General features: G+C 64.3%; 104 protein-coding genes and 1 pseudogene (2 of these 105 only partly in view). 53 read left to right on the forward strand and 52 right to left on the reverse strand.

From position 1 onward, the window contains the following. Positions 1-512 carry the 5' portion of a flagellar biosynthesis protein FlhB gene (gene flhB / locus ACTJK6_RS12115; RefSeq protein ID WP_232039925.1) on the reverse strand. It extends 652 nt beyond the left edge of the window, so only the first 512 of its 1,164 coding nucleotides appear in the window; it begins with the start codon at positions 510-512; the stop codon falls past the left edge of the window. 207 nt (positions 513-719) lie between these two features. Beyond that, positions 720-1,328, reverse strand: a complete 609-nt coding sequence (locus ACTJK6_RS12120; RefSeq protein ID WP_316879203.1) for a nitrous oxide reductase accessory protein NosL — start codon at positions 1,326-1,328, stop codon at positions 720-722. Positions 1,329-1,809: 481 nt separating this feature from the next. Here ACTJK6_RS12120 and ACTJK6_RS12125 point away from each other — a divergent pair, with 481 nt between their 5' ends. The 9 genes from ACTJK6_RS12125 to ACTJK6_RS12165 all read left to right on the forward strand — a co-directional run bounded on the left by ACTJK6_RS12125 (position 1,810) and on the right by ACTJK6_RS12165 (position 11,871). After that, positions 1,810-2,895 carry an FAD:protein FMN transferase gene (locus ACTJK6_RS12125; RefSeq protein WP_260801415.1) on the forward strand — a complete coding sequence of 362 codons (1,086 nt, stop codon included), beginning with the start codon at positions 1,810-1,812 and terminating at the stop codon, positions 2,893-2,895. A 219-nt stretch (positions 2,896-3,114) separates the two neighbouring features. Next, a complete protein-coding gene (gene nosZ, locus ACTJK6_RS12130) occupies positions 3,115-5,070 on the forward strand; it encodes a TAT-dependent nitrous-oxide reductase (RefSeq protein ID WP_232039928.1) in 1,956 nt (651 codons plus the stop codon). A gap of 16 nt (positions 5,071-5,086) precedes the next feature. Continuing rightward, entirely contained in the window at positions 5,087-7,705 is a 2,619-nt protein-coding gene (locus tag ACTJK6_RS12135; protein ID WP_440839142.1) for a 4Fe-4S binding protein, read from the forward strand. Next, positions 7,693-8,955 (forward strand): nitrous oxide reductase family maturation protein NosD, encoded by a 1,263-nt coding sequence (locus ACTJK6_RS12140; protein WP_232039930.1) that lies wholly within the window; start codon positions 7,693-7,695, stop codon positions 8,953-8,955. The genes ACTJK6_RS12135 and ACTJK6_RS12140 overlap by 13 nt, the downstream gene beginning before the upstream one ends. After that, positions 8,948-9,856: an ABC transporter ATP-binding protein gene (locus ACTJK6_RS12145; RefSeq protein WP_322017792.1), complete on the forward strand. Its 909-nt coding sequence runs from the start codon at positions 8,948-8,950 to the stop codon at positions 9,854-9,856. The genes ACTJK6_RS12140 and ACTJK6_RS12145 overlap by 8 nt, the downstream gene beginning before the upstream one ends. A gap of 8 nt (positions 9,857-9,864) precedes the next feature. Continuing rightward, positions 9,865-10,692 (forward strand): ABC transporter permease, encoded by an 828-nt coding sequence (locus ACTJK6_RS12150; RefSeq protein WP_316657522.1) that lies wholly within the window; start codon positions 9,865-9,867, stop codon positions 10,690-10,692. Then, positions 10,689-11,228, forward strand: a complete 540-nt coding sequence (locus ACTJK6_RS12155) for a nitrous oxide reductase accessory protein NosL (RefSeq protein WP_232039933.1) — start codon at positions 10,689-10,691, stop codon at positions 11,226-11,228. The genes ACTJK6_RS12150 and ACTJK6_RS12155 overlap by 4 nt, the downstream gene beginning before the upstream one ends. A gap of 20 nt (positions 11,229-11,248) precedes the next feature. Then, positions 11,249-11,518 (forward strand): hypothetical protein, encoded by a 270-nt coding sequence (locus ACTJK6_RS12160; protein ID WP_024978422.1) that lies wholly within the window; start codon positions 11,249-11,251, stop codon positions 11,516-11,518. A 2-nt stretch (positions 11,519-11,520) separates the two neighbouring features. Then, positions 11,521-11,871 (forward strand): hypothetical protein, encoded by a 351-nt coding sequence (locus ACTJK6_RS12165; protein ID WP_232039934.1) that lies wholly within the window; start codon positions 11,521-11,523, stop codon positions 11,869-11,871. A gap of 51 nt (positions 11,872-11,922) precedes the next feature. On the opposite strand, the gene ACTJK6_RS12170 is transcribed toward ACTJK6_RS12165, so the two are convergent. After that, on the reverse strand, positions 11,923-12,342 hold the full coding sequence (locus ACTJK6_RS12170) for a c-type cytochrome (protein ID WP_392397737.1): 420 nt from the start codon (positions 12,340-12,342) through the stop codon (positions 11,923-11,925). A 368-nt stretch (positions 12,343-12,710) separates the two neighbouring features. On the opposite strand from ACTJK6_RS12170, the pseudogene ACTJK6_RS12175 reads away from it, so the two are divergent. Then, a pseudogene (locus ACTJK6_RS12175) lies at positions 12,711-12,893 on the forward strand (acyltransferase); the annotation flags it as partial. Positions 12,894-12,984: 91 nt separating this feature from the next. On the opposite strand, the gene cheZ reads toward ACTJK6_RS12175, so the two are convergent. The 15 genes from cheZ to ACTJK6_RS12250 form a co-directional block, all read right to left on the reverse strand. Further along, a complete protein-coding gene (gene cheZ / locus ACTJK6_RS12180; RefSeq protein WP_027679309.1) occupies positions 12,985-13,653 on the reverse strand; it encodes a protein phosphatase CheZ in 669 nt (222 codons plus the stop codon). Then, a complete protein-coding gene (gene cheY, locus ACTJK6_RS12185) occupies positions 13,653-14,054 on the reverse strand; it encodes a chemotaxis response regulator CheY (RefSeq protein WP_004627759.1) in 402 nt (133 codons plus the stop codon). The genes cheZ and cheY overlap by 1 nt, the downstream gene beginning before the upstream one ends. A 148-nt stretch (positions 14,055-14,202) precedes the next feature. After that, positions 14,203-15,339: a protein-glutamate methylesterase/protein-glutamine glutaminase gene (locus ACTJK6_RS12190; RefSeq protein WP_440839143.1), complete on the reverse strand. Its 1,137-nt coding sequence runs from the start codon at positions 15,337-15,339 to the stop codon at positions 14,203-14,205. 139 nt (positions 15,340-15,478) lie between these two features. Next, positions 15,479-16,096 (reverse strand): chemoreceptor glutamine deamidase CheD, encoded by a 618-nt coding sequence (cheD, locus tag ACTJK6_RS12195; RefSeq protein WP_037026816.1) that lies wholly within the window; start codon positions 16,094-16,096, stop codon positions 15,479-15,481. Positions 16,097-16,185: 89 nt separating this feature from the next. Then, positions 16,186-17,067, reverse strand: a complete 882-nt coding sequence (locus ACTJK6_RS12200; RefSeq protein ID WP_232039937.1) for a CheR family methyltransferase — start codon at positions 17,065-17,067, stop codon at positions 16,186-16,188. 103 nt (positions 17,068-17,170) lie between these two features. Next, the gene (locus tag ACTJK6_RS12205; RefSeq protein WP_440839144.1) at positions 17,171-19,090 is read right to left on the reverse strand and encodes a methyl-accepting chemotaxis protein; all 1,920 of its coding nucleotides are present in this window, start codon (positions 19,088-19,090) and stop codon (positions 17,171-17,173) included. A gap of 225 nt (positions 19,091-19,315) precedes the next feature. Continuing rightward, on the reverse strand, positions 19,316-21,160 hold the full coding sequence (locus tag ACTJK6_RS12210; protein ID WP_440839145.1) for a methyl-accepting chemotaxis protein: 1,845 nt from the start codon (positions 21,158-21,160) through the stop codon (positions 19,316-19,318). A gap of 123 nt (positions 21,161-21,283) precedes the next feature. Beyond that, positions 21,284-21,775 carry a chemotaxis protein CheW gene (locus ACTJK6_RS12215; RefSeq protein ID WP_232039940.1) on the reverse strand — a complete coding sequence of 164 codons (492 nt, stop codon included), beginning with the start codon at positions 21,773-21,775 and terminating at the stop codon, positions 21,284-21,286. A 79-nt stretch (positions 21,776-21,854) separates the two neighbouring features. Then, positions 21,855-24,032 (reverse strand): chemotaxis protein CheA, encoded by a 2,178-nt coding sequence (gene cheA / locus ACTJK6_RS12220; protein WP_440839146.1) that lies wholly within the window; start codon positions 24,030-24,032, stop codon positions 21,855-21,857. An 18-nt stretch (positions 24,033-24,050) separates the two neighbouring features. Further along, the gene (locus ACTJK6_RS12225) at positions 24,051-24,464 is read right to left on the reverse strand and encodes a response regulator (RefSeq protein WP_024978410.1); all 414 of its coding nucleotides are present in this window, start codon (positions 24,462-24,464) and stop codon (positions 24,051-24,053) included. A 25-nt stretch (positions 24,465-24,489) separates the two neighbouring features. Then, entirely contained in the window at positions 24,490-25,437 is a 948-nt protein-coding gene (gene motB / locus ACTJK6_RS12230; protein WP_232039942.1) for a flagellar motor protein MotB, read from the reverse strand. A gap of 79 nt (positions 25,438-25,516) precedes the next feature. Continuing rightward, entirely contained in the window at positions 25,517-26,377 is an 861-nt protein-coding gene (gene motA / locus ACTJK6_RS12235; protein ID WP_004627779.1) for a flagellar motor stator protein MotA, read from the reverse strand. A gap of 518 nt (positions 26,378-26,895) precedes the next feature. Then, the gene (flhC, locus tag ACTJK6_RS12240; protein WP_027679319.1) at positions 26,896-27,456 is read right to left on the reverse strand and encodes a flagellar transcriptional regulator FlhC; all 561 of its coding nucleotides are present in this window, start codon (positions 27,454-27,456) and stop codon (positions 26,896-26,898) included. A 77-nt stretch (positions 27,457-27,533) separates the two neighbouring features. Further along, positions 27,534-27,851, reverse strand: coding sequence for a flagellar transcriptional regulator FlhD (gene flhD, locus ACTJK6_RS12245; protein ID WP_004627783.1), 318 nt, complete (start codon positions 27,849-27,851; stop codon positions 27,534-27,536). Between the two features lie 649 nt (positions 27,852-28,500). Beyond that, a complete protein-coding gene (locus tag ACTJK6_RS12250) occupies positions 28,501-28,935 on the reverse strand; it encodes a hypothetical protein (protein WP_440839147.1) in 435 nt (144 codons plus the stop codon). Here ACTJK6_RS12250 and ACTJK6_RS12255 point away from each other — a divergent pair. Together ACTJK6_RS12255 and ACTJK6_RS12260 are read left to right on the forward strand one after the other, a co-directional pair. After that, on the forward strand, positions 28,925-29,590 hold the full coding sequence (locus ACTJK6_RS12255; RefSeq protein WP_322017799.1) for a FlxA-like family protein: 666 nt from the start codon (positions 28,925-28,927) through the stop codon (positions 29,588-29,590). The genes ACTJK6_RS12250 and ACTJK6_RS12255 overlap by 11 nt on opposite strands. A 153-nt stretch (positions 29,591-29,743) precedes the next feature. Further along, the gene (locus ACTJK6_RS12260) at positions 29,744-31,357 is read left to right on the forward strand and encodes a hypothetical protein (protein ID WP_440839148.1); all 1,614 of its coding nucleotides are present in this window, start codon (positions 29,744-29,746) and stop codon (positions 31,355-31,357) included. A 9-nt stretch (positions 31,358-31,366) separates the two neighbouring features. Here ACTJK6_RS12260 and ACTJK6_RS12265 read toward each other — a convergent pair whose 3' ends face one another. Continuing rightward, on the reverse strand, positions 31,367-32,074 hold the full coding sequence (locus tag ACTJK6_RS12265; protein ID WP_440839149.1) for a GNAT family N-acetyltransferase: 708 nt from the start codon (positions 32,072-32,074) through the stop codon (positions 31,367-31,369). Positions 32,075-32,363: 289 nt separating this feature from the next. On the opposite strand from ACTJK6_RS12265, the gene ACTJK6_RS12270 reads away from it, so the two are divergent. Continuing rightward, positions 32,364-33,047 carry a hypothetical protein gene (locus ACTJK6_RS12270; protein WP_440839150.1) on the forward strand — a complete coding sequence of 228 codons (684 nt, stop codon included), beginning with the start codon at positions 32,364-32,366 and terminating at the stop codon, positions 33,045-33,047. A 411-nt stretch (positions 33,048-33,458) separates the two neighbouring features. On the opposite strand, the gene ACTJK6_RS12275 is transcribed toward ACTJK6_RS12270, so the two are convergent. Both ACTJK6_RS12275 and ACTJK6_RS12280 read right to left on the reverse strand, forming a co-directional pair. Next, positions 33,459-34,013 (reverse strand): NADPH-dependent FMN reductase, encoded by a 555-nt coding sequence (locus ACTJK6_RS12275; RefSeq protein WP_232039947.1) that lies wholly within the window; start codon positions 34,011-34,013, stop codon positions 33,459-33,461. A gap of 43 nt (positions 34,014-34,056) precedes the next feature. Further along, entirely contained in the window at positions 34,057-35,274 is a 1,218-nt protein-coding gene (locus tag ACTJK6_RS12280; protein WP_260801399.1) for a cation:proton antiporter domain-containing protein, read from the reverse strand. Positions 35,275-35,527: 253 nt separating this feature from the next. On the opposite strand from ACTJK6_RS12280, the gene ACTJK6_RS12285 reads away from it, so the two are divergent. The 11 genes from ACTJK6_RS12285 (at position 35,528) to ACTJK6_RS12335 (ending at position 45,405) form a co-directional block, all read left to right on the forward strand. Beyond that, on the forward strand, positions 35,528-36,289 hold the full coding sequence (locus ACTJK6_RS12285) for a CoA transferase subunit A (RefSeq protein WP_440839151.1): 762 nt from the start codon (positions 35,528-35,530) through the stop codon (positions 36,287-36,289). 29 nt (positions 36,290-36,318) lie between these two features. Then, the gene (locus ACTJK6_RS12290; RefSeq protein WP_260801397.1) at positions 36,319-36,993 is read left to right on the forward strand and encodes a CoA-transferase subunit beta; all 675 of its coding nucleotides are present in this window, start codon (positions 36,319-36,321) and stop codon (positions 36,991-36,993) included. Between the two features lie 9 nt (positions 36,994-37,002). Next, positions 37,003-37,638 carry a 2-hydroxychromene-2-carboxylate isomerase gene (locus ACTJK6_RS12295; RefSeq protein ID WP_414561732.1) on the forward strand — a complete coding sequence of 212 codons (636 nt, stop codon included), beginning with the start codon at positions 37,003-37,005 and terminating at the stop codon, positions 37,636-37,638. Continuing rightward, the gene (locus ACTJK6_RS12300) at positions 37,631-38,335 is read left to right on the forward strand and encodes a Crp/Fnr family transcriptional regulator (RefSeq protein WP_232039952.1); all 705 of its coding nucleotides are present in this window, start codon (positions 37,631-37,633) and stop codon (positions 38,333-38,335) included. Before ACTJK6_RS12295 ends, ACTJK6_RS12300 begins: the two co-directional genes overlap by 8 nt. Positions 38,336-38,495: 160 nt before the next feature. Then, on the forward strand, positions 38,496-39,482 hold the full coding sequence (locus tag ACTJK6_RS12305) for a 3-oxoacyl-[acyl-carrier-protein] synthase III C-terminal domain-containing protein (protein ID WP_440839152.1): 987 nt from the start codon (positions 38,496-38,498) through the stop codon (positions 39,480-39,482). Then, entirely contained in the window at positions 39,479-40,492 is a 1,014-nt protein-coding gene (locus tag ACTJK6_RS12310) for an NAD-dependent epimerase/dehydratase family protein (RefSeq protein WP_433867793.1), read from the forward strand. Before ACTJK6_RS12305 ends, ACTJK6_RS12310 begins: the two co-directional genes overlap by 4 nt. Continuing rightward, positions 40,470-41,276, forward strand: coding sequence for an MBL fold metallo-hydrolase (locus tag ACTJK6_RS12315; RefSeq protein WP_440839153.1), 807 nt, complete (start codon positions 40,470-40,472; stop codon positions 41,274-41,276). The genes ACTJK6_RS12310 and ACTJK6_RS12315 overlap by 23 nt, the downstream gene beginning before the upstream one ends. Continuing rightward, on the forward strand, positions 41,273-42,583 hold the full coding sequence (locus tag ACTJK6_RS12320; RefSeq protein ID WP_440839154.1) for a F390 synthetase-related protein: 1,311 nt from the start codon (positions 41,273-41,275) through the stop codon (positions 42,581-42,583). Before ACTJK6_RS12315 ends, ACTJK6_RS12320 begins: the two co-directional genes overlap by 4 nt. Next, complete coding sequence (locus tag ACTJK6_RS12325; RefSeq protein WP_440839155.1) at positions 42,580-43,203, forward strand: phosphatase PAP2 family protein; 624 nt, start codon at positions 42,580-42,582, stop codon at positions 43,201-43,203. Before ACTJK6_RS12320 ends, ACTJK6_RS12325 begins: the two co-directional genes overlap by 4 nt. Further along, positions 43,200-44,330 (forward strand): sterol desaturase family protein, encoded by a 1,131-nt coding sequence (locus ACTJK6_RS12330; protein WP_440839156.1) that lies wholly within the window; start codon positions 43,200-43,202, stop codon positions 44,328-44,330. Before ACTJK6_RS12325 ends, ACTJK6_RS12330 begins: the two co-directional genes overlap by 4 nt. After that, a complete protein-coding gene (locus tag ACTJK6_RS12335) occupies positions 44,314-45,405 on the forward strand; it encodes an acyl-CoA desaturase (protein WP_440839157.1) in 1,092 nt (363 codons plus the stop codon). Before ACTJK6_RS12330 ends, ACTJK6_RS12335 begins: the two co-directional genes overlap by 17 nt. A gap of 22 nt (positions 45,406-45,427) precedes the next feature. Here the strand turns inward: ACTJK6_RS12335 and ACTJK6_RS12340 are convergent, their stop codons facing one another. Together ACTJK6_RS12340 and ACTJK6_RS12345 are read right to left on the reverse strand one after the other, a co-directional pair. After that, on the reverse strand, positions 45,428-46,210 hold the full coding sequence (locus ACTJK6_RS12340) for an alpha/beta fold hydrolase (protein ID WP_440839158.1): 783 nt from the start codon (positions 46,208-46,210) through the stop codon (positions 45,428-45,430). Positions 46,211-46,268: 58 nt separating this feature from the next. Next, the gene (locus ACTJK6_RS12345) at positions 46,269-46,520 is read right to left on the reverse strand and encodes a hypothetical protein (RefSeq protein ID WP_027679343.1); all 252 of its coding nucleotides are present in this window, start codon (positions 46,518-46,520) and stop codon (positions 46,269-46,271) included. Positions 46,521-46,848: 328 nt separating this feature from the next. Here ACTJK6_RS12345 and ACTJK6_RS12350 point away from each other — a divergent pair, with 328 nt between their 5' ends. After that, the gene (locus tag ACTJK6_RS12350) at positions 46,849-47,247 is read left to right on the forward strand and encodes a cupin domain-containing protein (RefSeq protein ID WP_252694495.1); all 399 of its coding nucleotides are present in this window, start codon (positions 46,849-46,851) and stop codon (positions 47,245-47,247) included. A gap of 35 nt (positions 47,248-47,282) precedes the next feature. Next, positions 47,283-48,329 (forward strand): alpha/beta fold hydrolase, encoded by a 1,047-nt coding sequence (locus ACTJK6_RS12355; protein WP_440839159.1) that lies wholly within the window; start codon positions 47,283-47,285, stop codon positions 48,327-48,329. A gap of 27 nt (positions 48,330-48,356) precedes the next feature. On the opposite strand, the gene ACTJK6_RS12360 is transcribed toward ACTJK6_RS12355, so the two are convergent. The 6 genes from ACTJK6_RS12360 to ACTJK6_RS12385 all read right to left on the reverse strand — a co-directional run bounded on the left by ACTJK6_RS12360 (position 48,357) and on the right by ACTJK6_RS12385 (position 54,828). Beyond that, positions 48,357-49,310 carry an AEC family transporter gene (locus ACTJK6_RS12360; RefSeq protein ID WP_440839160.1) on the reverse strand — a complete coding sequence of 318 codons (954 nt, stop codon included), beginning with the start codon at positions 49,308-49,310 and terminating at the stop codon, positions 48,357-48,359. Positions 49,311-49,456: 146 nt separating this feature from the next. Next, a complete protein-coding gene (locus ACTJK6_RS12365) occupies positions 49,457-50,341 on the reverse strand; it encodes a LysR family transcriptional regulator (protein WP_440839161.1) in 885 nt (294 codons plus the stop codon). 84 nt (positions 50,342-50,425) lie between these two features. Beyond that, positions 50,426-51,163, reverse strand: a complete 738-nt coding sequence (locus ACTJK6_RS12370; RefSeq protein ID WP_440839162.1) for an aspartate/glutamate racemase family protein — start codon at positions 51,161-51,163, stop codon at positions 50,426-50,428. A 30-nt stretch (positions 51,164-51,193) separates the two neighbouring features. Beyond that, on the reverse strand, positions 51,194-52,609 hold the full coding sequence (gene hydA / locus ACTJK6_RS12375) for a dihydropyrimidinase (protein ID WP_260801384.1): 1,416 nt from the start codon (positions 52,607-52,609) through the stop codon (positions 51,194-51,196). Between the two features lie 21 nt (positions 52,610-52,630). Continuing rightward, entirely contained in the window at positions 52,631-53,359 is a 729-nt protein-coding gene (locus tag ACTJK6_RS12380) for a maleate cis-trans isomerase family protein (RefSeq protein WP_322017811.1), read from the reverse strand. 161 nt (positions 53,360-53,520) lie between these two features. Then, positions 53,521-54,828, reverse strand: a complete 1,308-nt coding sequence (locus tag ACTJK6_RS12385; RefSeq protein ID WP_260801383.1) for an MFS transporter — start codon at positions 54,826-54,828, stop codon at positions 53,521-53,523. 217 nt (positions 54,829-55,045) lie between these two features. On the opposite strand from ACTJK6_RS12385, the gene ACTJK6_RS12390 reads away from it, so the two are divergent. Together ACTJK6_RS12390 and ACTJK6_RS12395 are read left to right on the forward strand one after the other, a co-directional pair. After that, positions 55,046-55,828, forward strand: coding sequence for a GntR family transcriptional regulator (locus ACTJK6_RS12390; RefSeq protein ID WP_260801382.1), 783 nt, complete (start codon positions 55,046-55,048; stop codon positions 55,826-55,828). Next, a complete protein-coding gene (locus ACTJK6_RS12395) occupies positions 55,825-56,673 on the forward strand; it encodes a fumarylacetoacetate hydrolase family protein (RefSeq protein WP_433867782.1) in 849 nt (282 codons plus the stop codon). Before ACTJK6_RS12390 ends, ACTJK6_RS12395 begins: the two co-directional genes overlap by 4 nt. 6 nt (positions 56,674-56,679) lie before the next feature. On the opposite strand, the gene ACTJK6_RS12400 is transcribed toward ACTJK6_RS12395, so the two are convergent. From ACTJK6_RS12400 to nirK, 3 genes are read right to left on the reverse strand one after another with little or no spacing between them, the layout of a single operon-like run. Beyond that, on the reverse strand, positions 56,680-57,267 hold the full coding sequence (locus tag ACTJK6_RS12400) for an SCO family protein (protein WP_440839164.1): 588 nt from the start codon (positions 57,265-57,267) through the stop codon (positions 56,680-56,682). Beyond that, positions 57,264-58,055 carry a formylglycine-generating enzyme family protein gene (locus ACTJK6_RS12405; protein WP_425343175.1) on the reverse strand — a complete coding sequence of 264 codons (792 nt, stop codon included), beginning with the start codon at positions 58,053-58,055 and terminating at the stop codon, positions 57,264-57,266. The genes ACTJK6_RS12400 and ACTJK6_RS12405 overlap by 4 nt, the downstream gene beginning before the upstream one ends. A 16-nt stretch (positions 58,056-58,071) precedes the next feature. Then, positions 58,072-59,571: a copper-containing nitrite reductase gene (nirK, locus tag ACTJK6_RS12410; protein ID WP_232039972.1), complete on the reverse strand. Its 1,500-nt coding sequence runs from the start codon at positions 59,569-59,571 to the stop codon at positions 58,072-58,074. 271 nt (positions 59,572-59,842) lie between these two features. On the opposite strand from nirK, the gene ACTJK6_RS12415 reads away from it, so the two are divergent. The 8 genes from ACTJK6_RS12415 to ACTJK6_RS12450 all read left to right on the forward strand — a co-directional run bounded on the left by ACTJK6_RS12415 (position 59,843) and on the right by ACTJK6_RS12450 (position 67,211). Then, positions 59,843-60,133: a DUF2249 domain-containing protein gene (locus ACTJK6_RS12415; protein WP_024978368.1), complete on the forward strand. Its 291-nt coding sequence runs from the start codon at positions 59,843-59,845 to the stop codon at positions 60,131-60,133. A gap of 32 nt (positions 60,134-60,165) precedes the next feature. Further along, complete coding sequence (locus tag ACTJK6_RS12420; protein ID WP_232039973.1) at positions 60,166-62,442, forward strand: nitric-oxide reductase large subunit; 2,277 nt, start codon at positions 60,166-60,168, stop codon at positions 62,440-62,442. A 146-nt stretch (positions 62,443-62,588) separates the two neighbouring features. Next, on the forward strand, positions 62,589-63,311 hold the full coding sequence (locus ACTJK6_RS12425) for a GntR family transcriptional regulator (protein ID WP_260781160.1): 723 nt from the start codon (positions 62,589-62,591) through the stop codon (positions 63,309-63,311). Positions 63,312-63,365: 54 nt separating this feature from the next. After that, positions 63,366-64,160 (forward strand): ABC transporter ATP-binding protein, encoded by a 795-nt coding sequence (locus ACTJK6_RS12430; protein ID WP_232039974.1) that lies wholly within the window; start codon positions 63,366-63,368, stop codon positions 64,158-64,160. Further along, positions 64,150-65,046, forward strand: coding sequence for an ABC transporter permease (locus ACTJK6_RS12435; protein ID WP_440839167.1), 897 nt, complete (start codon positions 64,150-64,152; stop codon positions 65,044-65,046). Before ACTJK6_RS12430 ends, ACTJK6_RS12435 begins: the two co-directional genes overlap by 11 nt. A 316-nt stretch (positions 65,047-65,362) precedes the next feature. After that, positions 65,363-66,391, forward strand: a complete 1,029-nt coding sequence (locus ACTJK6_RS12440; RefSeq protein ID WP_260801376.1) for an ABC transporter substrate-binding protein — start codon at positions 65,363-65,365, stop codon at positions 66,389-66,391. Positions 66,392-66,446: 55 nt separating this feature from the next. Next, on the forward strand, positions 66,447-66,857 hold the full coding sequence (locus ACTJK6_RS12445) for a DUF488 domain-containing protein (RefSeq protein WP_440839169.1): 411 nt from the start codon (positions 66,447-66,449) through the stop codon (positions 66,855-66,857). Between the two features lie 135 nt (positions 66,858-66,992). Further along, positions 66,993-67,211 (forward strand): DUF1059 domain-containing protein, encoded by a 219-nt coding sequence (locus ACTJK6_RS12450; RefSeq protein WP_316879137.1) that lies wholly within the window; start codon positions 66,993-66,995, stop codon positions 67,209-67,211. A 17-nt stretch (positions 67,212-67,228) separates the two neighbouring features. Here ACTJK6_RS12450 and ACTJK6_RS12455 read toward each other — a convergent pair whose 3' ends face one another. Then, positions 67,229-67,870: a response regulator transcription factor gene (locus tag ACTJK6_RS12455; RefSeq protein ID WP_440839172.1), complete on the reverse strand. Its 642-nt coding sequence runs from the start codon at positions 67,868-67,870 to the stop codon at positions 67,229-67,231. 114 nt (positions 67,871-67,984) lie between these two features. After that, positions 67,985-68,422 (reverse strand): multidrug/biocide efflux PACE transporter, encoded by a 438-nt coding sequence (locus tag ACTJK6_RS12460; protein WP_440839174.1) that lies wholly within the window; start codon positions 68,420-68,422, stop codon positions 67,985-67,987. Positions 68,423-68,536: 114 nt separating this feature from the next. Between ACTJK6_RS12460 and ACTJK6_RS12465 the strand changes: the two genes are divergently transcribed. Further along, entirely contained in the window at positions 68,537-69,421 is an 885-nt protein-coding gene (locus tag ACTJK6_RS12465) for a LysR family transcriptional regulator (RefSeq protein ID WP_440839176.1), read from the forward strand. Between the two features lie 4 nt (positions 69,422-69,425). Here the strand turns inward: ACTJK6_RS12465 and ACTJK6_RS12470 are convergent, their stop codons facing one another. From ACTJK6_RS12470 to ACTJK6_RS12500, 7 genes are all read right to left on the reverse strand, one after another. Next, complete coding sequence (locus tag ACTJK6_RS12470; RefSeq protein WP_440839178.1) at positions 69,426-70,307, reverse strand: flagellar brake protein; 882 nt, start codon at positions 70,305-70,307, stop codon at positions 69,426-69,428. Between the two features lie 124 nt (positions 70,308-70,431). Then, positions 70,432-70,863 (reverse strand): RidA family protein, encoded by a 432-nt coding sequence (locus tag ACTJK6_RS12475; RefSeq protein WP_232039981.1) that lies wholly within the window; start codon positions 70,861-70,863, stop codon positions 70,432-70,434. Then, complete coding sequence (locus ACTJK6_RS12480; protein WP_232039982.1) at positions 70,860-71,828, reverse strand: threo-3-hydroxy-L-aspartate ammonia-lyase; 969 nt, start codon at positions 71,826-71,828, stop codon at positions 70,860-70,862. Before ACTJK6_RS12480 ends, ACTJK6_RS12475 begins: the two co-directional genes overlap by 4 nt. Then, the gene (locus ACTJK6_RS12485) at positions 71,825-72,466 is read right to left on the reverse strand and encodes a helix-turn-helix transcriptional regulator (protein ID WP_260801369.1); all 642 of its coding nucleotides are present in this window, start codon (positions 72,464-72,466) and stop codon (positions 71,825-71,827) included. Before ACTJK6_RS12485 ends, ACTJK6_RS12480 begins: the two co-directional genes overlap by 4 nt. Positions 72,467-72,605: 139 nt before the next feature. Continuing rightward, positions 72,606-75,728 (reverse strand): efflux RND transporter permease subunit, encoded by a 3,123-nt coding sequence (locus ACTJK6_RS12490; protein WP_440839180.1) that lies wholly within the window; start codon positions 75,726-75,728, stop codon positions 72,606-72,608. Further along, positions 75,725-76,840 (reverse strand): efflux RND transporter periplasmic adaptor subunit, encoded by a 1,116-nt coding sequence (locus ACTJK6_RS12495; protein ID WP_440839182.1) that lies wholly within the window; start codon positions 76,838-76,840, stop codon positions 75,725-75,727. The genes ACTJK6_RS12490 and ACTJK6_RS12495 overlap by 4 nt, the downstream gene beginning before the upstream one ends. Before the next feature lie 86 nt (positions 76,841-76,926). Beyond that, positions 76,927-77,541, reverse strand: coding sequence for a TetR/AcrR family transcriptional regulator (locus ACTJK6_RS12500; RefSeq protein WP_440839184.1), 615 nt, complete (start codon positions 77,539-77,541; stop codon positions 76,927-76,929). A gap of 86 nt (positions 77,542-77,627) precedes the next feature. Here ACTJK6_RS12500 and ACTJK6_RS12505 point away from each other — a divergent pair, with 86 nt between their 5' ends. The 3 genes from ACTJK6_RS12505 to ACTJK6_RS12515 all read left to right on the forward strand — a co-directional run bounded on the left by ACTJK6_RS12505 (position 77,628) and on the right by ACTJK6_RS12515 (position 82,727). Further along, positions 77,628-79,088 (forward strand): efflux transporter outer membrane subunit, encoded by a 1,461-nt coding sequence (locus ACTJK6_RS12505; protein ID WP_440839186.1) that lies wholly within the window; start codon positions 77,628-77,630, stop codon positions 79,086-79,088. A 59-nt stretch (positions 79,089-79,147) separates the two neighbouring features. Then, complete coding sequence (locus ACTJK6_RS12510; RefSeq protein ID WP_232039988.1) at positions 79,148-79,954, forward strand: oxidoreductase; 807 nt, start codon at positions 79,148-79,150, stop codon at positions 79,952-79,954. Positions 79,955-80,615: 661 nt separating this feature from the next. Next, positions 80,616-82,727 carry a TonB-dependent siderophore receptor gene (locus tag ACTJK6_RS12515; RefSeq protein WP_440839188.1) on the forward strand — a complete coding sequence of 704 codons (2,112 nt, stop codon included), beginning with the start codon at positions 80,616-80,618 and terminating at the stop codon, positions 82,725-82,727. A gap of 46 nt (positions 82,728-82,773) precedes the next feature. Here ACTJK6_RS12515 and ACTJK6_RS12520 read toward each other — a convergent pair whose 3' ends face one another. Further along, the gene (locus ACTJK6_RS12520) at positions 82,774-83,523 is read right to left on the reverse strand and encodes an SDR family oxidoreductase (RefSeq protein ID WP_440839189.1); all 750 of its coding nucleotides are present in this window, start codon (positions 83,521-83,523) and stop codon (positions 82,774-82,776) included. A 112-nt stretch (positions 83,524-83,635) separates the two neighbouring features. Between ACTJK6_RS12520 and ACTJK6_RS12525 the strand changes: the two genes are divergently transcribed. From ACTJK6_RS12525 to ACTJK6_RS12535, 3 genes are all read left to right on the forward strand, one after another. Continuing rightward, a complete protein-coding gene (locus ACTJK6_RS12525; protein WP_440839191.1) occupies positions 83,636-84,574 on the forward strand; it encodes a LysR family transcriptional regulator in 939 nt (312 codons plus the stop codon). Positions 84,575-84,783: 209 nt separating this feature from the next. Then, positions 84,784-85,314, forward strand: a complete 531-nt coding sequence (locus ACTJK6_RS12530; protein WP_232039992.1) for a sunset domain-containing protein — start codon at positions 84,784-84,786, stop codon at positions 85,312-85,314. A 79-nt stretch (positions 85,315-85,393) separates the two neighbouring features. Then, a complete protein-coding gene (locus tag ACTJK6_RS12535; RefSeq protein WP_440839193.1) occupies positions 85,394-87,136 on the forward strand; it encodes a SulP family inorganic anion transporter in 1,743 nt (580 codons plus the stop codon). A gap of 37 nt (positions 87,137-87,173) precedes the next feature. Here ACTJK6_RS12535 and ACTJK6_RS12540 read toward each other — a convergent pair whose 3' ends face one another. From ACTJK6_RS12540 to ACTJK6_RS12550, 3 genes are all read right to left on the reverse strand, one after another. Next, on the reverse strand, positions 87,174-88,934 hold the full coding sequence (locus ACTJK6_RS12540) for a virulence factor family protein (RefSeq protein ID WP_440839195.1): 1,761 nt from the start codon (positions 88,932-88,934) through the stop codon (positions 87,174-87,176). Beyond that, the gene (gene mprF, locus ACTJK6_RS12545) at positions 88,931-91,564 is read right to left on the reverse strand and encodes a bifunctional lysylphosphatidylglycerol flippase/synthetase MprF (RefSeq protein WP_414561659.1); all 2,634 of its coding nucleotides are present in this window, start codon (positions 91,562-91,564) and stop codon (positions 88,931-88,933) included. Before mprF ends, ACTJK6_RS12540 begins: the two co-directional genes overlap by 4 nt. 284 nt (positions 91,565-91,848) lie before the next feature. Further along, complete coding sequence (locus ACTJK6_RS12550; RefSeq protein ID WP_253535214.1) at positions 91,849-92,043, reverse strand: hypothetical protein; 195 nt, start codon at positions 92,041-92,043, stop codon at positions 91,849-91,851. A gap of 291 nt (positions 92,044-92,334) precedes the next feature. On the opposite strand from ACTJK6_RS12550, the gene ACTJK6_RS12555 reads away from it, so the two are divergent. The 5 genes from ACTJK6_RS12555 to ACTJK6_RS12575 all read left to right on the forward strand — a co-directional run bounded on the left by ACTJK6_RS12555 (position 92,335) and on the right by ACTJK6_RS12575 (position 99,204). Further along, positions 92,335-93,852 (forward strand): sensor domain-containing diguanylate cyclase, encoded by a 1,518-nt coding sequence (locus tag ACTJK6_RS12555; RefSeq protein WP_440839197.1) that lies wholly within the window; start codon positions 92,335-92,337, stop codon positions 93,850-93,852. 87 nt (positions 93,853-93,939) lie between these two features. Then, the gene (locus ACTJK6_RS12560; protein ID WP_440839199.1) at positions 93,940-94,956 is read left to right on the forward strand and encodes a helix-turn-helix domain-containing protein; all 1,017 of its coding nucleotides are present in this window, start codon (positions 93,940-93,942) and stop codon (positions 94,954-94,956) included. Between the two features lie 292 nt (positions 94,957-95,248). After that, complete coding sequence (locus ACTJK6_RS12565) at positions 95,249-97,189, forward strand: S8 family serine peptidase (RefSeq protein ID WP_440839201.1); 1,941 nt, start codon at positions 95,249-95,251, stop codon at positions 97,187-97,189. A 22-nt stretch (positions 97,190-97,211) separates the two neighbouring features. Further along, complete coding sequence (locus tag ACTJK6_RS12570; RefSeq protein WP_232040000.1) at positions 97,212-97,697, forward strand: hypothetical protein; 486 nt, start codon at positions 97,212-97,214, stop codon at positions 97,695-97,697. 100 nt (positions 97,698-97,797) lie between these two features. Then, positions 97,798-99,204: an amino acid permease gene (locus tag ACTJK6_RS12575; RefSeq protein ID WP_440839203.1), complete on the forward strand. Its 1,407-nt coding sequence runs from the start codon at positions 97,798-97,800 to the stop codon at positions 99,202-99,204. Here the strand turns inward: ACTJK6_RS12575 and ACTJK6_RS12580 are convergent. Together ACTJK6_RS12580 and ACTJK6_RS12585 are read right to left on the reverse strand one after the other, a co-directional pair. Next, a complete protein-coding gene (locus ACTJK6_RS12580; protein ID WP_440839205.1) occupies positions 99,183-100,382 on the reverse strand; it encodes a M20 aminoacylase family protein in 1,200 nt (399 codons plus the stop codon). The genes ACTJK6_RS12575 and ACTJK6_RS12580 overlap by 22 nt on opposite strands. 53 nt (positions 100,383-100,435) lie before the next feature. Then, complete coding sequence (locus ACTJK6_RS12585) at positions 100,436-101,731, reverse strand: MFS transporter (RefSeq protein ID WP_232040003.1); 1,296 nt, start codon at positions 101,729-101,731, stop codon at positions 100,436-100,438. Positions 101,732-101,987: 256 nt separating this feature from the next. Between ACTJK6_RS12585 and ACTJK6_RS12590 the strand changes: the two genes are divergently transcribed. Further along, complete coding sequence (locus ACTJK6_RS12590; protein ID WP_440839207.1) at positions 101,988-102,905, forward strand: LysR family transcriptional regulator; 918 nt, start codon at positions 101,988-101,990, stop codon at positions 102,903-102,905. Positions 102,906-102,927: 22 nt separating this feature from the next. On the opposite strand, the gene ACTJK6_RS12595 is transcribed toward ACTJK6_RS12590, so the two are convergent. After that, on the reverse strand, positions 102,928-104,232 hold the full coding sequence (locus ACTJK6_RS12595) for an O-acetylhomoserine aminocarboxypropyltransferase/cysteine synthase family protein (protein ID WP_440839209.1): 1,305 nt from the start codon (positions 104,230-104,232) through the stop codon (positions 102,928-102,930). 211 nt (positions 104,233-104,443) lie between these two features. On the opposite strand from ACTJK6_RS12595, the gene ACTJK6_RS12600 reads away from it, so the two are divergent. From ACTJK6_RS12600 to aspA, 4 genes are all read left to right on the forward strand, one after another. Then, positions 104,444-105,343, forward strand: coding sequence for a LysR substrate-binding domain-containing protein (locus ACTJK6_RS12600; RefSeq protein ID WP_440476520.1), 900 nt, complete (start codon positions 104,444-104,446; stop codon positions 105,341-105,343). Between the two features lie 209 nt (positions 105,344-105,552). Further along, positions 105,553-106,851, forward strand: coding sequence for a dicarboxylate/amino acid:cation symporter (locus ACTJK6_RS12605; protein ID WP_440839211.1), 1,299 nt, complete (start codon positions 105,553-105,555; stop codon positions 106,849-106,851). Continuing rightward, entirely contained in the window at positions 106,848-108,329 is a 1,482-nt protein-coding gene (locus tag ACTJK6_RS12610; protein WP_440839212.1) for an aspartate/glutamate racemase family protein, read from the forward strand. The genes ACTJK6_RS12605 and ACTJK6_RS12610 overlap by 4 nt, the downstream gene beginning before the upstream one ends. Beyond that, on the forward strand, positions 108,326-109,747 hold the full coding sequence (gene aspA / locus ACTJK6_RS12615; RefSeq protein ID WP_440839213.1) for an aspartate ammonia-lyase: 1,422 nt from the start codon (positions 108,326-108,328) through the stop codon (positions 109,745-109,747). Before ACTJK6_RS12610 ends, aspA begins: the two co-directional genes overlap by 4 nt. Before the next feature lie 31 nt (positions 109,748-109,778). On the opposite strand, the gene ACTJK6_RS12620 is transcribed toward aspA, so the two are convergent. The 4 genes from ACTJK6_RS12620 to ACTJK6_RS12635 all read right to left on the reverse strand — a co-directional run. After that, positions 109,779-110,711, reverse strand: coding sequence for an amidohydrolase family protein (locus tag ACTJK6_RS12620; RefSeq protein ID WP_440839214.1), 933 nt, complete (start codon positions 110,709-110,711; stop codon positions 109,779-109,781). 2 nt (positions 110,712-110,713) lie between these two features. Beyond that, a complete protein-coding gene (locus ACTJK6_RS12625) occupies positions 110,714-112,039 on the reverse strand; it encodes an MFS transporter (RefSeq protein WP_433867763.1) in 1,326 nt (441 codons plus the stop codon). Positions 112,040-112,112: 73 nt separating this feature from the next. Continuing rightward, positions 112,113-113,366: an MFS transporter gene (locus tag ACTJK6_RS12630; protein WP_414563311.1), complete on the reverse strand. Its 1,254-nt coding sequence runs from the start codon at positions 113,364-113,366 to the stop codon at positions 112,113-112,115. Between the two features lie 32 nt (positions 113,367-113,398). Beyond that, positions 113,399-113,550 carry the 3' portion of an amidohydrolase family protein gene (locus ACTJK6_RS12635; protein WP_440839215.1) on the reverse strand. The gene runs 895 nt beyond the window's last position, so only the last 152 of its 1,047 coding nucleotides appear in the window; the start codon falls outside the window, past its right edge; its stop codon occupies positions 113,399-113,401.

Here is a 113,550-nt window from a genome sequence, read left to right on the forward strand (position 1 = left end):
ATCAGGTCACCCCGGTAATACCGGACCAGCAACCAGCCCACGCCGGCAATCAGGAACAGCTTGATCAGCAGGCGGGGCAACTCCATCAGCCCCTCCAGCGAGAACATGCGCGTCAGGCCCTGCAGCTTGAACAGGCGCGAAATATCGGGGGCCAGCGGCTTGAACGAGATGGCCCCGCGCGTGAGCGCCAGCGGCGACAGCGCGGCAATCACCAGCATCAGCATCAGCCCGCCCAGCGCCATGGCCAGCGGCATGAACTGGCCCGTGACGTAGTTCCACTGGTCCTGCCCGCTCGTGTAGTTGTAGCGGTGGAACTCCAGGCAGCGCGCCAGAAAAGATGACGCAGCCCGCACAATCGAATCGCCCATCACCCACAAACCGCCCGCGGACACCGCCGTGAGGGCGAACGAAGCCAGTTCCCGTGATCTGGGAACGTCGCCTTCCTCGCGCGCCTGCTCGAGGCGCCTCGGAGAGGCTGGTTCGGTTTTTTCGAGATCGCTTTCTTCGGACATGCCGGGCGTGCGAGGGGTGGACGGACGCTCGCATTATCCCGCCCCGGTCTGGCCATCGAAGCGCAAAGAAGACGCCTTGAAAGCACGCTTATCGGCAAAAAGCCGTCCCGCGCGGTGGCGATGGCCCCTCTCGAACCCGATCCGCTCGCATGAGCGAGCCGCCCGGTTTGCGGTCGTGCCCCCTGGCTGCGCAAATACACCGCCCCCCTATATGGGGTCTGCCGCGCGATGCATGCGGTGCGGCTCGACATCCTCCAGCCGGTCTGCCGTGATATCCGCCGGATGCACCACCACGCCACCATTTCGCGCGATGAACTGTTGCGCATCCGCCAGATTCCGGAATGCGGGAAGATTGCCGCGCCGCATCGGCCCCAGAGCGGTCGACCCCGACACATAAACGGCCTGCAGTGCCGGAAGCCATCCACCGTCTCCCATGGCATGCACGTAGCTGGCGGCAACTTCCGAGGCCTGTCGCCCGGGTGCATAGCGCTGCAGGTTTCGCAGGTAGATGAACAGGGTCAGCGGTGAATCAAAGAAGTACGCATCGCCATTGGCAAAAATGAGCTGCGCCGCCCACCCGGGAACGCGAGATGGAAACGCCCCACAGACGGGGCAACGCGCGTTGGCTGGAACCGGACGAGGGGCATGTGGCTGCAATCCGGACCGCGGATCGTACGGCACGGCCGGCGCGACAAAGCAGATCTCGTCAGGCAACTTCGGTTCCGCCCGCAGGGCTGCACGTCCCACAAACCACCAGAGAGACCAGAGCGTCCCAAGCAATACAGCCAGTGCCAACAGCGGACGGCGCATCGTCATGACCCGCTCCATCCGCTCGCGCTGGTGCCACAGGCAATGACGGCCCTGAACAGAAGAGGACTGCGGCGAATCACAACTGAAAGCTCCTCCGAAGGTAAGCGGGCGCTGCTTCCCCGCCCACAAAAGACAGATCGACGGCACCGCGGGAGAGGCATTGCCGCATCCCATCGACAATCGCGTCGCCAGCCAACGCCAGGATGACGAGCATATCGACTCTGCCCACCTTCTAAATTGATCGAGGGCATGAATGACTTCTATCTAATTTAAATAGACCCTTCTTACGGCATTGGCATTTCCAATTCCTGCATAGCAAAAAATTATCCAAAAAAAATACCCGACATTGCATTGCGGATAAAAATGCATCTCCAATACTTGATTTGTATCAATTCTAGCCACGGGTATTTCGGCCAATTGATGCGAATCAATCTGTGTCGCAGGCGTAGCGCTACCATCGGCCGCTTCTGACACATGCGGTGAAATCTTGAACCGTTGCACTCCGCCCCTCCGTGGAACCCTGCCGAGTATCGGGCTCGCCGGACTGACGCACACGCTGCGCTGGACTGCCAGTCCGGCCGCGAGCGCACCGGCGGCCCAGTACCGATATGCCTTCGACGGCGACACGATGGGCACGACATATCACGTCCGGCTCGCGCTTGCATCGCTTGACGACACGGCATTGCTCGATGCGGCGCGCGCAGCCGTGGATGCGGCTGTACAGGGAGTCGACCAACGCATGTCAACGTATCGGGCGGACTCGGAACTGTCGCAACTGAACCGGTATGCGGGCGGGCGCCCCTTCGCGTTGTCCGCCGACACGATCAGCGTATTGCAGATGGCGAGATCAGTGAGCCTCGCAACGGATGGCGCGTTTGATGTCACAGCCGGGAGCTTCGTCAACCTGTGGGGCTTCGGGCCGGAAAAGGCTCAACGTGTGGTAACGCCGTACGAGCTGGCGATGCTCAAGAGCGCAGTCGGCACCGGCGCACTGGAAATCGACCCGCGCACGCGTACCGCCACGAAAGCCGACCCTCGCGTTTATGCCGATCTATCGGCCATCGCAAAGGGTTTTGGTGTCGACCAGGCGGCCCTCGCGCTCGACACGCTTGGCATCTCCGATTACATGGTCGAGGTGGGTGGAGAGGTGCGCGCCAAGGGCCGGCGCCATGACGGGCGCGCGTGGCAAATCGGTATTGAAGAGCCTCAGCGGACGCTACCGCGCCGTGCCCGATTCGTCGTGCCATTGCGCGATATGGCAATGGCAACGTCGGGCGATTACCGCATCTGCTTCGAGCAGGATGGGCAACATTACTCACACGAGATCGATCCACGTACAGGCCGCCCAATCGCCAATGGCCTGAGTTCCGTCACCGTGGCCGCGTCGCAGTGTGCGATTGCCGACGCATACGCTACGGCGCTGATTGTGTTGGGCCCAGAGCGCGGCGTCGAGGTTGCCGAGCAACTCGGGCTGGCCGCTTATTTCGTCCTGCGCGATGTGGATGGCCGCCATCAAGACCGGATGACAACCGCGTTTGCTGCGCTGGGCGGCCGCCCTGCCACAACCACCTGATCCACACCGCGACCCGCACAAAGCGCAACGGCATCGTCACATTCATTCATATCCGAATAGCCTCATTAAAAATAGGTTATTCAAATTTCCAATGGTCAATCGAATAGGGCTCATTTCAATTCATCTCGAATTGATGGGTTTCCCCTGACTTTGATGACTATCAATAGCAAATTCCTGCGGTTTGTTAATGTGGTTTCCAATTCTGAGGGAGCGTAAGAGATGAGCCAATCCAACAATGATTTTGAGAATCCGATTCCGGTGAGCCCGACACGACGCAGCTTTCTGAACCGGACGGCAGCGGGCCTGGTCGGCGTCGGCCTGTCCGCCGGACTGGCAGCCTGCAACAAAGGCTCGGACAAGGATGCACCTGCGGCGGCGGCTCCGGCCGATGGCAAACCGGGCGCAGCCGGCGGCGTCGACTACAGCAAGTACGAAGTGCCGCCCGGCCAGCTGGACACGTACTACGCGTTCTCCAGCGGCGGCCACTCGGGTGAGGTTCGCATCTACGGTCTGCCTTCGGGGCGCTGTTTCAAGCGCATCCCCGTCTTCAACATCGATTGCCTGGTGGGCTGGGGCATCACCAACGAATCGAAGAAGATCATGGGCACCAACCCGGACGGCACGCTCAAGTACTGGACCGGCGATACCCACCACGTGCATCCGTCCTATACCGACGGCACGTACGACGGGAAATACATCTTCGTCAACGACAAGATCCACAGCCGGCTCGCCCGGGTGCGCATGGACACGATGGAATGCGACAAGATCGTCGAATTGCCGAACGTCCAGGGCTTCCACGGCGTCTTCCCAGACAAGCGGGACCCGGTGGATGACAAGATCAACCACACCACCCGCGTGTTCTGTGGCAACGAGTTCCATATTCCGCAGCCCAATGACGGCCGCGACCTGAACGACCCGAAGAAGTATTTCTGCCTGTTCACCTGCGTGGACGCGGAGACGATGGAGCCCCGCTGGCAGGTCAAGGTCGACGGCAACATGGACCTGGTGGCCACGTCGTATGACGGCAAGCTCGCTGCTTCCAACCAGTACAACACCGAAGGCGGTGTGCATTACGAAGAGATGATGTCCGCCGAGCGCGACGCGTGCGTGTTCTTCAACGTGGCACGGATCGAAGCCGCGGTCAAAGCCGGCAAGACCTTCACCATCGGCACTTCGAAAGTCCCTGTCGTCGATGGCACCAAAGCCGCCAACACCGACCCGAAGACCGCGCTGACCTGCTATGTGCCCGTGCCCAAGAACCCGCACGGCGTGAATGCCAGCCCGGACGGCAAGTACTACGCCTGTTCCGGCAAGCTGTCGCCGACGGCAACCCTGATCGAGCACGACCTCGTCTTGAAGTGGTTCAACGGCGAGATCAAGGAGCCGCGCGACTGCGTCGTTGCCGAACCCGAGATCGGGCTCGGGCCGCTGCACACCGGTTTTGACAACCGCGGCAACGCCTATACAACGCTGTTCCTCGACAGCCAGATCGTCAAATGGAACCTTGAAGCGGCGATCAAGGCGTTCAAGGGCGACAAGACCGCTGTGCCAGTGGTGGACCGCATCGACGTCAATTACCAGCCGGGCCACGGTTTCACCTCGATGGGCGAAACCAAGGAGCCGGATGGCAAGTTCTTCATCTCGGACAACAAGTTCTCGAAAGACCGATTCCTGCCGGTCGGCCCGCTGCACCCGGAAACAGCGCAGCTCATCGACATCTCCGGCGACAAGATGAAGCTCGTGGCAGACCATGCGGTCTATTCCGAGCCGCACGACTCGATCGTCATCCGCCGCGACATCATCAAGACGCGTCAGGTCTACAACATCGATGAGTTCCCGCACGCGGTGAAAGACCCGAAGGAGTGCCGGGTCGAGCGCAAGGGCAAGCAGGTGACGGTCTACCTGACCTCGCAGGCACCTGCCTTTGGCTTGCGCGAGTTCACTGTGAAGAAGGGCGATGAGGTGACGATCATCCTCACCAACCTCGACAAGGTGGAGGACTTGACCCACGGCTTCGCCATCCCGAAGTACAACATCAACTTCATCGTGAACCCGCAGGAAACCAAGTCGGTCACCTTCAAGGTCGACAAGCCCGGGGTCTACTGGTGCTACTGCACCAACTTCTGTCACGCGCTGCACCTGGAAATGCGCTCGCGCATGCTTGTAGAGGCGTAAGGGAGAAGGCGGACGTATGAAACACCTGTTCTCACGATTGGCGGTGATTGCCGCCACTTGTGCGATGGACACGTCCGCGCTGGCGGGCATCAGCGGCATGGCCTACGAGGCGCCGCTGCCCGCCGGTTTATCGACCGACCCGAACCTGTGCGCAATGGTTCCCTGCACGGACGTGCTGCCTGGCGCCAGCAGCTTCTCACCGCGCAAGGGGCACCCCCCTTACGTAGAGGGCTATCGCGACGTTGCGGGCAAGCGCCAGCTGGTCGGCTATGCGTTCCTGTCGACCGACATCGTGGACATGCCCGGCTATTCGGGCAAACCCATCATTACCCTGATGGGCATAGATGCGCACGGCGTGATCACGGGCGTCAAGGTCCTGCGACATTCCGAGCCGATCCTTCTGCTGGGCATTCCAGAAACCCAACTGACGCACTTCACCTCGCAATACGTCGGCAAGTTCGTCGGGGGAAGCATCGAGATCGGCAAATCCCACGCCGTGAGCGAGGGCGCCGTCGAACTCGACGCGATCAGTGGCGCGACCGTGACGGTGATGTCCGAGAATCAGGTCATTCTGCGCAGCGGCAAGGCCGTGGCAGAACAGGCCGGCATCATCGCGCCCAAGCGGCGCGCCCAGGCGAAGTTTACGCAGGCAAGTCAGCCCCTGAGCTGGAAGGCGCTGCTGGATCAAGGCGCTGTGCAGCGCTTGACCGTGCACCCCGAGGATGTTGGGCTGCAGGCCAGCGGCCAGCCTTACGTGGATATGGTGTTCGGTGACATCAGTGCGCCTGTCGTAGGGCGCAGCATTCTGGGCGATGCGAATTACGCATCGCTCATGTCGAGCCTGAAGCCCGGCGAACACGCGATCTTCATCGCGTCGAACGGCACGGAGAGTTTCAAAGGCTCCGGCTTCGTGCGCGGGGGCATCTTCGACCGCATCCAGGTCGCCCAGGATACCGACACCTTCACCTTCCGGGACCTCGATTACCAGAACCTCTACGGCATCCGCGCAACCGGTGCGCCTGAGTATCGCGAATCTGGCATCTTCATCATCCGCAGCCCGGGGTTTTCGTCGGCGTATCCGTGGAAGCTGGTGTTCCTGGCCAACAAGTTGGACGCGGAAACCGGCGCAAAGACATTCACAAGCTTCGACCAGGAATACTGGCTCCCGGCGGATGAGCTGGTTGGCGGGCGGCCGCAGTACGACCGCCCCGCTCCGCCCTGGCTGCAGATCTGGAAGGCGCGCGCCGTCGAGATTGGCCTGTTCGCCCTCCTGTTGATTGGCGCGGGCGCGGTATACGCGTCGCGCGACACGCTGGTGCGCCGCTCCAGGCGCAAGGACAAGCGCTGGGTCTCCTGGCCCAAGTACGCGCTGTGGACCACGAGCATCGGCTTCGCTGGATTCCATCTCATGGCGCAGCCGTCCATCACGCAGGTGCTGACATGGTTCCACGCCATTCTCTTCAAGTGGCGGTGGGATCTGTTCCTGTCCGATCCGTTCATCTTCCTGTTCTGGTGGTTCATCATCATCAGCGTGTTCTTCTGGGGCCGCGGCATGTTCTGCGGTTGGCTGTGCCCCTACGGCTCGCTGAGTGAGATCCTTTACAAGGTGGGGGGCAAACTTGGTCTTGCGCGCTTCCAGTTCCAGTTGCCCAAGGCGCTGCACGACAAGCTCAAGTGGATCAAGTACGGCGTGTTTGCCGGCCTGCTCGGGATGTCGTTCTACTCGATGGGCACCGCCGAGAAGCTGGCGGAGATCGAGCCGTTCAAGACCACGTTCCTGGTCGGCGTCTGGAACCGGACGTGGCCCTTCGTCACGTTCTGGAGCGTGCTGGCTGTCGCCGCTCTGTTCATCGAGCGGCCATTCTGCAAATACCTGTGCCCGCTGGGCGCCTCGCTCGCTATCCCGTCGACGTTCCGGTGGTGGGGTCTGAAACGCAAGCAGGAATGCGGCCCGTGCCGCGCCTGCGAGGCGGGCTGCGGATCGCAAGCCATCGGACGCGACGGCAAGATCGACCAGCGCGAATGCCTGCTGTGCCTGGATTGCATGGTCATGTATTACGACGATCATGCGTGCCCTCCGCTGGTCAAGGAGCGCAAGCACCGCACGAGCGCCGGCTTGAAACTGACACCGATCGGCGCCGACGGCTACTACATCCCGATCCGGCCAGTGCCAAGCGCGCCGCCCAAACCCGCTGCACCAACGCCCGCTTCGCTGCCGCCGCCACCGGTGGGCACGCTCGCCCGGTTGCGTCGCGAACTGACTGATCACCTCTTCCCCTGGAACCGGCAATTCCTCAGTCACCCGTTGTTCTTCCGTGCCGCCGGCATTGGCCTGGCTGTGCTCGTCACCTGGGCGTGGCTGCTCGGTGCGGGCGGCAGGCTTGGCGCCGGCATCGTACTGGGCTGGTGGTTGGCGTGGTCCGCCTACGAATGGGTCATGCGCATGGCGTGCAAGCCCTATGTGAAGGAAGGCGCCTGGTGGGGTTACAAGCTGCGTACAGCCTCCTGGGCCGACATGGCTGCCTATGTCGGCATGAAGAACCTGCTGATTGGCGCAGGCCTCTTCCTTGCCATGAAGGGCGTGGGCGTGCTGCCGGCGCTGCAATCCCTGCCCCAACTGAAATGGCTCTACTGAACCGGCTCCTCTGCGCGATCTCGGCACTGCTGGTCTGCACTGCGGCCTGCGGTGCAGAGATTCGCGTGCATGCCGGCAGTTCGATTGCGCAGGCGGTCACGCTCGCGCATGCGGGGGACACCCTCATCATCGAGCGCGGTCGGTATCAAGGTCCGGTCCGGATCGACAAGCCCTTGACCCTGGTGGGCATCGACCGCCCCACCATCAGCGGCGGCCTTGCCGGCGATGTAATCCGCGTCGTGTCGCCAGACGTCACGATCGATGGCCTGATTGTCAGCGACAGCGGCGACGACCTCGGCGCGCAGAACGCCGGCATCTACATCCAGCCCGGCGCCGATCGCGCCACGGTCAGACACTGCGAGCTCACCTACAACCTGTTCGGCCTCTGGATTGAAGGCGTGAAGGATGTGCGCATCGTGGGCAACGTGATTGCCGGCAAGCGCGATTACCCCTCCGCGCAGCGCGGCAACGGCATCCAGCTCTACAACACGACGGGTGCGCAGCTCGACGGCAACGAGATCAGTTTTTCGCGTGACGGCATCTATGTCGATGTCTCGCACCACGCGCTGTTTCGTGCCAACCGCATCCACAACGTGCGCTATGGCACGCACTACATGAACTCCAACGACAACGTGTGGGAGGGCAACGAGTCCTACCACAACCGCGGCGGCCTGGCGCTCATGATGACGCGCCGCCAGATCGTGCGCGGCAACCGCGCCTGGGGCAACACCGACCACGGCATCATGCTGCGCACCATCCAGGATTCGGTCATTGAAGACAACGTGGTGTCCGGAAACCTGCGCGGCTTCTTCGTCTACGACGCCGAATACAACGTGCTGAGCAACAACCTCGTCATCGGCAACACGGTCGGCATGCACGTCTGGGCCGGGTCCATTCACAACAAGGTGGACGGTAACGATTTCATCGATAACCAGGAGCAGGTGCGCTACGTTGCCACGCACGACGAGCCCTGGGGCGGGCGCAGCGGCAATTACTGGAGCAACTATGCCGGATGGGACCGCAACGGCGACGGCCGCGGCGACGTGCCCTATCGCGCAAGCGATCTGATGGACCGGCTGTTGTGGCGCTTTCCGAGCGCCAAGCTGCTGCTCAATAGCCCCGCGGTACAGACGTTGAGGCTGATCTCGGAGCAATTCCCGCTGCTGCGCTCACCCAGTGTGGTCGACGCAAGCCCCCGCATGCGTCCACGGGGTAATGATTGGCGCGCGTGGGTGAACAAGCATGATTGAAGCGCGGCAACTGGTGAAGCGCTACGGCGAGATCGAAGCCGTGGCGGACGTGAGCCTGACGGTGCATCCCGGCGAGCTATTCGGCCTGATCGGCCACAACGGCGCGGGCAAAAGCACGCTGTTCAAGATGCTCCTTGGGCTGGAGGCGCCCACCGCGGGTGAAGTGCGCATTGGAGGCCAGCCCATGAGCAGTGGGGCCTTCCGCTCGGTGCGGCGCAACCTTGGCTATCTGCCGGAAAACGTGGTGTTCTATGACAACCTGACTGGCCAGGAAACGCTGGAATTCTTCGCTGCGCTCAAGCGTGCGCCGCGAACGGATTGCGCGCGCGTGCTGGAACGCGTGGGGTTGTCCCATGCCGCAGACCGCCGCGTGCGCGGCTATTCCAAGGGCATGCGCCAGCGCCTCGGTTTCGCCCAGGCCCTGCTCGGCCAGCCCACACTCCTGTTTCTCGACGAGCCCACCAACGGCCTGGACCCGCAGGGGATTCGCGACTTCTATCGCACGCTGGGCGAACTGCAGGCACAGGGCGTGACCATCGTGCTGACCTCGCACATCCTGTCGGAAATCCAGGAGCGCGTGGGCCGCCTGGCGATCATGAAAAACGGACGCGTGCATGCGCAGGGCACGGTGCAATCATTGCGCGAATCGATGGCCCTGCCGCTGTGGTTCGACCTGCGGCTGACGGGCGGCCCTGAACATGCCGAGCCCGCCCTGCGGCGCGCGCTCGCGGCCGCGCCAGGATGCGAACTGCACATCGATGGATCGCGCGCCACCGTGCTGTGCCCGCGGCCGGCGAAGATGCCATTGCTGCAATCGCTATCCACGCTCGGCGCGACACTTGCCGATCTGCAACTGCGCGAACCCTCGCTCGAGGACGTGCTCCTCGGCCAACCTGCTTGAGGCCGGACATGCAATTGACACTCGAACCCCGGCAGATCGGTATCGTCGTCGCCAAGGAATTCCACGACCGCATCCGCAACCGGTGGGTGCTGGCGGTGACCACCGTATTGACAGCCTTTGCGCTGGTGATCGCCTACTTCGGTGCGGCACAGCAAGGCGAAGTCGGGCTGCGCGGCATGGAAGTCACGATCGCCAGCCTGGTCAGCCTGGTGATCTATCTCGTACCGCTGATTGCGTTAATTCTCGGCTTTGATGCGATCGTGGGTGAGCGCGAGCGCGGCTCGCTGGACCTGCTGCTTTCCATGCCGATCACCCGAGTCGAGCTGCTGCTCGGCAAATACCTCGGCTTAGCGGCCGCGCTGGCGTGCTCCACGATCGTCGGCTTTGGGCTGGTCGGGATACTGTTGGCCGTGAAGCTGCCGCTCGCGGCCATGTATCACTACGCTGGCTTCATGCTCAGTTCAGTGCTGCTGGGCATGGCCTTCCTGAGCCTGGCCCTGTTGGTGTCCGTCGTTGCCGCCGATCGCACGCGCGCAAGCGGTGTCGCCATCGCGTTGTGGTTCTTCTTCGTGCTGGTATTCGATCTGCTGCTGCTCGGCGCGCTGATCGCCACGGGCGGAAAGCTGGGATCTGACGCCCTGCCCTACCTGATGCTGCTCAACCCGGCAGACATCTTCCGCATCCTCAACATCTTCAGCTTTGACGAAGTCCGAACACTCTACGGTCTGGCGACCGTATTCCCCGAGCGCATGGCCGACCCGCTCGTGCTCGGCTCCCTCATGACCGCCTGGATCGTCGCTCCGCTCGCCGTGGCCGCATGGAAATTCCGCAAATGAAACGCACACTGCAACCTCCTCTATCCGCCCTGCGCCGCCGTGCGCGCACGGCCCTGTTCGCCACCGCAATCGTCCTGGCCGGCTGCCAAGGCGCCGCGTCTACGCCCGGTCCGATCGAACTCACGCGGGATACGCCCTGCAGCCTCGACGGCATGACGGTGGCTGACTTCCCCGGCCCGAAGGCGCAGATTCTGTATGACAAGGGCGCCCCTGACGTCTTCTGCGACACCATCGAGCTGTTCTCGATCGTGCTGCGCCCTGAACAACAGCGGCACATGCGCGCCATGTACGTGCAAGACATGGCCAAGACAGACTGGAATACGCCGCAGGGCCACTGGATCGATGCCCGCACCGCGTTCTACGTCGTGGGATCGAAGGCGCGCGGATCGATGGGCGCCACGTTTGCATCCTTTGCCACGCAGGCCAATGCGGACGCCTTCGCTACACGTCAAGGCGGCAAGGTTTACAAGTTCAATGAAATAACGCCCCAAATGGCACAGCTCGACGGTGGCGTACTGAAAGACCACCAGATGTAACCGGCCCCAGAGAACCCGAAATGATCGATTACTTTGCCAATCTACCGCCCGACGATGCCGTTCAGATGGAGCAGCTCAGCCGCTTGTCCTACGAGCTGCGGGAAAGCCGGCGCAAGCTGCTCGAACCCTATGGGGTGAACGACGAGGGGGATCTGCTCGCGCGTATCGCGGCAGCGGACTTGCCGGAGCATCCGGCCTATGAGCATTACCTCGGCTCTCTCGCGCTTGCCACCGCCAAACAAGACGTCACCGCTGAACTGAAGGCGCTGCTGGCGCGCATGGGAGGCTGATCATGCACCATCTCGAACTCAAAGAGGCACTGGAGGCGCACTACGGTGCGGTGTTGGCAGAACCTCCGACGCTGTGCCAGGACGCCTTACTGGTCTCGCTCAACAACGGCGTTCTGCTCGAACTGCGTTACCCCGCTGCGTCGGAATACGCAATCGCGTGGCGCTGGGGGGATGCGCAATTGCGCATCGACACCGCGCCGCTGCATCGCACCCTCGCCACCTTCCCGAACCATTTGCACGATGCGTCGGACGTGCTGCGCGAAGATCGCCTGACCCACCCGAGCGCGGAACCCTGGGCCAACGTGCGCGCCGTGATCGATGCCGTGCTGGTCGACCCGCTGTTGCAAGCATAAGCAAACGGCGCTCACCCGGAGCGCCGCCAACCCTGCCCGAGGGCGATGTCGTTACGTCGCCTTCGACGTCATGTAATCCACCCCGGCTTTCACGTCTTCATCGCCGAGCGATGCGTTGCCGCCTTTTGCGGGCATCGTACCCTTGCTGCCCGAGAAGCCGTGCAGCGCATGGTCGTAGAGGGTGTCCTTGCCCTGCGCGATGCGAGGGGCCCAATCGTCCTTCGATTTGAACATCGGCGCGCCGCCAGCACCGGTGCCGTGACACATCGCACAGGTGGACTTGTAGACCTTCTCCCCTTTCTCGACATCGCCAGCGCTGGCCTGGGTTGCCTGCGGCGCAGCGGCTGCTGCAGCCACAGTTGCGGGAGCCGCAGTGGCGGAGGCAGCGGAAGCAGCCTCCTCATTCTTGCTGCATGCCGTCAGCAAGGTGAACCCCACCAGGGCAGCAATGGTTATAGGTCGAATGAGCACGTCGATACCTCGAATCAAAAGGAGTGAGAACAGTGGCCCAAATAGGCCATGACCATGATAAGAATGAATACCGGCTCAGGCCTTGACGCCAATCAGCGCAAGGCTTTGTGGGGCGTTGTAACGTGTCAACTCCCCTACGGCGGTCATGGAAATACCGGCGGGATACCGCTGCACCCGGCACCTTTCTGACGCGCACGTAGCGCGGTCTGGGAATGCCATCGCCGCAGACGGTCACGGCGCCGCACACGTCGTCGTCATCGACGTGTCGCGAGCCATCGGACAAGACAGCGTGTTTGGCGCAGAGGCTGCGATGCAGCATGTTCTCTGATGCAGGCCAAGGCTTCGTTCCTACGTCTGCAGGACACTCTCGGGCCGGGCGGGTGATGGTGCACGTGCGGGAACTGCCGATCCCGGCAGGACTCTGCGTGGGCGACAACACCGCCGATGCGGCATTGCGCAGCGAATTTCATCGCTGGCTTGCACAGCTTTGGGAGAGGAAGGACGCGCAGATCGACGCCATGCTGGCGCGCGCTGCGCTGAAGAACCAATGAGGCGATTCGCTCCGTCGCAACTGTCAACGCGAGGCTGACAACACGGAGAAGCAGCGCCCCCCGCGTCCTGCGAGGGGCTGGCAATGCAGGTTCAGAACCCGAGGCTTTCCAGCAGGTCGTCCACCTGTTCCTGGTTGGCGACCACGTCCGGATGGTCCGGATTGATCTGCGGGCCGTTGAGCAGCGACGTCGCAACATGCGCGGCTTCCACGCGCAGGTGTTCCGGCGCGTTGTCGAGCAGGATGCCGACGAGCTGGCTTTCGATGAGCTGGACGACATCCAGCACCTTCTTGATCACCTGGCCCGTCAAGTCCTGGAAGTCCTGGGCCATCAGGATTTCCATGAGCTGCTGGTTCGTGTCGCGCGTTTTTTCAGGAACGCTGCGCAGGAAGCCGTTGGTCTGGCCGACCAGCTCGCGGATCTCGTCGTCGCCCAGTTGGCGGTCCATCCACGACTGCCAGCGGTTGACCAGCGCCTGGGAGTCGGACTCCAGCGCGTCTTGCACGGGGCGGGCCGCGTCGATGGCGTTGAGCACGCGGGTGGCCGCCTGCTCGGTCATGTTGGCGATGTAGTTCAGGCGGTCGCGTGCGTCGGGGATGGCCGATGCGGCCTTCTCGACGCCCTTGTCCAGGCCCAACTCGCGCATGCTCTCACGCAGCATGCGCGTGAGGTGGCCGATGCGCTGGAGCATTTCGGGCATGTCGCCGTGGTCTGCACCTTCGGCGGCCGGCGCCTGGGCGCCATCGTGCATCTCGCTCATCACGCCCCCTTTTCGAGCTTCTCGAAAATCTTGCCCAGCTTTTCGTCCAGCGTGGCAGCCGTGAAGGGCTTGACCACGTAGCCGTTAGCACCTGCCTGGGCAGCGGCGATGATGTTTTCCTTCTTGGCCTCGGCCGTCACCATCAGCACCGGCAGCTTGCTGATGGCGGTGTTGGCGTCAGCACGGATGCTCTGCAGCATCTGCAGGCCATCCATGTTGGGCATGTTCCAGTCCGAGATCACGAAATCGAACCGGCCTTCCTTGACCTTGGCCAGGCCGGCGGCGCCGTCTTCGGCCTCGTCGACGTTGGCAAAACCGAGTTCCTTGAGCAGGTTACGCACGATCCGGCGCATCGTCGGGAAATCGTCGACGACGAGGAATCGGTACTGGCTCTTGTCCATGGACACAATCTCCGCAAACTAACTGAATTGGGGGGTTTCGGGCTTCCTTGGCAATCTTATCGGCGCCTGGGGCCGATTCTTGAGCGCCGGAATGGTGCGGGGCGCCTGACTGCTGCGCCCCGCAACCAATGTACCCGCAAATATTGCGTTATACCCGCGTCACACGGCCGTGTGCCGACAGCTTGGCCAGCACGTGCGGGCCGATCTGCGACAGCGGCAGGACTTCATGCACGCCGCCGTGTGCCACGGCCTCTTTGGGCATGCCGTAGACCACGCAGGACGCCTCGTCCTGGGCAACGTTATAGGCACCCGCGTTGCGCATTTCCAGCATGCCGACCGCGCCGTCCTTGCCCATGCCGGTGAGGATGACGCCCAGGGCGTTGGCCCCGGCGTTGCGCGCGGCAGAGCGGAACAGCACATCCACGGCCGGGCGATGGCGGTTGACCGGCGGGCCCTGGTCCAGCTCGGTGACGTAGTTGGCGCCGCTGCGGCCCAGCGACAGATGCATGTCGCCCGGGGCAATGTAGGCGTGGCCGGGGAGCACACGCTCGCCGTGCACGGCTTCCTTCACGCGGATGCGGCACAGGCCGTCCAGCCGCTTGGCGAACGACGTGGTGAAACCCGCCGGCATGTGCTGCACGATGAGGATGCCCGGGCAATCGGGCGGCATTTCCAGCAGGAAATCCTTGATGGCCTCGGTGCCGCCGGTGGAAGCGCCCACGATGATGAGCTTTTCCGTCGACGAGAAATGGGTACGCGCAGGTGCCGCGGTGGCCGGTGCGTGGTCCGCGCGAACGTGTGCGCCAGATGCCGATGCAGTTGCTGATCCGGGCATCGCAGCCACCGCAACCGGTGCGACAGTACGCGGACGCAGCTTTGCCCGGGCCGCCGTGCGGATCTTGTCGGCAATCTGGTCGGCGTATTCGTTCATGCCGTCGCGCATGCCCAGCTTGGGCTTGGCGACAAAATCCACTGCGCCCAGCTCCAGCGCGCGCAGCGTGGCTTCAGAGCCGCGCTCGGTCAGCGAAGAGATCATGACCACCGGCGTCGGGCGCAGGCGCATGAGCTTTTCCAGGAAGTCGAGGCCGTCCATCTTCGGCATTTCGACGTCCAGCGTGAGCACGTCCGGATTGGTCTGCTTGATGAGGTCGCGCGCGATGATCGGATCGGGCGCCACACCCACCACTTCCATGTCCGGCTGGCTGTTGATGATCTCCTTCAGGATGCTGCGGATCAGTGCGGAATCGTCGATGCACAGCACCTGAATCTTGCGTTTGTCGTTCATGTTCGGGAGCAAGTCTTCTGAATGTTGAGACCGTTGCAAAACGAAGCGAAGCGGTTCTGATGGATCAGCGCCGACGCAGACAGTACAAGTCGTACGGCAAGGCGACGCGGGGCCGTCAGAATCGTTTTTCAGCGATCTCCTAGGTAAAGAGTTGGAGGCGCGAGGCTGGCTTTGTCGTGATGGACTTCGACAGCTTGCTGGCGTATTGCGCCTCGCTGTCCAGCTCGGCCGCCGAGTTTTGCGAGCGCAGCTTGCGCACCATGATCTGGCCGGTGGACGGGACGAAATACACCTTGCGCGGGTGCACGTCAAAGAGGTCTTTGGCGGCCACGGTCAGGCCTTCGTTGCGCAGGAATTCGAGCACGAACTTGCCGTTGCGCTCGCCGACGTCGAGCGTGCTCATGCCGGCCAGCACGGCGGCGCCGCCGAACACCTTGATCTCCAGGCGCTCGCGCTTGGCGCCGGCCTTGTAGAGCTGGTTCAGTAGCACTTCCATGGCGTGCGTGCCATAGCGCATGGAGGGCGACAGGATCGATTCCCCCTCGTTGCGCGAGGGCAGCATGAAGTGGTTCATGCCGCCAATGCCGAGGGTCTTGTCGCGCACGCAGGCGGACACGCACGAGCCGAGCACCGTAACCAGCATCAGGTCTTCGGTGGTGACGGAATACTCGCCAGGCAGCACTTTCATGGCGCGCCGCCCGAAGGTGGTGTCGTAATACGCGTGCGTGCTGGCAGACGATTGGGCGAGCGTGGCCATGGCGCCAGCGCTCATGCCGCTGTTCATGCCGCTGTCAGTGCGTACGGCGTCGGCCGCCGATTGCGGGGCCGCGCGTTTGCCGAATTCGATCATCGTGCCCCCATCTTGGCGCGCACCTCGGGCGCGATTTCGTACACGGTCTTGCCGCGCAGCGACCACGCCTTGGTGACCTGCAGGAAGCTCTCCGAATGGCCGGCAAACAGCAGGCCATCGGGTTTCATCACGTCGATGAAATGCTCAAGAATCTTGGCCTGCGTGGGCTTGTCGAAATAGATCATCACGTTGCGGCAGAAGATCACGTCGAACTTCTGCTGCAGCGGCCAATCGCGGTCGAGCAGGTTGATCTGGCGGAAGTCGATCATGGCCTGCAGCTCGGGCCGCACGCGGGCATAGCCCTCCTGCTTGCCGGTGCCGCGCAGGAAATACTTCTTCAGGCGCTCGGGCGACAGGGCCGCGACGCGTTCCATCGGATAGATGCCGGCGCGGGCGCGCGCCAGCGCGTTGGTGTCCACATCCGATGCGATCACACTCACCTGGCTGGGCGACATCGAACCGAAGGCCTCGGCCAGCGTGATGGCGATCGAGTATGGCTCTTCGCCCGTCGACGACGCCGAGCACCACACAGTGAACGGCGTGCGCTTGGCCTTGGCGTGCTCGTGCAGGATCGGGAAGTGATGCTGCTCGCGGAAGAACGCGGTCAGGTTGGTGGTCAGCGCGTTGGTAAAGGCTTCCCACTCGTCGGGCAGGTGGCCTTTTTCCAGCGCATCCAGGTAGTCGCGGAACGAGCCGAGGTTCACCACACGCAGGCGGCGCGCCAGGCGGCTGTAGACCATTTCACTCTTGCGGTCGGACAGTGAAATACCGACGCGGCGGTAGATCAGGTCGCGGATGCGGCCGAAATCTTCGGCGGTGAATGAAAACTCACGCGACGCGAGCGTCGGCGAAACTGGCGCCAAATTTTGTGCTGCCATGGATAACTAACCCCGTGTTTGGCGAGTCTTGATGCCCGCTCTCAGTCGTTGGCGGGCACCGTTTCCGCGGGCCGCGCCAAGTTTGCTGTTGGCGAGGCTGGCGTCAGAAGGTGCTCCAGTCATCTTCATCGGCAGAACCGGCGGCGAGCTTGAGGGTCGGGGCAATGGCGGCCTCGGAAATGGCAGCCGAAACGACGGCGGCGGCCACAGGTGCAACCGGTACGTGTGCCTCTTGAGGCGCTTTTTCTTCTTGCGCGGCGGGAGCCTCCGGGGCAGCCTCGGGCGCCGCTGCCGGCTTGGCCGACTTGCGCGAAGCCAAGGCGCGCGCAACCGAGGGCACCACTTCGGTCTTCTCTGGGCGGATCTCGCTGCGGACGGCCGGCGCCGAAATGGCAGAAACGGCAGAAACGGCAGAGAGGGCACTCGGCGCCGCCACGGCCAACTCCGCCGACGCATCGGTGCGGAATGTCGCCACGGCATTGCGCAGCAGTTGCGCCTGTTCTTCCAGCGACAGGGCGGCAGCGGCGGCTTGCTCGACCAGCGCGGCGTTCTGCTGCGTGACCTCGTCCATCTGGTTCACGGCCTGGTTGACCTGTTCAATACCGGAACTTTGCTCGTCCGACGCGGCGGAAATCTCGCCCATGATGTCGGTCACGCGGCGCACGGCCACCACCACTTCTTCAATGACCGTGCCGGCTTCGGCCACCAGGGCCGACCCGTTGCGCACGCGGCCGACGGAATCGCCGATCAGCTCCTTGATCTCCTTGGCCGCCGTGGCCGAGCGTTGCGCGAGGCTGCGCACCTCGCCCGCCACCACCGCAAAACCACGGCCCTGCTCGCCCGCGCGCGCGGCTTCCACCGCCGCATTCAGCGCCAGGATGTTGGTCTGGAACGCAATGCCCTCGATCACACCGATGATGTCGGCGATCTTCTTGCTGCTGGCGTTGATGCCAGCCATGGTTTCGACCACGCGGCCCACCACTTCTCCGCCCTTGACAGCGATGTCCGACGCGCTGCCCGCCAGTTGGCTGGCCTGGCGCGCGTTGTCGGCGTTCTGCTTCACGATGCTGGTGAGTTCTTCCATGCTGGAAGCGGTTTCCTCCAGCGACGAGGCCTGCTCTTCCGTGCGCTGTGAGAGGTCCGCATTGCCGGCCGCGATCTGCTTGGTGGCACTGGCAATGGAGTCGGCTGAACTCTTGATATTGGTGATCGTGCCGGTCAGTTGCTGCTGCATCTGCGCCATGGCGAAGAGCATGCTGTCGTGGTCGCCGGGGCGGGTCTGCACGTGCACGGCCAAGTCTCCGGCGGCAATGCGGCGGGCAATCTCGGCCGCGTACGAAGGCTCGCCACCTAACTGGCGCGACAGCCGACGTGCAATGACCAGGCCCAGCACGATGCCGAGCAGTGCACCCGCACAAGCCATCACAATCATGACCAGGCGCGAGCGCTGCGCGTCGTCACGAGCCTTGACGGTGGATGCGGCAGAGACCTCCTCCACACGCTTGACCATCTTGTCGAGCGTCTTTTCAAAGGCGGCGGTGTCATCCAGCAAGCCGACGTTCTCGGCCGTGACGCGGCTGTCGAACTGGGTCGGGTCCAGGCCCTGCTTGTCCATCAGCGCCACGAAGTCGGTCATGCGCTTGCTCCAGACCGGGTAGATGGCATCGACCTCGCGGATCATCTTCTTGCCTTCGTCCGACGTGAACAGCGGGCGCACGTTCTCCACACCGTCTTTCAGGTGCTGCATGCTGTCGGCAATCTGCGTGCTGAGCGTCTTGCGCTCCGTGAGCGTGGTGGCAATCAGCAGCGCGGTCTGCGCACGGCTGGCATGCGCCAGGCTGTTGGCCGCGCTGCCCATCTGCGTGATGGCGCGCATCTGCTTTTGCGCCAGTTCTTCGCTTGCCTTGGTCAACTGCGTGATCGTGTAGATGCCCAACCCGCCAATGGCCGCGCCCATGGCCGCCACGATCAGGAAACCACCGGTAAGTACCGTGGACACCGGCAACCGCTTGATCCAACCCATGTTGTCTACCTCTTCCTGTTTTTTATATGCCCCCTAACCGCTATCGGCCTGTGGGGGACGGCTCTTTAGAACCGCCGTGGGGTCATGCCACTTCAGTGGGGGGTCACCCCGGTTTCAGCAGGCACTAGCCCAGGCAAAAAAAAACCTGCCCCGGAGGGCAGGCTGCACACCACAAACACACACGAGAGAGCTTTCGCGAGCAGCGAAGATCCCGTGCATACATGGTCAAAAGGTTTCCCAGTCGCTATCGTCGCCGCCTGCGGCAACGAGCTTGGGTACGGGCAACTTGGGCGCTGACGCAGCCGCTTTGCTCACGGCAGCGGCGGCGGTGCGCTCGCGTTGTTGTTCTTTGGCGCTGGCCGGCGCTGCAGTTGCAGCCACGGCCTGCGCGATGGGTTCAGCGGTATTGCGTGCCACAGCCTTCGGCTTGGCTGCGCGGCGCGGCGCGGCCTTGGCTTTTGGCGCCGGCTTGGCAGCCGCGCGGGCGGCCAAGGGCACGGCGGGGACCGCCTTTGCCTGCGTGCCGGACTGCGTCCGGAACGCCGCCACAGCCTGGCGCAGACCGCTGGCCTGTTCCTGCAGCGACATCGCGGCGGCGGCGGCTTGCTCCACCAGCGCGGCGTTCTGCTGCGTGCCTTCGTCCATTTGCGTGACAGCCTGGTTGATCTGCTCGATGCCGGCGCTTTGTTCGTCCGATGCGGAGCTGATCTCGCCCATGATGTCGGTCACGCGTTTCACGGCAACGACCACTTCGTCGATGACGCTGCCCGCTTCGGCCACCAGCGTGGTGCCGTTTTCAACGCGGCCAACCGAATCGCTGATCAGCTCCTTGATTTCCTTGGCTGCCGTGGCCGAGCGCTGCGCCAGGCTGCGCACCTCACCGGCCACCACCGCAAAGCCCCTGCCCTGCTCGCCTGCGCGTGCGGCTTCCACCGCCGCATTCAGCGCCAGGATGTTCGTCTGGAAGGCAATGCCTTCAATTACGCCGATGATGTCGGCAATCTTCTTGCTGCTGTCGTTGATGCCGGCCATGGTGTCCACCACGCGGCCCACCACTTCGCCGCCCTTGACGGCAATATCCGAGGCGTTGCCCGCCAGCGTGCTGGCCTGGCGCGCGTTGTCGGCGTTCTGCCGCACGATGCTCGTCAGCTCTTCCATGCTCGACGCGGTTTCTTCCAGCGCCGAAGCCTGCTGCTCGGTCCGCTGCGACAGATCGGCATTCCCGGCGGCAATCTGCTGCGTGGCACTGGCAATCGAGTCGGAGCCGGAGCGCACCTGCCCCACCATCTTCTGCAGGCTTTCCTGCATGCGTTGAAGCGCCTGCAGCAGGCGGCCGGTCTCATCGGCACGGTCCACATGAATGGTGTGCGTGAGGTCACCCTGCGTGATGTGCTCGGCCTGTTCAATGGCGCGCATCAGCGGCAGCGTGATCGAACGGCGCAGCGCCCACGTCAGCAGCCCGCCCACCAGAATGCCGCCCAACAGCAGGCCGGTGGTAAGAGTGCTCAGCGCGTGGTGCTCGGCCTGGCTGGCTTCGTAGCTGGCTTTGGCCGCGTCCATCTGCAGGCGGTTGAGCGCCGTGACCTTGTCGCCAAGCGGACGGTACAGCGCGGGCATGACGTCCATGACGGTCTTGTTGATGCGCGCTTCGTCATGCGTCTGCACGGCTTGCATCAACACCTGTGCGCCGTCACGCACGAAGACGTCGCGCAAGCCCTGAGCCTCGTCGGCCAGCTTGCGTTCCTCCGCCGTGGTGGGCAGCGCGCGGTAGCGCTTCCAGGCGGCGTCGGACTTGTCGAGGAACATCTTGGCGCGCTCGACCGTTTTTTCCGTGCCGGGCGCATTGGGCGCCATGGCTGCACGATCGAGCACGATGCGGAAGCTCAGGAGGTTGGAGTCGGATTCGGCCAATGCCACGGTGCCCGCCAGCTGCACGGCATAGCCGTCCTGCACGCGGGTGTTGGCGTGACGCATGCCGGTCAGGCCCGTCACGCCCACGATGACGGCGAGCACACCAATGCCCGCCATCATCAGCCCCAAGCGGAGCCGGATGGTCATTTTGCTGAACATGCTTCCCTCCCCTAACGGCGCCGCACCTGTTGTTACGGTGTCTTGTCGCCCGCCGGGCCCCTTCGGCCCGGCCTCAATCGCTGTGGGCACGGACGCCGCGCCCCAGCCGGATTCATGTCGCGATCAGGCGGCTTCCGCTTCGTCGCACAGTGCCATGTCGGCCGACATCAGCAGGCGCTCGATGTCCACCAGGATCAGCATGCGCTCGTCGATCGAACCCAGGCCACGGATGTATTCCGTGTCCAGCGCGCCCGAGAACTCCGGCGCCGGCTTGATCTGCTGGCTTTGCAGCGTCAGCACGTCCGACACACCATCCACAACGATGCCGACCACGCGGTCCATCAGGTTCAGGATGATGACGACGGTGTACTGGTTGTACTCGACGCGCTCGAGCTGGAACTTGATGCGCAGATCAACGATCGGCACGATGATGCCGCGCAGGTTGATCACACCCTTGATGAAATCGGGCGCATTGGCAATGCGCGTGACGGTCTCGTAGCCGCGGATTTCCTGCACCTTCAGGATGTCGATGCCGTATTCCTCGCGGCCCAGCGTGAAGGCCAGGTACTCCTCCCCGCCGGTGTCTTCGCCGACCACGTGTTTCTTGACTTCCATTGCGGCTCCCCTCGGCCCCGTCGGGCCACTAGATTGAATTCGTTGTGGTGGTGGATCCCACCCTGCCAGGCGTGAACGCTTATGCCGCGGCCATCGCCTCGGTCGAGAAACGACCGCCCTGTGCTTCGCCCACCTCGTGCTTTTCGGCACTAACGGCACGCATCGCGTTTTCTGAATGGCCCGCGCGGGTCTCGCGCATCAGCGCCGACACGTCGACGATCAGCGCAACGCTGCCATCGCCCAGGATGGTCGCGCCCGAGATGCCCGGCACGCGGCGGTAGTTCGTCTCCAGGTTCTTGACCACCACCTGTTGCTGGCCGACCAGCTCGTCGACCTGCAGCGCGATCTTCTTGCCTTCCGAATCCAGGATCACGACGATGCCTTCCGACGGATCGGGCAGCGACGGCGTGATGCGGAAGCGTTCGTACATCGGCACCAGCGTCAGGTATTCGTTGCGCACCTTGAGCAGGCGACCGCCGCCCGGCACAGCCTTGATGTCTTCCGGACGCGGTTGCAGCGATTCGGCCACGCACGACAGCGGGAGGATGAACACTTCTTCACCGGTCTTGACCGACATGCCGTCCAGGATCGCCAGCGTGAGCGGCAGCACGATGCGGATCGTCGTGCCCTTGCCCTTCTGCGACTGGATCTCGACGTAGCCGCCCATCGACTGGATGTTCTGCTTGACCACGTCCATGCCCACGCCGCGGCCGGACACGTCCGTCACCTGGTCGGCGGTGGAGAAGCCCGGCGCGAAGATGAGCTGGTTGATCTCGTCGTCGGTCATGTTGTCCGACACGGGCAGGCCGCGCTCGCGCGCCTTCTTGAGGATCTTGTCGCGGTTCAGGCCCTGGCCGTCGTCGCTCACCTCGATAACGATGTTGCCGCCCTGGTGGGCAGCGGAAAGCAGCAGCTGGCCAGTGGCGTCCTTGCCGGCGGCCACGCGGGCCTCGGGCAGTTCGATGCCGTGGTCCAGGCTGTTGCGCACCAGGTGCGTGAGCGGATCGATGATCCGTTCGATCAGGCCCTTGTCCAGTTCGGTTGATTTGCCGAACGTCGACAGCTCGACCTGCTTACCCAGCTTGTGTGCCAGGTCGCGCACCAGGCGCGGGAAGCGGTTGAACACGTAATCCATCGGCATCATGCGGATGGACATGGCGGCCTCTTGCAGGTCGCGTGCATTGCGCGTGAGCTGCGACAAGCCGGCAAACAGGCGCTCGTTGAGCACCGGGTCGAAGGCCTGCGCGGTTTGTGCCAGCATGGCCTGCGTAATGACGAGTTCGCCCACCAGGTTGATGAGCTGGTCGACCTTTTCCACGCCGACGCGAATCGACGTTTCCGCAGCCACGGCGGGCTTGTGATCGGCAGCGGCCGGGCGGGTCGGCGCGGGGGCGGCGGCAGCGGCAACGGCCTGCGCCGGCGCAGCTTCGTTGGCGGCCGGGGCGTGCACTTCCGTCTGCGCGGCGGCGGGCGTCGGTGCAGCAACAACCGGCACAGCGGCTTCGGCCACCGCCGGCGCCGCACCACCAGCGTGCGGCGTGATGACAATCTGGTCGGCATCGATGATGAAACAGCTCACCGCGATGATGTCGTCAGCCGTGCAGGTCGTCTGCAGCACGATGTCGCTGTTGCGGCCGGTGCGCGCGTGGCGCAACACGGTGCCCAGATGCTTGAGTTCGGTGACGATCAGCTCGCAGTCTTCGTTCGAGACATTGATGAGCTTGATGTCCAGGCCGCCGTCAATGTCGCCCACGGCGTCGGCCGCAGGCGCTTCAGCCACCATCGGCTCGGGTTCCGGTGCAGCCACCGGTTCGGGCGTCGCCACCACGGGCGCCGCAGCCGCCGGCGCGGCGGCAACAGGGGCGCCTTCCTCGGCGGTCAGGCTGTTGAGCTTGGCCACCATGTATTCGAGCGTGGCCGTATCGATTGGGTGCTCTTGCCGGTAGGCATCAAGTTGGCTTTTCAACACGTCTTTCGTTTCCAGGAAAGCATCCACCATGTTTTCGCGCAGCTGCAGGGTACCGGTGCGAGCGCGGTCCAGAATCGACTCCGCCACATGCGTGAGTTCCGTCATGTGCGTGAAACCGAAGGTTGCAGCACCACCCTTGATGGAGTGCGCGCAGCGGAAGATGGCGTTCAGATCATCAGAAGAAGGGTTGGCGACATCGAGGTTGAGCAGCAGCCGCTCCATGTCGACGAGCAGCTCTTCCGCCTCTTCGAAGAAGGCGCCGAAAAACTGGCTAAGGTCGAGGTTCATATCTGTCGTCTCGGTCGTTTAATGCGTCGAAGCAGACCCGTGGGTCTGCGCGTGCCATTCGAGCAACTGCATCACCGAATCGGTCAGCCCATCCGGGTCGAACGGCTTGGGCAGAAAGCCCGTCGCGCCTGCAGCGCGTGCCTGATCGCGGATGGTGCTGTCAGCCTCGGTGGTCAGCATGAGGATCGGGGTGTCGGCGTAGGCCGGCAGTGTGCGCAGCGCGCGAATGAGGGTCAGGCCGTCCATCGACGGCATCACCTGGTCGGTGATCACAAGGTGGTGGCTGCCCTGGGCGAGCGTGCGTGCGGCTTCCAGCGCGGCGGTGCCGTCGCCGGCTTCCGTCACGACAAAGCCGCACTCGCGCAGGCACGTGGCAATCATGCGGCGGATCGACGTGGAATCGTCCACCACCAGGATGTGTTTCTCGCTCATCGACTGTTTCTCCCCTCGGCGCTCTTTATGGCTTGGCCGCGCTCACTGCATCGGCCACACCCGTGGCACGTGCGGCAGCATCGGTCAGCGTGTCTTTGCCGTCATTGCGCAGGTCGGCCACCGGCTCGACCCCACCCGAGCGCACGGCTTCAGCGGCGCGTGCGTTGAGCACGACGATGCTGATGCGGCGGTTGATCGGGTTGTAGATGTTCGTCTTGTCCAGCGGCACCGATGCCTCCAGGCCCACCACGCGGCTGACCTTCTCGGGCTTCATGCCGCCGGCCACCAGTTCGCGTCGCGATGCGTTGGCGCGGTCGGCCGACAGTTCCCAGTTGCTGTAGCCGTGCTGCGTGGCGTATTGCGTCGCGTCGGTGTGGCCCGACAGGCTGATCGGATTGGGCACGTCGTTCAGCGCCGAGCCCAGCTCACGCAGGATCGTGCGCATGTACGGCTGCACCTCGGCGCTGGCGTTGGCGAACATCGGACGGTTCTGCTGATCCACGATCTGGATGCGCAGGCCTTCGGTGGTCATGTCGATCAGCAACTGGTGCTTGAACTGGCTCATCACCGGGTTCGTCTCGACCATCTCGGCAATCTTCTGCTTGAGCTTGTTCAGCGCCGCATCGTCCGACTCATCGCGGATGTTGCGCTGGCGCTGCACCGTCGGGCTCGGGCTCGGGTTCGGCTGCGGCACGTTCTGCTTGAGGGACGGGCTGCCCTGCAGGATGCTGGACTGGTCGCCAGAACCGGCGCCACCAAAGAGCGCCACCTTCAGCGGCGTGCGGAAATAGGTTTCGACCGACGACAGCTCGGCCTTGGTCACCGAGCTGAGCAGCCACATCAAGAGGAAGAACGCCATCATGGCGGTCACGAAGTCGGCGTAGGCGATCTTCCACGCGCCACCGTGGTGGCCGTGTCCGCCTTTCTTGTTGCGCCGAATGACAATGAAGGTCGGCGTGCTGGACTTGCTCATGGTCCGTTCCCGTCGGTGTGTGCTGCGTCGTTAATGGCACGGCTCGGTGGCCATGCTCTGTCTCATATAGGGTTCAGCGCTACGCTGTCTTGGCGCCGCGCACGTGGTCTTCCAGTTCTGCAAAGGATGGGCGCTCGGTCGAGAACAGCACCTTGCGGCCGAATTCCACGGCAATGGCCGGGGCGTAGCCGTTCATGCTGGCCAGCAGCGTCACCTTGATGCACTGGAACAACTTGGTCGATTCTTCGGCGCGCTGCTCCAGCAGCGAACCCAGCGGCCCGATGAAGCCGTACGCCAGCAAGATCCCGAGGAACGTGCCGACCAGCGCGGATGCGATCAGCTTGCCCAGCTCTGCCGGCGGCAGGCCGACCGAGCCCATGGTGTGCACCACGCCCATCACGGCGGCCACGATGCCGAAGGCCGGCATAGCGTCGCCCACCTTGGTGATGATGCGGGCCGGTTGTTCGGCTTCGTGGTGGTGGGTGTCGATTTCCTGATCCATCAGCGCTTCGATCTGGAACGGATTCAGGTTGCCGCCCACCATGAGGCGCAGGTAATCGCAGATGAAATCCAGCGCGTGGTGATCTGCCTGGATGGCGGGGTAATTGGCGAACAGCGTGCTTTCGTGCGGGGCTTCGATGTCGGCTTCGATCGACATCATCCCTTCGCGGCGGATCTTGGACAGCACCACGTACAGCAGCGCCATCACTTCCATATAGAGGGCCTTGGTGTACTTCGAACCCTTGAACAGGCCCGGCAGCGCTTTGACGGTGGCGTTGATGGCCTTCTTGTCGTTACCGACCACGAAGGCGCCAATGCCGGCGCCGAAGATGATCAGCAGTTCGGTCGGCTGGAACAAGGGCCCGAGGTGTCCTCCGGCCAGCATGTAGCCGCCGAACACCGACGCGAGAATCACGATGTAACCGATGGCAACTAACACGGGGCGAACTCCTGAATGGGCGATCCTTCGATCAATACAAGAGGGAATAACGGCATCCCCCCGGTTAACTGAAGGCTTGAGCGCCGGGTTTTGCTGCTGCGCGGTGCTCGAAAAACCTGCCGCCGCGCCCTTCTTCACCAAGAACGGCAACAAAACGGGCGGCTTGAGCACCACCTGGCCCAAAGAGCGCTTCCCGGTAGGCCGATCCAAAGAAAAAGGGACGGAAATCGCTTTCCGTCCCCACTTTTTCGTCCGTTTTCTGCGCCCAGCGGCAAAAAAAATGCCGGTCCGCAGTTTCCCGCGACCGGCCTACCCCCTTCCCCTTTTGTCCTGCCTGAGCCCCTGTGCTTTTCCTGCTCTGTGTTCCTTGCTCTTTTGTTCTTTGTATTGTTATCTGCCGATCTTGCCGGCTATTCCCGTATTTCCCGTACCGCTACCCTATTTCCCGTCCGCCCTTTTTTGACCATCCCCCGGCGGTTCTACAAGTCCCGTATTCCCGTGTTCCTGCAATGCCGTTATCAGGCGTCGATCGTCTTTTCCGCGATCGCATCAACCGGAGCAGCGACGCGCTTTTTCTTTCCTGCACGTGACGGCGGCTGGCATACACCGCACACGAAATCATGGTGCAGGTCATCTGCGTGGGCCACGAAATGGCCGGTGCAGCGCTTGCACTTCACGGTGTGCAGCATCTTCCCCTCGAAGAACTTCAGCATCATCCACGCACGGGTGATCGAAAGCACCTCTTCCTGTTCGTGGACGTGAATATGTTCCTGGTACAGCTTGTAGGCCGAGATCAGGCGGCGCACACCCGTGCTGCGGCTGTTTTCACCCAGAAAACGATAGATGTTCAGGAAGATCGACGAATGGATGTTCGGCGACCACGTCAGGAACCAGTCTGCCGAGAAGGGCAGCATGCCCTTGGGCGGCGATTCCCCACGGATTTCCTTGTACAGCTTGACCAGACGCTCACGGCTGAGCGTGGTTTCCTGTTCCAGCAGTTGCAGGCGCGCACCGAGCGAAATCAATTCCGCTGCGAGGTGGATCTGCTGAACTTCGTTCATGACGCTGGTGTGACGCATGGCACTGCTCCCGCTTTCGCTTGCTACTCATCCAAAGTGCAATCTCTGAACCCGGCGAAAAGACCGCCGCAAATGGCTCAGCTGATCTGCTCAACCGCCTGACGTGCCAGCAGGATCGACATTTGCGATTGCTGCAGACCCTTGTCACGGTGCGGCTGGGTCACCAGACCCAGGATGGCGTGATCGTCGAAGCGGAAGCGGCACAGCATCATGTTCGTGCTGGCCAGCTTGACGATCTGCGCGGGCGACATCGTCAGCAGGATGTCAGCCAATTCTTCAGAGATGCCGAGGCGAAACAGTGCGGCATCGCGATCCTTGGCCAGCATCTGCTGAGCAAGCATCAAGTAGGTGAGATTCAGTTCGCTGATCTCGGAAACAATGTCTTGCGTGTCCATGTATGTCCCGTCGTGTGCAGTAAAAGTACAACTTGCATCCGATCTCGCATGGTGATGTCCGGTGGCGCTATTTTTTTGCGCCTACCCTCGCCGGGCTGTTCACCAATCCCCACAGATCGGATGTTCCTGCAGTCGGCGCCGTTGCCGGCACTTCCTGCTCCTTCTTACTCACGTCGCTAAAGACATGGCGAAGTTGTTTTCTGTTGAACACATTGTGGGTTTACGTCCGGGCTAAGTAAAGAAGGGGGGACCCCTACGTCAGGGGGGTGAGGTAGTCCGTTATCTTGTAGGCAATTTTCCTACAAATCTGTTAATAAACGTTGCAAATGAAGCCTTTGCCGACGCAACGGCCCTGAGTAGACGATGCGCTAAAGCGGGCGTTTGACACGTATTTACCCCAATGAACGGCGAAAGATAGCAATTAAATTGCCTAAAGTTGTCAGAAATCGACAAAGAAGGCGTCGCACTTCTGCGACTGTGAGCATCGGATGCCGGGTTAACCGCTTGTAGGACACTTCTGACCCACTCCTACACGCCGTGTAGGACAGTTCCGACCTGTTTTTGGCTGGTTTTGTAGGAACGTTCCTACAGTCAAATGGCGATTTTGTAGGACACCTCCTACCTGTTTGTTTTACTAAAAAAGACACGTCTACTTAAAAAATACAAAAACCGGCCGTGCCACAGGGTTGCCCGACCTGGAAAGGAAGGGGGCGCCACTTCTTTTGATGCGGAGCAGCAAAAAGTGCTGCATGGCCGTCTGCAGACCGAAAAAATGCGGGAATTTTGACGATTGGACGGCCACCCTCTTTGTAGGACAGCTGTAGGACAACGTGAGCTGCGGCAACAGCTCACGTGTGCCGTCAATCGTGATGCGGCGCGGTCCAGCGGTTCGCCATCCGGCGAGACAACGGGCGTTGTCGCCCGTCATGGCAACGAACAGCGCGGATTCGTCTGGCGTCAGCACCAAACCGTTCGGGCTCGGGCCTTTGGCGAGCTGGCAATCGAGCCGGCCATCCGTGCACAGGCGATACACACGGCCGGTCTGGTCATGCAGGCCGGTCTGGCCTTGGTCGGTGAAATACACATCGCCGTTGCGGGCGACGATCAGATCGTTGGGGCCTGTGTTCTTTCTGGAGAAATCACGTTCTCATACGCAGAACATTGAAGATTTTCGAGAATTGTTCGCACGAACGCTAAAGTTTTCCGCCGGCCTTCCGATGAAGGGCGTACTGATCAGCGAGACGGCCATGCAACTTTCTTCCCCTTCCGTATCTACTGCGACCGCCGGCGCATCGGGCAGCGGGAGCAGTTCGGCCGGCGACATCGAGCGCCTGCAGCGCCAGCTCAAGAACCTGCAGAAGTCGATGCAGGATCTGCCCGGGCAGAATCTGCCGCCGGATCAGGCCCGCGAGCAGGCACAGTTGCTCAGCCAGCAGATTCAGATCGTGCAGGCGCAAATCGCCCGCCTTCAGGCGCAGAACGGCCTGGAGCAGGCGCAAACCCGGTTGGAAAACCGACACAACGCATCGAAAAGCGCTTCTGGCACAGGCAATACCGACGCAGCGGCCAAGGCCCGCACGACGGACAAGGTGACCGCCTCGTCCACGGCGAGCGATGCCCGCCTGCATACCCGCGAAGCAACGCAGGCTCAGTCCGAGCAGTCAGCGCAGTCAGCGCACCCCGCCAGCGCAGAGGCCATCACGCCGGCCAAGCCACCGCTGGTTTCCGTCAGGGCCTGAAGGCGGCAACGCGGCGACCTGTCCTTGATGGCGCCAGTTGCCGATGCCTGACCACCTCCTTTTCCACCCCCTCCCATCGGGGGGACGCCAGCTTGCGGTGCCGACAGCGACAATCGCCGCGCCGCCATCCTGTGTGCGGCATCGAGAACACGCATGACCTCCGCCGCCAGCGACGCCCTGCCCCCAACCGCCCCCGCCGATCCGCATCCGGAACGCACGCCCTCGCGCAATTTCTTTGCACGCCACTGGCGCGGTGATTACAACCTCGCCCGCTCGTATTGGTTGCACACCGCGCTGATGCAATTTGGCGTGGTGGCGCTCAGCGCCGGCGTCACGCATGCGCTGGCGCATAACGCACCGGCGCGCGCGGCATCTTCGGCGTTGCTCGTGATTTACGTGATGGGGCTGGCGCTGTGGATCTGGGCGGTAGTCGGCACCTGGCGTTCGGCCGATCGAGAACAGGCGCGCAACCGGCGTGCCGGCATGTCGAACCTGTGGCCCTTGATCGCCAAGGTGATGATCGTGCTTGGCGCCGTGGGCACCAGCTCGCGCCTCATCAACGATGGGCCGCGGCTGAGCGCGCATCTGCGCACCGCGTTGGGTGAGCAGGCGGCATCGCCCTTTACGGTGACACCGCAACGCGACGGGCGCGCCGTCCTCTTCAACGGCGGCATGAACGACGGCGCCGCCGATGCACTGGAAGCCGCGCTGCGCAAGGCGCCGAACGCCGTGGCCGTCGTGCTGCGCTCCGAAGGCGGCTGGCTGCGCGAAGGGACGCTGGTGGCGGACGTCATCCGCCGGCACCATCTGCGCACGTATGTTGAACGCACCTGTGCCTCGGCGTGCACGATCGCCTTCCTGGCAGGCGTTGACCGCGCTGCGGCACCGGGCGCACGCATCGGCTTCCACCGCCCGCGCGCGGTAGGCGCCGATCACGACCAGACCCCCGGCGCCACCGACAGCGAACTCTGGCGCGCGTATTCAGACGCGGGCCTGCCCGACGCCTTCGTGCGCCGCGTGCAGGACACGCCGTTCGACCAGATGTGGTTTCCCACCGCGCAGGAACTGCTGGCCGACCACGTCGTCACCCGCCCGTCGCCCGGGGGCGAATACGCGACCATGGCCACGCAGTTGAATACCCGCGAAGCCCTGGCCGCTGAACTGCGCAGCGCGCCGTTGTATGCAACGCTGGAGCGCAAATACCCGGCACACTTCAGCCGCCTGATCGATACGCTGTGGCCAGAACTGCGGCGCAACGTTACCGATGCGCAGGTGGTGGCACTGCTGCGCGAGCAGACGGGCAAGCTGTACCGCGCGCTGATTCCGACCGCGCCCAACGCCCTGCTCTTTGCCAACGCAGAACTCACGCTTGAACAGGCCCAGGCCCTGCAGCGTATGAGCCCCGAAGCCTGCGTGGCTTATCTCGAAGGCACCTCCGGGGCAAGCGCTGCTGCCGCTCGATTGCCGCGCGCGCTCGTCACCCGCGAGCAGGCCTTGTTCTCAGACCTGATGCAGGCCGCCGACCCGGACCACGCGCCCGTTGTGACGCGCGCACAAACCCTGCCGGTGCTGCAACTGGCCGTGGCCGCGCTTCCCCTCAATGAACAACGCGTGCTGACCGTCCCGGCGCTGCGCCACTCCGCACCACCGGCCGAACGCTGCCAGGCGCTGATCGGTTTTTCGCGCTCCATCCTGGCCCTGCCCGAAACCGAACGTGCGCTGGCACTGCGCGGCATGTTTGCCGATACGTCAGCGCCCGATTCGTAGCAAGACGCATCAGGCCGGACGCAATGCAGCCAGTGACGCCCGCTGGCGCCCTTCTTCGTCAAAGTTCCCCGGTGACAGCCATTGCTCGAAAGCGGCCCGCACCTGCGGCCAATCCGCATCGATGATGGAGAACCACGCGGTATCGCGGCTGCGGCCCTTGTAGACCACCGCTTGGCGGAAGATGCCCTCGAACTGAAAGCCCAGCCGCTGCGCGGTCTGCCGCGACGGCGCGTTCAGGCTGTCGCATTTCCACTCATAGCGCCGGTAGCCGAGGTCTTCAAAGACGTGCTTCATCAGCAGGAACTGCGCTTCGGTCGATGCCGGCGTGCGTTGCAGCAACGGCGAAAACGTAACCGCCCCCACCTCCACCACGCCATGATCGGGCGTGATGCGCATCAGCGCCAGCGTGCCGACCGGACGATCGGTGCGCGCGTCGATCACCGCGTATTGCAGCGGATCGCGCTTGGCCGCAATGCGCTCGATATAGGCGCGGTGCGCTGCCGTATCGGCAAACGGGCCTTCCACCATGTACGTCCAGACGCGGTCGTCCTGCGCTTGGCTGAACGCCTCGAACAACGCGTCGGCATGGCGGGCAGCGTCAAGCGGCTCAAGCCGACAGTAGCGGCCGGCGAGCGGCGTGTGTGGCGGCAGCGGGCGGGCCGTCCAGTCGGGCAGCGGCGCGCCAATGGGTTGCTGATAAGCGTTGAGGGTGGTCATGCGTCGAATCTGGATCGAGAACAACAAGAAGCCTTCACCCTACCGAACGTCCTGGCTCCATGGAAAGAGCCATGGAATCGCATTGTGATGGAGCCACACCAACAACCCCACGCCCGGATTAATCCGTTCGATGCCCCGCCACACGCCGATAGCGCGGGTGCGTACAAATCGATATGTTGACGGCGGGGGAAGACGGCGCCACACATAGGCGCGGGCATAGCCATTGCTGTGCAGGGGTATGCACGCGCCCTCGGAATCGTCCGTCATCTTTTCTGCCAGGAGCCCGCGAGTGGCGCTGTTCATTGCAGAGTGGTACCGCCGCTGGAGCCGAGGCGCCCGATACGCATGCGCGGCCGCATGGCTTGCCCTGGCCGGCATGGCACCTTGGTGCCCGACCCTGGCGGCGCCCCGCTTTGCCTACCCAGTCACGCAACGCATTGACGCGGGCGCGAGCGTCGCCCTGCCCCGCACGTGGGGCCCATTGCGGCTGAACACAGAAACGCCCATTCCTTCCGTTGCGGCGACCATCAACTCGCCATTCGGCCCATCGCGGCTGGTGTTTGCGCAGCAGACCGTAGCGCCGGAGAGCTTCGCGCTGGTGACGGTGCGTAAGTCCGATTTCGACAAAGGCACGCCGGATTATCTGGAAACCCTGCGCCCGCGCGATCTGGCGATCCTGCTCAACCACATGGAATCGCGCGTGCATGGCGATCGCCCGGCCTGGGCTGCACGCCTCGTGCGCGGCAAGGCGCCGTCGCAGCAGGTGCTGGCAGGGCGCCGGTTGATCTACTGGGAGGGCGAATGGAGCACCTCCACGGCACGGACGGTCGTGGTGCGCGGGTATGCGTTCTTTGGCAACGGTGCGGTCTACTTGCTCCGAATATTCGGCACCGCGGGGCACGACAACGCTGCCGAGTTTGCCGAAGAGGCACGTTTTGCCGATTTGGTGGCTGCGACCTTCCGGACGAAATAGCCGCCGAGCTTTCGCCGTAATTGTTGCAACGCAACAACAAGTGTAGCGCGCGTGACGCCCCTGGCTCCTAAGCGCAGGCCCGTCCACGCAAGGGCTGAAATCTGTTGTTACTCTTGGAACAGTCTGTTCACCCGACGCCGTATTGTTCTTCCGCATTGCAACACCTACACTTCGTGACAGTTGTTCAGACATCGATTGCCTGAACAAGCAATGCAAGTGTTGTAAGGAGAACAATGATGAAATGGTTGGATATTGGCGCCGTCATGGCCGCCTGGATTGCGAGCTGCGTGGCAGCAGGCTGGCTCATCAGCGCCGCCGCTTTCCTGGCTTAACGCCCCTGCCCTAAAGGCAAAACGGCCGAGCGGGAACCCCTTCCCCGCCCGGCCCTGAACACCCCGGTTGATCGATTCGTCAGGCTGGCTTCTGACCGGCCCACTCAACGAATCGGTCGACAAACCCCTGCAAGAACTGGCGCGTCCGCGCATCCGTCACCCCGCCCTGGGCATCAAAGGGCTCTCCCGCAAAGTGGAAGAACACCTCCGGCAACGGCAAGACCTTCACGCCGACCGCCGCGAGCACATTGCGCAATTGCGCCTGTGACAGCGCCGTCCCGATGGCGCCCGGCGAAGCGCCCGCAATGCCCGCCGGCTTGCCGCCCCACACGCTCTGGCCGTACGGCCGAGAACCCCAGTCAATCGCATTCTTCAGCACGCCCGGCATGCCGCGGTTGTATTCCGGCGTGACGAACAGCACGGAATCCACGCCCGCCACCGCTGCCTTGAAGCGCTGCACGGGCTCGGGCAGGCTGGCATCCAGATCCTGGTTGTAGAGCGGCAGCTCGCCAATCTCGATGAACTGCGCCGTCGCGCCCGACGGCAGCAAGCCCACCAGCGCCTGCGCCAGCTGGCGGTTGAACGACGCCTTGCGCAGGCTGCCGACGATCATGCCGATAGTCAGATTGCTCATGAACACTCCTTCCTTGCAAAACAGTTCGGGCCGGCGCTGACGCTCAATCCGCCGTCGCCGGCTCGGGGGCCACCTCGCGCTTGAGGCGGTTGATCAAGGCAAACATCAGCGGGTTCAGCAGAATCGACAGGATCGCCGCCGACAACAGCAGCCCCCGCGCACGGTCGGGCAGGATTTCCAGGCTGATCCCCAGCCCGATCAGGATGAACGAAAACTCGCCAATCTGCGCGAGGCTGGCGGAAATCGTGAGCGCCGTGCGGTTGCCGTGACCAAACGCGCGTACCACCGCAAAGGCTGCCAACGACTTGCCCACCACCACGATCAGCACCGTGCCGAGCACCGCCCAGGGGTCTTCGATCAGCACGCTCGGGTCGAACAGCATGCCCACCGACACGAAGAACAGCACCGCAAAGGCATCGCGCAGCGGCAGCGATTCTTCCGCCGCGCGCTGGCTGAATTCGGACTCGGCCAGCACCATCCCCGCAAAGAACGCGCCGAGCGCGAACGACACCCCAAACAGCACCGTCGCGCCATAGGCGACGCCCAGCGCGGTGGCCAGCACGCCCAGGCGGAACAGCTCCCGGCTGCCCGTCATGACGATGCGCTCGAGCATCCACGGGATCACGCGGCGGCCCACCACCAGCATCAGCGCGGCAAACGCCACCACCTTCGAGAGCGTGACCGCCAGCACCTTGACGATGTCCCACGTGCTGACCGTTGTGCTGCCGGCGCCGCCCAGCGCGCCGGCCAAGGCCGGCAGCAACACGAGCGTCACCACCATCACGAGGTCTTCCACGATCAGCCAGCCGACGGCGATATGGCCTTCGTGCGAGTTGTCGATGCCGCGATCTTCCAGCGCCTTGAGGAGCACCACCGTGCTCGCTACCGAGAGCGCCAGGCCGAACACCAGGCCCGGCCCCCAATCCCACCCGAGCAGCCACGCCAGACCCATGCCCATGAGCGTGGCCAACGCAATCTGCCCGATCGCCCCCGGAATGGCGATGGCCTTGACCGCCAGCAACTCCTTCATCGAGAAGTGCAGCCCCACGCCGAACATCAGGAGGATTACGCCCAGTTCGGCCAGTTGCGGCGCAAGGCTTTGATCGGCCACGAAACCGGGCGTGAACGGCCCGGCCACCACGCCCGCCATCAGGTAGCCCACCAGCGGCGGCAGCCGCAGGCGCTGGGCGATGGTGCCGAAGATGAAGGCCAGCACGATGCCACCGATGATGGTGGAGATGAGCGGGGTGTCTACGTGCATGCGGTCCTGGAATGGGAATGGCGCGGGTTCAAAGACTGGAGGAGCGGAACAGCAGGGAAAGGGCCGGGCGGCCCTTGTGCGACAACCGCGGCGCGGATTTGTTCTTGGCGCGTCACAACTATAAGGATTGCCCTTTGCGAAACCTTACGAAGCAAATGTCATGCAGAAGACATCGCGCCGAAAACACCGCTCCTACACTGCGCCGCAGACCGCTCCCCCAGGGCGGCCAGGCGCCCCCCCCAGGAGACAACACATGCGCTACGCCAACAAAGTCCTTTCCGTGGACGAGGCCATCGCCCACGTCCGCAACGGCAGCCGCCTGATGCTGGGCGAATTCGTGGGTGCCGGCGAGCCGGCCTGCTGCATCGAGGCGCTGCTCGCCAGCGGCATCGGGCAACTCACGCTGATCACCAACACGCCGGGGCTGCGCGGCGGCTTTCTCAAAGCCCGGTTGTTCAGCTCGGGCCAACTGGCCGAGTTCATCGGCACGCACGTCGGCACGACGGACGAATCGACGCAGGCTTACCTGACCGACTCCGTGCGCGTGGCCGAGTTCTTTCCGATGGGCACCTGGGCTGAGAAAGTGCGCGCGGGTGCGCTGGGCCTGGGCGGCGCGCTGGTGCCGGTGGGCGTGGGCATCCTCGACCAGCCCGGGATGTTTCCCAAGCGCGGTGCGCCCAAGCCGACGATCACCGTCGATGGCACGACGTGCTTCGTGGAGCCGCCCCTGCGCGCCGACGTGTCGATCATCAAGGGTTGGCGCGCCGATACCTTCGGCAACGTGGAGTTTCGCGGCACGGCGCTGCAGAACCAGCGCGACATCGCCATGGCCGGCGACTACACCATCGTCGAGGTGAACGAGATCGTCGAAGTGGGCGCGATTCCGCCCGAGCGCGTCGGCTGCCCGGGCGTATTCGTCAATGCGGTGGTGCAAGGGCTGTCGCTGCAAGACCAGCACGCGCTTTACAGGCACCACTGGACGAAGCTCGGCCGCCTGCCCGCCGCCGAAGCCTGATCGTCGATCGACACCACCAGGAGACCGCCATGCAAGCTCTGCCCGAAACGCCCAAGCAACGCATTGCCGCCCGCTGCGCGCAAGAACTGCGCGCAGGCGAAGTCGTCAACCTGGGCCTGGGTATCCCCACGCTCACGGCCAACTACCTGGACGCCGATGCGGGCGTCATCTTCCATACTGAAAACGGCGCCTTCGGTTTTGGCGGACGCCCGCCGCTGGACGCCATCGACAGCGACTTCACCAACGCCGGGTGCGAGCCCATCACCCTGCTGCCCGGCGCTGCGCTCATGGACCTCGCCACGTCGCTGGGCGCGATGCGCAACGGCTACATCGACGTGACGATCCTCGGCGCGTTGCAGGTGGATGCGCTGGGCAACCTCGCCAACTGGGCGTGCGATCGCAACGGCAAATGGTGGCCCGGCATTGGCGGGGCAATGGACCTTTGCTACGGCACGCGCAAGGTGATTGCCGCGCTGGCACACACCGACAAGCACGGCAACTCCAAGATCCTGCCGCGCTGCACGCTGCCGCTCACAGGCCGGGGCTGCGTGAAAGTCATCGTGACCGAGCACGCTGTCCTTGACGTGACCGACGCCGGGCTGGTGCTGCGTGAAATCCTCTCGCATGCGACACTCGACGACATTCGCGCCATGACGGCAGCGCCCTTTACGCTGGCGCCGCTGCTGCAGATGCGCGCAGCCTGAGGAGACTGCATGCCCACCACCGTCGATTGGTTCTTCGATGTCATCTCGCCGTTTGCCTACCTGCAGCTGGAGCAGTTCGATGCGCTGCAGGAGGCCAATGACATCGTCATCCGCCCGCGCCCGCTGGTGCTGGGTGCGATCCTGCATCACTGGGGGCAGAAGGGCCCGGCGGAGATCACCTCCAAGCGCGTGTTCACGTACCGGCACGCGCTGTTTCGCGCGCAGCAGCTCGGCATTCCGTTTCGCATGCCACCTGCGCACCCGTTCAATCCGATCAAGGCATTGCGGCTGACGATTGCGATGGGTGGCTCGCTCGATGCCGTGCGCGCGGTGTTCCGGCATATCTGGCGCGATGGCAACGATGTGGCATCGCCCGAAGGCTTTGCCGCGCTGTGCGAGGCGGTCAGCTTTGCAGAAGGCGCCGCCGCTGTCGAACAGCCCGCCGTGAAAGACGCGCTGCGTGCACACACCGACGCGGCCATCGCGCTTGGCGTGTTCGGCGTGCCAACGCTGGTGCACGACGGCGAACTGTTCTGGGGGGAAGACGCGACCGACATGTTCCTGCAAAGCCTGCGCACCGGCTGGCTCTCCACGCCCGAAGCGCAGCGCGTGAGCACGCTGCCGGTGGGCATTCAGCGTGGCTGAACACGACACCAATTCGCGCCCCGGCATCAGCCGCGCACGGCTGGCGCATATCGCGGCGTGGTCGATCGACCTGCCCGCGGAAGAAGCCGACCGCGCCTGCGCCGGCATCGTTGAGAAAACCTACGCGCGCGGCGCCTGCATCTGTCCGAAAAACACATTGCTGGAAAGCTGGACGGGCGTGGTCACGGGCCTCATCAAGATCGGCACGGTGTCGCCCGAGGGGCGCAGCGTCACGTTTACGGGTGTGCCGGCCGGCGGCTGGTTTGGCGAAGGCACGGTGCTCAAGAACGAGCCGCGTCGCTACGACATCGTTGCGCTGCGCGACACGCGCATGGCCTTCATGGACCGCGCCACCTTCATGTGGCTGGTGGAAAACAGCGTGGCATTCAACCGCTTCCTGGTCAAGCAGCTCAACGAGCGGCTCGGGCACTTCATGGCGCTGCTGGAATACGACCGGCTGCTGGATGTCACGCCACGGCTGGCGCGTTGCATTGCGTCGCTGTTCAACCCGGTGCTCTACCCGGGCGCGGGCGACCACCTGGAGATCACGCAGGAAGAACTCGGCCTGCTTTCTGGCATGACGCGGCAGGTGGCCAACCAGTCGCTCAAGGCCCTGGAGAAGGACGGCGTGGTCCGGCTGGAATACGGCGGCGTGACGGTCGTCGACCTCGATCGGCTGCGTAGCTACGGCACCTGAAGACGCCACCATTATTAACGAATCTTCATCCGGCAGAGCAGGCCGCACCCGCTAGAATCGCGGCACAACAAGACAAGATCATTACGCTGCGGCATGCGCCTCGCGCGCTCAGCAGCCGGAAGAGGGAACAGGGCAACGTACGCCGTGCGTGCCTGCATCTATGCTGCCGATTCATCTGCTTTCCACCGGCAAGGCACTGCCGGAACAACAAGTCACGTCCGCTGAACTGGATGCCCGCCTGGGCCATCGGGCAGGCTACGTACGCAAGAAATCCGGTATCGACGTCCGTCACCATGCCACGCTGGGCGAGCACCAGTCGGAACTCGCCGGTGCTGCCGTGCGCGATGCGCTGCGCCGCGCCGATGTTCCGGCCGCGTCCATCGACCTGTTGATCTCCGCCTCGGGCGTGCAGGAACAGGCGCTGCCTAACACGGCCGCGCGCATCTTGGAGCACGCCGGGCTGCCCGCCGGCACGCCCGCGTTTGACGTCAACGCCAGTTGCCTGAGCTTCCTCACGGCGCTGCATGTGGCAAGTAGCCTGCTGACCACGGGCGCGTACAAGCGCATCGCCGTGGTGGCGTCCGACCTGGCCTCACGCGGCATCGACTGGGACGATGCCGAGACCGCGTTGATCTTCGGCGATGGCGCAGCGGCGGTCATCGTTGAAGCGGCGCCTACGGTGTCCGGCACGGGCATCCACGCCTACCGCATGGAGACCTACCCCGCCGGCAAAGCCTATTGCGAAATCCGCGCGGGCGGCACGCGCCGCAACCCGCGCACCGGTGCGCAACCCACCGATTACCTGTTCCACATGGATGGCAAGCGCGTATTCAAGCTCGCCTCGCAATTGATGGACGGGTTCCTGGATCGCCTCTTCGCGGGCAGCCATTACACGCTGCACGACATGCATGTCGTCGTGCCGCATCAGGCGAGCCACCTTGGGATGCAGCATCTACGCAAACGGCTGGGCGTGCCGGAAGCCAGCGTGGTCGATATCTACGCGCAGCACGGCAACCAAGTAGCCGCGTCGATTCCCACGGCGCTGCATGAAGCCGTGACGACCCAACGCATCGAGCCCGGCAAGCCGGTTCTGCTGGTCGGCACGGCGGCCGGCCTGACGCTCGGCGGCATGGTGCTGACGCTATGACGACGCTGGTGACAGGCGCTACGGGTGGGCTCGGCCGCAACGCAGTCGATGCACTGCTCGCGCAAGGCGCCCGCGTGCGCGCGACGGGCCGCGATGCCGCGCAACGCCACGCTTTTGCCGCCCGTGGCGCCGACTATGTGCCAGCCGATTTGGCACAACTGACACCGGCCACGCTCGATGCGCTGCTCGATGGTGTCGATACGGTCTGGCATTGCGCGGCGCTGTCATCGCCCTGGGGCGCGTATGAGGACTTCTACGCGGCCAATGTGCGCGCAACGGCCGCTCTGGCCGAAGGTGCCGTCAAGCGTGGCGTCCGCCGCTTCTTGCATATCTCCACGCCGTCGATCTATTTCGACTACCAGCATCACGCCGATCTGCCGGAGAGCTATCGCCCTGCGCGCTTCGCCAATCATTACGCGGCGACGAAGATGCTGGCAGAGGCGGCCATCCAGCAGCAGGCCGCCACGCAGCACCGCACGCACTTCGTCATCCTGCGGCCACGCGGGCTGTTCGGCCCGCATGACCGCGTGGTGCTGCCGCGCATCCTGCATCTTCTGGAACTGCGCGGCGGCGTGCTGCCGCTGCCTCGTGGCGGCGCGGCGCGCATGGACCTGACGTACCTGGAAAACGTGGTGCATGCCATGCAATGCGCCACCACAGCGAGCGTGCCTTCCGGCGCCGCCTACAACATCACCAACCACGCACCGGCCACGCTGCGCGATCTGCTCGATCAATTGCTGGGGCAACAGCTCGGCCTGCGTTACCGCATCCGCGCTGTGCCGTATCCGGCGATGGCATTGGCCGCACGCGTCATGGAAGCCGGCAGCGCTCTCACGCGTCGCGAGCCGCTGCTCACACGCTACAGCGCCGCCGCCCTGCACTACGACATGACGCTCGCCAACGACCGCGCGCGCATCGAACTCGGCTACGTGCCGCCCATCGACATGGCCGAAGGCATCCGCCGCACGGCCCATTGGTTACGTGAACATGGCAACGTTGTCCGTTTTTGAAGCCGGCTACTGCACGCACACCGCGTGCGTGGCACTGCGCGGCGCAGGCCTGCGCACCTGCGCCTTCCCCGCACGCGCATGGCTGATCGAAGCGGCAGGCCGCCGCTGGCTGTGGGACACGGGCTATGCCTCGCATTTTCATGACCACACGCGCAGCGGCTTGTTTGCAATCTATCGCAAGGTCACGCCGGTGTATTTCGATACATCGGAATCCATGGCAGCACAGCTCGCACAACATGGCATGCGCCCGGCTGACCTGGATGGATTGATCGTCTCGCACTTCCACGGTGACCACGTTGCCGGCCTGCGCGACTTTCCGGGCGTGCCCGTCATCTGCTCCGGCGAGGGATGGATGCACCTGCGCGCGCTGCGTGGTGTTTCCGCGTTGCGGCGCGCTTTCGTGCCGGGTCTGATTCCCGAAGATTTTGAAACGCGCACGCGCTTTGTTGAGCAGTTCGAGCAGGTTGCGCTGCCGCCGGAGCTGGCGCCGTTCACTTCCGCGCGGGCCTTGCCCGACAGCAACGGCGACGTGCTGCTCGTGCCGCTGCCTGGCCACGCCGCCGGACACCTCGGCGCGTTCGTGCGCACGCAGGAAGGCTGGGTGCTGCTGGCCGCCGACGCCGCCTGGTCGCCGCTGAGCTATCGCGAGCTGCGCGGGCCGTCGGTGCTCGCATATTCCATCATGGAAGACCGCCATGCCTACCTCGATACGCTGCGCAAACTGCACGCACTCGATGCCGGCGGCCATGTGCGCATCCTGCTCACACACGAGGGGGCGTTGTGACGGCGTTGCACCACCTGCTGTGGTCGTACTGGCAAACGCGCCGGTTGCGGCTGGCTGATCGCGCTGCGCTGGAAGCGCATCAACAGCGGCAAATCAAGCGCTTCACGCAACGCGTGCTGACCCGCAGCCCGTATTTCCGCACGTTCGCATCGAAGCCGATGCACGAGTGGCCGTTGATGGACAAGGCCACGATGATGGCCAATTTCGACGCCATGAACACCGCCGGCCTGCGTCTGGCCGACGTGCTCGCGTGCGCGCAGCAGGCCGAGCAGTCGCGCGATTTCCGGCCGACGGTCGGTGCGTATTCGGTGGGCTTGTCGTCTGGCACATCGGGCGGACGCGGCGTATTTGTCGTCAGCCCGACCGAGCGCGCGCAGTGGGCCGGCATCCTGCTCGCCAAGCTGCTGCCGCGCGGCCTGTTGCATGGCGAACGCGTCGCGCTGTTCCTACGTGCCAACAGCAATCTGTACACGGCCGTGCGCAACCCGTGGCTGACGTTCTCGTTCTTCGATCTGTTTGCGCCGTTCGATTCGCACCGCGCGCCGCTGGAAGCATTGCAGCCGACCATCATCGTGGGGCCCGCGCAGGTGCTGCGTGCGCTCGCCATGGAGAAGCTGGCAGGAAGGATCGACATCGCGCCTGTGCAGGTGCTGTCCGGCGCCGAAGTGCTGGAGCCGATGGACCGCGCACTGCTTGCGCAGGCCTTTGGTAACGTCGGCGAGGTCTATCAGGCCACCGAAGGCTTTCTGGGCGCGACCTGCCCGCACGGCACGCTGCACCTGAACGAGGCGCACGTGCACATCGAGCCGCAATGGCTGGACGCGCGCCGCTTCGTCCCCGTCATTACCGATTTCACACGCAGCACGCAGCCCATCGTGCGCTACCGGCTGGATGACATCCTTATCCGCCGCGACCCGGCGCTGGGCGCTTGCCCATGCGGTAACCCGGCCATGGCCATCGAGCGCATCGAAGGCCGCTGCGACGATACGCTTGTACTGCCCGCGCTCGGCGGCGGTACCGTCACGTTGTTTGCAGACGTGTGTTCGCGGGCGCTGGCACAGGCGCTGCCGCTGCATGCGGATTACCGCCTGGTCCAAACCGATGCGAGCACGCTGGCGTTGTCCATTCATCCGGCCGACCCCGACATTGCACGCGCGTGCCAGACGCACCTGGCCAATGTCTTCGCGTGCCAGGGCGTCGATGCATCGCGCGTGACGTGGCACGCCACGCCCGAGCGCATTGCCACTGATCTCACCACCAAGCGCCGCCGCATCGTTCGACTCAAAGTGTCAGGAGCGGCACGATGAGCCCGCTTGCCACGCGCCTGCGTCATATGGCCCTGGGCTGGTGTTCAGTGGGCCTCGTCTATGGCATTTGCGGGGCGCTGCAAGGCGTTGGCACGGTCGTGCCAGAAACCGCGTTGGACCGCGCCATTCCGTTCAGCACGTCAGGCATCTGGCTGTACGTGTCGTTCTTCGCGTTGATTCCGCTGGCGTATCTGCTGGCCGACATGTCGCGCCTGCCCTGGCTGGAACGCGCCATGCAGATGAGTGCGCTCGTGAGCGGCGCAGTCTTCATGCTGTGGCCGACCACGCTGCACTACCCGCCGCTGACGGACGCATCGCTGCCCGGCAGCGTGCAGCGCATGCTGATCGCCATGGACTCGAGCCAGAACTGCCTGCCCTCGCTGCATGGGGCGCTCACACTGCTCTCGGTGTGGGCGCTGGCCGATTCGCGCAGGCCGATGCGCACGGCGCTCGCCGCAGCCTGGGGCCTCGGCATTCTGTACGCCACGATCCAGACGCGCCGGCACGTTGCCCTCGATCTGTCTGCAGGCGTGGCCGTGGGCGTGCTGTGCGGCGCGGCTGTCCGTCTATGGTTGGCGCGACGCGCGTCAACGCTCTCCATCGAACCGGTGTCCACATGAATGCCTTTGCCCTGCCGCTTGCATTGATGCTCGGCTGCGTGTTGCTGGAACTGGCTGCGCTCAAGTGGTGGCGCGGCCAGCCGGTGCCGTGGCGCGACGTCATCCTCAATCTGAACTCGGGCCACGTGCTGATGTGGCTGTGCCGCGGCGTGGAAGTCGCTGGCTTTACGTGGCTATATGCCCATGCCAGCCTGCATTGGGTGGATGGCTGGCACCCGATTGCGGGCTGGGCCTTTGCCTTTGTCGCGTGGGATCTCGGCTTCTACTGGCTCCACCGCACGCACCACAAGCTGGGCTTTCTGTGGGCGATCCATGCGGTGCATCACGAGGGCGAGCATTTCAACCTGTCGCTGGGCGTGCGCAACGCGTGGCTGTCGTCGCTGACATCGCTGCCGTTTTTCGTCCCGCTGGCGCTGCTGGGTGTTACGCCGGAGATGTTCGTGGCCGTGTCGGGCCTGCATTACTCGGTGCAGTTCTACAACCACTGCGGACTGGTCGGCCGCTCGGGCGTGCTCGACCGCTTCATGGTCACACCCGCCAACCACCGCGTGCATCACGGCTGCAACCCGGAATACATCGACCGCAACTTCGGCGGCACGCTGCTCCTCTGGGACAAGCTGTTCGGCACGTATCAGCGCGCGTTGCCCGACGTACCCATCCGCTATGGCGTGCACAGGCCCACCCACAGCGACAATCCGTTCTGGGCCAACGTGGTGCCGGTATTGCAATGGATGGGGTTGCGTACGCCGCATTTGCAACGCGATACGCGTGCCACGCCGGCCGGCTGGATCGCCACCGGCGGTGTGCTGCTGTTTGGCGTGGTGATCGACTATGTGCGCACCGATGGCCTGTGGCCCGAACACTGGCAAGCGGTCTGGTTCACCCTCATCCTGCTGCTCACGTTGGCGCTGGGCGGTTTGTCCGACGGGCGCGGTTGGGGCCGCTGGCTTTGGCCGCCGCTGGCGCTCGCACTCCCCGTGCTGATGATCGGCATATGCGGCGCGGGCGATGCATTGTCCGACACGTTGGCCGTTGCGCTCGGGTTGCATGGTCTTGCTTGTGGACTGTGGCATGCGCTGCGGACCGAATCGCCGCTCTCTTCGTCGCCGCATGCCGAATCTCGCTAAGCTCCGCTACGCTTCACCGCGCTCGTCATCACTCGCCGACGATTTGCGCCGTGCCGCGCACGACCACCTGCAGGCATGCAGCGACCATCGCTTTGCCGATGCGCAGTTCATTGCCAAGGGCACCTTCCTCGTTGTGGTATCCGCGCTGTTGTATGGCGCCATGGTCACGGCCACGAATGCGACGGCTTTCGTGCTCGCCTACATGGCCTTTCCGTTCATCGCGATGCTGCTGGCCATGAACGTGCTGCACGACGGCGCACACCGGGCGCTCTCGCCCTGGGCATGGTTGGATGGCCTCATGACGCGTGTGACCGCCATCCCGCTCGGCATCGAACCGGCCTACTGGACGGTGCGCCACGTGCACTATCACCACGCGCATGCCAACGTGGAGCACTACGATCTGGACACCGCTGCAAACCGGTTCCTGCGGCAGACGCCCTTTCAGCCGTGGTATCCGCAGTTTCGCTATCAGCATCGCTACTGGCCGCTGATTGCCGCGCTGTCGTTGCCATACATCAACTGGATCTACGACTGGTCGGATCGCCTTGGCCTCACGCCGCTGGCGGCGGATCGCGTGTTGCCCGGCCTGCGCGGCTGGGCGACGTTCCTGTCTGCGAAGGCGTTGCACTTGCTCATTGCGGTGGCGGTGCCCGCCTGGGTGGCACATCGGCTCGGCCTCGGCTGGGGCTGGGTGGCGCTTGGCTACTTCGCAGGGCAGATGCTGGCTTCATGCGTGCTGGTCGCTCTGATTCTTGGCACGCATTGGGCGGATGTGACGTTCTATCTGCCGCCCGAATCGGGCCAGTTGCCGCACACGTGGCACGAGCATGCATTCCACACCGCGTGCGACTGGCAACCGCAACCGGCGTGGATCGGCTATTGGCTCGGCGGCCTGAACTGGCACCTGACGCATCACCTCTTCCCGACCTATAGCCATCGGCACTATCCAGCGCTGGCCGCACGTGTGGCCGAGGTGGCGCGCGCCCATGGGCTTGACTACCGCGCGCTCACCTACCGGGAGTTGCTGACTGCGCAGCAGACCTTCCTGCGCGCCATGGGCCAACGCCCGAACTGACGCGCAGGCAACGCGCGCGGCCTCAGTTGCGGGCCCCTACCGCGTGCACCGCATCGAGAATCACCTTTGCCACATCCTGGGGCCGCGACTGCTGCGGGACGTGGCTCGTCGGCAGCGTCGTCACCTTGGCGCCAATCTTCCTGGCCATGGCACGCTCCAGGTCGGGCTGGATCATCCGGTCGTGCGCGCTGACGATGAACCACGACGGCTTGCTCTGCCACGCCGCCACCGTGGTGCGCTCGGCAAATGCCGTCGCCTTGATGGGCCCTTGCGTGGCGGCCATCACGCGCGCCTGGGCAGCGGGCACATCCTGGGCAAAGTCGCTCGCCAGCGCCTCGGCGGGCAGTGACAGATAGCCGTTGGCATCGGCCACCAGCTTGCCGATACCCGGCGCGGGCGCGTAGTCCTTGCCCACTTCTTCCGTCGACTGCCCGGCGTCCGGCGCGAATGCGGCCACATACACCAGCCCGGCAACCTTGCTGTCCGCGCCGGCTTCGGTGATGACCGTGCCGCCCCACGAGTGCCCCACCAGCACGACCTTGCCCGGCTGGTTGCCGATGGCGCGGCGCGTGGCAGCCACGTCGTCGGCCAGCGAGTTCAGCCCGTTCTGCACCGCCTGCACCTTCACGCCCTTGGCCTGCAGCAGCGGGATCACCTTGGCCCAGTCGGACCCATCGGCAAAGGCGCCGTGCACGATCACGACGGAAGGTTGATCGGCGTCGGCTGCCGTAGCGGCCAACAGGGGCGCACTGGCGGCCATGCCAAGTGCCAGCGCTGCGATGGAGACGGCTTTGCGGTTGAACATGTCGGGTCCTTGTTGTCTGTTCGGTTCTCAGTGGGATGGGTTGCGCGATGCCGCCGCGTCAGGCGTGCGCGCCGTCGTAGTACGGATTCGCGCTGCGGGCACCGTCGGTGTAAATGTCGGTGGAGCGCGCACCGTCCGTATAGACGTCGGACGAACGCGCGCCCTCGGTGTAGGCATCCACCGCGCTTTGCACGGCGCGGGCGCCTTCGGTGTAAGGGTCGCGTGCACCGACGGATGAAGCGGCTTGCGCGCCGGCAGCGGCCACAGCGAGAGCAACAACAGCGAGGGTCTTGGCGAGATTGCGGGTCATGATCGTTTTCCTTTGAACGGTTGGTTTGGGATTGCGCGGCCTGCCGGTGCTTTGCGTTGCGTTGGCTCGGCGTCTTGGCCACGGAATGCATTTAAGTCGCCTCACGTATCCGCCACGTAGCGACCTGCCGCCCGTTTTGTCTGGGCATGTACCGGAGCCGCCGCCGGATACAGACGCATACAAAACCCCATCCATCAATCCCATTGCTACAAAGCAATACAAATCGGCGGCATCGTGAAACCGACCGGATACATCGCGGGCGCCCAATGCTGGAAACGAGGTGAGCAAGACCCGGCCTCGTCATCCATCCTTGATCACTGGAGCCCTCATGCAACCGACCCGATTGACCGCAACGTTGCTCGTACTGGCAGGCGCCCTGGGCGCGCACAACGCATTTGCGCAAGCCGCAGGCCTGCATCGGACCGATCTCGTCCACCACGACCTGAGCGTGCCAAGCCGCGAAACCCTGCAAGTGCGCGTGGATTTTGATGAGCGTGCATTCGCCCCCGCGCATGTCCACCCCGGCGAGGAAATCGCCCACGTCCTGCAAGGCACGATCGAATACCGGCTGGATGGTCAGCCCCCCGTGACGCTGCAGACCGGCGATTCGTTGTTCATTCCGGCCGGCGTTGCGCACTCAGCAAGAAACGTTGGCAGCGGCAAGGCATCGGAACTGGCCACGTATGTCGTGAAGTCCGGTGAGCCGCTGGTCAAGCTCGTTCACTAATCCCCTGCCCCATCCACCCAAAAGAGAGAACTCCCATGTCGAACCCCGTCAACCTTCGCCGTCGCCGCCTTCTGGGCACCACCATCGCCAGCATTGGCGTGCTCGATCTCGGGCTGGCCGAACTTGTGCATGCGCAACCGGCACCGTCCTCCAGCGCAAGCACGCTGCTGGCCGGGCAGGCCAACCCCTTCGGCACGCTGCAGCAGATCGATGCCGGCGTGCTCAACATCGGCTACGCAGACCTGGGGCCGAAGAACGGCCCCGTGATGATCCTGCTGCATGGCTGGCCCTATGACATCTACAGCTATGCGGAGGTGGCGCCCGCGCTTGCGGCGGCAGGCTATCGCGTGCTGGTGCCGTACCTGCGCGGCTATGGCACGACGCGCATCCGCTCGGCAGACACACCGCGCAACGGGCAGCAGGCCGCGCTGGCCGCCGACATCATCGCTTTCATGGACGCGTTGAACATCAAGCAGGCGCACTTTGGCGGTTACGACTGGGGGGCGCGCACGGCGGACATCATCGCGGCGCTGTGGCCGGAACGCTGCAAGACGCTGGTGTCCGTCAGCGGCTACCTGATCGGCAGCCAGGAGGCGAACCGCAAGCCGCTGCCGCCGGCTGCGGAATTTGCGTGGTGGTACCAGTTCTATTTCACGACGGAGCGCGGCGCGCAGGGCTACGCCGCCAACTGCAAGGAATTCAACCGCCTGATCTGGAAGCTGGCGTCGCCCACCTGGAAGTTTGACGACGCCACGTACGACCGCAGCGCCACCGCGTTCGACAACCCAGATCACGTGGACATCGTCATCCACAACTACCGCTGGCGCCTGGGGCTGGCGCAGGGCGAAGCAAAGTACGACGCGCTGGAACAACGCCTGGCCGCGGGCCCGGCCATCACCGTGCCGACCATCACCATGGAAGGCGACGCCAACGGCGCACCGCACCCGGAGCCGTCGGCCTATGCGAAGAAGTTCACGGGCAAGTACCAGCACCGGAACATCGGTGGCGGTATCGGACACAACCTGCCGCAGGAAGCACCGAAGGCGTTTGTGCAGGCCATGCTGGACGTTGTGCACCTCTGAACCGGCAAGCCTTTTGACGCTTCTGGCTCACAGCGCCGAGAGCAACCCTTCGGGTAATCCGCGCGTCAGGGCCAGCAGCGTCATCACGGCCGGCATGGCTGCCGCGGCCATCACCGTCTGCGCCGCGGTGATGCCCGCCATGAGCGGCGCGTCACCGCCCAGCTGGCGCGCCATGATGTACGACGAAGACGCCGTGGGCAGCGCCTGGAACAGCAGCGCCACGATCAATGCAGCATCGGTCAGGCTCAATGCGTGGCCAACGGCCAGCGTCAACGCGGGCATGGCCAGAAACTTGATGATTGACGACACGACCACCGGCTGCGCCCACGAACGCACGCCGCTGAAGTTCAGCGCAGCGCCCACACACAACAGCCCCAGCGGCATCGATGCCAGGCCGAGCGCCCGCACCGCCGGCTCGATCGCCCCAGGCATCTGCAGCCCCAAGGCCTGCATGGCAATGCCCAGCGTGCAAGCCACCACCGGCGGATTCGTCACGATCTGACGCACCAGCGCACGCCCACCGAGGCGCACCGAGCCATAGCGGGCGAAGACCAGCACGCACAGCAGATTGACTGTTGGCACGATCGCCGCGTTGCATACCGCAGCCAGCGCAATCCCCTTGGCCCCGAAGAGGCCCGTGGCGAGCGACACGCCTACGTAGTTGTTGAACCGCACTGCGCCCTGAAACACCGACGTGAACGCCGCACCGTCCACCTGCATCCATGGCCGGGCCAGCATCAGTGCGACCGCCACCAGCAATGTCGCACCGATCAACGTCAGCACCAGCGGCAGCACGGGCAAAGACTGCATGTGTGCCGTGGCCAGACCATGCATGAATAGCGACGGCAACAGAACGTAGTAGCAGAGCCGCTCGGCCTGCGGCCAGAAGCTTTCGGCGAGGAAGGCGGAGCGCTTGAGCCAGTGGCCGAGCGCAACCAGAAGGGCGACAGGCGCGAGCGCGAGCAGGATGGCAGCGGTCATGGCCGTGCTCCCGCACCGTGGCGTACCCGCAATGTGGATGAGAGGCAGAGGAACGTGCGGAACGACATGAGGCGCTCGAAGAAAATCAGGAACAGCGCCAAGCTATCACGCAGTCACAGCAGCAATAATTGTTATTTATCTGGCGATCAATGAGAAATTCTCATTGCAGAAGCGACGACGGCGTCGGCCAATGCCTGGGTAAAGCGCTGCGAAGCCCGCGATTGGTGTTCAAGCAGCACCACTGCCCGATGCAATTGCGGTTGCCCGAATGGCAGACGGGTAACAGGCGGCAATTGCGTCAGCTCCGAATCGGAAAGGGCCACCACGGCGGCACCCAATCCGCTGGCCACCATGCGCACGATCGTGTCCTTGTTGTCGAGCACCATCTCTTCGCGCACCTTCACGCCCAGGCGCCGCAGCTCCGAGGCAATCATGCGGCCGGCCCAGGCTTGCGCATCAAAGCGGATAAACGGCAGCTCGGTCAGCAGCGCGCGCGCATCATGCTCGGCATATTGGGCAGGGGCGAGCAGCCAGAAGCGGTCTTCATAGAGCGTCGACCAGACCAGCTCCGCCGGATGCGGCCGCACAGGGTGCGACGTGATCGCGGCATCCAGCTCGCCGTCAGCCACGCGTTGCGCAAGCTCGGCCGACATGCCGGCGGCCACGTGCACGCGCAGGGCGGGATGCGCCGTCCGCAGGGCCAGCAGCGCATTGGGCAGCGGCCCCGATAGCGCGGTCTGAATGGCGCCAATGCGCAACCGCCCGACCAGCGCACGCTCATCGCTCAGCGCGTCGGGAATGCGGTCATACAGTGCGAGGATCTGTTCAGCCTGGGCGAGCACGATGCGGCCCGCCTCTGTCAAAGCGGGCTCGCGGCGCGAGCGGTCGAACAGGCGGACGTTGAACTCCTCCTCCAGCGACTTGACCTGCAGGCTGACGGCCGACTGCGTGAGCCCGATCGCCTCGCCAGCACGCGCAAACGTGCGGTGGCGGGCGATGGCAACGAGCGTTCTCAAGGCGCGGAGAGACATGGCGGAAGCGAAGGCGGATCGGCAGATAGCGCATCGTACCTCTGGCCACACCGGCCCGCCTTCCAGGGCGGTGAGACAAACCGCCTACGCCAGCATGGCAGCCAGCGCAGGAGGCAACCCGTGGTTGGGCTTGTGCGGCGGACGCGCAAAGCTGCCGTCCGCTGCGCCGTTCGGGGCAAGCGCAATCAGGCTCTCGCAATGGCGGATGGCGCTGGAGACGCCATCCACAACGGGCACGGGAATGCGGTCCTTGAGTGTGCGCGCCAGCCCGGCAAGCGGTGCGCCGGCCACGATGATCACGTCTGCGCCGTCTTCACGCACTGCCTGCAGGCTCAGTTCTTCAAGGCGTGCCGCGTGGTCTTCCTGCACGCTGCCGATGTCGCGCAGCGGCTGCTGCAAAGATCGCACGCTCGCCAGCCGCGACGCCAGCCCATTGGCCGCTACACATTCGCGGTACCACGCCTGGATACGGCTCGAAATCGCGATGATTGAAAAGCGCTGACCAAGCAGACAGGCGCTGGCCAGCGCCGCTTCGGTCATGCCGACCACCGGCACGTTGCACAGCTCCTTGATGCCAGCCAGGCCGGGATCTCCGAACGCCGCCACGACCACGCCGTCGAATTGACCGGCGTGTTCGGCAACGACGCACGCGGTGGCATAACCCCCCACCAGTGCTTCGAAGCGCGTTTCGATATAGGCCACGCCAAATGGCGCTGTCGCCATCGTGAGCGTGGTACCGGGTGAAACGGAGCGACGCGCCTCGGCATGAATCAACTCCGTCACGCTCTCGGAGATATTGGGATTGACGACCAGAATACGCATGATGAAATTTTGAGAACCCAACCAGAAACGTCAGACCAGGGACGGCGCACCCGCCGGCAGGAACTGCCCCCGCCCAGGTGCCGGTTCGAGGTACTTGCCGTTTTCGACCAGCATCTCGCCGCGCGAGAAGCAATGCACCGGCCAGCCCGTCACTTCAATGCCTTCATAGGGCGTGTAGTCCACCGCGTGATGCAACGCATCGTTGGTGATGCGCACGCGGCGCTCCGGATCCCACAGCGTGATGTCGGCATCGGCACCCACGGCAATCGTGCCCTTGCGCGGATACAAACCGTACAGACGTGCCGGGCGATACGACGTCAGTTCCACAAACTGATGCAGCGACAGCTTGCCCCGCGCGATGCCATCAAACAGCAACGGCAATCGCGTCTCGATACCGGGTACGCCGTTCGGAATATGGTCGAACGGTTGCGCCTGACCGCCAAGCTTCTTGCCTTCCGGGTCGTCATAGTTGAACGGTGCATGGTCGGAAGAGAACACGCTGAACACGCCCCCTGCAAGCGCGCGCCATACGGCCGCCTGGTTTTCCGGATCGCGCGGCGGCGGGCTGCAGACGCACTTGGCACCTTCGTAGCCATCGTCACCTTGCAGGCCCATGTCTTCGGCGGTCAGGTAGAGGTACTGCGGACACGTCTCGGCCAGGATCTGCAAGCCGCGGCTTTGTGCCCAGCGAATCTGCTCGATGGCTTCTTTTCCGGAGACATGCACGATCAGGATCGGCACGTCCACCAGCTCGGCAAAGGTGATGGCACGGTGCGTGGCTTCACGCTCCACCGCTGCCGGACGCGACAGGCCGTGGAAGCGCGGCGAGATGCGGCCTTCGCCTACCAGCTTTTCGGTCAGCCACGAAATGCAGTCGGCGTTTTCCGCGTGCACCATCACGAGGGCGTTGTTCTGCTTGGCCACGTCCAGCACGTCCAACATTTCGCGGTCGGACAGCTTCAGGTCGTCATACGTCATGTAGACCTTGAACGAGGTGTAGCCCTGGCGGATCAGCTCCGGCAGTTCGTGCTGCAGCACTTCTGGCGTGGGGTCGGCCACGATCAGATGGAAGCCATAGTCGGCCACCGCGCGGCCCTCGGCACGCCGGTGGTAGTCGGCCACCGCCGCCTTGAGCGACCCGCCCTTCTCCTGCGCGGCAAACGGGATCACCGTTGTCGTGCCGCCGCAGATGGCCGCGCGCGTGCCGGTGAAGAAGTCGTCGGCCATGCGCATGCCGTCGGGCATGGGCTGGTCGAGGTGGCAATGGCCGTCGACGCCACCGGGCAGCGCCAGCAGGCCACTGGCATCCATCTCGCGCGCGCCGCGCGGCAAGCCGTGGCCGAGTACGGCGATGCGGCCATCGCGCACACCGATGTCGCAGGTAAAGCGGTCGGATGCGGTGACCACATCCGCATTACGGATCACCAGGTCGAGTTCCGTGGACATGCTTGGCGCTCCCTCATTCCGTTAAGCAACGTCCGCGAACAGGCGACCCCAGCCGCGCAGCTCGCGCGTGTCGACGCCCGCCAGCCGCAGCGATTTCCACACGACGGTCGAGATGGTGTCGTACACCGGGATGCCCGTTTCCGCTTCCAGTGCCTCCACCAGATGCGCCGCGCGCAGGTTCGTGCAGAACGTGGTGATGGCCGCCGGCTTTTTCTGTGCCACCTCGCGCACCAGACTGCGGATCGTGTCTTCTTCCACGTCGGCAAAGCTATGGTTGACGTGCAAGTCCAGATGACGCTCCGCCACGCAGTTGAAGCCGTGGCGCGCGTAGTTCTGCACGATGCGCTGCTGCACGTCATCCAGGTACGGCGTAACGAGGGCGAAATCGCGTGCGCCGGTCTTGGCCAGAATCTCGTTGAGCGCCAGCACAGACGTGGTGGCCGGAATGCCGGTGGCTTCCGTGATCTGGCGGCACAGCGCCTCGTCTTTCTCAAAGCCGAGCCAGCCGGACGACGTGCCGTTCCAGGCGATCACGTCGACGTGCGCGTCGGCCAGCAGCTTGGCGGCGTTCAGGATCTTCTCCAGATCGAACTGCCCCAGCGCCTGGTCGCGCAGCGAGATTTCCGTCACGGTAAAGCGCGAGAAATGCGCGCTCACGTTGGGCAAGCCGCTCACCATGGCGCTGGTAATGGGTTCCAGCGCCGTGTTGGACGATGGCGTGAGCATGCCGAGCTTGATGCGTTTTGTCATGGGAGTCTTCTTCGTGGTTTGCGCGCCCCGGCGCGCAACAGCGGCATCGGGGCCTGCTTGTTATGTTGATGAGTACGGTTGCAGCTTGTTGCCGGAAATCAGAAGCAAACGCCGCGCCGCGTGCGTAGATTTCGTTGGCCTACTCGAGAGTGCATCGCACCTCAGACCGGCAGCTTCTTGCTGTAGTCGATCAGCAGTGTCGAGCAGATGAACAGGCCGGCGCCGGCGGCAGCAAACAGCATCAGCGCCATGTCGTACGAACCCGTCGCCTGCACGATCAAGCCGACGATGATCGGCATGCCGACGCCCGCGAAGTTCCCGCCCAGGTTCATCGTGCCGCCCAGGAAACCCACACGCTTGCGCGTTCCCAGGATCGACGGAATGCACCAGAACAGGCCGCACCAGCGCAGGAAGAACAGCGTGGTCGACAACAGTGCCACCACGACCACCGGATCCTTGAAGCGCGCCACCGTGTAGATGGCAATCGTGGCCAGCACCGAAGCGACGCCAAACAGCGTGCGCAGCACCCGGGCTCGCGATGCCCCGGTAGCCATCCACTTGTCGGCAATCCAGCCGCCCACCATCTCGCCCACAAAGCCGGAGAAGAACATGGTGAAGACCGCACCGCCCATCTCCTTGATGTCGAGCCCATGCACCTTCGACAGATAGGTCGGCATCCAGGTCAGCAGCCCGTAAAACAGGGCGTTGAAGCACATCCAGCCGAAGAACATGCCCCACACCGAGCGGTACTTGAAGAAGTCGAGCACGTTGCCGCTTACGGCGGCGGGCTCTGCAGCCTGGTCGGCAGCATGAGCCTCCTCGATGTAGGAGGCTTCAGCATCATTGACGGACGGATGCTCGCGCGGGTGGTTGCGGATGTACCACCACGCAAAGAGCCCCGCCACCATCGTCCCGATACCAGCCACCACGAACGACGTGCGCCACGAATTGAATTCGGCGATCAGCCCGGCGATGATGAGCGCCCCCAATGCCGCGCCCAGCGGCGCGCCGCCATCGAGCAGCGTGGCACCGCGGCCGCGTTCGTTCTGCGTCATCCAGATGGCGTTGAGCTTGCCGCCGGCGGGGTAGATGGGCGCCTCGGCCGCACCCAGGCCAAGACGCGTGATCAGCAGCGGAACCCAACCGGTACACAGCGCCGCAATGGATTGGAAGAAGCCCCAGCCCAGCGTGGCACCGGCAATCACCACGCGTGGCCCAAAGCGGTCGGCCAGCATGCCGCCCGGAATCTGCATAAGCGCATACGTCAGAAAGAACGAACTCAGCAGTAAGCCTTGCACCGCGGGGCCGATGTTGAATTCCTTCGCGATCAGCGGCATCGCGACTGACAGCGATGCTCGGTCGACGTAGTTGATGGATATCAGCATCAACATCATCAAGAAAATCTTCCAGCGCACAGAGCTCTTCGTCTCCGTTAGCGCCATGGCCGGGGCCGGGCTTGCGGTTTCCATTACGCGTGTCTCCTGGTAGCTCCAGAAGTCGTTTCGGAAAACGGGCTTGGGCGGCCGGTCTTGACGCCGGCCCGCTCCAACTCCGCCCACCGAAACGACCTCCTGAGTCGATTTGATTGGTTTGTGTTGCGCAACGTGGCCGAGTATAGGATACGTAATCTGTAATTACAACATCTGTAAGCTATTGATTTTATTGCCTCACAAAAGCACAATCTCGGTGTGTGATAGCCTTTTGTGGTGCATCTTCCCCATTCTGGTGACGTCTGTGACCCAACCGCTGCTTCAATCCCCTCGCCTGCGAACGCTCGGCATGTCGGCCGAAATCGCCTCGCGCCTGCGCACCCTCATCGAAGAAGGCGAACTGCCGCCCGGCGCCCGCATCGACGAGCGTGCTTTCAGTGAAATGTTCGATGTCTCGAAGACGCCGCTGCGTGAGGCGCTCAAGGTGCTGGTGGCCGAGGGGCTGGTGCTGCATCGGCAGTACATCGGCTATCGCGTTGCACCGCTCGATCTGGATGAACTGCGCGCGACCTTCGAAACGTTGCATGGGCTGGAATTCACGGCTGGAGAATTGGCGGCGGCGCGGCTGTCCGAGGTAGCTCTGGCGCGTCTGGAACGCAAGCACCAGGCAATGCTTGAGGCCCATGCGGCGGGCAGACGCACCGAGTACTTCCGCATCAACCAGGAAATTCACCAGCTCATCATCGACGGCACGGCCAACCCCGTGCTGGCCGGCATTTATGCGACCTTGATGAGCAAGGTGCATCGCGCGCGCGGTGCGGCCAATGCCGACACGCTGCGCTGGCAGGAATCGCACGAAGAACACGAAGCCATCATGGCCGCCCTTCGGGAGCCAGGGCGCCCGCGCCTGGCACAGGTGCTGCGCCTGCACTCGGAGAACACCGCCAAGGAAGTGCTGAGCGTCGTGGCAAACAGCCTGGCCGAGGCCGGGCGCCCTACCCGATCAACCAAGGAAGCCCCCAAGAAAGGAGCGCAATGAAACTCGTACGCGTGGGTGCGCCCGGCGCAGAACGTCCAGGCCTGATCGATACGCAAGGCCACGTGCGCGACCTGTCAGGCGTGGTTGGCGACCTGGGCCCGCAACAGTTGTCAGATTCCGCCCTCGCGCAACTCGCAGGCATAGACATCGCTGCCTTGCCCGTGGTGCAGGACACGCGGTTTGGCGTGCCATGGACGGGCATCGGCAAGATCATCGCGATCGGCCTGAACTATGCCGATCACGCAGCCGAGGCCGGCTTGCCGCCCCCTGCTGAGCCCATCCTCTTCCTCAAAGCCAACAGCGCATTGAACGGCCCCAACGATGCCGTCATGCTGCCGCGCGGCTCGGCAAAGACCGACTGGGAGGTTGAACTCGGTGTAGTGATCGGCAAGACGGCGAGCGATGTTTCCCGCGAAGAAGCGCTCTCGCACGTCGCCGGCTATTGCGTGGTGAACGATGTGTCGGAGCGCGAGTTCCAGCTGGAGCGCGGCGGCACTTGGGACAAGGGCAAGGGCTGCGACACCTTCTGCCCCGTCGGCCCGTGGCTGGTCACACGCGACGAAGTGCCCGACCCGCAAGCGCTTGGCTTGTGGCTCGACGTCAATGGCGAACGTGCGCAGCGGGGCAACACAGCCACCATGGTGTTTGGCGTGGCGCATCTGGTGAGCTACGTCAGCCGCTTCATGACGCTGCATCCGGGTGACCTGATTTGCACCGGCACGCCGCCCGGCGTCGGCATGGGCGCCAAGCCCCCGCGCTATCTCAACGCGGGCGACACCATGCGATTGGGCATCGACGGCCTTGGCGTGCAGACGCAGACGGTGATTGCTTACAGCAAGGCCTAGGTACGCTTATCGCGCCTGCGCCGCCACCAGCTTGCGCATGGCATCCACCAGTTTCGGATCGACCGCGCCCAGCGTATTGGTGCGCGCGTTGATGCGCCCTTCTGCGTCCAGCAGCAGGATCGTGCTTGAGTGGTTGAAGTCGCCATCTGCCAGACGCCGGTATTGCACGCCCAGCAGCGCCGCCACCTCGCGCGTGCCGCTGGCGTTTGCGCGGGCGACTTGCCAGCGGTCGTCGGCGCCATGCGCGTTGGCCGTCTTCTTGAGCGCCGCAACGGAATCGCGCTCCGGATCGACCGTCACCATCAGCACCCGCACGCCGTCGTGCGCGGGCTTACCGCCCTTGGCCAGCGTCGCACGAATGGTCTCGAAGATCATCGGGCAGACCATCTGGCACGACGAATAGAACATGCTTACCAGCACCGGCTCGCCGCGCAGGTCTGCCAGGTGAAAGACGCGGCCGTTCTGGTCGGTCAACGCCACGTCAGACTGATACAGCGAGCCCGAAGCGACGGGCCCGGCGGCAAGCGCGCCTGCGGCAGCCCCCGCCAGCACACATGCCACGAAGGCACGGCAAAGTTGCTTAAGAAGCGTCATGGACGTTCTCCATTGAGGGATCGGGCGCAGCGAAAGCCAAGGCTTCCCGTGGCATCGGCGCCTTCGAGTGATGACAGCAACGCCACGCGCATCAGCACGGCGTAGCTGTCGCGGCGCACGATGCTGATGGCACCGGCGCCGCAAAACTTCTGCTTGTCGGGGTCGCCCTGCGTGCGGCTGTCCCCGGCAATGAACAGCGCGTTGAAATCGTCGACCCATTCCCAGATCAGGCCGTGCAGATCGCGCACGCCATGGACATCCGCTGGGCCGCCAACGGGCGGCAACACACGCGTGGCGGGACGTTCGTACCAGCCGAGAATGCGTTGCGCCCATTGCGGGTCGTCGCGGGCGTCTGCGCGGGTGGCGTCGGCCGCAGCGGCGGATTCCCACTCGAGCCACGTCGGCAGCCGCGCGCCTTCGCTTTCGCAATAGGCACGGGCGGCAAACCAGCTCACGCCAGTCACCGGCGCTTGCGTCGACGCCTGCGGATCGGCATGCGTCGCATCGGCCCAGTCGGCAAGGTAGGCTTTGCCGGCAAAGACCTGCGGCACACGGCCACGCTGCCAGGCCTCGTGGCGTTGCACGAAGGTCTGGAATTCGCCAATGGTGACGGGCGTGGAGCGCAACTCAAACGGTTCGATGCGCACCCGCTGCGGCTGCCCCGGTGCGTTCTGGGGCAGCACGCTGTCGAAGTCGCCGCCGGGCAACCGCACATAGGTGGCGCCCTGCGCTGCGGCGCCGGCCAGCGCCATCAACATGGCAGCAAGGTGCAAGGTCAGGCGGCCCATGGTCGTGCAGATCCGGTCAATGTTCGGCCACAGCCTTGGCGGGCGCCGGCTGGGCACGCACCTTCTTGACCTCGTCTGCGCTCACGCGGCCGCCGGGGTTGTCCCAGCTGTTGAGCACGTAGGTCAGGATGTTGGCGACCTCGTCGTCATTGAGCTGCGTCATCGGCGGCATGACGGAGTCATATTCCTGTCCGTTGACCTTGATCTTGCCGTTCAGGCCATGCAACACGATGTTCATGGCGCGCTTCGGATCTGCTGCCAGGAAATCCGACTTGGCAAGCGGCGGGAACACGCCCGGCAACCCGGCGCCATTGCCCTGGTGGCACACCGAGCAGGTACCCGCAAACAGCGCGCGGCCAGCCTGCACCTGATCCTGCACGGTCAGCGTGCCGCTTACCGACGCCTGGGTCGCCTTGGTGACGGCGCTCATATTGGGTGCCGCACGATCGCCCAGGTACACCGAATCCAGCTCCTTGCCAGAGTAGACGAGCTTGTTCTCCGGGCCATCCACCTTGAGGATCGCCATGGCGCCCTTGTTGAAGGCGCGGAAGATCGAGTGGTCGACCAGCACATAGCTGCCGGGCACGCGCGCGGTGAACTTCACAACCGCCGCACCACCCGCCGGGATCAACGTGGTCTGCACGTTCTTCTGCACGTTGGTGCCGCCCTCGTAGCGCACCTGGTCGAAGATGGCGCCGATCACGTGGAAGCTTGAGACCAGGTTCGGCCCGCCGTTGCCAACAAAGATGCGGACCGTTTCACCCACCTTGGCGTGCAGCGCCTTGTCACCGGTGAGCGCACCTTCGGCACCGTTGAACAGGACGTAGCTCGGGCGTTCGTCAATGGCCTTCTCCATGTCGAACGGCTGCAGGCCCTTCTCGCGGTACTTGCCGGCGGTGTAGAAATCGCCCTGCATGACGTAGTACTCGTGATCCACCTTGGGCAGGCCTTCGGGCGGCTCGACCAGGATCAGGCCGTACATGCCGTTGGCGATATGCATGCCCACCGGCGCGGTAGCGCAGTGGTAGACGTAGATGCCCTCGTTGAGCGCCTTGAAGGTGAACTGCGATTCATGGCCCGGTGCGGTGAAGCTCGATGCTGCACCCCCGCCCGGTCCGGTCACGCCGTGCAGGTCGATGTTGTGCGGCATCTTGCTGCTCGGGTGGTTCTTGAGGTGGAACTCCACCGTGTCGCCCTGCCGCACGCGGATGAAGCTGCCGGGAACGGTGCCGCCGAACGTCCAGAAGGTGTAGCTGACGCCTTCGGAGATCTGCATTTCCTTCTCGACCACTTCCAGCTCCACGATGACCTTGGCTGGATAGTTCCGGTGGACCGGCGGCGGCACAAGCGGCGGGCTCGTGAGGACGGCGTGGATCGGCTCGCCGCGCGGCGGTCCGAAGTCACCGGGCAATTTGGCGCTCGCGGCGCGGGCTGCAGTGCCCGCAAGCAGTGCGCCCAGCACCACAGAAATCAAGCCCGCGCGCATCAGGCTGCGGACGGTGTGAAGACGGCTCATTTTTTCCCCCGTGTATCGGTCTGGTGTCGTCCGCTCCACGTTAGGCCCCGGCGGCCATTAGGGCTTTGATACAGCGCAAACGAAAACCGGCCCCGACCGGCACTTCCACCGCACCGCGTGGCACGCAAGCCCAGTCGTGGCGTGATTTTCCACATCAAGATACCCATAAAACAAGCATCTGATATACATCAATAACGGCGGAGATTCCGCTCACTAATATAGTTGCATCCTTAATGCATCTTTTGATGCGACACCCACAGAGGGAATCCCCATGACACAGTCCGCCTCCACCATCCAGCTCGACCTCCGCGTGCTGGCGCCGCGCGAGCGCCATCCGCTGATCTTCTCCGCCTTCGGGGAACTCGGCATCGGCCAGAGCCTGGAGCTGATCAACGATCACGATCCGCGCCCGCTGCAGTCGCAGTTTCAAGTGGAGCGCCCGGGCCAGTTTTCCTGGGACTACCTTGAGCGCGGCCCCGCCACGTGGCGCGTCGCCATCACCAAGGTGGCGTCTGCCGCCAGCGCCGGCCACTGCTGTGGTGGTTGCGGTGGTGGCGCCTGAATTTCCGATTGCATCCTGCAAGGAACCTTGTCATGAAAAACAACCAAAGGCTGTGGCGGTGGCTCGGCCTGATCTTCATCCTGTCGTTCGGGGCATTGGGCTATCTGGGCCGGCAGATCTATCTGGCAGCGCCGCCGATCCCGCATGCCGTCGTCACTTCTGTGGGCGAGGTGCTCTTCACCGGCGAACAAATCCAGCGCGGGCAAGAGGCCTGGCTGGCAGCCGGGGGCCAGCAGCTTGGCACCGTCTGGGGCCACGGCAGCTACGTTGCGCCTGACTGGTCTGCCGATTGGCTGCACCGTGAAGCCACGGCGTTGCAAGCGATTCGCGCGCATCAGCAGTTCGATACCGACGCGCCGTTGACGACGGTGCAGCAAGCCGCCGTCGACGCCAGCGTGAAGGAGGAAATGCGCCGCAATACGTACGACGCAAATCGCGACATCCTGACCGTGTCGCGTGAGCGCGCAGAGGCCATCCGCGGCGTGGCGCAGCACTTCGAGGCCCTGTTCGGCACCGATCCGTCGCTGGCAACGCTGCGCGATCAATACGCCATGGCCACCGGCGTGCTGCCGGAAGCGGCCGACCGCGAAGCCCTGGCTGCGTTCTTCTTCTGGACGTCGTGGGCCGCTGCGGCCGACCGCCCGGGCGAGACCGACATCTCGTACACGAGCAACTGGCCGCATGAACCGCTCGTGGGCAACACCATGACCGGCGGTGCTGCGGTGTGGTCGATGGTCAGCATCGTGCTGCTGCTGGGCGGTATTGCCGCCATGCTGTGGCTGCACGGCAGCAGCAAGCACGAAGAGGAGGCTGCGCCGCTCCCGGCCGATCCGTTCCTCAACGTGGTTGCCACGCCGTCGATGAAGGCCACGCGCAAGTACTTCTTTGCCGTGATTGGCCTGATGCTGGTGCAGATCGGCATGGGCGCCATCACCGCGCACTATGCGGTGGAAGGTGAATCGTTCTTCGGGATTCCGCTGGCGCAGGTGCTGCCGTATGTCATCAGCCGCACGGTCCATACGCAGCTTGGCGTGCTCTGGATTGCCACGGCGTGGCTGGCCACGGGCCTCTACATTGCGCCGCTGCTGTCGGGCCGTGAACCGAAGTTCCAGAAGCTGGGCGTTGACCTGCTGTTCTGGGCGCTGATCTTTATCGTGGTGGGCTCCATCGCCACCGGCTGGCTCGGCACGCTGCAACATCGTGGTGCGGACTTCGGTTTCTGGGTCGGCAACCAGGGGCTGGAATACACCAGCATGGGCCGCGTGTGGCAAATCTTGCTGTTCGTCGGCCTGCTGTTCTGGGTCGTGCTGCTGGGCCGCGCCCTGTGGCCGGCACTGAAGACGCCGTCGGAATCGCGCGGACTGATCGCCATGGTGTTCCTGTCGGCCACGTGCATCGGCGGCTTCTATTCGACCTCGCTGGTGTGGGGCCAACACACGCACTATTCGATGATCGAGTACTGGCGCTGGTGGCTCGTCCACCTGTGGGTCGAGGGCTTCTTTGAAGTGTTCGCCACCGCCGTCATCGCGCTCATCTTCACGCGCCTGGGCCTGATTCGCGCCAGCAGCGCCAACCGCGCCATCGTGGCCGAGACGATCGTGTTCCTGTTCGGCGGCATTCTGGGCACGCTGCATCACCTGTACTTCACGGGTACGCCCACGTCGATCATCTCGGTGGGTGCGGTGTTCTCTGCGCTGGAAGTGGTGCCGCTTACGCTGATCGGGCTCGAAGCGCTGCAGAACTATCGCCGCACGCAAGGCACGCCGTGGCTCAACGCCTACAAGTGGCCCGTGCTGTGCTTCGTGGCCGTGGGCTTCTGGAACACCGTCGGCGCCGGCCTGCTCGGCTTTGCCATCAACCCGCCGGCTTCGCTGTACTACGTGCAAGGTCTGAACATGACGGCCGCCCACGGGCACGCTGCACTGTTCGGGGTGTACGGCATGCTCGGTATCGGCCTGATGTTGTTCTGCCTGCGCGGTCTGTATGCCCGCAGCCTGCATGCCGACCGCCTGCTCAAGCCCGCGTTCTGGGGCCTGAATATCGGCTTGGCCATGATGGTGTTCATGTCGCTGCTGCCGGCCGGTATCTACCAGGCCTGGGCCAGCGTCACCAAGGGCATGTGGTACGCCCGTTCGCCGGAGGTGGTGCACTCGAAAGTGATGGAAACGCTGGTCTGGCTGCGTGTGCCGGGTGACATCGTGTTTGCCATCGGTGCGCTTGTGCTGGCCTGGTATGCGCTGCGGCTGCTGCGCCGTCCGAAGGCACAACAGACTGAGCCGCTGCCGGCTTCAGCTCGCGCCACGCGTTAATTCTTAACTCAGCAGTTCTCTCAAAAACCCGCAGGGCCCGTGTCGATTCGACCGGGCCCTGCGGGTTTTCCTGTAATGCCAGCCGCTCGCAAGCTCCCTACAATGACAAATCATATAGATGAATAGTTGACCACTTCAGATACCTCATGCCCGCCGATCTCCGCCTGCCCCGCTATCAGCAATTGCGCGACGATCTGGCCGCGCAGATCGCCCAACAGCACTGGCGCCCGGGCGACGCCATCCCCACCGAAGCCGAGCTTGCCAAGACGTACAACGTGGCCGTCGGCACGGTCCGCAAAGCCGTCGACGTGTTGGTGGCCGAAGGCCTGCTCGAACGCTTTCAAGGCCGCGGCACCTTTGTGCGGCGCGCCAGCTTTGCCAGCTCCTTGTTCCGCTTCTTCCGCTTCCAGAGTGAAAGCGGCGAGCGACGCATTCCTGAGAGCCGCATTCTCAAGCGTGACGTGCTGGATGCACCGTCCGCACCGGCTGCGGGCCTGCAGATTGAAACGGGTTCACCGGTCATTCGCCTCACCCGGCTGCGCCTGCTGGATGGCGCACCCATGCTGGCCGAAGAAATCTGGCTGCCGTACGACCGTTTCGCCCCGCTCGCCACGCTGGAACTCGACGCGTTTGGCGACCTGCTGTATCCGCTGTACGAATCCCACTGCGGCCAGATCATCGCCAGCGCTGAAGAAACGCTTACCGCCGAGGCCGTCAACGCAACGTACGCGCGGCTGTTGCGCATCCAGGCCGGCGATCCGGTGATGGTCATCGAACGCGTTGCGCGCGGCTACGACCGGGTGCCGCTTGAATGGCGGCGCTCGCGCGGCGCGGCGGCGCACTTCCGGTACCACGTGGATATCCGGTAACGCTCTCCCACGCTGCCACCCAACCCGACAAAAACACACACAGGAGACAACATCATGCAGGCCAACTCATCGACCGCGCCGCCGTTGCTGGACGTGCGCGGCGTCACGCTGCAGTACAAGACACGCCAGCATCTGGTGACCGCCACCTACCGCGTCGACTTTCAGGTCTACCCCGGCGAGCGCTACATCTTGTTGGGCCCATCGGGCTGCGGCAAATCGACATTGCTCAAGGCCATCGGCGGCTACCTCACGCCCACCGAAGGCGAGATCCGACTGAAGGGCCAGCCCGTGACCAAGCCGGGCCCCGATCGCATGATGGTGTTCCAGGAGTTCGACCAGCTCCTGCCGTGGAAGACCGTGAAAGAGAACGTGCTGTTCCCGCTGCTCTCCACGGGCAAGCTGGGCGCGCGTGAGGCCGAAGAACGCGCCCTGCACTACATCAACAAGGTCAATCTCACCAAATTTGCCGACCACCACCCGCACATGCTGTCGGGCGGGATGAAGCAACGCGTGGCCATCGCACGCGGCATGGCCATGGAGCCCGACGTGCTGCTGATGGACGAGCCCTTCGCCGCGCTCGATGCGCTCACGCGCCGCAAGATGCAGGACGAGCTGCTGCAACTGTGGGATGAAACGCGCTTCACCGTGCTGTTCGTTACGCACTCGATTCCGGAGGCGATCCGCTGCGGCAGCCGCATCCTGATCCTTTCGCCGCATCCGGGCCAAGTCCGCGCCGAACTGCCGAGCCTTGCGCGCGGCGATGATGACCCCGAGCGCTTCAAGGCGCTGGAAGCCGAGATCCACGACATGCTGTTCGCCCGCACGGTGGAGGAAACCCATGCAGACTGAAACCCTTTCCATGCCGGCCACCACCGACATCAGCAACCGCGCGCCCGTCTACAGCACGCCCGTGGCGTTCGAGCGCATCGGCGTGGTGGAAAAACCGCTCTCCATTGCCGAGCGTTTGTACGAACAGGCGTGGCTGCGCAAGCTCATCATCCTCGTCGTGCTGGCGCTCGTGTGGGAAGGCGGTGCACGCTGGCTCGACAACCCGCTGCTGATGCCGACCTTCTCCGATACGGTGCAGGCGCTGTGGGCAGGGCTGGCCAGCGGCACACTGTTCGCTCGCATCGGCACGTCAATGCAAACGCTGCTTGCGGGCTACGCGCTTGGCCTGGCCCTGTCGTGCGCATTGGTGGTACTGGGCATCAGCAACCGGCTCGGGCAGGACTTCCTGGAAACGCTCACCGCCATGTTCAACCCGCTGCCAGCGATCGCCCTGCTGCCCATCGCACTCGTGTGGTTTGGCCTGGGCAACGGCAGCCTGATCTTCGTGATCGTGCATTCCGTGGTGTGGGCGGTGTCGCTCAACACGCATGCCGGCTTTCTGTCGGTATCGAACACGCTGCGCATGGTGGGCCGCAACTACGGGCTATCCGGCATGGGGTACCTGACCAAGATCCTGATCCCGGCCGCGTTCCCCTCCATCCTCACCGGCCTGAAGATCGGCTGGGCATTCGCATGGCGCACGTTGATTGCATCGGAACTGGTGTTTGGCGTGAGTTCCGGCCAGGGCGGCCTCGGCTGGTACATCTACGAGAACAAGAACCAGCTGCAGATTCCCGAAGTCTTTGCGGGTCTGTTGACGGTGATCATCATCGGCCTGCTGGTAGAGAACCTGGTATTCCGCACGCTTGAAGCCCGGACCGTCAAACGCTGGGGCATGCAGAACTAAGGGCGCGCTTGACTACCGAAACCGTCCAGGCGCTCACAGTCGCCCCTCGACGGTTTGGCCGTACCCTGCCCTATGCGGCGCCTTGAATTTTTGTGAGCGGGCGGAAAAAGGAAGGAGGCTTGTCTGAGCGAAGCGAGTTTTTCCCTTCCCCTCTCTGCGACATAAATTCAAGGAATCTTTCGCCATCTCGGGCGCGCCTTTCTTTGCTTACTTTCTTTGGCAAAACAAAGAAAGTGAGTCGCCCCCGGCAGGGGGTGAAACAGGGAATACACCACCAACAAACATAAAGACCAACAGAGCAACAAGGAGACAACACATGCACAAACCCCGCCGTAACGTCCTCCGCCTGACCATGGCCGCCACGCTGGCCGCATCGCTCCTGGGCGGCACCATCAGCACCGCCCACGCAGAAGCCACCGAAGTCCGCATCTCCCACGGCTACGGCATCCTCTACCTGCCCATCATGGTGATGGCCAGCGAGCACCTGCTGGAGAAGCAAGCCAAGGCCGCCGGCCTGGGCGACGTCAAGGTCAACTACCGCATCCTCGATGGCGGCAACGTCATCAACGACGCCATGCTCTCGGGCGCGCTGGACATCGCCTCGCTGGGCGTGCCGGGCTTCCTCACGCTGTGGGACAAGACCCGCGGCAGCGCGATGGAAGTGCGCGGGCTGTCGTCGCTCAGCTCATCGTCGATGTACCTGATGACGCGCAACCCGAACGTGAAGACGCTGGCCGATTTCTCCGACAAGGACCGCATTGCCGTGCCCGGCATCAAGACCTCGCTGCCGGCCGTGGTGCTGCAGATGGCTGCCGCCAAGACCTTCGGCGACAAGCAGTTCAACAAGCTCGACCCGATCACCGTGCCGCTTCCACACCCCGACGCCACCGCCGTCATGCTGGCCGGCGGCAGCCAGATCAACAGCCACATGGCCTCGCCGCCGTTCTCATACACCGAGGCGGCAGCCCCCGGCCTGCACCGCGTGTTCAACACGGTTGACGTGCTCGGCAACATCACGCTGGACATGACTTACACCAGCAAGAAGTTCTACGAGGCCAACCCGAAGCTGTCGGCGGCATTCGTGGCGGCGCTGGATGAAGCCAACGCCCTCATCGCCAAGGACAAGACCAAGGCCGCGCAGATCTACATTGCGCAATCGAAGGTGAAGAGTTCGCCGGAAGACGTGAAGAAGATTCTGGACGATCCGGATTCGCGCTTCACGACCACGCCGGTGGGCGTCGCGCACTATGCTGAATTCATGCAGCGCGTGGGCACGCTCAAGAACAAGCCCGCATCGTGGAAGGATGTGTTTTTCCCGACGGTGCAGAACCGGCAGGGTTCGTAACGCGAAACGCCTGAGCACATCGAGCAGCACGCAGCATCCGCACGGAGGTATTTTCATGGCACTACGCATCGTCCGGCTCGGCGAGCCGCGTCACCCCGGTGAGGGCTTGCGCATCGGCACCGTGCGACGCCCACCGCGCGGTGTACCGAAGGAAGAATTCGCCAGCCGCGATTTCTACGACGTGTGGATGCCGCTGCTCTCGCCCACGCCCGAACTGGTCAAGCAGGCGCAGGCCGCGCAAACCGAGCACGACAAGGATCAGCAAGACAAGGGCTGGCAAACCTTCGTACGCCACTTCCGCACCGAAATGCGCGACGGTGATGCAGCGCGCCTGCTCGACATGCTGGCCGCGCTATCGCACCAGACCAACCTGTCGGTCGGCTGCTATTGCGAGGATGAAGCGCATTGCCATCGGTCAGTACTGCGCGCGTTGTTGAAGGAGCGTGGCGCAAAGCTGGCCGACTGACGGAAGGCACGGTAACGAACCGCGTACCCCACGCGGGTGACGACGCGCCGCTGCGGCAAACCTATAACGAACGTACGCGCGACCACACTCTCATCGCGTCGTGCCGTCGTCATTCGTCATTCCAGGAGCACCGCCATGGGCCGCCGCTACATCGATTGCCGCGCCTTCCCCAGCGAGACCAACTGCTCGGTCGCCATCAGCGCCGACAGCGATGCCGAACTGCTGGAGGCGGCCGTGCAGCATGCCGTTTCCGTGCACAAGCACACCGATTCGCCCGAGTTGCGGGCGCAACTGCAAACCCTTTTCCAGGACGGCACCCCTGCCGTGGCGGCACCAAAGATGGCCACTGCCTGATCAACACGCGACCGCCGCTACCGACGCGCAGACAGCGCCAGCATCAGCCGCACCACATCGCACTGGCTGTGCGTGTTGGTCTTGCGATAGACGTGCTTGAGGTGCGTGCGCACCGTGTCGAGTGAAATGCCCAGCGTGCGGGCAATGCAGGCTGGGTCCGAGCCGCTTGCGAGCAGATCGGCCACATCGGCTTCGCGGCGCGTCAGGTGGAATGCATCGGTCAACCACAGGCTGGCCGGCTGCGCAGGCGAGAAGCCTGTGCGTGCAGCAACGCGTTGCCAGCACAACGGCAGTGCTTGCGCAAAGTGCGGCAGCAAGGCTTGTGGCGCCGCACCATGCTGCAGGTGTTGCGGCACGCCCGACTTGCGGTAATCGAGCCACACCGCGCCGCGCACTTCGGCATCGACCACAGGCCAGGTCTCCACACCATCACCGCGCACCGCATGCAGCAGCACGTCGGCCGAGCATGCGCCGCGTGACGCCGCCCAGTGCCACCTTCCATCGACGCGCCATCGGATCATGGCCGCTGCATGGTTTGCGCCGCACGCATCGCGCAGTACGTTCATCACGCCCGTAGCATCGCCCGCGCACGCCGCCACGTAGCACTGGCGCAGCACGGTTGCCGAGGCATGCGATGAGGCAACAGAAAGATGCGGCATGAAGGAATACGGGCGCCGCGGCTTGCGACCGCGGCGCCCGTCTTGGAAGGGGACTTCATTATAGGAAGCGCATCACCTCCCGCACTGCCCCTTTTGCCCTAAGCCCATCGGGGATCAGGCCAGCGCTCGGCGCGACATCAAGCGCGCGCGCACGTGGTCATACGCAAGGTTGAACAAGAACGTGTACGGCAGAAACAGCAGCATGATGCCGATGTCGAGCACAAACGCTTCCCACAGACCCACGTCGAGCCACCAGGCGGCCAGCGGCACCAGCATCAAGACTAACCCGCCCTCGAACAGGCACGCATGCACCACCCGCAGGACCACGGTACGCGAGAGCTTGTAACGACGCTCCGCGCGCTCGAAGATGGTGTTGAACACCATGTTCCACACCATCGCCACCGCCGCAAACATGAGCGTCATCACGCCCATTTCGGCCAACGGCAGATCCATCAGCCAGCTAAACAGCGGGGCACAGATCAGCATGGCAACCAACTCGAACGTCAGCGCATGGACAAGGCGCTCGGCTGGCGTTTTTTGTATGACTTGCATTGCACTTACCTCCAAAGAACAGGGGCATTTTCATCGGTATTAGCCGCATGATCCAGTTCATTAGTATCGGTTTTTCCGATATATTGAGCGCCATCTCGCCGTCCGGAGTACTGAATGCGTCATTCGCCCGAAGCCTTGCTGGCCTTTGCCGAAGCCGCCACGCTCGGTTCCTTTTCCGCCGCAGCCCGCAAATTGGGCAAGCGGCAGTCCACGGTCAGCGAGGCGATCGCCAATCTTGAAATCGACCTGGGCCTGACGCTCTTCGACCGCAGCACGCGCCAGCCCACGTTGACCGAAGCGGGCCACGCGATGCTCACCCAGGTGCGCCGCGTGCTCGACGCCAGCGCGCAGATGGACCGACTGGCGGCGCAAATGGCCGGTGGCCTGGAGGCGCGTCTGACGCTCGTCGTGTCGGACACCTACCAGTCGGACCGGTATGAGCAGACGCTCGCCACGCTGGAGCAGCGTTACCCCGACCTCGAACTCGAATGCCTGATCGCCGAACACGAAGACGTGGTCGATATCATCCAGCTGGGCCGTGCCCAGATCGGCTTGGTAGCGGCGCAGGCCGCATATCCGGCCGATATCGGCTGGGCCACCATTGCAGAGCAATCGGAGATCGGACTGTTCGTGGGGCTGCAGCACCCGCTCGCCCGATACGGTGACGAGGAAGTGCCGCACGCCATACTGCGCGAGGCGCGCGAGCTACGGTTGAACACGTTCGTCGATCCGACGGGGCCGCGCACCGACGCGGTGCCCGTGCGCAGCCTGCGCCGCTGGTCTGCGCCGAGCTACCTGATGCTGCTGGAAATGGCCGTGCTTGGCTTCGGATGGACGGAGCTGCCGCGCTGGTTGGTGGATCACTTCGCCGCAGACCGGTTGCATGAAGTACATGCACGGGGCTGGTCGCGCCTCGTGCCGGTCGACGCCGTATGGTCACGCAATCGCACGCTGGGGCAGGCCGGCGCCTGGCTGCTGGAAACGATGCTGGCGGGCTAGGCGCTCAAGCGTTTTCGTCGAGCCGATCGATGATCAGGTGCGAAAGCTGCGCCGTCTGCTCCTTCGTCAGCGAAAACTCCATGCCGAACGACGGAAACGCAGATGCAGGCGCCCCCAGCGCGGGCGACCCGCTCGCCACGCGGCCCGTCAGGGAGAACGACTCCAGTTGACCATCCACGTAGGCACTGAAATCGACAGACAGCCTGTCGCCGGGCTGAAATGCCGCGCTGGCACTTTGCACAAGCGCGCCATTCAGGCAGATATCGCGGATCACCGCCACGCGATCTGCCGCTGAAGCCGCCTGCCCTTCAGGGCGCAAGCGGGCACCGATCCGAACCTGGACACGCTTGGCGCGGCGCAGCGGCATCTTCTGCATCTTGATCGGCGCAGACAGCACGAGGTACGGCGAAGGAAATTGCCCCACCGACACCACGCTGCACATCATGGTAACGACCGCGCGGCCGGAAAATCCGCGCAGCAAGAGGATGTCCCGAACCTCCGGGCGCAGCGTGCGCTTGCCGTCGGCCGGCTGCGTGACGAACACCGCCTCACCTTCGATGTAGCCGATCAGGCGGCACGGCAGCAGGCCGCGCATCGGTGCGGATTTCTCCTGCACCTGCAGGACGGTACCCACGCTCAGACCGCTCGACGCGAGGCGGGGCTTGGCTTCACCGGGCGCCGCAGGTGCAGCAACCTCAACGCCCACGCCTTCATCCAATGCCAGCACCGGGCCGTGATGAAACAGGAGGCGGACGTCATCGGCATCCGGAACCACGGCGCCGGCGGGCAGCAGCAGGTGGCCCCCACTACCGGCCAGTGGGAACGGCAGCGGCTGGCCGACCGGCACGTCTTCCTGGGTGAGTTGCCGCGTTTTTTGCAGGGTCATGGGGGCGAGGGATCTGTGCGTCTTGGTCGGGCATGTGCCTCGGCAGGCATGCCTTCCATTCTGCAACAATGGCGGCCAAACGGCGGGAGATCAACTCGCGCGAACCCCACCCGCCTGACGCACATCAAGCGCAAGCGTTTGCATCCCCCGCCAGTGCCGTCGCTTCGATTTCCACTGCCAGACCGTAGTGCAGCGTCGGCACCGGCACCACGGCGCGCGCCGGGCGGAGGTCACCGATCCACGCGCGGTAGAGTGCATCGAAGGCGGGCCAGTGCGTCTCCATGTCAGTCACGTACACGCGCACCTGCACCAGACGCGAGCGGTCGGTACCGGCAGCGGCAAGCACGGCGTCCAGGTTGGAGAGGACCTGCCGCACCTGCGTCTCGAACGGCGCTTCGACGAGCTTTTCGCCTGCCGGCGTCACCGGAATCTGCCCGGCCAAGAACACAAAACCATTGGCACAGACCGCATGCGAGTAGTGCCCCGCCGGGGGTCGCAAATCCGGCGCGTTGACATAGCGAGCGTCGCCGGGGGCGGCATGGCCGGAAGCGCTCATGCAGCCCCCAGCACCAGCTTGGCGAAGAGCTGCAAGTCCACATTGCCGCCCGAGAGAATCACGCCGACGCGCTTGCCGCGCACATCGACCTTGCCGTTCAGCGCCGCAGCGGCGGCCAGGCAGCCGGTGGGCTCGACCACTGCCTTCATGCGCGAGGCGAAGAACTGCATGGCGCTGACGAGTTCTGCATCGCTCACGGTGATGATGTCGTCGACCAGTTCGCGAATCACGGCAAACGTGTAGTTGCCCAGGTGTTGCGTCTGCGCGCCGTCGGCCAGCGTCTTGGGGGTGCCGATATGGACGATTTCGCCTTTGCGAAAGCTCTGCTGTCCGTCGTTGCCAGCCTCGGGCTCCACGCCGAATATCTTGCACGCGGGGTTCAGCGCGCGCGCTGCCGTGGCGCAACCGGAGAGCAACCCGCCGCCGCCCAACGGGGCCAGCAGCACGTCCAGCGGGCCAACCTCTTCGATCAGTTCCTTGGCCGCCGTGCCCTGCCCGGCCATCACGTGCGGATGGTCGTACGGCGGAATCAGCGTGAGACTCTGCTCTTCGGCCAGCTTGCGGCCGATGGCTTCGCGGTCTTCGGTGTAGCGGTCGAAGAACACCACCTCGCCGCCGTAGCCGCGCGTGGCTTCGACCTTCACGACCGGTGCGTCCTTCGGCATGACGATGACGGCACGCATGCCGAGCAACTTTGCCGACAGCGCAATCGCCTGCGCGTGGTTACCAGACGAAAACGTGATGACGCCCGCCTTGCGCTGCTCCGGCGTGAATTGCGACAGCGCGTTGTACGCGCCGCGAAACTTGAACGCACCCATGCGCTGGAAGCTCTCAGCCTTGAAGAACAGCTCGGCGCCGGTCATGGCATTGGCGGTTGCTGACGTCAGCACGGGCGTCTTGTGGGCAACGCCTTGCAGGCGCGCGTGCGCGGCAACAACGTCGTCGTAGGAAATGGGCAGGCTCATGCGAGGTCCTCGGGAAGGTAGGTGTAGACGGTGGAGCGCGCCACGCCGAGTGTCTGAGCGACTTCGGTCAGTGCGCGGCGCAAGTTCAGCAGGCCGCTGGCGGCGAGTTCGCGCATGGCTTCGCGGCGCTGGTCGAGCGTCATGGCCATGGGCGTGGTGTTGCGGGCGGCGGCAAACTGTTCGAGTGCAATGCGCACGTCTTCCACGCGGCGGGAGCCGAGCGACTCGGGCACCGGCGGCGCGGCAACATCGATGCGCATCAACTTCGTGAGGCTCGCCGTCATGGCGCCGAGCATCGATACATCCATGTTCAGGCAGATGGCCGCCACGTAATCGCCACGGCTGTTCTTCAGGCCGATCGAGGTGCTCTTGGCCGGGCGCCCGTCGGGAAACCGGTTGGCGTAGTTTTCGATGACTTCCGGAAAGTCCGGGTCAGCCAGGCGCGCCAGGCCCAGCTCCGTCACGGCGTCGCCCACCTGGCGGCCGGACAGATTGTTGGCGATGGCGACGACGGAATGATCGGGATCGGTCAGGTCGTGCAGGACGACTTCCACCAGCGGCGCCAGCGTGTTGCCCAGCGCCTCGACGATCTTGCGGCCTTCGCGCAGCAGAAGGCGGTTTTCTTCGATGGGTTTCATGGTCACTGACGATACGTCAATTAATGACATTTCGTCAATGCCACGGGAGGCGCCATGACAGCGTGCGACTCCCAAGGAGAAAAAACGCCTGCCCGAAGGTCGAGAGAGAACGGAGGTAACTAGGGCAGGCTGGGAAAGATTATTCGGGCACCAGCTGGCCTGGGGGCTGCGCCGCTTCGTGCGATGTGGGCTGCGCCTCGGCCGCGTTGCCAGGCCGGATCCTGAACCAGATCGAGTACATCGCCGGCAGGAACACCAGGGTCAGGATTGTGCCTGCGAGCGTTCCGCCGATCAGCGTGTACGCCAGCGCGCCCCAGAACACCGAATGCGTGAGCGGGATGAAGGCCAGGACGGCGGCCAGCGCCGTGAGAATCACCGGGCGGGCACGTTGGACCGTCGCTTCCACAACGGCCCTGAACGGGTCCAATCCCTCGTCCTTGTTGTGCTGGATCTGCCCGATGAGGATGAGGGTGTTGCGCATCAAGATGCCCGACAACGCAATCAGGCCAACCAACGCGTTGATGCCGAACGGCTGCCCAAACAGGATCAGGGTCGGGACCACACCAATCAACCCCAGCGGGCTGGTCAGGAACACCATGACCATCGCTGGAATGGAGCGCACCTGGAAGATGAGGATCAGCAAGGTCACCGCCAGCATGATCGGGAACAGCGGCAGCATGGCCTTCGTCGCCTTGCCCGACTCTTCGATGGAGCCCGCTTGTTCAATGCGGTATCCGCTCGGCAGTTTCTCGATGATCGGGGCAAGCTGCTTGCTGATGGCGGTCGACACATCGGGCGGTTGCAGACCGTCGGCAATATCGCCGCGCACCGTGATGGTCGGCATGCGGTCGCGCCGGCGCATGACGGGCTCTTCCATGCGCACCTCGATCTTGCCGATTTGCGAGAGGGGGATGCGCTGCCCGCTGGCACCGGCCAGTGTGAAGTCTCCAATCTTGGCCGGGTCGAGCCGCACGTTGCCGGCCGAGCGCGCGGTCACCTGCACGGTGCGGATGTCCTCGCGCACCGCCGTCACCGGAACGCCGTTGAGCAGGAATTGCAGTTGCTGCGCAACGGCGCTGGAAGTCAGGCCCACCGCCTGGAGACGGTCTTGCTGCAAGGTGAAGTGCAGCGTCGGTACACGCATGCCCCAGTCCGTGTTGACCGTGCGCATCATCGGGCTGGCGTCCATGACCTGCCGCACGTCGGCGGCGATGCGGCGCAATGTCTGCGCATCCGGGCCGGTCACGCGGTAAGCCACCGGGAACGGCGAATACGGGCCGAACACGAGCTGCGTAACACGCACGCGCGCCTCGGGGGCGAGGCCATCCGCAACGGCCTGACGCAGACGCCGCTTCAGCGCATCACGCTCTTCCTGGCTATCGGTGCGGATCACGATCTTGGCGAACGACGGATCGGGCAACTCTGGCCCCATTGCCAGATAGAAGCGCGGCGCGCCCTGGCCGATATAAGCCGTCACGATCTTGGCTTCCTTCTGCTTGGCGAGCCAGGCTTCGATCTTTGCGGTCGCCACGTCGGTCTGGTTGATCGACGTGCCATAAGGCATCTGCACCTCGACCAGCACTTCCGGGCGATCCGAGATCGGGAAGAATTGCTTCTTAACCACCGCCATGCCCGCAATGGCCAAGGCGAAGAGGCCCACCACCGCGTCCGCGACTAGCCATTTGCGCGCAATCACGCGCCCGAGCAGCACTCGGAAGCGGTTGTAGCGCGGGGTGTCGTAAATCGCATCGTGGCCGCCTTCGACCTTCTTGAAATCGGGCAGCATCTTCACGCCCAGGTACGGCGTGAACACCACCGCGACCACCCAGGATGCAATCAGCGCAATGCCGACAATCCAGAACATGTTGCTGGTGTACTCACCCGCCGTGGATCGCGCAAAGCCGTTGGGCATGAAGCCGACGGCCGTGACCAGCGTGCCCGACAGCATGGGCGCAGCGGTGTGGCTCCACGCATAGGCCGAAGCAGCCACGCGGCTGTAGCCCTCTTCCATTTTCACCACCATCATTTCGATGGCGATGATCGCGTCGTCCACCAACAGGCCCAATGCCAGAATCAACGACCCCAACGTGATGCGATCGAAGTTCTTGCCTGTAGCGGCCATCACCACAAACACCACGGCCAGCGTCAGTGGCACGGCTGCGGCCACCACAAGGCCTGCGCGCCAGCCCATGCTGATAAAGCTCACCAGCATCACCACCAGAAGCGCAGCAAAGAACTTGAGCATGAACTCGTCGACCGCACCGGCGATGTTGACGGCTTGGTCCGTCACCTTGGTCAGACTCATGCCGAGCGGCATGTCCGCATTGATGGCGCCGACTTCCTTGTCGAGTGCCTTGCCCAGATCGAGCCCGTTCCATCCATCGCGCATGACGACGCCCAACAGCAACGCGGGCTGCCCGCCATTGCGCACCATGAATGTGGCGGGGTCTTCATAACCGCGCTTGACGGTGGCGATGTCGGAGAGCTTTAACGTGCGGCCCTGCGAGACCACCGGCGTATCGCGAATCTTCTGTAGTTCATCGAATGCGCCATCCAAGCGGATGAACACCTGTGGCCCTTTCGTTTCGACCGAGCCGGCGGCCGTCAGCGCATTCTGGCTGTTGAGCGCGGCAAACACGTCTTGCGGGCTCACGCCGAGCGTCGCCAGCCGGTCATGTGAGAACTCGACGTAGATGCGCTCGGACTGTTCGCCGATGATGTTCACCTTCTTCACGCCCGACACATGCAGCAGGCGCTGGCGCAGAGTCTCCGCATCGCGCACGAGCGCACGTTGCGGCTCGCCTTGTGCCTTGAGTGCAAACAATGCAAAGGTCACGTCCGAATATTCGTCATTGACGATCGGCCCGATCACGCCGGACGGCAGGTTGCCCACCTCGTCGCCGACCTTCTTGCGCGCTTGATAAAACTCTTCTTGCACCTCCGACGGCGGGGTGCTGTCGAGCAAAGTCAGCGTGGTGAACGCCAAACCGGGGCGGGTGTACGTTTCGGTGCGGTCGTACCAGCGCAATTCCTGCATGCGCTTTTCGATCTTCTCAGCCACCTGGTCCTGCATTTCCTGCGCGGTGGCGCCGGGCCACACGGTGACGATGTTCATCACCTTGACCGTAAACGCCGGGTCTTCCGCACGGCCCAGCTTGAAGAAGGAAATCAGCCCCGCCAGCGAGATCAGGCAGATGAGGAACAGCGTGACGGCACGCTCGCGAACGGCAAGCGCCGATAGGTTGAAGCGGCCCGGGCTCACAGTCGCACTCCCGCGATGGCGGTGCCGGTGCCCTGCCCGGCCACGCGGACTTGCTGGCCCTCACGCAGCAGTTGTGCGCCAAGCGTGACGATCCGGTCGCCTTGTTTGACCTGGCCGGCAACCCGAGCATCTTCGTCACCAAGACGCACGATGGTGATGGAGCGCCACGACACCTTGGCCGGATCACCCTGGATGAGCCACACACCGGGGCCCTTGCCGGCATCGAATACCGCGCCTAGGGGCACCTGCAAGTCGCCTTGCGCTGTCGCCTGCCGCTCAGGAATCTGGATCGTGACGGTGGCACCCAACGGCGCGGTGGCGAGTTCGCCGTCCAACACATAGCGTGCTTCGTACGTGCGGGTCAGCCGATCGGCAGCATCCGATAGTTGCCGCAGCTTGGCGGGCGTGCCACCGCTTTCCTTGCCGAACAACGTGGCCTGTGCGACCGAGCCGATCGCAGGCCGCAACGTCTCCGGCAACTGGACCACCGCTTCACGACGGCCGGCACGCGTCAAGCGCACAACCGCCTGCCCGGCGTTGACCACTTGGCCGGGCTCGGCCAGCGTTTCCATGACCACGCCGTCGCCATCGGCAACCAGTTCTGCATAGCGGCTGGCGTTGCGCGCGACGTCAGCCTGCGCTTCAGCGGCACTCAGTTGCGCTTTGGCTGCGTCCGCCGCGGCCTTGGCTTGGTCGTAAGCGGAGGCGGAAATCGCCCCCGTGCCGCGCAAGTCGCGGTAGCGCGCTTCGTCTTCCGACGTCTGTTGCGCGCGTGCCCGCGCGGCGGCCACGGCTTCTTGCTGCGCATGGGCGGCGAGCTTCAGATCTGCCGGATCGATGCGCATGAGCGGCTGGCCCCGCTTGACGGTTTGCCCTGCGTCCACGAGTCGTTCCAGCACCTTGCCGGGCACGCGGAATCCGAGGTCGCTCTGCACCCTGGCAGCCACGACGCCTGTGAACGAGCGCGATGCAGACGCCACGGGCCGAACAAACGCGGCGCGCACCAGAGGCGCCTCGGTGCGCGGGTCGGCGGGAGCTTTTTCGCCGCAAGCGATCAACGCCAGCGGCAACGCGAGAGCAGCGGTAGCGGAAACAAAGCGACGCGAAAGCATGAAAACCCCATCGACAAGATGATCTGGGCTTCCATTCTTGTTCTTGTGACCGATTTAGTCAATAGTCACAAAGAAAAATCTTCGTGTCAGGGGGAGAGACTCCGCAGCACAAGACTGGAAAGCAATCCGGGCGCCGTCTCCGTGTAATCAAAGCTGTACTGCAGAAGCAACGGATTCATGTAGGGACGCATGACCAGGGAGATGGCCGCGGTGGTCTCGTCCAGCGGCGTCTTGCGCTCGAAATCTCCGGTCTCCCTGCCCTCCTGCAGCACGTCGCGCAGCAGTTGCTGGATGCGGCCCTCGTAGGCAATCACCGACTGCCACCGCTCGGTCGCAGCCGAGGCAGCGATTTCGTACAGCTTACGGTCGTGGGAAAACAGCCGAAGGCTGGATTCCGTCAAGGCTTTGAACATGCGGCGCAGCTTCTCGGGCGGGGAATCCGCCTCCGCCAGGGCGGCATTCACGTCGGCCTCGATCTCGCGCAGGCAGTTGGCGCAAATCATCTCGCCAATGGCCTGCTTGGACTCGAAGAACTTGTAGATGTAGGCCTTGGAAAAACCGATGGCCTTGGCCAGATCGGACACGGCGGTCTTCTCGTAGCCATAGCGGCTGAAGTGCTCGGTGGCGGCGGCGACGATCTGGTCTCGCACATCGTGGTCCGCCGGGCCACGGGCGGAGACGGGGTAGGAAGGGGTCTTCATGGGCGTCAGCTTACGCGAGTCGCTATAGTTGAACAACTTGTGACCAATTTGTACTATAGTCACTAAAAATTTCGATGGACCTCACCATGTTGCCAAAACAAGCCTCTGCGGCCCTCCTCCTTGCAGGTCTAGTGGCCGGATGTGCGGTCGGCCCCGACTATGTGAAGCCCGATGCACCGGTTCCGGAACGATTCCAAGGCCAGACGGCGGTCGAGCAACGCACGGCCAATGCAACAGCGGATCTATCCACATGGTGGGCAGGTTTCGGCGATCCGCTACTCATCAGATTGGTACAGCTCGCACTAGAACAGAACCTGGACCTTGCCCAGGCGTTCGCCCGCGTTACGCAAGCGCGCGCTGGCCTAGGTGCCGCCAATGCCGCGTTGCTGCCCTCGGGCAATCTCACGGGGCAGGCCGCGCGTGCGTACCAGTCTGTCGAAACGCCCTTAGGCCGCGTGTTGAATTCAAGACCCGGCTTCGACCGCTACGGCAACGCGTTTGAGGCCGATGCCAACGCAAGCTGGGAGCTGGACGTATTCGGCGGACTGCGCCGCGGCCGAGAGGCAGCATTGGCCGACTATCAGGCCTCCCAGGCAGGCGCAGTCGCCACACGGCTGGCAGTGGCCGCGCAGACCGCTGATATCTACATCACCATTCGTGGCTTGCAAACGCGCCTGAAGGTGGCCCGCCACCAGGTGCAAACACAAGAGGAATTGCTCTCCACCATCAACCTGCTATACGGCAAGGGGCTGGCAGCCGAGCTTCAGGTCAGGCAGGCCGAAGGCGCGCTCGCGCAGGTGCGCGCCTCCATTCCGCAACTTGAGGCGGGCGTTGATGCTTCGATGAATGCGCTGGACGTGATGCTCGGGTCGGTCCCGGGCACGCACCGCGCGGAGCTGATGGAAGACAAAGACATCCCGGCCGCTCCGCAAATTGCCATCAGCGGATCCCCAGGCGAACTGCTGCGGCGCCGCCCCGACCTCATCGTTGCTGAACGCCGCCTCGCTGCTTCCAACGCGCGCATCGGCGTCGCCATCGCGGAGTACTACCCGAAGCTCTCGCTCAGCGGCCTGCTCGGCAGCGCCACATCGATAGGCGCTGGAAGTCTGTTCGGCAGCGGTGCCAGCCAATTTGCGGGCGTGCTCGGCCTGCGCTGGCGCTTGTTCGACTTCGGCCGCATCAACGCGCAGATCGATCAAGCCAAGGGGCAAGAAGCGGAGATGCTGGCTGCGTACCGGCTCGCGGTGTTGCGCGCCACGCAAGATGTGGAGGACGCCTTCTCCGGCCTCGTCAAACGCGAGGAGCAAGCCACGGTGCTCGCGCAAGGCGTGGATTCGCTGAGCCGCGCGCGGAATGCTTCATTTGCGGCGTACCAAAAAGGCGTCGTCAGCCTGATCGAAGTCCTGCAGGCAGACGAGAGCCTCTTGCGTGCCTCGGACGCACGCGCCCAAGCCCAAACGGAATCCGCGCGTGCCGCTGTAGCGGCATTCAAGGCGCTGGGCGGTGGCTGGCAGCCCGATACCCCGACCACTGTCGCCAGCAAATAGACCGCTGGCAAAACCCGATTTATCGCAGCTCCCATTCACCCATACACAAAGAAACTGCCATGTCGAATTCCAAAGTTGTTGTCATTACCGGCGTGTCCTCCGGCATCGGCCGTGCCACCGCCGCAAAGTTTGCCCTGCGCGGGTGCCGCGTATTCGGCACCGTGCGCAACATCGCTCGCACTCAACCGATCGCCGGTGTTGAACTGATCCAGATGGATATCCGTGATGAAGCCTCTGTCCAGCGTGGAATCGAGACGATCATCGCGCAGGCCAAGCGCATCGATGTGCTCGTCAACAGCGCCGGCGTGGCTCTGCTCGGCGCGACAGAAGAAACGTCGGTTGCCGAAGCCCAGACGCTATTCGATACCAACGTGTTCGGCATCTTGCGCACCACGCAAGCCGTATTGCCGCACATGCGCGCGCAACGCTCGGGGCGCATCGTCAACATCAGCTCGGTGCTCGGCTTCCTGCCGGCGCCCTACATGGGCCTGTATTCGGCATCCAAGCACGCGGTGGAAGGAATGTCCGAGACGCTGGATCACGAAGTGCGCAAGTTCGGAATCCGTGTGGTGCTTGTCGAGCCGTCATTCACCAAGACCAGCCTGGATGTCAACGCGCCTCAAGCGGTTTCCAAGGTCTCCGCCTACGACGCGGAGCGCGGCATCGTTTCTCAGGCGATTCAAAAAAGCGTCCAGAAGGCGCCGGACCCCGATGGTGTCGCAAGCACCATCGTCGATGCTGCACTGGGGGCATGGAAGATGCGCCGCACACCAAAAGGCGAGGCATCTCTTCTGAGCAAGCTGCGCCGTTTCATGCCGGCTGGCCCCGTTGACTCGAGCCTGAGAAAAACGTTCGGACTCTCCTAAAGCGCGTTGCCACGGGTGCGCTCACTCCCACCCCGAATCTCAACAATGTTCACCGTGAGTCCGGAACCTCGGACGTGCGGCCCGAAAACATCTTGAAAAAACCTCATCAAATCTGCCCCGCCATGGAAGCTTGACGACGCATCCTGTCAGGCATCGCGGCACGGTACGTCTCTGCCCCCAAAGCCGCGCATGGCATGGTTCCTGCACACCGCGTTGCGCCGTACCACCAAAAAAATTCGGGGGACTTGCGTGATGAAGGGGCAGTACACACGGGAATTTCGCTCACCAAGAGAGATGTGCGCAGGGGCTCACGCCAGGCAGCGGCGCGGTGTTTTTCAGCGCCGCTATCGAGCCGGAGCCGCGCCCGCCAGGGTGCCCGCAGACCCCACTGCCTGATCTGTTCAGGATGTGCTCGAAGTGCCGCTGCGCCGCGTGCATCAGTGCCATGCGGCCATTTAAAGCCTTCGCATGCGCTGCGGCGCAGGCCTGCCTGCCGCCGCGCACGGGTCGCACATGGCATAGGGTGCGGCTGCTCGGTCTTGCCGCGCTGTTCGCTGTGCAGAGCGCCCACGCTGCACCGCAAGACACATGGGATTTCTCCATTGAGCGAGCGCCCTTGGAGCGCGTGTTGATGGAAATCGCTCGCGTGAGCGGACAGCCCATGTCGTTTCCCTCCGGCCTCGCGAAAGACCTGTTCGCTGGCCCGGTTCGCGGCACCATGTCGGCCCAGGAGGCGGCGGAGCAGGCTCTAAAAAACAGTGGGCTGCAACTGACCACGCTGACCGACAACACGTTGACCATCGTGGGCGCCCCCGAGGCGCCGCGCGACATCGGGACCCTGCCGCCCGCCGAGGTACGCGCGAGGACGGGCAGCGACTTTGCCGCGTTCACAACCGGCTTCGCCACGCACATCGAGACGCCCATCACGAGCGTGCCCCATGCCGTCAGCGCGCTCACGAGAAACCTGCTCGCAAGCCAGAATGCGCCGTCGATTGGAGATGCCCTGGCGCTGGCCGGTGTCTCGTCCATGTCGCTCGATCCCACGGCCGCCCCCCGCTACGCCACCCGGGGTTTCATGACAGGACAGATCACGGTCGATGGGCAGCCCGACAAGATGGCTTCGCTGAGACCTGTCGAGGCGGTCGAAGATGTTTCGGTGATCAAGGGCGCGCATGCCGACATCGGTGGCACCCCAACAGCCGTTGGCGCCATCAATGCCAACCTCAGGGCACCCGCGGTCATGCCGCAGCGAACGGTGACCGTGGAAATCGGCTCGCATGCCGAGCGCAAGGCCGTGGTGGATCTGGCCGGCCCCATCGGATCGACCGACCTGTCTTACCGGACAGTGGCGTTGCAGGACACGACGGCTAACAGTGATTCGGGATACGCCGGTCGCCGCAAGAGCTACGGGCTGGCGGCGCTCGGCTGGCGAGATGCCGCAACGGAAGTCACGGTCGGGCTCGAATCCGCAACCAGCCGTCAGCCCATGCCGCCGGCCACGTTTGCGCTGAATGGCGCACCGGTCCGGCTGGCCCTGCAAAGCCCGCTGGGCAATGCCGACGACAACGTGCAGTCCCGCGCGAGCCGCGGCTACTACAAGGTGTCGCGCACCCTCTCCGACGATTGGTCGTTGCACTCACGCGGCACGTACGAAGCGCTCAGCCAACAATCCGTGCTGTGGCATTTGGCCCCGGTGATCAACAACACCGCGCCCTCGCTGACGTTCAATCTGGGCGACCGCAGCGACAACACTGCGTGGGCCATTTCAAATGAGTTGACGGGCAAGTTCGCACACGGGCTGTTCGAGCACGCGTTGACGCTGGGTTGGGACGAGTTCCACGAGCGGCAGGACATGGCCTTTGCGTCAACTCCCGCGCTCATGCCCCAGAATCCGTTTGCGCCGGTCGCACTGCCGCCGGCCACCTTCGTGCCGGGCCTGCAGGTTTCGCAGTCGGTGCGGCAGTCGGTGTTTCGCGTGCGCGACCAGATTGCCATTGGCGAGCGTTGGGAACTGTCCGGCGCCCTATACGTGAATGATTACGTCGCCAAACTGCCGCGCGCGCAGCTTCAGGGCACCGCCTGGACACCGTCGCTGGGCCTGCTCTACAAGCTCACGCCGCATACCGCCTGGTTTGCCGATTACTCGCGCGGTTTCCGTCTCAACACCAGCTACTTCGACCCATACCAAGCCTTGTTGCCTGAGCGGAGTCGCCAGCTGGAAACCGGTCTGCGCTGGGCAGATGCCAACCGTGGGCTGACGACGCAGGCTGCGCTGTATCGCATCGATGCGCACAACGTGAGACTCGTGGATGTGGCACCCGCCGGCTACGACACGCAAATCGCCCAACAGAGCAGCGAAGGGCTGGAAGTCTCGATGCAAGGTGCCGTCACCAAGGGCTTGGACACTTCGCTATGGGTCGCACTGTCTCGCGTATCGGGCACGCTGACTACGGGATACCTGCCGCAAGCGCCATTCCTGAGCGGCGCGGTTTGGACGACGTACACCATGCAGGCAGGCCCATTGAAAGGCGCAGGCGCGGGGATTGGCGTCACCGGGCAACGCGGCGCCCCGTGCTACGGCGACACCCCGTTTCGCATGCCCGGTTTCGTGCGCATCGACACCAGCCTCTTCTGGCACCAGAAATCCTGGAGCGTCGATCTCTTCGCGCGCAACCTCTTCAATATCCGCGCTTACGGCAACGCGCAGTCCGGAAACTTCATCCCCGTTCAGCCCGGCCGCACGCTGACACTGCGCGTGACCCACAACTTCTGACGTTGGCCGGCCAAGCCGAATCGGGCACACGCGCCAAGGGATGGGCTTAAAGCTGGCTCATGCCGCCGTCGGCAACGATCTCCGTGCCAACAATGAAGGCCGATTCCGGCGCCGACAGATGCAGCACGGTCGATGCAATCTCTTCCGGCTGACCGAAGCGGCCCAGCGGTACCTGGCCCTGGATCTGCGCGGCGGTGGCGGCCAGCGTGTCGGCATCCAGCCCGAGCTTGCCGTACAGCGGCGTTGTCACCGGACCGGGGCTGACCACATTCACGCGGATGCCCGAGCCGACCAGCTCACCCGACAGCGTCTTCGCCAGCGAGATCAGCGCTGCCTTGCTCGCAGCATAGACCGATGAATTCGGCATGCCGATGTGCGCGTTGATGGAGCCGTTCAGCACGATCGACGTGCCCTTGTTGAGGATCGGCAGCAGCGCCTGGATCTGGAAGAACGCGCCCTTCACATTGGCGTTGAAGGTGGCGTCCCAAAGCGCCTCGTCCACATCCGGGACGGCGGCAAACCGGGCCATGCCAGCGTTGATGAACACGGCATCCAGACGCACGCCGGCCTCCTGCAACTGGCGGGTCAGCTCGCGTGCGGCCGCCACGGTGCCGGTTTCATTGCGGATGGCGATGGCGTTGTTGCCGAGCGCGGCGCGCGCCGTTTCCAGCGCGGCGGCGTCCCGGCCGGTAATGACCACGCGGGCGCCTTCGCGCACAAATGCCTGGGCGGCTGCCAGGCCAATACCGCTGTTGCCGCCAGTGACCAGAACGGTCTTGCCTGCGAAGCGATTCATGATGTCCTCCAGTAGGAAAGTTGAACTTGAACAATCGCGTGACTTCAGTGTGGACGCGGGCAAGCGGTTTGCCATACGATCCGGACGATGAACACGTTCGAAGGAATTGCACATGTTGACGGACGAAGAATTGGCCCTGCTCGAGGCCATCCGGCAAACGGGCAGCCTGTCGCGTGCGGCGGCGCAACTGGGCAAGGCGCCGTCGACCGTGTCGTATGCCGCGCGACAGTTGGAGCAGCGCTTCGACGCCCTGCTGTTTGATCGGCGCCGCTACCGGCTGCAGCTCACGCGCGCCGGACAGTTGCTGACGGAAGAAGCCGCGCGGCTGGCGCAGGATGTGTCGCGCGTGACGCAGCGCGTGCGTCAGGTGGCCAACGGTTGGGAAGACCGCCTGTGGATCGTGACGGACGAGCTGCTGGAGTTCGAATCGCTCATGCCCGTGATGCACGCGTTTGATGCGCTGCAATCGGGCGTGGCGCTGCGCGTGACGCACGAGGTGCTGGCCGGCACTTGGGAGGCGCTGCGCGATGGCCGAGCCGATCTCGTCATCGGGGCCACGAATGAGCCGCCGTCCATCCCGAACCTCGGGTGGTTCGAGCTGGGCGTGGTGGAGTGGGTGTTTGCCGTGTCGCCACGGCATCCGCTCGCAGCCATCGACGCGCCACTTACGCGCGAGGAAATCGCCCGGCATCGCGCCGTGGTGGTGGCCGATTCGGCGCGAACCACCGCCGGCCGCGCCTACGGCATGCTCAGCGGGCAACCTACGCTGGCCGTGCCCAGCATGCGTGCCAAGACGCTGGCCCAACGCGACGGCCTGGGCGTCGGTTGGCTGCCGAGACACCGCGTGTCGTCATTGCTCGCGCGTGGCGAACTGGTAGAAAAGCGCACCACCGATCCGCGCGAGCCCAACCTGCTCTACGTCGGCTGGCGCAGCAGCAAAGGTGAACGCGACGGCGACGGAGAAGGCCGCGCACTGCAATGGTGGCTTGAACAACTACGGCAGCCCCGCCTGGCCAAGCGGCTGGTCCAGGGGATCGACGCATTCGCCTGAAACTTCGCCGGGCCACGTGATCTTGCCTATGCTGGGATGGCGCCGGCGCCGCATCGCCCGTCGGCGCAACACAAGCGATGCCGACTGTTGCGGAATGATCAGCGCCGCTACGTTTGTCTTCTGACAAACCCTCGGGTGGGTCAACGCGCGCTGTCGGCCAGCGTTAATCGATCACGCACGTATCTCCGTGCCTCGTTGAGGGTCTCGTTATGAAACTGTCTGCGTTGATGTTTTCAATGGGTGCGCTGGTGATGGGCTCGGCGTTTGCGCAGGGCACCGCCGCGCCCGCCACCGCACCGGCAGCGGCCCCGGCGGCCGTCCACGCGGTCTGCAAGGATGGCACGCCGTATAGCGGCGCGACGCTCAAGGGCGCTTGCCGCGGCCATGGTGGCGTCGACAAGAAAGCCAGCGCAGGCGGTGCACCTGCTGCCGCGCCCGCAGCACCGGCTCCGGCCAAACCTGCAGCCGCAGCGCCTGCTGCACCTGCCGCTGCTCCGGCTCCGGCTCCGGCTCCTGCCGCCAAACCCGCAGCCGCAATGCCTGCCAAGCCTGCGGCCGCCGCAGGCACCGTTGCCCCCGGCGGCGGCCCCGACAAGGTATGGGCCAATGCCAGTACCAAGGTCTATCACTGCCCGGGCGATCGCTATTACGGCAAGACCAAGCAGGGGGAATACATGACCGAAGCCGACGCAAAGGCCGCCGGCATGCGCCCGAGCCGCGGCAAGGCCTGTACCAAGTAAGACACGCCTGACGCAAACCCGCACGCCGCGGCCCACCCGGGTCGCGGCGTCGTCCATTTCAGCCTGATCACCGCATCGCATGCCCCCCAGCAACGAACATCCCGCCGCCGCACTGCAACACCCAGAGGGCTTTGCCCCGCTGGATGCACCGCCACAACCGCCACAGCAGCGCGTGGTGCGCGACGTGATCGCCGGGTTCTCGATTGCGGGCCTGTTGCTGCCCGAAGCCGTTGCCTACGCAGGCATCGCCAGCCTGCCGCCGCAGGCCGGGCTGATCGCATTGCTGTGCGGGCTTGTGGTCTATTCGCTGGTCGGCACGAGCCGCTTTGCCATTGTCTCGGCGACGTCGTCATCCGCCGCCGTGCTGTTTGCGACGGTGCTATCGGAGCCTAGCGGTAACGGCGCGACGGCGCTCACGATGGCGGCGGCGCTCATCATCGCAACGGGCGTACTGTTCATCCTTGCCGGCGCGGCGCGGCTGGGCGGCATGTCGGATTTCATCGCGCGGCCGGTGCTGCGCGGCTTCACATTTGGGCTGGCGCTGACGATTGCCGTCAAGCAGTTGCCCAAGATCCTCGACGTGACGGTGCACCACAGCGACACGCCACGCATCGCGCTGGACCTCATCACCAGTGCGGCCGGTGCGAACCCGTACAGCACGACATTGGGAGCCGTCTCACTCGCGCTGCTCTTCGGCCTTGGGCGCTGGGGGCGCATTCCGGCCACGCTGGTCGTCATCGTGCTGGCCATCGCGGCCGGCTACTGGATCGACTGGCACAGCTACGGCATTGCCGTGGTCGGCCATATCGACCTGCAGAACATCAGCTTCGGCGTGCCTGCACTGAACCGGGTGCAATGGATGGAAAGCGCTGAACTGGGCTTTGCGCTCATGCTGATCCTCTATGCCGAGTCCTACGGCTCGATCCGCAACTTCGCGCTCAAACACGGCGATGGCATCTCCGCCAACCGTGACCTCGTCGCGCTGGGCTGCGCGAATCTGCTCTCGGGCCTGCTGCACGGCATGCCCGTCGGCGCAGGGTATTCAGCCACGTCCGCCAACGAAGCCGCGGGCGCGCAATCCCGTCTGGCCGGGCTGTGCGCAGCAGCCGTGGTGGCGCTGATCGTGTGGTTGTTCCTGCCGCAGCTCGCGCGGATTCCCGAGCCGGTGCTGGCGGCCATCGTGATCTTTGCGGTGAGCCATTCGCTGCATCCGTCTGTGTTCAAGCCTTACTGGACCTGGCGCCGCGATCGGCTGGTGGTGATTGCCGCGTTGCTGGCCGTACTGGTTCTGGGCGTGCTGCATGGGCTGCTGGCGGCCATTGGCGTGAGCTTGCTGCTGACGCTGCGCCAGCTCTCGGAGCCTAACGTGAGCGTGCTGGGGCGCCTGCGCGAAAGCCACGATTTTGTCGATGTGTCTCTGCACCCGGAAGCCAAGGCCGTCCCTGGCGTGTTGATCGTCCGGCCGGAAGTGCCGCTGTTCTTCGCCAACACCGAACGCGTGCTCGGCACGGTGCGCGCCATGCTGCAACAGCCGCACGAGCCTGCGCTGCGCACCGTCATGATCAGCCTGGAAGAAACACCGGACGTCGACGGCTCGGCCATCGAGGCGCTGCGCATCTTTGCGGCCGAATGTGCGGCGCGCGGCCTGCAACTGATGCTGGTGCGGCTCAAGCCGCGCGCGCTGACCGGCTTGGAGCGCGCCACCGACAACACACTGCGCACCGAGATGCTGCATGAGCTGAGCGTGGATGAGTGCGTGCAATCGCTGGCGACAGCGCCCAGCACACCCGTCGGTGCCCCTGTCGACAACGCCAGGGCATGACACGCTGCGCGCCGCGCATCAGCCCGGAACCGGCAGGTCAGCGCGGATTGCCCGATGCACGCGCGCCTTCCAGGATGATGCGCGCCAGCTTGGCGTAATCGCCATCAAAATGATGGCCGCCCGGCAGCTTCACAAGTTGCACCTGCTTCGGGTCCAGGCCTGGGCAGTTGGTGTCCTTCTCTTCCTTGCCGTAGATGCACATGCCCAGGCCCGCCGGCAGCTTCTGCACCTCGGGCAGGATCGGCAGGCCAGACGCGCTGCTCGACACCCAGTTGGTCATGTGGAACTCAAAATCGGCGCGCTTGCCCAGGCCCATCATCACAGCCAGCGCAACATGCTCGCGCGATGCCGCCGGCAAACGGTTGACGATGAAAGGCAGCACGTCTGCGCCCTGCGAATAGCCGATCAGCAAAGCCTTCTGCTTCTTCCAGCGCGCCGCGTAAAAGCGCACGAGGCGATCCATGTCGGCGACGGCGGAGGCTGGCGTACGCGGCGTCCAGAAGTAGCGCAGCGAATCGATGCCCACCACGGGCACGCCGGACTTGGACAGCGCAGCCGCGACCTCCTTGTCGAGCCCGGCCCAGCCGCCGTCACCCGAGAGCAGCACTGCGAACAGCTCGGATGATGTACCGGGCTGCGCGGGCACTTCGATGATCGGCAAGTCGGATACCGCTGCGGGCGGCGGCGGGGGCGGCGGTTTGCGTTGGGCGACAAGCTTGGCGAAAGCAGTCTTGAACGGCTCGCTGGCTGTCACCGGCGGTGCATTGGCAGCCGACGCGGCGGCCGGCAACGCCACCGATTGCGCCCCCGAAATCGTATCGATGAAGGCTTGCGTGGCACGCGCTTCGCACAGCGGACCGGAGCGGTGTGCAAACGACGTCGGCGTGGCCGATTGCAGTACCACCCACGGCGCAGACAATTTCGTGGCCGGCAGCAGCACCACCCCGGCGTTCTCGGGCGGCTTGACGCGCTTGGCCGTGGTGCGACTCTCGCTCATGCGGCGGCTGAAGTGCACGCCCTCGCCCTTGCATAGCGGCTTGCGAAGTTCCAGCACGGGGCAGAATTCCATCGACATGGCCGCGGCAAAGATATTCGGGCGCGCCTGGGCAATCATGGCGTAGGCCAGCGCCCCGCCTTCGTTGTCGCCCACGAGAATGGGCGGGTAATAGCCCGGCACCTTCTCGTAGGCCTGCAGGAAACGGCTGAAGTTTTCGAGGTCGCCATCGGGGAAGGCGCAATCGCCCAGGTCAGCCTCCAGGCTCGCGAACAGCGCGGGCGTGGACAGACCGGCCACCAATGCGCCCTGCTGTGCGAGGCTTTCTGCCATGCGCGATGCGGCGGGCGTCCAGCCCAGGTCACCCGAGAGCATCAGCACGACGGAGCGGATTTCACCCTTCGGCTTGTAGACCGGCACATCGCGAAAGCGCCCGTGCGTGACAAACTCGACGGCGCCGGGCGCCGCCGCAGCCGTGGCGGGCGCCACCACCGGCAGCGACAGCACGCCGCCATTGGCAGCCTTGTTGGCGGTGACGGCTGCGGCGCTCATCTGCAGGCGAGGCGGCATGTCGCCGCGCGGCGGCGCAGCCACAACCCCGCTGGCGCCCGTCATGCCGACGGGCGGCACCAGCACCGGACCTTGCACGGGCGTAGGCTTGGCTGCTGCCGGAGCATCGGCAGCGATGGCCCAGGACGCGGCCAGCACCATGCCGACCGCACTCAAATGCCCAGCCCAACGCAAGCCTTTGCGTAGTACTCCCCGATGCCGCGCCTCTTGCGTGCGCGGTGCTTGCCAACTCATTTGGAGATCACTCCCTTCAAGCCGCCGCCGATCAGCGCGGCAACGTCCGTCAATGTGAACAGCGGCGCAATCCCGCCACGCGCGAGCAGGTAGCGGGCTTCCCACACCGGCTCGAACTTGTCTTTGAAATTGCGCAGCCCTCTGAAATTGTAGAAGCGCGCGCCATGCCGGAACATCATCCGTCCGAAGCGGTGCCAGCGCGGCGCAAGCTGATGCTCAACCATGCCCGACATCGGCGCCATCCCCAGACCGAAACGCTGATACCCCTGCGCCTGGAAGTGCAGGATGACCTTGCCGAACAGGAAATCCATCGTGCCCGGCGGCACATTGCTGCGATAGCGCATCAGGTCGACGCTCGCCTCGATGCGCAGCACGTCTGGACACATCAGCGTGGCAAACGCCAGGATGACACCCTCACGGCGCACCACGGCCACGGGCTGGCTACAGATGTAGCGGTCGTCAAATGCGCCGAGCGAAAAGCCTTTTTCGCGCGCGTTCTGGTTGCGCAGCCATTCATCGGAGATGGTGCGCAATTCGTCCAGCACGGTCGGCACCTCTGCCGTGGGGACGATCTCGAACGACAAGCCTTCGCGCTCGCCGCGCGTGACGCCGTGGCGCAGGTTGGCGCGGCGCGAGCCCTTCAGGCTGAACTCGGGCAGCGACACATACGCCTCTTCGCCTAGCTTGTAGGCGCGCAGCCCCGCGTCGAGATACAGCGACAGCGTCTGCGGGCGCGTCTTGTAGAACGCGGCGCGCCCGCCATGCGCATCCGCCATTTCGATAAAGCGCCAGATCAGCTCGGGCCATTCCTGCTGCGCGCCCACGGGGTCGGACAGCGCCACCCACGAGCGCCCCTGCTTGGCATACATGATGAACGCGTTGCCCGACGGCGAGAACAGCAGGCTCTTGTCGCCCATCAGCGCGAGCGTGGCATCGGCAGCAGGCTGCTTGCGGATGATCTCGGCCGCGCGGGCGAGTTCTTCGTCGCTCGGGAAAGTCGTAACGCCGGGCTCCTTGCGAAAGAGCTGGCGCATGCCGAACCCGAGGCCGGTCACGGCCACCGCCATCAGCGCGCGGATGGAGCGCGGCGCATCGCCGTCAAACGTAAATTGCCACCAGAGCTGGTTGGCGTAGGCGACCTCGCGGTAGGCGAAGAAGAGGATCCACACGCACGCCGCGAACACGCAAAGCATGGCGAGCAGCCACCCCGCCTCCAGCCGTTGCGAGAACAGCGACGACGGCCGATCAAACTGCCGGCGCGAGATGACGAGCAGCACCGCCAGCGTCACCAATACCGCCATCTCCGACACGGCAATGCCCTTGGGCAGCGCCAGCACGCCGGTCAGCAGCGACAGCACCAGCGCCGCCCACCACGCGGCATCCAGCCGGTGCAGCAGCCCGCGTGCGACAAACAGCATGATGAGGCCCGCCACGCTGCCGATCATGTGCGAGGCTTCCACCACGAACAGCGGCACGTGCATGCGCAGGAGGTCTTCGGCTTCGTCCGTGGCGGGGGTGACGCCCGAGACGAGCAGCATCACGCCTGCCACCATCGTCAGCGCGGCCAACAGCCCCGGCGACAGCTTGACCGCTGCGCGGCCAAACGGTGCCCCGGCGCCGGAGCGCAACTCGAACACGCCGAGCATGGCGGCAGCCACGACCAGCGGCAGCAGGAAATAGATGGCACGGTAGAACAGCAGCGCGGCCAGAACCTCTGCCGGCGGCGCCTGGCCGCTGCAGCCCAACAGAATGACGGCTTCAAACACGCCCAAACCGCCCGGACTCTGGCTCAGCACGCCCAGCGTGACCGCCAGCGCGTAGAACGCGACAAACGTGGGCAGATCGACGGCGCCTGCCGGCATCAATACCCACAGCGCGGCCGCGGCCGCACTCATATCCGCCGCAGAGATCGCGAACTGCCGCGCTGCCAGCCCCGCCGGCGGCAGGCGGATCTCCCAACGGCCGAACAGCGTCACGTGGCGCCGCCGCATGCACAGCACCAACAACGCCACGACGCCGGCCAGCACCAGCAACGCCACGACTTCAAGCAACGCCGCCGGCAAATGCGCAATGGCCGCGATATGCGGGGCACCCCACAACAGCCCGACCGCCCCAAAGGCCGTGGTGGACACGCCCAGCGCGCCCGCATCAAAGGCCACCGCCTCTGTCACGCGCGCCGGGTCAAGCCCTGCCGCTGTATACAGGCGCGTGCGCACCGCCCCCGCCGTCAGCGAACCGAGGCCGACGGTATTGCCCAGCGCATAGGCAATGAACGAGGTCGTGGCCACCGTGGCGGGTGCGACATGCGCAGCCGCATAGCGCAGGCCGGACGCGTCGTAGCCGGTCAGGGCGACGTAACTCAGCGCCGTGGCCAGCATGGCCAGCAACAGGTGCGAGCGCGGCGTGGCCTGCAGCGCGGCAACCATGTCTGCGTAGTGCACATGGTCGAGCAGCGCATACAGGCTGTCGAACACCAGCGCGCCAAGCACGAGCACAACACCGATCACCATCCAGCCAGCAACGCCAAAGCTGGAGTCGGACGGCGCGGGCGTGGCGGGCGCGTCATGCGCAGTGCGGGCCGGTGATCGGCGTGATGTTGGACTGGCGTCGTTGGACGCGGCGTCAGGCATGGTGAAAAACGAAATCCTGCTGGCTTGGCGGAGTGCCGGGTGGAGGCGATATACGAATCCAGGCACGCAAAGGCGGGAGAGCGCGGCAAGCCAAACCGCCCAAGCCCACGCTCGGCGCGGTGTCGACGTCTTGATTGGACCCTGACCTACCGGCACGCGCATGTCGCGCACACCGGTTTTCTCGCGACCCGCGCTTCAAACGGCGCGTGTGCTGGATTCGCACGTTGTTTGTGGCCTACGTAATACGGCTGAAGCGGCCGATGCGTTGACACACGGTCTGCATTTTACGGTTTGGGCGCACTCCCCGGCGCCTTTGGCGGCACATCGGGCTTGCCGGCATCGACGGAAACCGGGTCGCTGGCAGGAAAGGTTTCTTCAATGCCCTCGTCGAGCAGGGCTTCCTCGTGCGTATCGGCCACGGGCGGATGCGGGTTGGCGGGCGCCGGGGTGGGTGAGGCGCGATCGTCTGGCTCTGGCATGGCGTTCTCCAAGGATGCTTACCCAGAATAGGCAAAGCCGGCCTGACACGATTGCACGGAGGTGCGATGGGCATATGTCGGGCGGGCAGCGTGCCCGGCGCCACGGGTGCGGCACTCAGGCAATGCTCAGCAAGCCGCACACCTGCGCCCACAAAAACGTTGCACAAACGGACTGGATCGGCATTAGCAAACGTTTTCTTTCCAGAAAACGTCTTAGATAGTATTGCGTAGGAAGGTAGGGTCCGGTACACAATCGAGACTGTCGTTTTCAATATTTTCACAATTCTGCGCATGCCTTTAGAGCGCGCCACCGGCGCATTCCTGCGACGCCCCTCCCTGCTGATCATCGGCGCGTCGGTGCTGTCACTGGTGCTGGCCGCGTTCACCGCGCTCTCGCTCTGGGAAATGCGTACGGACGCGCTGGCCCGCGCGCGCGATGCTGCCGACAACCTGTCGCTGATCCTGCAACGCGACATTGCCCGCAACATCGAGGTGTACGACCTGTCGCTGCAGGCCGTGATCGACGGCGTGCGCGACCCCGCCATGCTGGCGCTGCCGCCCAACGTCCGCCAGCTCGTGCTGTTCGACCGCTCGACCAACGCGCAAGACCTGGGCTCCCTGCTGGTGACCAACAAGGTCGGCGACGTGGTCTTCGATTCCCGCTCGGTGCCGCCGCGGCATATTCACCTGGGCGACCGCGACTACTTCCAGGTGCATCGGGGCTCCGCAAATGTCGGGCTGTACATCAGCGAGCCCTTTACGCCGCGCGTGACCGGCCTGGACACGTCGCTCGGCCTGAGCCGGCGCTTGAACGGCCCGCATGGCGAGTTCAACGGCATCGTGGTCGGCACGCTGCGCCTGAACTACTTCCGCCGGCTATTCGATGGCATCAACCTGGGGCCCCACGCAACCGTCACGCTGATACGCACGGACGGTACGCTGCTCATGCGGCGACCGTACAGCGAAAAACTCATCGGCCGCAGCCTGGCCGATGCCGTTGCCTTCCAGAAGCGCCTGCTCACGCCGCAAGGCTCGTACGTAGACGTCGCCAGCCTCGACGGCATCGAGCGCCTGTTCAGCTTCCGCCATATCGGCGACCACCCGCTGATTGTCACCGTTGGCCTCGCCACCGAAGACATCTACGCAGAATGGCGGCAGCGCGCATGGGTGATCAGCGGCACCGTGCTGATGCTCGACGCTGTATTCATGGCGCTGTCGTTGCTTTTCGCGCAGCAACTACGCAAGCGGCTCGAGATGGAGCAGCAATTGCACCTGCTGGCCAATACCGACAGCCTGACCGGGCTCGGCACGCGTCGCGCGCTGGACTCTGCACTGGACGTGGAATGGCGCCGCGCCAATCGCCACCACGCCCCGATGTCTGTACTGATGATCGACGTGGACGACTTCAAACCCTACAACGACAAGTATGGCCATGCCGCCGGCGATACCGCGCTACGCACGGTGGCACGCTGCATCAACGACAGCATCAAGCGCCCGGGCGATTTTGCCGGCCGCTATGGCGGCGAAGAGTTCTGCGCCGTGCTGCCCAATACAGACCTCAGTGGCGCCTTGCGCGTGGCCGAGAGCATCCGCACCGCCGTGCTGCGCGCCGCCGAACCCAACGCGGGAAGCGCATACGGCACGCTGACGGTCAGCATTGGGGTGGCTTCCCACTCTGGCCTCGCTGCGGCCGACGATACCGTTCAAGACCTGATCCACCTGGCCGACGGGCGCCTGTATGAAGCCAAGGCCGCGGGCCGCAACGTGGTCATCCCCAGACAGGAGCGACCGAAGTTGGCGGTCGTTTAGGCTAGCCCCCTCGGGCACCCCACTTTGGGGGCATGCCATCGTGAGCCACCGCTTCTGCACAATGCACGGGCCTTTCAGGAAACCACCGTGAGCAAACCTCCGCATTCCCACTTCGATACGTCTGCGCTGCCGCGCGAGCATCAATTTGCGGCGTGGCGGGATGCCATCAACGTGCTGTTCGACACGCGCTCCGCCGCGCCGCAGTCGCATGGCTTTCAGGCCAGCGTTGACGCGTATCTGTGCGGCGAGACCGGTGTGGGCATGATCAGCGCGCAGGCACAGCACTATGATCGGTCCCGCTCCAAGCTCGGGCGCGACGGCATGGATGTCTACGTGCTCCAGTACTACCTGGAAGGCAGTTGCGGACAGCGTGACGGCGCCACCGGCACCGCCACGCGCCCCGGCGATCTGTTCATCGTCGACGCTGCGCAGCCGCTCGCTACCAGCACGACCGACAGCCGATTCCTGAGCCTGGCGGTGCCACGGCGGCTGCTGGCGCCGCTGCTGCGCGCACCGGACGAACTCAGCATGCGCGTGCTGCGCGGCGATGCGGCGATGGTCGGGCTGCTGCGCGATCACCTGTGCTCGCTCTATCAATCGGTCGGGAAATTGAGCGAGGCCGAGGCGCAGGCCGTCATGCCGGGCACGCTGCAACTGGCGGCGGCCGCCATCAACTGCCAGGTGACCGAAGCCAGTGCGCCGGCCGTCAGGGAAAGCCTGTTTGCGTCGATCTGCCGGCACGTGCAGCAGAACCTGGCCGACCTCACACTTTCGCCCGAGGGGGTTGCCGTGCAGTTCGGCATCTCGCGTGCCACGCTGTACCGGCTGTTCGAGCGCGAAGGCGGCTTCTTCAACTACCTGCGCATGCAGCGCCTGCGGCAATGCCACGCGATCCTGGCAGACCGCACGCAGACGCACCGGTCGGTGGCCGAAATCGCGCAGACCTACGGTTTTTCCGACGCATCGAACTTCACGCGCGCGTACCGCCGCGCCTCGGGCATGTCACCGCGCGAGACACGCATGCTCGCCATCGAAGGTCGTGCCACCGCCATGCGCTTCGTTCAGCAAAAAGACTGGCGCACCTGGGTCATGCAGATGCGCTGAAGCGCGCGCGGTACCCCTGCCGCGCTCCCGTTTTCCTCCCGCCGTCCCCGCTCAGCCGCCCCAAATGCTGAGACGCGCTGACAGGTTCGCGCGACAGCCGAACCGGTTCGCGGGCACAGCCGCTTTCGCCGTTGAATCCCCACTGGCGTGCATGCGAGCATCCGGCCCGACCTGATGAGCGCCCACGCTCTCGCGGCGGGCACGTGCGACGTGCCCTCTCTTCGTCGAACAGGTCGAAGCGGTGCGGACATCCCGCGCTTTGCACAACACACAACGACAAAACGGGGGTCTCGTGAAAGACATTACGGGAAAAACGCTTGCCTTGACGCTGTTCGCCACCGTGGCCCTGGCCGCGTGCGGCGGCGCAGACTCAGGTAGCAATACGGCCAGCAACGGCGGCAACACCGGGGGCAACACGCCGCCCGCATCCACCTGCGCGGAAACCGGCGTCGATGCCAAGTACGCGTGCCAGACCGGCAGCACCGAGCCGCTGTACGCCTACCAATGGGCGCTCAAGCAGGCGACCAGCTTCTTCGCTGCATTCGGCCTGGTGGCCAACGGCACGACCGACATCGACGTGGAAGACGCGCACAAGGCCGGCATCAAGGGCCAAGGCGTCAACGTGCTCGTGCTGGATGACGGCATCGACGTGCACAACGAAGACCTGTTCGCCAATGCCAACTCGGACATGACGCACAACTTCGACGATGGTTCGAACGATCCGACACCGGCAGACATTCCCGCGAACATCAAGGACGCGCATGGCACCAACGTGGCCGGCATCATCGCCGCGGCGCAGAACGGCAAGGGCGTCATGGGGATTGCTCCGCGCGCGACGCTGGGCGGGGCGCGCTTTATCGGCGCAGCGAATCCGGACACGACCGCGGCCTACGGCGGCGCCGACTGGTCGAAGAACGGCCACATCATCAATGCCTCGTACGGCGCGAACCCGCAGGCACCGCTGGAATACGACACGTCCACCTCGACACAGGCAGCGGTGCGCGCCTTCCCGAACCTGCGTGGCGGCCGCGGGCTGGTCATGCTCAAGGCGTCGGGCAATGAATACGAATACATCAACGACGGCGTCCGCGTTCCGCCGCGCACATGCCCGACCGTCGGTGGCACCGCCGGCATGATCGGCTGCGAGAATCCCGCCAATGATCCAGAAGCGCTGGAGCCCGGCGTGATCGTGGTCGGCGCGGCAAACGCGAAGGGCATCAAGTCGAGCTACTCCAACGCCGGATCGGTCAACTGGATCACAGGCCTGGGCGGCGAGTACGGCGACGGCGGCAAATATGGCGAAACCGGCAGCGGCCCAAAGATTTTCTCCACCGACCTCAGCGGCTGCGCACGCGGCTACAGCCGGGCCAATCCGGACGACACCAACGACTTTGCGATTGCTGGCACTGCCACCAACCTGAAAGACAACGCGAAGTGCGATTACTCGAGCATGAACGGCACGTCGGCGGCTACGCCCACGCTGTCCGGCGTGGTCGCGCTGATGCTGGCCGCCAACCCGAATCTGACGTGGCGCGATGTTCGCGAAATCCTGCGCGCAACTGCCCGCCAGATCGACACCGATTACGGCAGCCGTGACGGCCGTAACGCGCGAATCGACCTGCTCACCGGTGCCGCCACGGGCGATACCAGCGCCGCGCTGACTGACGGCGCGACCACCGCACGGCTGGACTACGGCTGGCAGACCAATGCCGCCGGCTATGCATATTCCACGTGGTACGGCTTCGGGCTGGTCGATGCGTCAGCGGCGGTGAAAATGGCCAAGGCCACTGTCACCTACAAGCCGGCCGCTCTGACGGTGCCGGACTTCGCGGCGGCCTTTGCCAACGTGAACCAGCTGAACTACGGCGCGGTGCAAAAGCTCGGCCAGTTCAACGTGTCGGGCACCGACAAGGTCGACGCCCTGCAATTGCGCGTGTCGGGCTCGGTGTGCGTGGGCAGTGTCGGCTTCTTTGTGAAGTCGCCCTCGGGGACGGTGTCGGCGTTGTCCCTCCCCTACAACGGCTATTACAACAACGGCGTCGATACCGTGAACAAGTACGGCCTGGGCAGTTACGCCTTCTATGGCGAGAACGCAGCCGGCACGTGGGAGGTCTACGCCGTCAGCGGCGTGCCGACCAATGCCTGTTCGACATACCAGCCCCAGGGCGGTACCCACACCGTGACCCTTGCCACGCCGCTGGCCGTGGAGTATCGCGTGATTGCTGCCAAGTGAGCCCGTTCGGAGACCATTCAACATGATCAATACAACCCTGATGAAAACCGTGGCGCTGGCGGCGCTGCTCTCGATGGCTTCGGCGTGCCAGGCAGCTGACCTGACGGTGGGCAAACACCTGAGCACGCAGGAGCTGACGCAATACGCAAGCGCACCGACGGTGCAGATCGAATCGCAGTCGTTCAAGGTGCTCTCCAGCGGCACGCGAACCAAGGCGGCGGGTGCGGCATCCTCCGCCGTCACGCAGGTCGTCAATGAACGCGGCGTGGTGGGCGAGAGCCGCAACGAAGTGGTCGTCTCGCAGGTGTCGGTCGACAGCGTGCGCCAGGCGGTGAGCAACCTGCCGGCGACGCCCGTGTCGGCGGAGTACTACGGGCACCTGAACATCAGCACCCTGCGCTTTGCTACGTTCCAGGATGCCGTGAATGCGCGTGCGCAGCTCAAGAAGACGCTGCCGCAGGCGCGGGTGGACGTTCCGATCCAGTACGCCAAACCCGTGGCGCGCTGATCAGCCTCCGTCTGGTCACACAAGACGCCCCGCCTCCGTGCGGGGCGTTTTTCATGGAGCGGCGTATCATCCCGGCCTTTTCCCCAGTCAGGACAACACCATGACCAAGGCCACCGGCAGCTTCGAAGCGCTGGCCGCACGCGAAGGCGGCCTGCAGCACCGTCTCTCATCTGCGCAACTCGCCATGATCGCCATCGGCAGCGCGATCGGCACCGGTCTGTTCCTGGGCAGCGGTGCGGCCATTCAGTTGGCCGGCCCCGGCGTGATTGCGAGCTATGCCATTGGCGCAATCATTGCGCTGCTGCTCATGGGCTGCCTGGCCGAGATGGTGGTGGCCCACCCGACCACCGGCTCTTTTGGGGCCTATGCCGAGCATTACGTCAGCCCGCTCGCCGGCTTCCTGGTGCGTTATGCGTATTGGGCGGCGGTCGTCTTCGTGATTGGCGCAGAGGTGACGGCGGTGGCGGTATACATGGCGTACTGGTTTCCGGGCGTGCCGGCGTGGATATGGATCGTGGGGTTCTCAGCCGTGCTCGTGTGGATCAACGCCAGCAGTGTCGAGGTATTCGGCGTGGCCGAATACTGGTGCTCGATGATCAAGGTGGTGGCCATCGTCGCGTTTCTGGCGGTGGCGAGCTATGCCATTCATCGTGCGCCCGAAGGCGCATCGATCGGCTTTCACAACTACGTGGACATGGGCGGCTTTCTGCCGAACGGCTGGCATGGTGTGTGGTTCGGCGCGGTGGTCAGCATCTTCAGCTTCTTCGGTATCGAGCTGATTGCCGTGGCCGCCGGCGAAGCGCGCGAGCCCGAAGCGGCCGCCACCCGCGCATTCCGCTCCACGCTGTTCCGGCTGGTGTTCTTCTACCTCTGCACACTTGCGCTGATGCTGGCCGTGGTGCCGTGGCAGCAAGCCGGCACAGGCAAGAGCCCCTTCGTGCGGGTGATGGAGATCCTGGGCATTGCCGGCGGCGCGGGGGTGATGAACTTCGTGGTGCTCACCGCCGCCTTGTCGTCGATGAACGCGCAGTTGTATGTGTCCACGCGCATGCTGTTCAGCCTGGCACGCGGCGGGCAGGCGCCCAGGGCGCTCGGTGTGGTGAGCCAACGCGGCGTGCCCCTGCGCGCGCTCGCTGTGTCCAGTTCCGGGGCTGCGCTGGCGGCCGTACTCAGCGTCGTGCTTCCGGGCCATTCGTTCTTGCTGATGATGGCGCTTGCGATGTTCGGCGCGCTCTTTACGTGGCTCGTCATCTTCATCACGCACCTGCGCTTTCGCCGGGCGGCGGAACGCGAAGGTCGCACGCTACGGTTCCGCATGTGGGGCTTTCCGGCGCTGACCGTCATCGGCGCCGTCGCGATGGCGGTCATCATCGTCAGTACGGCGTGGATGGCGGATTTCCGCATGACGCTGGTGGTAGGTGTGCCGTTCTTGCTGGTGATGGCGCTGGTATTCCGGCAGGCGCGGCTGGGGGAGTCGCCTGCGCGTCAGGCTTCTGCGCGCAACTGATCCTCTACCAGCGCCACCCAGCATGCCGCCCCAATGGGGATCAGCTTGTCATTGAAATCGTAGCCGTCGTTGTGCAGCGAGCAGCCGACCCACTGGCCGCCCAAGCCGTTGCCCAGCGCGAAGTAGCAGCCTGGGCGCTTTTCCAGCATCCAGGCAAAGTCTTCACTGCCCATCTGCGAAGACGGCGGCACCTGGATGACGCGCTCCTCGCCCAGCACGCTCGCCACGGCGCGGCGCGCGATGGCCGTCTGCTCGGGTGTATTGCAGATGGCCGGCACCAACCGCTCGTAGACGATCTCCGCGCACACGCCATAGGATGCGGCCTGGTGCGTAATGACCTCGCGGATGCGCGTCTCCAGCAGCTCGCGCACCTCCGGCTTGGTCGCGCGCACGCTCAACTTGAGCATGGCCGTTTCGGGGATGATGTTGTGGGTCGTCCCAGCCTGCATCTGCCCAACACTGATGACGGCCGCATCCACCGGCGCGACATTGCGCGAGACGATGCCCTGCAACGCCACCACCGTCGATGCCAGAGCCAGCGTCGGGTCCACAGCCAGGTTTGGCATGGCGCCATGGCCGCCGCGCCCGCTGAAAGTCACCGTCACACGATCTGACGAACCGCCCAGCGGGCCGCTCTGCACGACGGCCACGCCCAGCGGCAAGCCGGGCGCGTTGTGGAAAGCGTAGATGCCATCGCAGGGGAAGCGCTCGAACAGGCCATCGTCCATCATGGCCACGGCGCCGGTCAGGCCCTCTTCATCGGGCTGGAAGATGAGGTTCAGGGTGCCGTTGAAGTTGCGCGTGGCCGCCAGGTGCTCGGCGGCCGCAAGCAACGTGGCGGTATGGCCATCGTGGCCGCACGCATGCATGCGGCCGGCCACCTGGCTGGCGTAGGGCAAGCCTGTGCGCTCCTGCATGGGCAGCGCGTCCATGTCGGCGCGCAGGCCGATCGTGCGCGTGCCGTTGCCCACCTTCAATTGCCCCACCAGGCCGTGGCCGCCGACGCTGTGCACGTCATAGCCCCATTCACGCAGCAGACCGGCGACGAGCTGGGAGGTGTGCGGCACGTCGGCACCCAATTCCGGGTTGGCATGGATGCGGTGACGCAGTTCGGCAAAGCGGTCGGCGCCCACGTGCAGGGCCTGGGGGATGCTGGGTGAATTCGGATCGAGGTACATGGTGCGAGGTCAGAGGCGAACTAGGTAAGAGCAACGATGGCGCGGCATCAATCTCAATCGCGGCCGGGATACGTCGGGAACAGCGTGAGCGCGCCCAGGCTGATTGCACTGCTGGCCAGCAGATACCAGGCTGGTGCCATCGGGTTGCCGGTTACGCCCAGCAACCACGTAACGATGAGCGGCGCAAAGCCGCCGAACACGGTCACCCCCAGGCTGTACATCACCGACATGCCGGTCGCGCGATGTTGGCGCGGGAAGGCCTCCATCAGCAGCGCCGCGCCCGCGCCATTGCTGACCGCCATGATCGTCACGCCCAGCGCGATCAACCCCATGGTGAGTGCCAACCCCGCACCGGAAGACAGCAGCACGAAGCCCGGGTACGTGCACGACAAGCTCACCGCTGACGCGACATACAGCATCGGCTTGCGCGTCGGCAAGCGGTCAGCAATCAGACCAAACAGCGGCGACATGACCAGCATGGTGAACCCCGCCACGCACGCCGTGAGAAATGCCGTGACCGGCGGCATGTGCAACGAGTGGATCAGGTACGTGGGCATGTAGAAGATCAGGATGTACATGGACGCAGTGGCCCCCGTCATCAGCAGCATGCCCAGCACCAGCGTGCGTGCATGCTGGCGAAGCACGTCGACCACGCTGCCGTGGGGGGCGGCCTCGTGCGTCTCCTTCAGATGCCGGCGGATATACATGCCAACCGGCGCGATCAACAAGCCCAGCAAGAACGGCAGCCGCCATCCCCAGCTCTGTAGAGCCTCGGGGCTGAGCACGGCGCTCACACCGGCCGCACTCAACGCGCCGAGCAGTGCCGCCGCACCCTGCGTGGCAGCCTGCCAGCTCACCAGGAAGCAACGCCGGCCCTTGCTGGCCGATTCCAGCAGCAGTGCCGACGCCGCGCCGATTTCCCCGCCGGCCGACAGACCCTGCAGCAAGCGCCCGAGCACCACCAGCACCGTTGCCGTCACGCCGATCGCCGCGTGGCTGGGTGTGAAGGCGATCAGCGCGGTGCCGGCCGTCATCAATGCAATTGTCAGTGTGAGTGCTGCCTTGCGGCCACGCCGATCGGCCATGTTGCCAATCAGCACGGCGCCCAGCGGCCGCATGACAAAGCCCACACCAAACGTGGCGAATGACAACAGCAACGAGGCCAGCGGGCTGCTCGACGGAAAGAACAATCGCCCGATGGTGGCGGCAAAGAAGCTATAGACCGTGAAGTCGTACATTTCGAGCCCGTTGCCGATGGCGGCGGCAACGACAGCGCGGCTCGAATGCGGGGTCACGGCGGTGGTGCCTTGGCGCGGGGCGCCAGCGGGCACGGCAATCTGGGCATCCATCTTTGATGTCTCCTCCAGTCGGGCGGGCTTCTATGAGCGTCCCGCAATGCGCTGGATTGAAGGGCAATAGTAGGAGCGGTCGGGCCGATTCCGCCTCTCGCTTTTTTTCATGGCTATAGCTGTTGGCTATGGCGGGAGCGCGCATCCGGGCCTGCCCGGCTAGCCCGGCCGCCGCCCCGGGCAGATTCCGCAGTACAGTTGCTGGCTGGCGGTGCGGCATGTCAGCTTTCCGCTGCGCCGTGTATCAAGGACACCTATGAAGCTCAACCAGCTACGCGCACTGGTCACCGTTGCCGAGACGGGCAGCATCCAGGAGGCTTCGCGCCTGCTTCACATCACGCAGCCCGCGCTCAGCAAGGCCATCAAGGAGCTGGAAACCAGCGTGGGCGCAACGCTGTTCGTACGCTCCAGCAAGGGCATCCGGCTTACGCCGTATGGCCAGCGCCTGGTCGGGCATGCACGCTTGATCAATGAAAGCGTCAAGCGCGCACGAGAAGACCTGGAAGACATGAAAGGGGCGGTGACGAGCGAATTGACGGTGGGCGTCACCCCCGTCACCGCGCTCATCGGGCCGGTGGCAGATTGCCTCGTGACCTTCCGGCGGGAGTTTCCCAATGCGCGGTTGCGCATTCTGGAGGCACGTCCGGGCCAATTACTGGAACTGCTGCGCGAGGGCGCCATCGATTTTGCGCTGACGTCTCAGTTGCAGACGGGCGAACGCGGGTTCGACCACACCGTGGTCTGCCGCGCGCAGACGCTGATCGGCGTACGCAAGGGCCACCCGATGCGCGGCCATCAGACCCTGCATGCGTTGCAGCAAGAAGAGTGGCTTGCCCCCGATTCGCTTGCTGACGAGCACTCGCCGCTGTACCGACTGTTTGCCGACGCCGGTCTCGCCCCGCCCGAACGCGTGGTCGAATGCAACTCCATGACCCTGCTGCTCGAACTGTGCTGGAAATCGGACGCCCTGCTCCTGCTGTCGAGCGAATCGACGCGCTCGCCCATCATCCGTCAGACGATCGACTTTATCGAGACCGATCAGCCAATGCCCGAGCGCGTCATCTCGCTGCTCACGCGGGACCGCCACGTCCTGACAGCGCTCGGCGCGCGCTTGCATGACGCGCTGGCACAGGCGCTGCGGCAGGCGTATCCGGAGCGGCCAATGCCGCCGTGAGTCAGCGCAGTTCTGCGCGCGATCAGGCCAACGCCAGCGCCTGATCCAGATCGGCAAGCAGGTCGTCGATATGCTCGATGCCGATCGACAACCGGATCGTCTCCTGCCGCACACCAGCCTTGGCCAGTTCGGTTTCTGACAACTGCCGATGCGTGGTCGATGCCGGATGCGTGGCCAGCGACTTGGCGTCGCCAATGTTCACCAGCCGCGTGAACAACTGCAGCGCATCCTGAAAACGCGCCCCGGCGGCAAAGCCACCCTTCACGCCAAACGTAAGTAGCCCCGGCGCCTTGCCCGAAAGGTATTTGCGCACGAGCCCGTGGTCGGGGTGATCGTCCAGGCTGGCGTGGTTGACCCACTCCACCTTGGCATGGCCGCGCAGATGTCGGGCGATGTGTGTGGCGTTCTGCGTGATGCGGTCGATGCGCAAGCCCAGCGTTTCAATGCCCTGCAGGATCAGGAACGCGTTGAACGGCGACAGCGCCGCCCCGGTATTGCGCAGCGGCACCACGCGGGCGCGGCCGATATACGCCGCGTCGCCCAGCGCTTCCGTATAGACGACACCGTGGTAGCTCACGTCCGGCTCGTTCAGCCGCTTGAAGCGCGCCTTGTGCTTCGCCCACGGAAACTTGCCCGAATCGACGATCGCGCCGCCCAGGCTCGTGCCGTGGCCGCCCAGGTACTTCGTCAGCGAATGCACGACGATGTCGGCGCCATGCTCGAAGGGCCGCGTCAGGTACGGCGTCGGCACCGTGTTGTCGACGATGAGCGGCACGCCGTGGCGGTGCGCGATCTCGGCAAGCGCCGCAACGTCGGTGATGTTGCCCAGCGGGTTGCCGACGGTCTCGGCAAAGACGGCCTTTGTACGGTCGTCGATCAGCGCCTCGAACGATGCCGGGTCGCGCGGGTCGGCAAACCGCGTGGTGATGCCCGACAGCGGCAGCGTGTGCGCGAACAGGTTGTAGGTGCCCCCGTAAAGCGTGCTGGCCGAGACGATGTTGTCGCCCGCTTCCGCAATCGTCTGGATCGCATACGTAACCGCTGCCTGCCCCGACGCGAGCGCCAGCGCCCCGATGCCGCCTTCGAGCGCGGCGACGCGCTTCTCCAGCACATCGTTGGTCGGGTTCATGATGCGCGAGTAGATGTTGCCCGGCACCTTCAGGTTGAACAGATCGGCGCCGTGCTGCGTGTCGTCAAACGCAAAGGCAACGGTCTGGTAGATCGGCACGGCCACCGCGCGGGTGATCGGGTCCGCGCTGTAACCGCCGTGGACGGCCACGGTGTCGAGTTTCCAGGCAGGGGCGGTGCTCAAGGACGTCTGCGTCATGGTGCGTCTCCGGGAGGTTGGTCCGGCGAGCATATGGGCAGCGCATCGACGGCGGAACGACCGTTTTTGTCTTTGGTTATGCGCGAAACGACGAGATGCGGATGCCGCATGCGGCCATGCGGATCTCGCATACCTAGGGTAAACATGGGCCATCTGGCGTGAGCCGAACGTATAGCCTCCACAGCATTGAACGCGCCGCGCCGGAGGGGACATGGAAGTCAAATGGATCGAGGACTTTATTGCCTTCACGCAGCACCAGAGCTTTTCGCGAGCGGCGGAGATTCGCAACGTCACCCAGTCCGGCTTCAGCCGCCGCATCCAGGCGCTTGAGCAGTGGGTGGGCGCCGAGCTGGTGGATCGCAGCACCTATCCGCCCACATTGACGGCAGCGGGCCGCCTATTTGAAGAGGCGGCGGATGACGTGCTGAGCAAGCTGATCGACACGCGCGCCATCATCCGCTCCGAGCACCGCATGCCGGGGCCGGGGCTGCAGATTGCAGCGGGCCACACCATTTCATTGAACTGCCTTCCAACCTGGTTAGCGACGGTGGGCAAGCACATCGGCAACCTGCGCGCGCGCATCATTCCGGGCAATGTGCACGACTCGGTTCTCACACTGGTCAACGGTACGTGCGATCTGATGTTTGCGTACGACCACCCTAACCTGCCGCTGCATCTTGATCCCATCAAGTACCCCAGCCTGACGGTCGGGCGCGACACCTTCATGCCCGTCAGCAAGCCGAACGCGCGGCTAGGGCCCATGCACCGCCTGCCCGGCACGGCCAACCGGCCCCTGCCGCTCATCTCTTACACCCCCACAAGCTATTTCGGCCGTTGCCTGGCGCTGCTGTTGAGCCAGGCCGATGCGCAGCCGTTCCTGCGGCTCGACTACGAATCCGACATGGCCGAGGTGCTCAAGAAGATGTTGCTCGCCGGTGAAGGCATTGCTTGGCTGCCAAAGAGTTCGATCGAGGCGGAGCTCGCCGCGGGCGTTCTGGTGCCGGCCGGCGGGCCGACGTGGTCGCTCGATCTGGACCTGCGTGTGTATCGCAACCAATACACGCGCAACGAACTGCTCGAAAGACTCTGGCGCCATCTCAGCCCGCCCTGAACCCTGCCACAGCGGGCAGTTTGCTCGTTTACCCGAACTATGCGGCGCTCGCATGAGCCCTTGCGGGAACCGCATTACGGCACGCGCAGCCGTTCCTACACTCCGTTCACGCAATGAAAGCCGAGCCGAATCACCGGCCGGCGTCGTGCGAAAGGCCACGGATTCGGTGTTCTCCGATTCCGGCAAGAGACCTCACTGGACGGAGCACCATGAAAAAGAATCGCCTTACCGCAACCATCCTGGCAGGCATGCTGCTGGGTATCGCCATGGGCTATGCGTGCCACAAGCTCGCACCCGACGCCAATGCCGCCAAAGCCATCGCCGGCTATTTCTCCATCATCACGGACATCTTCCTGCGGCTGATCAAGATGATCATCGCGCCACTGGTGTTCGCTACGCTCGTTTCGGGCCTGGCCGGCATGGACGGCACGCAGGCCGTACGCCGCATCGGTTTGCGTTCAGTGACGTGGTTCGTTTGTGCGTCGCTCATCTCGCTCGCGCTCGGGCTGGTGCTGGCCAACGTGCTGCAGCCGGGCGCGGGGCTGAACATGACGCCCAACGCCGCCGACGTAGCTACCGGCCTGAACACCGCCGGCCTGAACTTCAAGGACTTCATCACCCACGCATTCCCCACCAGCGTGCTGGATGCCATGGCACGCAACGACATCCTGCAGATCCTGGTGTTCTCGGTGTTCTTTGGCGTGGTGCTGGGCGTGCTCAAAGGCGACGAGCGTGTCTTGCCGCTGTCGCGCGCCATCGACGCCCTGGTGCCGGCCATGCTCAAGCTGACCGACTACGTGATGGCGCTGGCACCGATCGGCGTGTTCGGTGCGATTGCCTCGGCCATTACGTTGCACGGGCTGGATGTGCTGACGACGTACGGCAAGCTGGTCGGCAGCTTCTACCTGGGGCTCGCGCTGCTGCTCGCCATCCTCATCGGCATCGGCCACCTCTTCCTCGGGCGCCAGACGTGGGCGTTGCTCAAGGCCATTCGCGAGCCCGCCATGCTGGCGTTCTCCACGGCCAGCAGTGAAGCGGCCTACCCGCGCCTGACGGAAAAGCTCGAGGCCTTCGGCGTCGACAAGAAGGTCGTGGGTTTCACCCTGCCGCTGGGCTATGCGTTCAACCTCGATGGGTCGATGATGTACCAGGCATTTGCGGCACTCTTCATCGCACAGGCGTTCGGTGTAGAGATGCCGCTGTCGCAGCAGATCCTGATGCTGCTCGTGCTGATGATAAGCAGCAAGGGCATGGCAGGCGTGGCGCGTGGCTCGGTGGTGGTGGTGGCAGCGGTGGCACCGATGTTCCATCTGCCGCCCTCGGGCGTGGTGCTGATTTTGGCCATCGACCAGATCTTGGACATGGGCCGCACTGCCACCAACGTGGTCGGCAACAGCATCGCCACCACGGCCATCGCGAAGTGGGAAACACGCCGGGCCGCGCGCGAGCAGGCACAAGGTTTCAGTGACCTCTCCAGCGTTCCCGGTATTTCAGGCGAAGTGAAATGACAACACCGCATCCCCGTCGCTCGCTGGGCGTGATCGGCGGGCTCGGCGCGCTGGCCAGCGCAGACGTGTTCTTCAAGCTGATCCAGTCCACGCCGGCCAGCACCGACGCCGAGCATCTGGACATCGTGTTCGAGCAGCATCCGTTTTCTCAGGCGGGCCAGACCACGGCAGCCACCACGGAGCGCAAGCTCTACATCTTCGATCTGATCCGCGATTTCCAGCGGCGCGGCATCGGGGAGGTGGTGCTGCCCTGCTTCCTGAGCCACACGTTCATCGATGAGCTGACCGCCAATTCACCGCTGCCGATCATCGACATGATGGCGGGACTGCGCAGCCACGTGCGGCGCAAGTTTCCGGCTGCGCGCCGCATCGGCGTACTGGCCTCGGACACCACGCGCAACAAGCGTTTGTTCGAGCGCCACTTCAACGCGCCGGAGTTCGACATCGTCCACCCGCGTGTGAACAACATCGACCGCGTGACCGAAGCGGTCTACGCCCCCGACGGCATCAAAAGCGGCAACCTGCGCGGGCGCCCCATCACGCTCCTGCGTGAAGCCTGCGCCGATCTTGTTGCCCAGGGCGTCGACCTGATCCTGCCGGGGCTGACCGAGATCGCCCTGGTGCTCGACAAGCTTGGCCCGCTGCCAGTGCCCATCGTCGATTCCAACCTGGCCTACGCGCAGTACGTGGTGTCGGGGCAGCACGATGCGCCCGGCAAACTGTTCAAGGTGGGCGTGGTGGGCGGCGTGGGGCCGGCTGCCACGGTCGACTTCATGCAGAAGATCGTGCGCAACACGCCTGCCACGCGCGATCAGGACCACATCAAGCTGCTGGTCGAACAAAACCCGCAGATTCCTGACCGCACCGAAAACCTCATTGGCGAAGGCCCGGACCCGACCATCTCGCTGTATGCCACGTGCCGCAAGCTGGAGGCCGGAGACGCCGACATCATTGCCATCCCGTGCAACACGGCGCATGCGTACGTCGAGCGTGTGCAGCCGTATCTCGGCATCCCGATCGTCAACATGCTGACTGTCACGGCTGAGCAGATCCGCAGCACGTTTCCGGACCTACGCAAGGTCGGCCTGCTGGCAACCTCCGGGACGGTGGCCAGCGGTGTGTACCGCAAGGCGCTGGAAGCGGCAGGCCTCGAACAGGTGGTGCCCAGCGCCGAGCGGCAAGCCGGCGTGATGAATGCCATCTACGGCCCCCAGGGCGTGAAGGCAGGCTTTACCACAGGCGCCTGCGTTGACGATCTGTTGGCCGCCATCGACGAGTTGGCCGCAAGCGGCGTCGAGGTGGTGATTCTCGGCTGCACAGAACTGCCCCTGCTGCTGCCGCAAGCCACTGTCAACACATCGGAAGGCCGTGCCGTCACGCTGATCGACCCGACCGATGTCCTGGCGCGGCATTGCGTTGCGCGCGCCCTCGCCCACCCAGTTCCATCGCATTCCAACGCTTCACTGCAAACGACATGACCCACCGTATCGAACACGACCTGCTCGGCGACCGAGAAATCCCCAGCGATGCCTACTACGGCGTCCACACGCTGCGCGCGCTGGAGAACTTTCCAATTACCGGAACGCCCATCTCCGCCTATCCGCAGTTGCTCAATGCACTGGCCAGCGTGAAAGCTGCCGCAGCGCTCGCCAATCATGAGCTGGGGCTGCTGGACAGCCTGCATGCCAATGCCATCGTCCATGCATGCGAGCGCGTGCGTGCGGGCGAGGCGCACGCGCATTTCGTCGTCGACGTCATCCAGGGCGGCGCGGGCACTTCCACCAACATGAACGCCAACGAGGTCATCGCCAACCTGGCGCTGGAGTTGCTTGGCCATGCGCGCGGCGATTACCAGCATCTGCACCCGAACGAGCACGTCAACCTCAGCCAGAGCACGAACGACGTCTACCCGACCGCCCTGCGGATTGCCGCTTACGAAGGCGTGCTGACCCTGATCGATGCCATGGGCGTGTTGCGCAAGGCATTCGAGCGCAAGGCCGAGGCGTTTCGTGGCGTGCTCAAGATGGGCCGCACGCAGCTCCAGGACGCCGTGCCGATGACGCTCGGCCAGGAGTTCAGCGCCTATGCCGTCATGCTGGGCGAAGACCAGCAGCGCCTGGCCGAAGCCGCCGCACTGATGTGCGAGATCAACCTCGGCGCCACGGCCATCGGCACCGGTATCAACACGCATCCGGACTATGCGGCCGCCGTCTGCCGGCATCTGGCAAAGATCACGGGCATTCCGCTGGTGACGTCGCACAACCTGGTGGAAGCCACGCAGGATGTGGGCGCGTTCGTTCAGCTCTCGGGCGTGCTCAAGCGGACGGCGGTCAAGCTATCGAAGACCTGCAACGACCTGCGCCTGCTCTCCAGCGGCCCGCGCGCAGGGCTGGGCGAAATCAACCTGCCGCCCATGCAGGCGGGGTCGAGCATCATGCCCGGCAAGGTGAATCCGGTGATTCCGGAAGTCGTCAATCAGATCGCATTCGAGGTCATCGGCAATGACCTGACCATCACCTTTGCCGCCGAAGCGGGGCAACTTCAGCTCAATGCCTTCGAGCCCATCATCGCGCACAGCCTGTTCAAGAGCGTCTCGCACCTGCGCAACGGGTGCCTGGCGCTGGCGGAAAAGTGCGTCGACGGCATTACCGCCAACGAGGCGCACCTGCGCGCCAATGTCGAGCATTCGATCGGCATCGTCACCGCGCTCAACCCGCACATCGGCTATGCGAATGCGACAGCGATCGCGCAGGAGGCGCTCGTCAGCGGCACCAGCGTGTATCAGCTCGTGCTGGACAAGCGCCTGCTCAGCCGCGAGGCGCTGGATGAGATTCTGCAGCCGGAGATGCTGGCCCAGCCACGTGCAGTGACAGCGGTGGCTCCCAGTGCCGCTTGATTGAAGAGGCGGCGAAAGGAAACAGGTTCTGTCAAACGAAGGCGTAAAGCTTCACCGGATTGGCAACAAAGATCATCTGCTGCCAATCCGCACGTCCGATCCATGCGGCAATCGTATCCACCAGCGCGGCATCATCGGGCTTGTGCATCTTCTCGGTCGGATGTGGCCAGTCAGTGCCCCAGAGCATCCGCTCGGGCGCCATGTTGATGAATGCCTTGGCGACGGGCTCTACGTCGGCATAGGCCGGTGCACCGGTCTTGGTATCGACGTATGGGCCGGACAGCGTGATCCACGTGTTTCCCTTGTCGACCAGGCGTTGCGCTGTGCGCATCGCGTCGGACTGCATGCCTCCTGGCTGCGGCACATGGGCAATGTGGTCGATGACAAGCGGACATGGCAGCGCAAGCAGATGCGACTCGAGCGCGGGCAGCTTCGCGCCTTGCACGACAAGCTCGATATGCCACCCAAGTGCGCCGATGCGTGACGCCAGCGGGGCAAGCATGTCGACTGTGGTGGCGCCCGGATAGCTCAGGTTGAAGCGGATGGCTCGCACACCTGCTGCGTGCATCTGCGCAAGCTGGGCATCCGTCACAGAGGTATCGACTACCGCGACACCGCGCGCATTTGCCCCGAAACGCTTCAGCGCATCCAGTGTGCAGCGGTTGTCCGTTCCGTACGTCGACGGCGTGACGACCACGTTGCGCTGCACGCCCAAGCGCGCCTGCACCTTGCGGTACTGCTCGATGCTTGCGTTGGGCGGTCGTAGCGTGCTGCCCGGGGCGCTGGGGAAACGGTCATCGTAGATGTGCATATGGCAATCCACCGCGCCGGCCGGCAGCTTGAACGTCGGCGGGGCGCTACCGGTGGACCACAACTCTTCTGCTTCGGTAAGCGTTGGAACAGCGGCCGCCACGGCGCCCAGCCCCGCGATCTGCAGGAATTGCCTTCTGTTGAGGGCGCGCATGGTCAGGCGGTCTCCGTCTTGTTCAGCACCTGCGCTTCGGGCTTCGCGCGACTCAGCAGCAGCAACGTCGTCACGCTCACCAGCGTCAGCAGCGCCAACGGCATCAGCGCCAGTGCATAGCTGCCGGTGGCCTGCTTGACCCAGCCGTACACGTTCACCATCAGGCCGCCGCCGATGAGGTTGGCAATCGCATTGATGGTGGCGAGCCCCGCAGCGGCTGCACTGTTCGAGAGCATGCCGGAGGCCAGCGCCCAGAATGGCCCCTTGAACGAATAGGCCCCCACCAGCACCGCGCACAGCATCACCATGGTCGGCACGAGCGACCCGCTGAGCGACGTGCCGAACAGGCCGAGGCCGATCAGCAGCATGGGAATGGCGGTGTGCCAGCGGCGCTCCTTGAGGCGGTCCGAGCGGCGGCCCCAGAACACCATCAGCACCGAAGCCACTGCATACGGCACAGAGTTCAGCAGCCCCGTCTGCATGACGGTCAAGCCAAACGATTTGAGAAGCTGCGGCTGCCACACCGACAGCGTGCTGCCGGCGGCCGACGCACACACGTCCACCAGCGCGAGGCACAGCACGTAGCGATTACAGAACAGCTTGGCAAGCGGCATCTGCGCAACCTTCTTGGGCCCACGCGCTTCACCAGCCAGCGTGTTCGTGAGCCACTGGCGCTCGTCACTCGACAGCCACTTGGCTTCTTCGGGCCGATCGGTCAGCAGGCGCAGGCACGCGATGCCGAGCAGCACCGTGGGAATGCCTTCAAGGATGAACAGCCAATGCCAACCGCGCAGGCCGGCTAACCCATCCATCTGCAGCAGCGCAGCGGAGATGGGCGAGCCGATGAAGCTCGCTGCCGGAATCGCGACCATGAACGTCGCCACGATGCGGGCACGGTGCGTTGCCGGAATCCAATACGACAGATACAGCAGCACGCCGGGAAAGAACCCGGCCTCCGCCGCGCCCAGCAGGAAGCGCAGCGCATAGAACGAGGCCGGGCCTTGCACCAGTGCCGTCGCGGCCGAGATCAGCCCCCACGTGATCATGATCCGCGCAATCCAGATGCGCGCGCCGTAGCGTTGCAGCGCAAGATTGCTCGGCACCTCGAAGAAGAAGTACGACACGAAGAAGAGGCTGCTGCCAAACCCGAACACGCGGGCCGTCAGCCCGAGGTCATGATTCATCTGCAGCGAGGCCATGCCCACGTTGCCGCGGTCGATGAAGGCCAGCAGGTAGCAGAGCATGAGAAATGGAACGAGCCGCCAGACCACCTTGCTCAGGGTCTGCTTTTCAAGATCAGTTACATCAGTGATGCCAGCTTGTTGCATACAGGTCTCCGGATGCCAATGGGCGCTCTCTACGGGCCCTCTGAGGCGAAATCAGTGGTGGAACGACAGGGGATCACCCAAGCGTCTTGCCGCGGGTTTCGGGGGCAAGAAGAACGACAATCGCAGCGGCCGTAAACGCCACGATCGTGGTAGACAACCCGAGGACAAAGCCACCCGATGTCGAAGCGAGCGCACCAATCAACAGCGGCGCAATGAACCCACCGAGTCGTCCGCCGTTATAGGCCAGCCCCATGAGGAACCCTCGCGAGGTCGTGTTCCCGATGATCTCTGCCAGAAACGGGCCCGATCCGGCAAAGATGCCGTTCACACCAAATCCGGTCAGGAAAATCGCCACCATCAACAGCAACGGATTCGACGACAGAATATAGACACCCACGGCTGCGGCCCCCACGAGCAGGTAGGCAATGAACATCGGTCGGCGGCCCACCCGGTCCACCAGTGCGGAAAACAGCAAGAAACCTGCGATGGCACCGAACTGCAGCGCGAGCACGAACTTCAGGCTGTGCACGAAATCCAGATGCTTGACGGTGATCAGGAAGGTCGGTGTCCAGGTAAAGACACCCCAGTACAGGTACTGCAGAAAGAAGATGAAGAAAAACGCCGTCAACAACCCGCGAACGTTCAGGCTTGCCGGAGTTGTGTGCGCCCGACTCGCCCGGGTTGCGGTAAGCGCCGTCTTGCCTTGACGTTCAAGCCAGATCGGCGACTCGGGCGTGCGGCGGGCCACCCAGTACAGGATAAAGAATGGCAGCGCTCCAATGAGAAAGAGCACGCGCCATCCATTGCCGGCCAAACCATCATTCAGGTTACTGACCAGCCCCGCCGCGCTGATTGCAATGATTGCGCCGATGGGCAGGCCCATCTGCATCAATGCCCCACCCTTGCCACGGCGGCTCGCATGCCACGTCTCGGCGATCAGGGCAGCGCCAGCGGTCCACATCCCGCCCATTCCCAAGGCTCCACATAGACGCAAAGCCGCAAACCAGTGCTCGTTCGGCGCGGCGGCGAGCAAGCCAGAGAACAGCGAATAGATGCCGATGCAGAGCATCGCGGTCCGAACCCTTCCGATACGGTCAGACACGTAACCGAAGAAGATGCCACCGATGATCTGCCCAGCCGCCGTGATGCTGGTAAAGAGGCCCAGTTGCGTCTTGCTCAGGCCAAACTGCAGCGCCAGCGTCGGCAACAGTAACGAGAGAAGAAAAGAGTCATAGCTCTCGAACGTCCAGCCCAGCCCAGCCAATGACAGCGAACGCCACTCCGCGCCGGTAATCCGCCGCGCGTCCTCTGACTGGCGGCTTGCCATGTTCTCCGCCTGTGCATCGGCACTGACAACCTTCATGTTTTGTCTCCTGGTACGTGTAATCCGTACGTCAATGCAGCCGTACGACTGAACAGCGCGGCCCGCTCGTCAGGCGACGCTGCTCCGGCCAATCGCTTGAAGGCATTCCAAAGCACCGCGTAGCTGAACATCCCCTTATCGACCGGAA

The organism is Ralstonia sp. 22086 (assembly GCF_052045975.1).
GTDB classification, from domain to species: Bacteria; Pseudomonadota; Gammaproteobacteria; order Burkholderiales; family Burkholderiaceae; genus Ralstonia; species Ralstonia wenshanensis.

Bases quoted from the DNA above. Each gene is read 5' to 3' on its own strand.
- ACTJK6_RS12140 (WP_232039930.1), top strand. From the start codon at position 7,693: ATGGCTCTACTGAACCGGCTCCTCTGCGCGATCTCGGCACTGCTGGTC.
- ACTJK6_RS12330 (WP_440839156.1), top strand. From the start codon at position 43,200: ATGAATGCCTTTGCCCTGCCGCTTGCATTGATGCTCGGCTGCGTGTTG.
- ACTJK6_RS12290 (WP_260801397.1), top strand. From the start codon at position 36,319: ATGCAAGCTCTGCCCGAAACGCCCAAGCAACGCATTGCCGCCCGCTGC.
- ACTJK6_RS12350 (WP_252694495.1), top strand. From the start codon at position 46,849: ATGCAACCGACCCGATTGACCGCAACGTTGCTCGTACTGGCAGGCGCC.
- ACTJK6_RS12210 (WP_440839145.1), bottom strand. From the start codon at position 21,160: ATGTTCAGCAAAATGACCATCCGGCTCCGCTTGGGGCTGATGATGGCG.
- ACTJK6_RS12455 (WP_440839172.1), bottom strand. From the start codon at position 67,870: ATGCCGCATCTTTCTGTTGCCTCATCGCATGCCTCGGCAACCGTGCTG.
- ACTJK6_RS12370 (WP_440839162.1), bottom strand. From the start codon at position 51,163: ATGCGTATTCTGGTCGTCAATCCCAATATCTCCGAGAGCGTGACGGAG.
- ACTJK6_RS12525 (WP_440839191.1), top strand. From the start codon at position 83,636: ATGTTGACGGACGAAGAATTGGCCCTGCTCGAGGCCATCCGGCAAACG.
- cheZ (WP_027679309.1), bottom strand. From the start codon at position 13,653: ATGAGCGAGATGCACGATGGCGCCCAGGCGCCGGCCGCCGAAGGTGCA.
- ACTJK6_RS12590 (WP_440839207.1), top strand. From the start codon at position 101,988: ATGAAGCTCAACCAGCTACGCGCACTGGTCACCGTTGCCGAGACGGGC.
- ACTJK6_RS12155 (WP_232039933.1), top strand. From the start codon at position 10,689: ATGAAACGCACACTGCAACCTCCTCTATCCGCCCTGCGCCGCCGTGCG.
- ACTJK6_RS12555 (WP_440839197.1), top strand. From the start codon at position 92,335: ATGCCTTTAGAGCGCGCCACCGGCGCATTCCTGCGACGCCCCTCCCTG.
- ACTJK6_RS12205 (WP_440839144.1), bottom strand. From the start codon at position 19,090: ATGGGTTGGATCAAGCGGTTGCCGGTGTCCACGGTACTTACCGGTGGT.
- ACTJK6_RS12480 (WP_232039982.1), bottom strand. From the start codon at position 71,828: ATGAGCCTGCCCATTTCCTACGACGACGTTGTTGCCGCGCACGCGCGC.
- ACTJK6_RS12420 (WP_232039973.1), top strand. From the start codon at position 60,166: ATGAAAAACAACCAAAGGCTGTGGCGGTGGCTCGGCCTGATCTTCATC.
- nosZ (WP_232039928.1), top strand. From the start codon at position 3,115: ATGAGCCAATCCAACAATGATTTTGAGAATCCGATTCCGGTGAGCCCG.
- ACTJK6_RS12380 (WP_322017811.1), bottom strand. From the start codon at position 53,359: ATGACAAAACGCATCAAGCTCGGCATGCTCACGCCATCGTCCAACACG.
- ACTJK6_RS12535 (WP_440839193.1), top strand. From the start codon at position 85,394: ATGCCCCCCAGCAACGAACATCCCGCCGCCGCACTGCAACACCCAGAG.
- ACTJK6_RS12200 (WP_232039937.1), bottom strand. From the start codon at position 17,067: ATGGCAGCACAAAATTTGGCGCCAGTTTCGCCGACGCTCGCGTCGCGT.
- ACTJK6_RS12160 (WP_024978422.1), top strand. From the start codon at position 11,249: ATGATCGATTACTTTGCCAATCTACCGCCCGACGATGCCGTTCAGATG.
- ACTJK6_RS12335 (WP_440839157.1), top strand. From the start codon at position 44,314: ATGCCGAATCTCGCTAAGCTCCGCTACGCTTCACCGCGCTCGTCATCA.
- ACTJK6_RS12575 (WP_440839203.1), top strand. From the start codon at position 97,798: ATGACCAAGGCCACCGGCAGCTTCGAAGCGCTGGCCGCACGCGAAGGC.
- ACTJK6_RS12280 (WP_260801399.1), bottom strand. From the start codon at position 35,274: ATGCACGTAGACACCCCGCTCATCTCCACCATCATCGGTGGCATCGTG.
- ACTJK6_RS12145 (WP_322017792.1), top strand. From the start codon at position 8,948: ATGATTGAAGCGCGGCAACTGGTGAAGCGCTACGGCGAGATCGAAGCC.
- motB (WP_232039942.1), bottom strand. From the start codon at position 25,437: ATGAGCAAGTCCAGCACGCCGACCTTCATTGTCATTCGGCGCAACAAG.
- ACTJK6_RS12405 (WP_425343175.1), bottom strand. From the start codon at position 58,055: ATGGGCCGCCTGACCTTGCACCTTGCTGCCATGTTGATGGCGCTGGCC.
- ACTJK6_RS12215 (WP_232039940.1), bottom strand. From the start codon at position 21,775: ATGGAAGTCAAGAAACACGTGGTCGGCGAAGACACCGGCGGGGAGGAG.
- ACTJK6_RS12315 (WP_440839153.1), top strand. From the start codon at position 40,470: ATGGCAACGTTGTCCGTTTTTGAAGCCGGCTACTGCACGCACACCGCG.
- ACTJK6_RS12340 (WP_440839158.1), bottom strand. From the start codon at position 46,210: ATGTTCAACCGCAAAGCCGTCTCCATCGCAGCGCTGGCACTTGGCATG.
- ACTJK6_RS12285 (WP_440839151.1), top strand. From the start codon at position 35,528: ATGCGCTACGCCAACAAAGTCCTTTCCGTGGACGAGGCCATCGCCCAC.
- ACTJK6_RS12150 (WP_316657522.1), top strand. From the start codon at position 9,865: ATGCAATTGACACTCGAACCCCGGCAGATCGGTATCGTCGTCGCCAAG.
- ACTJK6_RS12515 (WP_440839188.1), top strand. From the start codon at position 80,616: ATGTCGTTTCCCTCCGGCCTCGCGAAAGACCTGTTCGCTGGCCCGGTT.
- ACTJK6_RS12345 (WP_027679343.1), bottom strand. From the start codon at position 46,520: ATGACCCGCAATCTCGCCAAGACCCTCGCTGTTGTTGCTCTCGCTGTG.
- ACTJK6_RS12135 (WP_440839142.1), top strand. From the start codon at position 5,087: ATGAAACACCTGTTCTCACGATTGGCGGTGATTGCCGCCACTTGTGCG.
- ACTJK6_RS12470 (WP_440839178.1), bottom strand. From the start codon at position 70,307: ATGACCCTGCAAAAAACGCGGCAACTCACCCAGGAAGACGTGCCGGTC.
- ACTJK6_RS12275 (WP_232039947.1), bottom strand. From the start codon at position 34,013: ATGAGCAATCTGACTATCGGCATGATCGTCGGCAGCCTGCGCAAGGCG.
- ACTJK6_RS12460 (WP_440839174.1), bottom strand. From the start codon at position 68,422: ATGCAAGTCATACAAAAAACGCCAGCCGAGCGCCTTGTCCATGCGCTG.
- ACTJK6_RS12605 (WP_440839211.1), top strand. From the start codon at position 105,553: ATGAAAAAGAATCGCCTTACCGCAACCATCCTGGCAGGCATGCTGCTG.
- ACTJK6_RS12360 (WP_440839160.1), bottom strand. From the start codon at position 49,310: ATGACCGCTGCCATCCTGCTCGCGCTCGCGCCTGTCGCCCTTCTGGTT.
- ACTJK6_RS12630 (WP_414563311.1), bottom strand. From the start codon at position 113,366: ATGGCAAGCCGCCAGTCAGAGGACGCGCGGCGGATTACCGGCGCGGAG.
- ACTJK6_RS12415 (WP_024978368.1), top strand. From the start codon at position 59,843: ATGACACAGTCCGCCTCCACCATCCAGCTCGACCTCCGCGTGCTGGCG.
- ACTJK6_RS12355 (WP_440839159.1), top strand. From the start codon at position 47,283: ATGTCGAACCCCGTCAACCTTCGCCGTCGCCGCCTTCTGGGCACCACC.
- ACTJK6_RS12310 (WP_433867793.1), top strand. From the start codon at position 39,479: ATGACGACGCTGGTGACAGGCGCTACGGGTGGGCTCGGCCGCAACGCA.
- ACTJK6_RS12510 (WP_232039988.1), top strand. From the start codon at position 79,148: ATGTCGAATTCCAAAGTTGTTGTCATTACCGGCGTGTCCTCCGGCATC.
- cheY (WP_004627759.1), bottom strand. From the start codon at position 14,054: ATGGACAAGAGCCAGTACCGATTCCTCGTCGTCGACGATTTCCCGACG.
- ACTJK6_RS12475 (WP_232039981.1), bottom strand. From the start codon at position 70,863: ATGAGCGCTTCCGGCCATGCCGCCCCCGGCGACGCTCGCTATGTCAAC.
- aspA (WP_440839213.1), top strand. From the start codon at position 108,326: ATGACCCACCGTATCGAACACGACCTGCTCGGCGACCGAGAAATCCCC.
- ACTJK6_RS12485 (WP_260801369.1), bottom strand. From the start codon at position 72,466: ATGAAACCCATCGAAGAAAACCGCCTTCTGCTGCGCGAAGGCCGCAAG.
- ACTJK6_RS12365 (WP_440839161.1), bottom strand. From the start codon at position 50,341: ATGTCTCTCCGCGCCTTGAGAACGCTCGTTGCCATCGCCCGCCACCGC.
- ACTJK6_RS12625 (WP_433867763.1), bottom strand. From the start codon at position 112,039: ATGCAACAAGCTGGCATCACTGATGTAACTGATCTTGAAAAGCAGACC.
- ACTJK6_RS12430 (WP_232039974.1), top strand. From the start codon at position 63,366: ATGCAGGCCAACTCATCGACCGCGCCGCCGTTGCTGGACGTGCGCGGC.
- ACTJK6_RS12265 (WP_440839149.1), bottom strand. From the start codon at position 32,074: ATGACCACCCTCAACGCTTATCAGCAACCCATTGGCGCGCCGCTGCCC.
- ACTJK6_RS12500 (WP_440839184.1), bottom strand. From the start codon at position 77,541: ATGAAGACCCCTTCCTACCCCGTCTCCGCCCGTGGCCCGGCGGACCAC.
- ACTJK6_RS12435 (WP_440839167.1), top strand. From the start codon at position 64,150: ATGCAGACTGAAACCCTTTCCATGCCGGCCACCACCGACATCAGCAAC.
- ACTJK6_RS12540 (WP_440839195.1), bottom strand. From the start codon at position 88,934: ATGAGTTGGCAAGCACCGCGCACGCAAGAGGCGCGGCATCGGGGAGTA.
- ACTJK6_RS12550 (WP_253535214.1), bottom strand. From the start codon at position 92,043: ATGCCAGAGCCAGACGATCGCGCCTCACCCACCCCGGCGCCCGCCAAC.
- ACTJK6_RS12595 (WP_440839209.1), bottom strand. From the start codon at position 104,232: ATGACGCAGACGTCCTTGAGCACCGCCCCTGCCTGGAAACTCGACACC.
- hydA (WP_260801384.1), bottom strand. From the start codon at position 52,609: ATGTCCACGGAACTCGACCTGGTGATCCGTAATGCGGATGTGGTCACC.
- ACTJK6_RS12400 (WP_440839164.1), bottom strand. From the start codon at position 57,267: ATGACGCTTCTTAAGCAACTTTGCCGTGCCTTCGTGGCATGTGTGCTG.
- ACTJK6_RS12190 (WP_440839143.1), bottom strand. From the start codon at position 15,339: ATGAACGACAAACGCAAGATTCAGGTGCTGTGCATCGACGATTCCGCA.
- ACTJK6_RS12425 (WP_260781160.1), top strand. From the start codon at position 62,589: ATGCCCGCCGATCTCCGCCTGCCCCGCTATCAGCAATTGCGCGACGAT.
- ACTJK6_RS12600 (WP_440476520.1), top strand. From the start codon at position 104,444: ATGGAAGTCAAATGGATCGAGGACTTTATTGCCTTCACGCAGCACCAG.
- ACTJK6_RS12120 (WP_316879203.1), bottom strand. From the start codon at position 1,328: ATGACGATGCGCCGTCCGCTGTTGGCACTGGCTGTATTGCTTGGGACG.
- cheA (WP_440839146.1), bottom strand. From the start codon at position 24,032: ATGAACCTCGACCTTAGCCAGTTTTTCGGCGCCTTCTTCGAAGAGGCG.
- flhC (WP_027679319.1), bottom strand. From the start codon at position 27,456: ATGCGTCACACCAGCGTCATGAACGAAGTTCAGCAGATCCACCTCGCA.
- ACTJK6_RS12305 (WP_440839152.1), top strand. From the start codon at position 38,496: ATGCTGCCGATTCATCTGCTTTCCACCGGCAAGGCACTGCCGGAACAA.
- ACTJK6_RS12520 (WP_440839189.1), bottom strand. From the start codon at position 83,523: ATGAATCGCTTCGCAGGCAAGACCGTTCTGGTCACTGGCGGCAACAGC.
- ACTJK6_RS12165 (WP_232039934.1), top strand. From the start codon at position 11,521: ATGCACCATCTCGAACTCAAAGAGGCACTGGAGGCGCACTACGGTGCG.
- ACTJK6_RS12570 (WP_232040000.1), top strand. From the start codon at position 97,212: ATGATCAATACAACCCTGATGAAAACCGTGGCGCTGGCGGCGCTGCTC.
- ACTJK6_RS12450 (WP_316879137.1), top strand. From the start codon at position 66,993: ATGGGCCGCCGCTACATCGATTGCCGCGCCTTCCCCAGCGAGACCAAC.
- ACTJK6_RS12530 (WP_232039992.1), top strand. From the start codon at position 84,784: ATGAAACTGTCTGCGTTGATGTTTTCAATGGGTGCGCTGGTGATGGGC.
- ACTJK6_RS12620 (WP_440839214.1), bottom strand. From the start codon at position 110,711: ATGCGCGCCCTCAACAGAAGGCAATTCCTGCAGATCGCGGGGCTGGGC.
- ACTJK6_RS12395 (WP_433867782.1), top strand. From the start codon at position 55,825: ATGAAACTCGTACGCGTGGGTGCGCCCGGCGCAGAACGTCCAGGCCTG.
- ACTJK6_RS12225 (WP_024978410.1), bottom strand. From the start codon at position 24,464: ATGAGCGAGAAACACATCCTGGTGGTGGACGATTCCACGTCGATCCGC.
- ACTJK6_RS12445 (WP_440839169.1), top strand. From the start codon at position 66,447: ATGGCACTACGCATCGTCCGGCTCGGCGAGCCGCGTCACCCCGGTGAG.
- ACTJK6_RS12260 (WP_440839148.1), top strand. From the start codon at position 29,744: ATGACCTCCGCCGCCAGCGACGCCCTGCCCCCAACCGCCCCCGCCGAT.
- ACTJK6_RS12385 (WP_260801383.1), bottom strand. From the start codon at position 54,828: ATGGAAACCGCAAGCCCGGCCCCGGCCATGGCGCTAACGGAGACGAAG.
- cheD (WP_037026816.1), bottom strand. From the start codon at position 16,096: ATGGCCACGCTCGCCCAATCGTCTGCCAGCACGCACGCGTATTACGAC.
- ACTJK6_RS12465 (WP_440839176.1), top strand. From the start codon at position 68,537: ATGCGTCATTCGCCCGAAGCCTTGCTGGCCTTTGCCGAAGCCGCCACG.
- ACTJK6_RS12580 (WP_440839205.1), bottom strand. From the start codon at position 100,382: ATGTACCTCGATCCGAATTCACCCAGCATCCCCCAGGCCCTGCACGTG.
- nirK (WP_232039972.1), bottom strand. From the start codon at position 59,571: ATGAGCCGTCTTCACACCGTCCGCAGCCTGATGCGCGCGGGCTTGATT.
- mprF (WP_414561659.1), bottom strand. From the start codon at position 91,564: ATGCCTGACGCCGCGTCCAACGACGCCAGTCCAACATCACGCCGATCA.
- ACTJK6_RS12610 (WP_440839212.1), top strand. From the start codon at position 106,848: ATGACAACACCGCATCCCCGTCGCTCGCTGGGCGTGATCGGCGGGCTC.
- ACTJK6_RS12585 (WP_232040003.1), bottom strand. From the start codon at position 101,731: ATGGATGCCCAGATTGCCGTGCCCGCTGGCGCCCCGCGCCAAGGCACC.
- ACTJK6_RS12495 (WP_440839182.1), bottom strand. From the start codon at position 76,840: ATGCTTTCGCGTCGCTTTGTTTCCGCTACCGCTGCTCTCGCGTTGCCG.
- ACTJK6_RS12325 (WP_440839155.1), top strand. From the start codon at position 42,580: ATGAGCCCGCTTGCCACGCGCCTGCGTCATATGGCCCTGGGCTGGTGT.
- flhD (WP_004627783.1), bottom strand. From the start codon at position 27,851: ATGGACACGCAAGACATTGTTTCCGAGATCAGCGAACTGAATCTCACC.
- ACTJK6_RS12295 (WP_414561732.1), top strand. From the start codon at position 37,003: ATGCCCACCACCGTCGATTGGTTCTTCGATGTCATCTCGCCGTTTGCC.
- ACTJK6_RS12505 (WP_440839186.1), top strand. From the start codon at position 77,628: ATGTTGCCAAAACAAGCCTCTGCGGCCCTCCTCCTTGCAGGTCTAGTG.
- ACTJK6_RS12440 (WP_260801376.1), top strand. From the start codon at position 65,363: ATGCACAAACCCCGCCGTAACGTCCTCCGCCTGACCATGGCCGCCACG.